Consider the following 112379-nt stretch of genomic DNA (forward strand, 5'->3'; position numbering starts at 1 on the left):
CTGACTTGAAAATCGACACGGTGGCCTGGGCAGTGCTTTGGCTTGAGTTAATGGTAGCGGGGAGGCCCGTTACGTAGGCTAGATATCTATCTTGGTTCTAACAGGCCCCTTAGTTCTAAGTTTCATAGCTACCACTGTCCGGAAAGTACCTTATCTAAGAATCTTAGATAACTGTCTTAGACAAGTGTCTTTACTTAGTTGGTTGGGCATGATGTCTGACGTACTTTCTTATACATCTAAGACACACAACACAGTATGCTAAGCTACACAGTGTACTCAGAAGCAGGAGGGGTCGGGAAGACCTCACTGACGGCAAACCTCGCAGTCGCGCACGCCCGCGGCGGTCTCAAACCGCTTGTCGTCCCTCTGGATCCACAAGATGGCGACTTCTCGCGGCTGATGGGGATCGACGATAACCGGGCCGATTCCAGTGCCGATAACCTCGTGCGCCACATGGTAAACAGCCCAAAAGGTCCATTCGAGGACCTGATTCGCACAGCAGAGGGTGTCGATATCGTCCCCGAGCACAACATGCTTGCCGACCTTTCGGGGCATCTCAGTCGCGAACAAGACAAGGCCGAAGATCTCGGTGATGCGTACAATATCTACGCCCAACTCCAACGAGTCCTCCGTGACGCTGGAGTTGGCGACACGTACGACGTGTTGATCTGTGACCCGCCAGCCACTGAGTCGGATCACCTCTACAATTCGATCTATGCGACGCGCAACCTCGTGATTCCAGTCGAACCAAGCTGGAAGGGCCAAGCGTCGGTAGAGGGACTTGCCGATTTAGCGACGAATTTCGCCGAGCAGCTGAATATCGATCTCGGCGTGCTTGGTGCCATTCCAAACGGGGTCAAGAACACGTCCGACCAGCGCGAGATGCTCGAGGAGATCCAGTTCCCCACTCCAGAAGTGATCGGTGACCGTACATCGCTAATGGAAGGCTGTTGGAAACAGCAGTGCTCGGCATTCCGTTACGTGCGTGAGTTCCGGTCACGACGACGGGACTACGAGATCGAAACACTCGCTCAGTTCGACCGCCTGGCACGGTTCCTCGAAACGGAGGGTGGGGTCGAGGCGCCATCGCCACCTGAACCCGGTGCACTGGAGGAACCAGCATGACTGGTTTCAAGAGCGGAGCGAGTGACGATGACCCACTCAACGATGATGACACCAGCGCCGACGACTCTCAACCGTCACCGAAAGATACGGGAACCCAACAGAGTCAGGAGCCGGAGTTATCTGGTGGCTCTGAGCACCGCCAGCAGACAAATTTACCATGGATCTACCGTCGCAATAGCATCACTGATGGGCGTGCAAAGACTGTGCAACTCCATCTCCAGGATTCGACGCTTGATCGGGAGCAAACCGCTCGCAGTGAGATATCGATCGAAGAGACTGTAAACAAAGCCGACCTCCGAGAAGCGGCCTATCTCGTGGGATTACAGCATCTCGACGAGGTTGCCGGCACACTTCGTGAGTGGGGATACGACGCCCAATAAACCATATTCCGCAATATATTTTGCCCGAAGCAGTCGGCTCAGTTTACCTCATTCCGGGCCATATTTTGTAGGGGGCAGATATTGAGAGTGCCCTTCTCAATGCCTACGGTCCTCGGATAACGGTTCTACCGAGTGATTCACAGTTGGTACGAGGCGGATACCACGGGGCTTGACCCTGAGGCGGTTGACAACCTAGCGAAACCCTTGTTGGGTTTCGACATCTTAGCCCATTGGTGTGTTTCCATCCCGCAATCTGGAGTAGCCGATAGAACTATTTATTCAGAGTATAGTAAACACCCTAAGGCCCATCTATCATGATAAATAGTTCATCCGAGGCGTTTGATATAAAGACAATAACAAAATTTGGTTAAATTATGTCTGAAAATATCGGAGAGCTATACGAAAACAGAAGTATGGAATCAGAATTGCAGAAGCTTGGCCTCTCAAAAAAAGAGGCCAATGTATATATGACAATCATTGAGTATGATCAAATAAAACCAACTACATTAGCATCTGAATCAGATGTGTCAACAAGTTATGTGTATGAGATTTGTGACAAACTTGCGGAACGTGGTTTGGTCACTGTTCATTCAAACAGAACTCCAATGTTAGTCTGTGCCCGCCCCCCTACGGAGGCTTTCAACGATATTCGGAGCGAATTATCAAACTTGGAAGGAAAGGTCGAGACATATTATGAAACACCTACAGATCAAGATACGCCGCCGGAACTCATCCGTTCTCGACAAACACTCAAGAAACAAATGAGGTCAATAATCAATGAGTCATCAAAATCAATATTAATGATGATGCCAGTTACACACCTCTCTGATTTTGCAGACGCTCTTCGGCAGGCGGTGGAAGATGGTGTTTTCGTTTTACTTGTTCTGCACGGAGAAATATCTGAGGTTACAAGTACTAATCTTCAGTCGATAGCCTCCGCAGTCCGTTTCTTTTATGATACTAGTGGAGTGCTTTTGGTGGCGGATGGTAAACAGGGTATAGTTGGGTCTGCGAATCTTCTTAACTGGGGCCAAACAGATAGAAATTGCATCTCCCTCACCAACCGTTTTAATACGGTCCTCATTGGGGGGGCGTTTATGAGTGTGATTTGGCAACCAGCACATGAAGTGCTGATACCAACCGCTGATCAGCTACCAAACCGATATAATTCTTGGCTAGCCGCTGTTCTCAATGCGACAATCCATCTTCGTTGTGGGAATTCAATCGCTGCCCAAGTCTCTGGATATTATACTGGATCGTCAAAAAGAGAGACAGAGACCATATCTGGAGAAATAATAGAGACCACACAGAATATATTGTATCCACAAGACGGTGGATTTGGCACAAAAAACAGTCTTCTCATTGACACAGGTGAAACAACAGTATCAGTTGGTAGTGAGGGAGCATATGTTGAAGACTTTGCTTCAACTACTATTACATTATATCCCTTGTAGAGATAGGACTGCATCGCGTTGAACGAGTAGTCGACACCGAACGCGGAATGTGAGTGGACCTGCTCTCGTTGGAACCCACTGGCATCAATCTATGCCGTTGCCGAAAGTCCCCGTCCAACTCTTCGTCGAGTCTGTCGTCGCTCGTAAAGTAGTTGCTTCCCGCTTCGAGTGTCGCGAGGCCACCGCATGCTCGCAGCTTTCGCTTCGCTCAACAACAGTATTTTTGCTAACTGAACGACTTTGCTCGTGAAGCGGAAAGGGTCCAACATGGAGATCAACGGTTTCCCGGTTCACCCTGAAGTGACGATTGAAACGATGTACACATCGATCGTACTGCAATCGTGCGATCGGGTGTGCAATGGTTTTTTTATGGCCACTATAGCTCTGACGGTCGAAACTGATGTGCTCCAATGATGGGTCAACTCCACATGTATAAATATGCCACATTGGGTGTAGAAAATCCTTCTTCCAAAATCAGATAACCGATTTTCTTACAATATCTCTGTACGTGCATATATTTATTACTGGGAATACAGAACGGATGACCTGCGATGAGCGAAAACCACGACTCCGGACAGAATACGTACGATAAAAGCATGAAAAGGCGTCACTTTATTCAATCGCTCGGAATCACTACACTGGGATACGGAATCGGGATGAATTCAGTGAGCGCCAGTGAGGCCTCAACAACTGATATTGACTCTCTGGTTAATGAGATGTCCCTTAGACAGAAGGTTAGTCGGACTCACGGTGTAGGTAGGACTTCTGGGATCGCGGGGCGTGTGACTGGTTTGGAAAGCCCGATGATTCCACAACTAGATCTAATCAACGGCCCAACTGGTGCAGCACTGGGTGACAATACAAGTACAACTGCCTTCCCACATCCGATCGCTTTGGCATCAACCTTTAATCCATCATTAGCACAGGAGATGGGCAAAGCAATAGCACGCGAAACCAAAGCGGGAGAAGCCGATGTATTGCTAGGCCCCTCGATGGATATGTTTCGGATTCCGTTCGATAGCCGCAATTCGGAAACTTACGGGGAAGATCCACATCTCTCCTCAGAAATGGCCGTAGCATATACTAGTTCAGTACAGGCAGAGAATGTTATTGCCACTCCCAAGCATTTTGTCGCTTACAATCAGACTCGGACAACCGGGGATACCTATGATAAATCCTCTATCTCTGAACATAACTCTGTAGTTGATGAACGGACTCTGCGGGAAATCTATCTACCACCATTTAAACACGCAGTTCAGGACGGCAACGCTGGTGCACTTATAGCGGCGTACAACCGCGTCAATGGTGTGATCTCGAGTGAGAACCACAATCTTCTCCGTGATATTCTGAAAGACGAATGGGAATTCGATGGATTTGTCCTCTCTGATTGGGGTGGGACTCATAGTACCGTATCTGCAGCAAAGAATGGACTTGATGTGGAAATGCCCCGTGCCTCTTATTTTGGATCCTCTCTGCAAGATGCAGTTGATGATGAGCTGGATGAAGCTGTGGTCGATGAAATGGTTCGACGTGGACTCAGATCACAGGAAAAAATTGGTTCGCTTTCCGGGGATCGGGAAGGTGTCGGTGACTCATCTGTAATTGGCAATTCTGACCACATTACGCTTGCACAAGAAATAGCTGAAGAAGGCACTGTGCTCCTAAAAAACGAGGATAATACACTTCCCATTGATGTATCAGGCGTCAGTTCGATAGGAGTTATTGGACCAACACCTACAGAATTTAAACCCGGGGTCGGTGGAAGTGAAACAATCTCGAATCCGATCAGGCGAGTCGGTCCCATTGATGGCTTAGATGAGGCGACTCCAGACAGTGTGACGGTCAACGGGACTCAGACCGATAATTTAGAGTACGTTCCATCTGATGAGTCTGGGTTTGAATATGAATATTATGATAACTCCGCTTTAGAAGGAGATCCCATTGAAACAGGGACTCAAACCACTATTAATGTCGAAAGTTCAGGTTTTAGACAACCTGCAAAATTCCAATCTGCAAAGTGGACCGGAACGATCACACCTTCGCAAACCGGTACGTATGGATTATCATTCTTGACTGGCGGTCAGGGAAAACTGTATATTAATGGTGAACTGGTAATGTACAGAGAACCGGCACGTGTTGGTTCGCTGGCAACGCCTGAACGTTCCGGTATCGACCTTCAATCTGGCACTACTTACGATGTGACTGTTGAAATTACTGGTAGTGGACCAGCAAAATTGCAGTGGAATCCCCCCTCTAATATACAAAGTGCTGTTGATGCTGCATCGCAGAACGATGTTGCTGTGATTATAGCACGAACGTTCACAAATATCGGCGCAGATCGGTATAAGTTCGGCCTGCCAATGGATCAAGAGGCTATGATCCAAGCAGTTGCGGAAGAAAATGCCAATACAATCGTTGTATTGAACACAGGATCACCGGTTAAGATGCCTTGGATTAATAGTATTCCAGCGGTTCTACAGCCTTGGTTCGCTGGCCAGGAAGCCGGAGCTGCCCTTGGGAATCTCCTAGTTGGACATTCAAACCCGTCAGGAAAAACACCAGTGACGTTCGCTCAGTCATCAGAAGAGTATCTTCCACAAGAGATATCCACGCTCCCTGAAGAAGCACGCGGATATCCCGGCGTTTCGGGCGATGTCTATTATGATGAAGGGCTCTACGTCGGGTACCGACACTTTGACGAAGCAGATATTGAGCCATTATTCCCCTTCGGCTATGGTGAGTCCTACACAGAGTTTGAATTGTCAAATATTAGAGCTTCAGCGGACACAATTATCGCTGACCAAGGGGTTACCGTGAGTGTTGATGTCCGTAATGTGGGTGAAATCGAAGGTTCTGAAACTGTTCAGATGTACATCGGCAACCGTGAGACACCGATCGACCGACCACCGAAGGAACTCAAGGGTTTTGCAAAACAGTCTGTTGAAGCTGGCAGTACCGAAACGGTTGACATCGAGTTGAACGCCGATGATTTCAAGTACTGGGATCCTGATGCCGGGAATTGGAAAATAAAGCAGGGGGAATATGAAGTTATGATCGGTACGTCTTCTCGAGACATCGAAGAACGCATCAATGTTACCGTGGAACCACCCGAGCAGGACCCGAGTTCAATTTATCGCGATGACGATGGGCGCGTGAGTTTTAATGAAGTGCTAGATTCAATTACGAGATTCAACAATGAACAGCCGTTGCCCGGACATGGGCCGTTATCAATGAACGACATATTGGATATTATCACTGCATATAACAACGACCAATAGTCGCTCCACTGCTGTTCCCAGTTGCTTCTACCGCTGTTTTTTATCCGTATTATATATGGTATCATAGAACGGTTTCCACACCTGAGAGTAGGCTGATCACTGAGGTGGTATGCAGTCAGCGACCCTGCAAAACGAGCTTTCGGTAGAGACGTTGTTCAATATCGCGGAGACTGAGGTGTTAGCGCTGTTTGAGCGCCTCTCTTTGGGTCTCGGAGAGTTCGACGCAGGACAGGCTTGACCGTCTCGAACCGTTGGCGGAACGGCCGGAGACCCTTCGTCAGGTTGTGTTCGTCGCGATTACGCTTCTTGGGATGGTCAGTGGACCGGCAGGAAACCGAATCAGTACACCGTCGTGGGTCGTCCTAGAGCTGTACGGGGCCGCCTACGTGTTCGGTGGAGACGATTCACCCGTCTCTCCGGACGGCCTGAAGCCCCTCGCGAGACGGCCCCTGGAGAATCCACTGTATCGATAACTACCGTTCCTGGCCAGATTATTTTAGTATTTCTTGTCTACTATTATTCCTATATATACAATTTTTTATATCGTAACATCAGAGGAAAAGTGTAACGAATGGATCGTCGCAAGTTCTTGATGACGGCCAGCGGTGCTGCCACCACGGCAGCGCTAGCCGGTTGTGGAGGCTCTGATGGCAGTAGCGGTAGCAACGGTACCCCAACTAACAGTCCGACGCCTACGGCGTCGTATGAAGTCGACTCTGAGGCACCTGCACGGGTCAAAGTCCTCCGCCTAACGTTCCCACAGGAAATCACCTACGGCGACTCCTTCGAAGGGGAAGTCCTGTTCGCGAACGTCGGCGGCGAACCCGTCGAAGGCAACGCCGAAGTGAAACTTACCCGCCTCTCTTCGAGCGAGTCCGACTCGCAGACGGCCACACTCAACGCTGACGGCCTCGAATCTGGCGAATCGAAAGGTCATAGCATCGGGTCGTTCGACGCTAACGCGGCTGGGGAATATCGGATCGAAGCCGGGTCCGGCGTGTACGAACTCGCCGACGACATAGAACCTCTCGTCAGCGTCGGGTCGCGTCAGGCAGCGACGGGCGAACAGGTCGAGTCTCCGGGTGGCCTTCGATACACTGTGTCTGGCGTGCAGTTCACAGAGTCGTTGGCGAGCCCGCCGACCGAGAATCGCGGCGCAAAGCTCCGCACGACCCTCGATGACCAGATCATCGCTGTCTTCTCTCTCACGGTCGAAAACGCTCAAACCGAGGGGTCTCAGGTGTCACCACAGGCGTTTAGCGTTGCCGACGGTGGTCTCGTTGATGGGTACGATGATCCCGTCATCGAAGGGTCGCCCCTGATCGGGACTCAAGTGAACCCTGGCCAGTCAAAGTCGGGCTGGGTCGCGTATGCGGTCCCGAAATCAGGGGTGCCCGAACTGAATCTGGGGCTGAATCTCGTATCAACCACGTCTTCTCCGGATGTCGTTGTCGACGTTGGACAGGACGACCCAGCGTTCCCGTCACTCGGAGTCGCTGACGTGACGGTCCCAGAGAGCTTCAACAGCGGGACCACCGAGTTCCTCTTCGAGATCGAGAATACGGGTGACGCGGCCGGGACATTCCGTGGCGACCTCGATTGGAAGTATACTGAAGACCCAGATGCACTCACGATCAGACGGGCGGGTGTCTGGTATCCGTTGAGTGGTTCGTTCTCCACTGTCACGGTTGCTCCAGGCGAGACCCAAACCATGCGGGTCACCACCCCCTACAATGGCAACACGCCGGTCAAGTACCGGCTCAACCCCCACAGTCTAGTCACCTTCACCGTTACCCCCTGAGGCCCTTTGGTGAAAGCCGGGGACCGCATCGGAGCCGTTCGAGTACAGCTAAGATGACTGAGTGTAATTGCCACGGCTGAGATGGGGAGTCCAGGCTTCCAGCCAATACGTCCGGTAGCGAACGGTCGATTGCCCGTAATTACTCCACTCAAAGTCTATTTTCTTCGATATGCATATCTTGCACATAGCTATCTACACGTCGTGATGATTGACCACAGGCTGTCCCCGGCATTAGTATTGTATGGGCAGGGCACGATACTGTCAGTCAGAATGACTGCGACCGTTGTACTCTGCGATTCCAAGACAGTTGATCCAGCAGATCAAGCCGACATATTGGAGGCTGCTGACGCGACGATAGAGATCCTTGAAGAAAAGACCGAAGCCGCCGTCACCAGGGCTGTCCGAGATGCAGAGGCGATCATTGTCGACGCACAGACCCCAGTCACGGCAGCGGTGCTCGATAGTACGTCATCGTTACAAGTCGTTGGGCGGGCCGGCATCGGCGTTGACAATATCGACCTCGATGCAGCAGTCGCCAATGACATCACTGTGGTGAATGTGCCTACGTACTCCCTCGAAGAGGTCTCAACCCATGCCTTGTCGCTTCTGTTGGCATGTGTCCGTGCAGTCCCACAATACGATCGGGCGGTGAAAGCTGGCAGATGGGACTGGCAGCAGGAACAGCCGTTACATCGAATGACAGGCCGGACGCTGGGACTGGTCGGCTTCGGCAACATCCCACGACGACTCGCGTCGAAACTCCGGACTTTCGGGGTCGAGGTGATAGCGACCGATCCCTACGTTTCCGAGGCCCGAATGCGTGACTATGGTGTCGAAAAGGTGGCGTTCGAGACACTGCTCGACCGGGTAGAGTATTGCTCAATTCACGTCCCGCTGTACGAGGGGACTCGTCATCTGTTTTCGGCGGAGGAGTTTGAGCGTCTCTCCGAGGAGTGCATTGTGGTGAATACGTCCCGCGGTGGAGTCATTGACCAAGCTGCACTCGTTGAGGCTCTATCTACTGGGGAAATCGCGCGTGCTGGCCTCGATGTGCTCGAGTCCGAACCCCCAGCTGCCGACAGCCCACTGCTCAATCGTGATGATGTCGTGCTCACACCGCACGCAGGATGGTACTCCGAAGAGAGCCAGAAGGACCTCTCGAAAGGCGTTGCCGAAGGCGTTGCTGCCGTACTACGAGGTGAGCAACCCGACAACGCTGTCACCTCAGACACGGTGTGGAGCTGACAACTCCACCACTGTCAGTCTCGCTAGCGATGAACCAGCGTGCTTCGTCCACTCCCGTCGAAACGAGCGGATTGGCGTCGTTGAGTTCGTCGGCGAGGATGATCCAACCCTCCTCGAATCCATCGGAAGGGGAATTGGTGTGGGACTGGCACGACGGTATGTGGAACGACGGCCAGATGGCCGGCTGGAGTGGCTGGAGCTGGGGGATGATGCTGTTCGGTCTCCTGTGGATAGCATTTCTCGTTTCCTTCCCGGTTTCTCTCGTCTACTGGCTGGGAACCCGGTCCTAATTGGACGGTTCCCCCGAGGGTAGCGCACTCGCTGTCCTGCAGGAGCGGTACGCCCGTGGCGAGATCGACGACGAGGAATTCGACCGCCGTCGCGCCCGTCTCACACCAGATACTGGACGGTAGCAGACGGTCGTTTCCTACTCGCTGACTTCAGTTTTCACGACGGTTGCCGGACGAGTCGTCAATCGGAGGACACGGTCGGTGACACTTCCGAGCAGCGCACGATATTCGTCGGGCCGGCGTTTGGTACCGAGCACGAGGAGATCGGCGTCACAGTCGTCTGCGTGATCCACGATAGTCTCAGCGGGGCGGCCATGTTGCATCGACGTCTCGACGTCGACATCGATCTCTGCGGCTCGCCGTCGGAGTTCCGAAAGCGTCTCCTCGCCGTGGTCTTCGAGGCCGTGTTCGGGACCTTCGGCTTCATCGACGTACTCGTCCCCGCTGTACGCAGTCACGACATCCTCGTCGACGACGTAGAGTACGTGAAGGACTGCGTCGTGGGCGGCTGCGAGCTCGAGTGCGTGCGTTTCAGCCTCTTCGGACGCGACAGTTCCATCGGTCGACAGGAGAATTCGGTCGTACATTCAGTCGAAGTTCAAAGGCGGGTACCATAAATTCGGCTTCCAATTCCCTCCGAGCGAGAGTCACGGTAGCGCGTTCACTATGGCCGCGTCAGCGGATGGATCCATGTCCGAGCGAAGTTCATATCGAACGCTCTGAATCCTCGGCGAGATGTCCGTCAGTGGTCGTGGCCTTCCATCACCATCGGATGCCCGGTGGCGTATTCGTCGGGATACTCTTCGAAGGGTTCCTTGCAGATCTGCGAGCAGAAGTAGTGCGTCTCACCGTCGTGGGTCGCCAACGGCTCGCTGTCGTCGGTTCGCATCCCACAGACGGGGGTCGACGATATCCGTTGCTTTTCTACACATACTCAGACACTCCCTCCCGCTCTGAGTCGATTCGATAGCTGTACGAAGATTCGAGGGTTGGACGCGAACGACTTACTAAGACTGCCTTGACCCTCTATTTGCAATGGCAGAACGCAACGGCCGACACGTCGAAGATAGCGGTTCTGCACAGAGGGGAAGCTAATCATGCGCGTTCCCGTCCCGAAAAACAAACTCGTTGCCTTCACGCTCGTCGGTGCGCTCCTCACAGCTGGTATCGCCGGGGCCCTTGCTCTGCCCGGTGGCGGCCTTGCACAGACTGGTGAGCAATCTAACTCAGCAGATACAACCGCGTCAGATCCCTCACAACAGGCTGTTTCTGATGCGCCGACGCCGAATCAGGAGTTCACCCCGGCAGTCCAGACACAGTCCGGATACGAGGACGAAGACCACGAGGAGGAAGAATACGGTAAGGATGAGGAGGACGATGAGGAGAAGGAATATGCCGAGGAGGAAGAACACGAGGAGGATGAGGAGGACCACGAGGAGGAAGAATACGGCGAGGACGAGTGACCGGGATGATGGGATCACTCGTATCGGTGTACGTACGGTTCGGAGACACCCACCGCGAGTTCGAATGTTGTGACACGACGTTTTGGATTCAGGCGACGGGCGTCCGGGCCGACGCTGTGGCAACCGCGGCCCGAGAAACGGCTGCGTCGCTCGAAGCACAACTGAACGCCTTCGATGAGGCGAGTGCCGTCAGTCAACTCAACCGTGAGGGAGAGGTCAGGAACGAACACGTCGCGCGTCTCGTTCGGCGTGGGCTCGAATACAACAACCGGACCGACGGGACGTTCGATATTCAGCAGGGTCGCGTCGAACACGACCTCAAAGCATTCCTGCGTGGTGACAGTGACACACCACCGACGGAGTTTGAGTCCGGAACTGTCCGAACCAGCGGGTCGCACGTAACTACCACCGTCGAACTCGATCTCAATGGCCTCGCCAAGGGGTACATCGTCGACCGGGTCAGCGAGGAACTCGGAGGCGTCGGCCGACGGGGGTTCGTCAGTGGTGGTGGGGATATGTCTCCACCGACCGGCCCGGTCGCCATCGAGAGCCCGTACGGTGACGACACACCGCTGAAGATCCTCGACACGGACTGGTACGTCGCAACATCCGGCGGATACCGACGGTCTCGAAACGGCACTGACCACGTCTACGATCCGACCACTGAATCGCTCGGCTCTCGTCACGAGTCCGTCACCGTCGTGGCGCGCCGAGACTGTATGGAAGCCGACGCCTTGGCGACGACGCTTGCGGCACTCCCACTTGCCGAAGCACGCGAACTAGCATCGGAATGGGAGGACCTGGAGGCATTCATCGTCCACGACGGCGTCTTTCAGACGACAGAGGGATTCGACACACATGTCCTGGACACATAAGCAACGAATCACCGCCGTGGCGATCGTCGTCTTGCTGATGGTCGTCCCTGCCCTCTGGCAGATCGGAGACGTGCGTGCCACCCGAGCGACCGAAGAAAAACAAAGCGATCTCGTCGATCAGACCGTTTCGACGAGACAGGCCTCAGCCGACTACGACGGGGATGGCATCGACGACTCCGCCGACAAATGTCCGACACGACCGGAAACGAAGAACGGGTTTCAGGACGCGGACGGCTGTCCCGATGTCGTCGCAACGACGGGGGCATCGTAATGTCACAACTCGTCTGGCTCCTCGACCGGGGTGCCGCGCTCGTCACGTATCCGGCGTTGTATCTGGCGGTTCTCACAGGTATCCTCTATAACACGGAGTCGTTCGGCGTGCTCCACGAGGCCGCCCGACGTATCCATATCGAACTGTCCGTGTTCGCGATGATCGTCACGTTGCTCCATGCGGGACTCGGTGTCCTTGATGCGTGGTTCGTCGTCACCGGGCAGGTTCCGGCGCCGGCATACTCGATGCCGTACTTTCTCGGCGGCGTCGCCGTGGGTACGGGGGGACTGTTCATGCTCGTCGTCGCGGTGCTTGGCTTTACTGACGCAAGACGCTTCCAGCGCCCCTGGGGCCCACGCGTCGTCCACTCATTCGCGTATGCTGGGTTCGCCTTCGGGACAATTCACGCGGCCGCAATCGGGACTGATCTGACCGGCCTCGTCCGTCCCCTGCTGGGTCCCTCGGTGGCGTTTCTCGTGTACGTGCTCCTGTTGCGCTTGCTGGTGCTCCGGGGAGACTCGTCGAACGCGACTCCGGGTTAGTAGCTGTCCCAGAGGCCCAGAATGCGGTCGACGACTTTGTCCGTGAACGAGCGCCGATGCACCGTGTAGAGGTATCTGACTCGGTCAGGGTCGCTGACCTCGTAGACGACACTCCGGCCCTCGCGCTCTTTCGTGACGAGGTCGGCTTCGGCGAGTTTCGAGAGGTGCCACGAGACCGTCGATTGCGCCTTGTCCAAGCGGTCGCTCAGTTCGGTCGTCGAAAGCGGGCCATCCGTGAGAAGATGTGCCAGAATGCGGCGACTGTACTCCCGACGCAACGCGTTCATCACTGTCCGATCGGCTTCGTCGAACTCGGCAGCCGGATAGTACCGCGTGTACTTACCGTCGTCCGAGACGTCAATCAGGCCCTCGTCGGCGAGCCACCTGAGCTGGTACTGGAGTGTCCCCTGTGCGTACTCAAGGTCGTCAAGGAGCGCGCGAAAGTGAACGCCCGGCGTGTCGGCTATCCGCTGGTAGATTTCCCGCCGAGAGGCCAGTTCGAGATCCGGGTCCGACATTGCTTAGTCCCGCGTCAAAGCGACGAAAAACGCTAGGAGGCCACCGAGGATCAGGATCGCACTCCCGTGTTCGAGGAGTTCCAGCGTCGCGTACGGGAAATACGGGAGCAACGGATACTCGAGAAACACGATGAGTCCGTAGACGGCGAACATCGCGTACCCGAGCGTGACGATTCGCAGACGGCCATCACGTTCCCGCCGCCATGCGAGGAAGCTGAGTACACTCAGGCCTGCGGCGAGGACGAAGATACCGAGACTGATGTACTGTTCGAGGAGTTGAGCGAGCGGCATACGTTACTATCTGTGCACATACGTGCGACGTGCTCGGCGATCGGTACAACTCAATGGATGGATGTGTACCGGAAAACGATTGGCGTCCAACCGTCGAATCCGATCTTATACATTGAGAGGGGCGGTCGCAACTTTTGCGAGCAGATCGGGAGGTACAGATGCTGTGTTTGGATTTCTACAAAGCGACAACTAATCATCTATTCTCGTAAACTTCGAACAAACTCAGCATTTTATCTGAGGTGGTCACCCACATGCTGTTTGGCAAGGTCGCGATACATCCGGACAAGCCGTCTGAGCAATCCCATATCACCAGATGGCGTCTATCGCCCGGGTAACTCGACCGAATCGTCCAGTGAGGGCCAGCTAACTGATGTGTGCAACGAGCACACGTACACGCTCTTGCGCGTGATCAGAGACGAAGAACTCGAAAGTATTCGCGAGACAGCAGACTGGTCGGCCGTGACAAAAAGAACGTCTCCGAAGAACTGACGACACTCGAAGCGCTGGGCGTCATCCGCTTCGAGGCAGTCGGGCGGGCAAAGAAGCCAGTGTTCCCCTACGACGGTCTCGTCGTATCGCCGCTTGCTTACGACCCCGGAGACGGGGCCACTCCGCCCCCTGATATCTTTGTTCTCTCCGTAGTATCACACGGCTGCAGACCTCAATCCAACGCAGAGAGCGGTACTCGATGTGCGACGACTGTCAATGCGCCGATCGAGACGGCATCGACGGGGACGGAGTCGAAAAGACATCTCTTTCGGGGTGGCCTGTCGGTCCCGAGACTACTTCGCGTCGATGTACGCTTCGACGAGGGCCGCCTCGGCTTTCCGGAGTCTGTACGAGACCGTCGAACGCGGCCAGTCCAGTTCCGCGGCCAGTTCATCGAGGGTCGTCTGACGTGGAGTCTCGTAGTACCCGTTTTCGGCCGCCAGTTCGAGGACACGGCTCTGTTCCGGACGCATCGTGACCGAATTAAAGAGGGTGAGCAAGGGACCGGTCGCGTCGCCGACGTGGTCGAAATGAAAGGAGAGTCCGTCCCGCAACCTGCCACCCAGCGTGTCGTACAGCATCCCGACTTTTTTGTCGTCCTCCATCAGTATCCGCCAGCGTTCGGTGTCGTCCGCGCGCGTCACCTCAAAGAGTAACGCGCCAGTGATATACCGGTTGGTAATCGTCGGGATGGAGTCACAGTGGACGAGGTCTTCGAAGTAGCTGTAGACGACACTTCGCCGGGGGTCATCCTCCAGGATGTCGCTGTAGTGGCGACCACCACAGCGACGACCACTGATACTGAGTTGGTCGTACGTCGAGTCGGTCAACAGCGCCGTCGCCGCTTCGACGACAGGCGCGGGACCGGTGATCCGGTCCAACCGCCACAGTTGGGCGTTGCCCATCGAACAGAGGAACATCGTTGAACGGGCTTCCGGTGTCTCGATGAACAGGTCCATCAGTTCGTCGACCCCAGCGTCGTACCGGATATCGAACACGAACTCCCGCATCTATTCGCACTTACTGTTGCACGCTACAGTCAATTTCGATTCGTAGCAACGGTTCCGTTCGTGCCCGCTGCCGGCTGAGAGAGTTCGACGCCTTTGCCGGAATTGTCGCAGGACAAGGAAACGTTCAGGCGTCGTCGGTGCCCAATCTCGAACATGAGCAATTCTACTGCCGATGGTACGTTGCCTTGGTTCGTAAAAGTCGTGATGGTCGTCGCACTGCTCGTCGTCCTCTTCATCATCGGCGTCGACTTGCTGACCTTCGCCGGTTCGTTGTAGTCCGGACGTGTCACGGAGTCCTGATTTCGACCACCGGAGAATTCATGAGCTGAATTGAGTGGCCACCCCCAGGGAGAGAGCGAGTCGAGCGCTTAGCTGGTGTGGCTCGGGAGGTGCGTGCCGGCACTCGCGACCGAACTTGTCCTGTGACAACCGGGCGACTAAGCCAGCCCAGCCGTGACCCCATCACATGGTTTCGGCACCGCTTTCGTGGCTCCCGCTGGTCGGTCTCCTCACGATCCCGTTTGCGGTCGCGTTCGTCGTGACCGTCGAACCGGTCGCTGTCTTGGCCATCCTCAATACGGTCCTCATCGTGGTCGCCGTCCGTCTCATGTTCGGCTCGGATGACCTCGGGACGATCGAACGCGAGTGGACCCGCATCCGGTAGTACGGGCCACGCCACCCTGTTGGTTGATCCCATCGTGTTCTGTACCCCACACCGGGGGAGTTGTCTTGTGACAAGCCAGACTACAAGACCGTCAGGTCAGTCCAGTCGAGATAGGATGGGTATGAACGAACGACGAGAGAGTCCGAGGTCGCAGCCTCTTCCCACCTGTGGGCGTCGACGCGCTCGCAGGGTACTGCTGGGCGTATCGACGACGGTGGCCACGCTCGGCGCTGTCGGGGTGGCCAGCGCACAAGGTGCGAGCGGCGGGGCAACGGACGCCAGCAGCGGACCGCTCGTGACGGCCGTGGCGCTCGCATTGACCGCGTTCGCGGTCGGTAGCGTCTACATGTACGGTTGGCGTGACCGGCCGGAACCGACCTTCTCCCCGGATACGCCGATCGAGGACCGGATTCCAAACCGACACACCGCGCCGATGTACGAGTCCGAGGTTCCGGAAAGCGAGACTCGGTCAGTCGACCACGACGCCTTCGATCCGGTCGGGACCGGGCTGCTCATCGCGCTGTATTTCCTCGTGATCGCGGTCCTGTGGCTGTTTATGTACTTCGTCGAGTTCCTCAGAAACGGACCGGCGGTGGTGAGCTGACGATGCACGTCCACAGATTCGAACGGTTGTGGCTGGTCGGCGCGCTCACACTCATCGTCCTCTTCGTCGGAACGGTGACCTACGGCGCCGTCGGCGCCGGCTACGGGATGGTCGACGACACCGGCGGCGAGGTCGACCCGACGAACGCGATCGCCTCCGAGAACTTCAGGGAACCGGGCGTCTACGACAGGAGCGAAGCCGGGCGTTACGATGTCTACGTTGAGGCAAAGCAGTTCATGTTCGTCCCTGGGACGAGCACACCGGTTCGGGTCCCGGCAAACAGCACCGTCACGTTCCACGTCACCAGCACGGACGTGATGCACGGCTTCGAGGTGGTCGGGACGAACATCAACACGATGGCCGTCCCCGGACAGGTAGCGACGGTCACCGTCGAGTTCGACGAGCCCGCCCAGTACGGGCTGGTCTGTAACGAGTACTGCGGGAGCGGCCACCACACGATGGAAGGCTCACTGGAGGTCGTCCCCCACGGGCAGTTCAACGAGAGCGAGGTGAACTGAGATGGCACATCCACACAGGTCAGAGACACCCGAGGTGTACGATGACGAAGACACACAGCTACGGGACCGACTCGCCTTCGTCGACCAGTATCCAAACGCCGCACGCATCACACGCCTCTCGCTGGGCGTCTCGTTTACCGCCCTGGCTATCGGCGCGGTGCTGGGAATCGTGCAGGCGCTCCACCGGACGAACGTGTTCCGGGGAATCATCAGTTCGGCCGATTATTACTCCGTCCTGACCGGTCACGGCGTCCTGCTTGCGCTGTTTTTCACTATCTTCTTTTTGACTGGTATCTTCACGTGGGGGACGAGCCGGAGCCTCGGGCGCGAACTGCCCTCGCCACGGTTCTCGCTCGCGTGGTTCCTCTTGATGCTCTCCGGTGCAGTGATGACCGCAACGGCGATTTTCGGCGGGTTGGTCGGCCAGATACCCTTCTCGGCGGATGTGCTGTACACGTTCTACGCGCCACTGCAGGCCCATCCACTGTTCTACGCCGGGCTCGCGGCGTGGCTTGTCGGGACGTGGCTCGCCGGTGCCGACTGGATACGCAGCTACTACCGCTGGCGCCAGGACAACCCCGACCAGCGCATCCCGCTGCAGACGTTCATGATACTGACGACGACGTTGATGTGGTACATCGCCACCGTCGGCGTCGCCGTCGAAGTGTTGGGCTTTCTGTTGCCGCTATCGCTCGGGCTTATCGAGAGCGTCGATCCCCTTCTGACGAGAACGCTGTTCTGGTACTTCGGCCACCCGGTTGTGTACTTCTGGCTGATGCCGGCCTACTTCACGTGGTACACGATCCTCCCGAAACTCTCGGGCGGACGGCTGTTCAGCGACCCGCTGGCCCGCGTCGTCTTCGTCCTCTTTCTCATCCTCTCGACGCCGGTCGGCTTTCACCACCAGTACGCCGACCCCGGTGTCCCCGAGGGATTCAAGTTCATCGCCATGACGAACACGATGTTCCTGTTGCTCCCGAGTTTTCTCACCGCCTTCACTGTCGTCGCGAGCATGGAGTACGGTGCGCGACAGCGCGGCGGGACGGGGTATCTCCGGTGGCTCAAGGCGCTCCCGTGGGGGAATCCCGCCTTCGCCGGGTGTGCGCTCGCGGGCCTGATGTTCGCCGCCGGCGGCTTCTCCGGCATCGTCAACGCCGGGATGAACATCAACTCGCTGGTCCACAACACGCTGTGGGTCCCCGGCCACTTCCACCTGACTGTGGGCACGGCCAGCGCGTTGACGATGATGGCGATCAGCTACTGGCTCTACCCACAGATCACCGGGAAACGGCTCCAGTTCTACGGGGTCGCACAGGTCCAGCCCTACATCTGGTTCACCGGGATGGCCCTGATGTCCAACGCGATGCACCGTGCGGGGTTGGCCGGCGTCCCCCGCCGGACCGCCGAACCACAGTACCAGCAGTTCGACTTCGCCCCAGTGCTGGGGTCGATGTCGGAGATGCGCCTCCAGATCGCCTTCGGCGGGACGCTGTTGACACTGGGGGCGCTCATGTTCGTCTTCGTCATGGTCGGGACGTGGCTGGCCGAACGGGGTCGCGGACGACTCCGCGTCGACAGCCACCTGCCCGCCCCCATCTCCGGCCCCGCGGACAGTCCCCGTGTCCTCGACAACGTGAAGCTCTGGGTCGCCATCGCCGTCGTCCTCGTCGCCATCGCCTACGGGTTCCCTATCTACTCGATGGTGGCCGACGGCGTATTCACCCCCGCGGCACCACCGTTCCCCGCCTGAGACGGCTGTCTCACCCCGGTAAGGGCCGTTCCGACACCGGGACCGGAGGCCCGTTGGTACGGGACAACCACCGTCTAGGGAACGGGGATATCGATGAGCCGACGGATGAGAGTCGAGACGCCCCCGACGGCTCACAGGCGTCAGCCAGCCGCGGCGAAGCCTGCCCACATCTGGAGTGCGCCGGCACCAATCATGGTCACACCCGCGACGCGTCTGACCGTCCGTGTCGACAGGCCGGCAGTTACCACATCGGCACCGTACCCCGTCGCCACGGTGGCACCGACCATCGGGAGGGCCACGCCCATCGCGTAGGCCGAGACGACCGTCGCACCCGATAGCGGCGCCATCGTCAGCGCTTGTGCGACCACTCCCAGCAGAATCGGTACGGTACACCCAGCAGCGGCGACGGCATAGACGGCGCCGAAGAGGAAGACGCCAGCGGCTGTGTCACGCCGTCGCGGGAGCGGGACCCGTAACGATGGAGCGACCCCTCCCAACACCACACCACCGAGGGCTATCATCACGCCACCGGCCAGAGGTTCGACCGCGCCCAGCGACTGAACCACACGCTTGTCGAGGACGTAGACGGCGCCCGACAGGGCTGCGAAGACGGTGAGGACGCCAGCCGCTGCCACGAGGCCGTGCCGTACCGGCCCCGTGTCCGCGTCGCCATGGCGGTCCGCGAAGTAGCCGACATAGCCCGGCAGTAGCGGGAACACACAGGGGGCTGCAAACGTCGTCACACCGGCGCCGAAGGCGAACGTGACTATGCCGACGCTCATCCGTCGGCCACCTCACGGACGGCCTCGACGAGAGCATCGGCGTCGAAGGGACCGGTGTGTCGCCAGGCGACGCCGCCGTCGAGCACGAGCGTCGTCGGTACCCGCGTCGCGCCGTACCGCTGGGCGAGTGCAGTCCCGTCGTCGAGGCCAACGGGCCAGGCTCCGTCGTGAGTCCGCCACCAGTCGCGAACGTCGGCTCGGCTGAGCGAGAGATCGACCGGTTCGCTCGTCACCGACAGAAACGGGACCGAGGCGTCCACGCGCTGTCGCGCGTCCGCGAGCACCACCATCTGGTCGGCACACGTCGAACAGGTCGTGGCGAAGAACTCCAGCACTAGCGGGCCGTCGGCCGGCGGAACGGTGACCGTGCCCGCGTCGCTTCCGGGTGCGGCAAGCGTCTCGACGGTGACGGGGTCGGCGCGTTCGGTTGCTGTCTGCCACGGTCGGGCGGAGAGGGTGCCCGCGCCCACGGCGACGGTTCCGCCGAGTGTCGCGAGGAGGCGGCGGCGACGCATCCGAGTCACCCCGACTGCTGGACGACCCGTCGGGTGTCCGCGAGCACCCGCTCGGCGTCCGGCTGTGACGTTCTGTACGCCCGTTCCACGTAGCCGTCCGGATTGACCAGAAAGGTCAGCGAGAGGTGGTTGAAGTCGTATCCCTCGACCCGGCTACTCTCGGCGGCCCCGACACGTTCGAACGTGATGCCGAGTTGCTCGTCGACGACACGCTCCGCCGCCTCCGCGTCGGGCGGGCGAAGGAACTCCCAATTGCCGACTTCGAGGGCGACGTTCATGCGTGTGGCGTACTCCCGAATCGCCTCCGTGTCGTCGCGTCCCGGGTCGAAGGTGATCGCGAGGAAACGCACCGCGTCGGCGATACCGGCTTCGATGGTGCCGTGTTGAACCCCAGCGAGCTGACCGATGAGCTGGACACACTCGGCCGGACAGGTCGTAAAGAAGCCCGTCACTAGCAGCGTCTCGTCTAGCTCCTCGGTTGCGATGGGGTCGCCGGACAGCGGATTCGGGAGCGAGAATTGCGGGAACGCTTGCCCGTAGGCGGGGTAAGGAAGGTCGTCGCTGTCGTACTGTCGGTCGGTCGGCGGATCGAGAATGACGTTCGACCCGGTACCGGAGAGACAACCGGCGACCGAGGCGGCACCGCCCGCTGTTATCGTTCGGAGTATCCGTCGCCGTCGCATCAGTGGACGTTCGGTGATACCGTCAAAAAGTGATCTGGTAAGATTCCCGAAACCGTTCGATAATTGGACCAGGGGCGCTGTTTCGAGGGTTCTACCAGACAGCGTTTTACGGGCGGTTTCGTATCGTCGATAGATGCGCTCGACGCTGTCGCCGTGGCAGATGGTCACTGTATTCGGTCTCGTCGTCGCCCCCATCGTATTCGGGGCCGCGTTCGCGGCCGACCTCAGCAGCGAGCGGCCCGACCCCGTTCCCTTCGACCAGACCGTCCAGCGTGGCATCACGATGGCCGACGAACAGCGTGCGCTCAGTCGTGATATCAGCGTTCCACGGGCGGAGGTGTTCTATTCGCAGTACCGTTACGTGGTCGGGTACGTCGGCCTCGACCGGACGGTCGCGGCGCTGACCGAACCGGGTCACGAACAACAGTTCGGCTACCCGCTCGCGGTGTACGTCTCCGACTACAGTGGCGCCGGTGCGACGTGTGGCGAGCGCGGCACGTTGCGGACCGACGGGCCGACAGGATGGACCGCAGCGAGCGAGGCTCACTACGTCGTCAACGGGAGCACGCGGGCGCCATCGGGACCCGTGGTGGTGCCGTTCGGGAGCCACGCCGACGCCGCGGCGTTCGCAGACCGCTGTGGCGGTCGGGTCGTCGACTGGTCGATACTCCGCACCCACTCGTTCGAGGAGGATGGTCCCCTGGCCGTCCGAGAACAGATCGCGGATCGGCGATCGACGACCAACGAGACCGTCCGGACGGCCCGCGCTCTCGACACGCGGCCGGTGTCGGTCGTCGTCGGTGAGGACGCCCCCACGGTACAGGCCGCCGTCGACGCCGCGCCGCCCAACACCACCGTCGTCGTCCCGACTGGCAGCTACCACGAGCGGGTAACCATCGACGACCCGATAACGCTGCGCGGGCGGAACGCGACACTCGACGGCGGCGGCAACGGCACGGTCGTCAGGGTGACCGCCGACCGCGTCGGGCTCACCGGCCTTTCGGTCACCGGCATCGGCAACCAGACCGTCGGGAATACGTCGACGGCGGGGAACTCCGCGTGGGACGCGACCGTGACGGCGGCCTACGGGAACAGCGACGCCGCCGTGAGCGCGCGAAACGCCTCGGCGCTGTACGTTTCGAACGTCACCGTCGAGACACGATCAAGCGGGTTCGTTCTCAGGCGGACACCGGACGCCGTCGTCGAGAACGTCACCGTCAACGGGACCGCGAACTGGCAGGACGGCTTCATGGGCGTCGTCGGGATGCACACCGATATCGTCGTCCAAGACAGTACGTTCCGCGGCGGACGGGACGGCATCTATCTCCACCGCGCCGACGGGACCGTCGTCCGCGACAACACCTTCCGCGACGGCCGCTTCGGCGTCCACCTGATGTACACCTCGTCGGCGCTCGTCGCGGACAACACCGCCCGCGAGCAGAACTACGCGGGTATCGTCGTCATGACCAACCCCGAAGGCAACGCCGTCGTCGGCAACGACGTTCGGGACGCCGGCAGCGGCATCATGATGGCCGGGAGTCGGAGCTACGTCGGCCACAACGTCGTCGCCAATACGACACGCGGGCTATCGGCGAACGCCGGCCGCTCCCTGTACGAAGACAACGTCGTCTACGGGAACGACATCGGGGTCACCGCTGCCACGGTCCTGCCGTCGAACACCGTCACCGAGAACGACTTCGTGGCGAACGACAAGCACGCCGTCTCCGGTCCCGGACCGTTGCGGTGGTACACCGACGACGGCCGAGGGAACTACTGGAGCGGCGCCGACGATCTCTCGGCGGACGATGGGGCGACACTGACCCAGCCGTACTCACCGACCGACACCGTGGACAGACGACTCCACCACACTGACGCGGCGGTCGTTCTCCGTTCGGCACCCAGTATCCGCGCGCTCCGGGCCTTACGCGGGACGACACCCGGCTTCCGCCGCGGGAGTATCGTCGACACTCACCCCCTGTCAGCGCCTGCCAACCCGGAGACTGTCGCTATGTTACGGAACGAAACCACGACGGATGTATCGCCATGACTCCCCCACCGCGCCTCTCGACAGACGAACTGACGAAGTCGTACGGCGACGTGACCGCACTCGACTCGGTCTCACTCGACATCCCGGCGTCCGCCGTGACCGGGTTCATCGGTCCCAACGGGTCCGGAAAGACGACGCTCCTGGAACTCCTGCTCGGCGTCGAGCGGCCGACGCTGGGGACCGTCGAGTACGATGGACCCGAAGCCGTCCGACGCTTCGGCTACCTTCCCCAGCAACCGACGTTCCGGCCGGGGTTCACCGTCGCTGAAACGGCCGCGTTTTACGCCGACCTCGTCGACGACGACCCCGACCGACTGCTGGACGAAGTCGGTCTGGGGGCTGTGACCGAACGCCCGGTGACAGGCCTCTCGGGCGGAATGAGGCGTCTACTGGGTATCGCACAGGCGCTAGCTGGCGACCCACCGGTGGTGGTGCTCGACGAACCAGCCAGCGGGCTCGACCCGGCGATGAGCGAACGTATTTTCGAGGTCATCGGATCTATCGCCGCCGAGGGCCGGACCGTCGTGTTGAGTTCCCACGACCTCCCGCTCGTCGAACGGACCGCCGACCATCTCGTCGTCCTCGAATCGGGAGAGGTCCGTGCGACCGGCAGTCCGTCGTCGCTCCGGGAAAGAACTGGTGGCCCAGTCCACGAGACGTTCGCGTCACTGCTGGCCGGTGAGACGACCGTCGTTACGGGAGGGAGTGATGCATGAGGACGGCCGAACGTGTCTGGCGCGTCTTCGCCCGAGAGGTGCAGGCGGCAGTCCGAACACGGAGTTTTCTCGCACTGGCGCTGGTGACAGCGATAGCCGTCTTCGGCGTCGCCACCGCCGGCGGCGGCCCGGCAGGTGGCTACGTCCCGACGGTCGTCGACGTGCTCGTCGTCGTCGAGATACTCGTTCCGACTGTGGCCTTCGCAGTCGGCTACCGCGCGATGGCCGACCCGATCGCCCGGGGTGAACTTGACGTGATGGAAACCTACCCGTTGCCGACGTGGGGATACGTCGGTGGCACGTACGCGGGCCGTGCGGTGGTATTGACGGCCGTCGTCGGTATCCCGCTCGCGGCACTCGGTGTGTATGTCGCGACGACGGCGGGTCCCGAGACGACGGTGTTCGCGAGTCATCGCGGCATCGACTCGCCGCTGTTGTACCTGCGATTTCTCGCGCTTACGCTGCTGTACGGGTTCGTCTCGCTCTCACTGGTGGTCTTGTTGTCGGTGATAGCCGGTTCCCGTAGCCGCGCGCTGGTTCTCGCACTGGCTGGCCTGCTCGTGCTGACCGTCGGCGGGGACGTAGCGGTGTTTGCGGCACTAGACGGTAGTGTCCTGACAAGCGAGTCACTCGGCGGGGTCCTCGCAGTCACACCGGCCGGTGCCTACCGCGGGCTCGTCTTCGACCAGGTGTTGTACGTGGCCGTCCCGACCCGGTCGTCGTTCGTCCCGGGGTGGCTCGCGATCGGTGCGCTGGTTGGCTGGTGGGCGGCAACGCTAGCTGGCGCGGCGGTGATCGCCCACCTGCGGTGACTCACCTGGTATCGGCCAGACTCTCGTCGACGAGGCGCGTGAACCGGTCGACGAGGCGGTCTGCGAGCGATGGCGTCACGTCACCGAGCAGCCGGCGCGTCTCGTCCGGCCGAACCAGTTCGACTACGACACGGCCGTGCTCGGCGTAGGACTTCTCGACGATGCCAGCGTCGTTCAGCGAGGAGACGTGCCACGCCACAGTACTCCGACTGAGGTCGAGTCGGTCGGCCAACTCGACCGCTCCCAGCGGCCCATCGCCGATGAGGTGGGCCAGTACTGCCCGGGCTGTCTCCCGCCGGGCGAACGCGAGGACGCGACGCTCCCACGGGTCGTAGGACTGGTCGTAGTAGTGTGTCTGGCCACGGATCTCCTCGGCGACGATATCGCCGGCCCGTTCCAACTTTCTGAGGTGGTACTGGGCCTGTCCCGTGGCGATATCTAGGTCCTCCCTGACCGCGGTGAAGTGGACTCCCGGGTTGGCTTCGACGTGTTCGTTCACTCGCTCTCTGACCGTTGACATTCGGTATCTATCAGCTACCCACTGAATTTAAAACAGCCCATCGCTCGTTCTCACTTCTCGGGAATCCTCTACCCGCGACTGACCAGTTCGCGCTGGATGTCTTCGGCGGGGAGGGTCTGTCCCCCGTACTCCTCGGTGAACGACTCGGCGTCACCCTCGTCCCCGAACGGGACGATGGCAGTCCCCATTGCGCTTTCCACGTCGCTGTTGGCGACGACAGTTAGCTCCGTCGACGCGGCGAAGGCCGACGCGTCCAGATGGCGTGTCAGCACGGTGGCGCCCCCGTCGGTCCGGACCTCGTAGTCGACGGCGCTGTAGTCGGTGAGAAACGTTGTCGCCGGCGTCCATCCCTCCTGTTCTTTGGCGAACCGGTGGCGATAGGTACAGATCGTGCTACAGAACCGGGCCGGTTCGCCGTGTCTGGTGGGTGTGTTGTTCCGATAGTACGTCTCCCCGACCGGCCCGGGATGTTCGGAGATGACCATGCCACACTGGTCGCAGTTCTCGTCCGCTGCGATGGTGACCGGCGCAGATGGCTCTCCACCGCTTTGACAGCCGGCGAGTGTCAGCAGCGCCGCTGTCCCGGTGAGCACGTCTCGTCGTGTCGGGCCGCGTGTTCGGTTGGCCATACCGATGAATACCACGACGACGGACAAATGGCTCTTGGTGGGGTCATCGAAAACCGGTCACCCCGGGGTCTCAGGCCCGTCGACGGCGAAGATAGCCGCAAGCACTAACAGCGCAATCGAGAGGTCGACACCGTGGCCGGCGAGGTGGTGAATCGGCATTGGGACGGCGCCGAACACGGTCCCGAGGCCCACGACAGACCGGACGACGAGCAGCCCGATAGCGACCGTCAACAGCAGGTACGTCCGGTTCCGACGGCGGAACGTCCCGGCGGTGGCGACGAGAAACAGCGCTACTGTGCCCAGCGTCGCGAGGCCGATCAGCACCAGCAGGACCGTGGCTTCGCCTTGTCCGAGCCACTCGCCGGTTAGTTGGAGCATCGCTCGACCTGTGGCTTCGGGAGTGACCGTAGAAACAGTTTCGACGTCCCACCGCTCCTTCCCGTGGATAGTATTGTGCGGCTATGACAACAGTTACGTGGCCAGCGTACCCCGGTCACCACGGCTGGAAGTGCGGGAGCGGGATGGCCGGAAACGCGATGCCGAGCGCGGCGAGACCGTGCTGGAGCGGGATGTAGCCCAACACGACGAAGGCGACACCGAGCGCACGGTGCAGTCGGGTACGACTGCCGACGGTTAGCCCTTCGAACGCAGCCCCAGTCAGGAAGACGGCTGGAACAGTTCCGAGGCCGAGCGCCGCGAGCGCTGCTGCCCCACCCAGTGCAGACCCTTGCACGAACGCGTACAGATACACCGGATACAGCAGTGGACAGGGCAGGAACCCGTGGACTGCACCGAGACCGGCGATGCGATAGTCACCGACCCACTCGTCTACCCGCTGGAGGAGGGCGGTCCGTACCGGGTTCGCGATCCGTTCGATACCCGGGATCGGAACGGTCCGCCCATCGGTGCCGGTGACGTAACTCACACCGACGATGGTGACTGCCAGCCCCACGGCGATACCCGTCACGGCACGGACCTCTGTCGCGACAAGGGTTACCTCCCGGACGCTCACAAAGGCGAGGTGCCCCGCGAGTCCGAAGACACCGCCCAGCAGGGTGTAGGTGACCGTCCGCCCGAAGTTGAAGAGCAGGTGCTGGCGGATCTCCAGGAACGAGAGGATGTCGTCCCGTTCGCCGTCGGTCATCCGGCCGGCGTACATCCCGACCAGTGGTCCACACATCCCGACACAGTGTGCGCCGCCGAGCAGGCCGACGAGTAGCAAGACGGGAAGCCCCAGTGTCTCTGTGCCGAGGAGCGGATTCGTCGGTGTACAGGTCACCATCGGTCAGGCGGTCGCCTCGACAACTCTCTCGATATCCGAGAGCACGCGCTGGTGGTCCGGCCGTTCAGTCCGGTAGGCCCGTTCGACGACGCCGTCCGGGTTCCGGAGGAACGTTACGGAGAGGTGCCGGAAGTCGTAGCCGGCCACCCGCTGGGACTCCGCGGCATCGACGCGTTCGAAGGTCACGCCGAGTGTCCCTTCGACGACAGTTCTGGCCCGTTCCGGGGACTCCGGCCGCAAGAACCGCCAGTTCCCCGCCGACATGTCGACGTTCATCCGCTGCCCGTACTCGCGGAGTGCCTGTGCGTCGTCGCGGCTGGGGTCGAACGTGATCGCCAGGAACGTCACGTGGTCGTCGATCCCTTCCGCGATAGTCCCCTGCTGGACACCCGCGAGCTGACCGACGAGTTGTACACACTCGGCCGGACAGGTGGCAAAGAAGGCGGTCACCACCAGCGTCCCGTCGACGTCGTCGCTTGATACCAGTTCCCCGGCCAGTGGGTTGGGGACAGAAAACGCCGGTAGCTCTTCCCCATCGGTCGGATACGGGAGATTCCCATTCCCGTACTGCTGATCGGCCTGTGGGTCGAGTACTGTCTCGTTGCCATCCCCCTGTTCGAGTGCCGACGTGAGGCACCCGGCACTCGCGGCGGCAACCCCGAGACTGGTTGTGAGGTAGGTCCGTCGCTGCATGGTTGCTTCTTCCTGACTCTCGGAAGTAAGCGGTCTGGTGGGGCTCTCCAAACGGTACGACGGTCCTACCAGACCGAATTTGATTGTCGCCGACGGACATCGAGATATGGGACAGCAGAGCCACACGGCACTCGACAGACGGACGATGCTCGCACTGCTGGGGACCGGATCCGCCGCCCTCGCGGGTTGTACCGGCGGCGATGACCAGACCCCCACTGGGACGACGAGCGGCGGAGTTCCCGATGAGTACCGCACTGCCACGGGTCTGGACGGCCAACGACGTGACCCCTCTGCCTTATCGACCCAGAGCGCAGTGAACTACCAGTCCGAACCACAGGAAGGCCAACAGTGTTCCGGCTGTACCTACTACATCCCGGACAAGAACGGCGACGGTCTCGGTGCCTGTACCATCGTCGAGGGGACAATCGAACCACGCGGCTACTGTACGAGTTACGTCGCTCGCGAGGGAGGCGGTGGCGACGGAGAGTCCCAGTCATCCCTCGAAGTCCCCGACGATGCACAGTGTGCCGTCTGTGAGATGATGGCCGCGAACTTCCCGGAGTGGAACGCACAAGCCGTCCACGCAGACGACACGCGGGCGTTCTTCTGTTCGTCCGGCTGTGCGACGACGTACTACGCCGTCACGGAGCAGTTCGCGGAGACCGACGCGGATATCACGGGACTGTGGGTCAGGGATCTGAATTCCCGGGACCTCATCGACGGCACGGACGCCTATTACGCGCTCGAGACCGACACTGACCGTTTCGACGATCCCATGCGGGTCAATCCCGCCCCCTTCGCTAGCCGCGAGGACGCCGTCTCCTACGTTGCCGAGACCGACTCCCTCACCGGGGACGACATCGTCAAGCTGACCGCCTTCGACCGAACGCTGGCCGAGCAGTACCGCAGCCAACTGATCGAGTAGTTGCTGTTACATCTCGCCGCAGTTCATAAGAAATAGATCGTATTGAACAACAGACACCGTTCTGGAATCGCAATTATTGGCAGTGACCCGAACGGACTGAATGTGGCGATTTACACGGCGCGAGCCGACCGTCGAACGCTCGTCTTCGACAGTGGGGGACAATTCGGGACGTGGACACGATAGAGGGCGGCCACAGGTCCCCGGACCAGGTGAACATCCAGCGGTCGTGGCGAGAGCGGGCCAGCGAAGAACGCAAATCGAAATTGAGCTGGAGTGTGCCTGAAGTGGTCGTGAGCATCGCGCTATAGTGAATCAATTCATCGCCGAATTACTCAGTATAGCGTTGTTTGAGGAACCAACGCTCATTTACCGTTGGCTACGAAACCAACGTAGTGCCGGATGGAACCAACGGCCGACGACCTCGATGGATACGACAACGCCACAGTGTACGAGGACGGGACTGTCGTTCGCGTGTCGATTCGGCGGACACACGACGATGCCTATCTATCGGGGTGGCGGTACACGCTTCACTATGGAGCCCTGGCCGCCGGTCCCGAAGCGCTTGACGACGGAACAATCCGTCGCTACGACAACTCACACGAGGCTACCAAAGGCCACGAATTACACGTCGCTCCTGACCCAGAACCAGAGTTCGTCAAGTTCCCGTGCATCGAGGAACGTTACGAACGGTTCTGGGAGGAGATTCCGAAGCCACGGTTCGGTCCATCCAACGACAACGGTGATACCCATGACTGAACAGAACGTGCTCGTAGTCACTGTTGACCACGAGACCAATCCGTACGAAGAGGGCCTCGAAGCCATTCAGAAACTCAAGGAGGGCGAACACCTTGACCGGCCGGCCACTGTTCAGTTCCCGAACGAGAGCCAGCTGACCGACGTGTTCAACGAACGGACGTACACACTCCTACGCGTAATCAGAGATGAAGAACCCGAGAGCATTCGCGAAACAGCACGACTGGTCGGTCGTGACAAGAAGAATGTCCACGAAGAACTGACGACACTCGAAGCGCTGGGCGTCATCCGCTTCGAGGCAGTCGGGCGGGCAAAGAAGCCAGTGTTCCCCTATGACGGTCTCGTCGTATCGCCGCTTGCTCACGACCCCGGAGACGGAACCACTGCCGCTCCCTGACACCTTTGTTCTTCAGGGTGTCTCAGACACAGTTATTTACACTGACAAATGGGCACTATCGGGTTTGAGTCAGAAGGTGATGAAACCGTCTCGTTCGCTGTATGAAAAAATGTAGCAAGAGACTCTGGTCATTATTATCGGGCTATTGTCGGGGCCAACCGCGTGCTCCATATCGCCGACGAGCTTCAGCTGGTCGTCACGTCGCGGTTCCCCGACGTAGGGGGAATCTGGCAATGCATCATCGCACCGAAACTACCGATTGAGTGGCTACGACGGTGGTTTTCACCGGAAATAGTGGCGCTCTTATGCAAAGCTGCGGAAAGACCCGATAATGAGGCAATCAACTGCTGACTCGACGGATTCACCGGCTAAATTGAATCAAAACACGGAACAACGTTTCGATGGTGAGGACTGTCCTCACAGCCCCAACAAACGCCTGCGAGCCGTTCCGCGCAGAAGTTATTTGCATACTATTATGATCTTTTGGGGTCTCGTTTTCCATATATGAGTAACAGGCCGGTTTACGTTCTTCACGTCGATGACGAGCCGGATTTTGCTGCCCTGGTAGGCGAATTTCTTGAGCGGGAGGATGATAGCTTTATCATCAAAACGGCAACAAGTCCTAGTGAGGCACTGGATCAGTTCGCCCTCACTGACTTCGATTGTATCATCTCCGACTATGATATGCCCAATCAGAACGGTATCGACTTCCTGAAAACCGTCCGTGAGGTAGCTTCTGATCTACCGTTCATCCTCTTCACCGGCAAGGGATCCGAAGAAATCGCCAGCGAGGCAATCTCGGCTGGCGTCACCGACTATCTTCAAAAAGAAACCGGGAGCGATCAGTATACCGTCCTGGCCAATCGGATGCGCAACGCTGTCGACCGATACCGTGCTGAGAACGCCAGAGCGCGGCAGCGAAAAGCGATCGAAACTGCTCAAGCGGGCATTAGCATCCTCAACGAAGACGGCGAATTCATCTATGTCAACCAGGAGTATGCCGACCTCTACGGCTATGACCCTGAGCAAATGATCGGCGAACACTGGGAATTAGTGTACCCTGACGACGAGGTCCCTCTCATACGAAACGAGATCTTGCCATCGGTCGCTGACGGCGGATATTGGAGCGGTGAAACGACTGGGCTCCGTGCAGATGGGACCACTTTTCTGGAGGGTCACCGCCTCACCAAAGCAGAGTCTGGCGAACTGATCTGCTCGGTTCGTGATCTCTCTGCGGAACAAGAGCGGCAGACAGAAATCGTTCGGTTCCGGACACTCGTGGAGACGATCGGAGATCCGGTCTACGTTCTCGATGAAAAGGGTGAATTCGAGTACGTGAACGATGCGTTCGTTGAGATGGTTGGATATGAGCGTGAGACGATCCTCGGATCGACACCAACACTGGTCAAATCAGCGGACACCGTCGAGCGGGCGGAAGACGCTCTTGGTCAGATTCTTTCATCAGATGGGCCAAAGAATAAGCGGTTTGAGATCGAGATTCAGCCCAGTGATGGAGAACCGATCCCGTGTGAGGATCACATGGGTGTCTTACCTTACAACGGGGAGTGTTTCGAGGGATCAGTCGGCATCTTACGTGACATCACCGAACTCAAAGAGCACAAGAAGGAATTAGAGCGGCGGAATCGACGCCTCAATGATTTCGCCAGTGTCGTTAGTCATGATCTCAAGAATCCACTGAACGTCGCCGAAGGGCGGTTGGAACTCATGCAAGATGAATTCGATAGTGAGCATTTTGACCCAATTGAGACAGCATTAGACCGTATTCAGCGCATTACGGAAGATATGCTCTGGCTCACCCGTGCAGGGCGAGACATCGGTTCGATGGACGCTCTCAGACTGCAAGATACGATAGATAGTGCGTGGAACATGATCGCTGATCAAACGAAGGACGCTGAGTTACACTATACCGATGACACGCTTTCGACAGTGGTGGTTGAGGCAGATGATGATCGCCTCAGCCAGCTCTTGGAAAACCTGTCCAAAAATGCGATAGAACACGGTGGGAAGGAGGTGACTGTCACAGTCGGTGCGGTTGACGATGGATTCTACATCGAAGATGATGGTCCTGGCATCCCAGAGGACAGACGTGAGGACGTGTTTACTGCTGGATACTCGACAAAAGAAGATGGAACTGGCTTCGGGCTGAACATTGTAAAACGGATCGTCAAGGGCCACGGTTGGGAGATTCACGTGGCTGAGAGTTCTGAAGGAGGCACACGGTTCGAAATCACTAATGTCGAGTTCATTACTGCGTAGAGCCTCGATACCTCCTACGCCTTCGCCAAGTGACAATCAGTACGCCAACCAAATTCTGGGCGAACGTCGTGTGAGTGAAAGAGGGGCTCCGCCTGCGAATAGCGCCCAACGTACGGATTCTCGCTTTTCTCCGGACCGATGGTGAGAGACGACAGAGGGTATGTGGAGAATGCCACTGATCAGACTAACTAATAGTCCGTAATCAGGCCTGTTCGGTCCCAGTGATCTCGAAGCGTGCTCCACCCGCCTCGCTTTCTGTGACCGTGATAGTCCACCCATGGGCGTCAGCGACCTGCTTGACGATGCTCAGGCCGAAGCCCGTCCCGTCATCTGCCGTTGAGTATCCTGCATCGAACACCGACTCGCGCTCGTCGGCTGGAATTCCCCGCCCGTCATCTGCAACGTAGAACCCGCTGTCGAGGTCTCCCACTGTCACTGTGACATCATCGCTCCCGTGTTCGACAGCATTCCGAACGAGGTTCTCGATCAGTTGCTGGAGACGGCTTCGGTCGGCCCGGATCGTCTTGTCGGTCGTGATTTCGAGTGTTGCCTCGGCCGTTTCGACGTGTTGCCAGCACGCATCGCAGACTTCTCGGAGGGCAACAGCTTCCATTTCGTTCACTCTGACGCCCTCGTGAGCTAACGTCAGGATGTCCTCGATCAACACGTCCATCCGGTCAAGCGCTCGCTCGATGGGGGCTACTTGTTCGGTTTCACAGTCTTTTTTCAAGAGTTCCAATCGTCCCTGGGCCACCTGTAGTGGATTCCGCAGATCATGGGAGACGACGCTGGCGAACTCCTCGAGGCGTTCGTTCTGACGTTCCAGTTCCGCCTCGCGAGCGCGTATCTCTGCAGTCCGCTCGACCTGTTCGAGTGCCGCTGTAATGTTGCTAGCCAAGATCTCCACGAGGACGCTATCCTCGTCGTCGAAGGTTGCTGCCGTCGGTGAGCTGGCAATCAAAACCCCCGCTTCGCCGAGTGGGAGGATAAGTTCACTCCGTACTGGGGAGTTCGGATTGTAGATGTCCGGATTGTCGTGGACATCTTCGATAGCGAGTGGTTCGCCCTGTTCGTAGACGCGCCACGCGATGCTGTCCTCGCCCGTGAACGTCGGTGGGTCGCCGACGAGAGCGTGTCCAGCGTCGGTTTGCGCGACCGGAACAAGCCCGTTCTGCTCGTCGTAGAGATGAATCCCACTTGCCTCCAATCCCAGCACGTCGGCGGCGGCCTCAACTCCGATCTCAGCGACGCCTGTCCGCGTCTCTGCGGCCATCAACTCCGGCGTCGTTTCGTTGAGGGTTGCAAGACGCCTTTCGTATCTCTTGCGCTCGGTGACATCCGCTGCGATACCGAGGACAGTGCGATCGTCGACATCGCCGAATTCGTACGGTTGTAATCGCGGTTCGAAGACGTGTGTCTCACCGTCCGGATCGGAAACTTCGACCTCCGGAGCACGCTTTGTCGTCCCCGTTTCGAGTGTGTCGCCGATAAATTGCTGGAACTGCGTGGCGGCGGACTCATCGAGCACCTCTGTGATATTCGACCCTTCGATATCGTCGACAGTGGAGTCGTGAAAGGCCGCGAGCGCTTCGTTCACGAGGAGGTAGTTCCCGTTCTCGTCGAGTACGTAGAGCAGATGAGGGAGTGAATCGACAATCTCGCGCAACCGCTGCTCGCTTCGTTCGACGCGTTCCCGTGTCCGCTGGTGTTCGACGGCGTTCGTGATACGGTTCGCGAGTACTGTATACTGGTCAGTTCCGCCTTCCTTCTGGAGGTAGTCAGTCACGCCAGCAGAGATCGCATCGCTAGCCACTTCCTCTGAACCCTTCCCAGTGAAGAGAATGAACGGCAACTCAGGATACTGCTCCCGGACAGACTTGAGGAACTCAATCCCGTTCTGGTTGGGCATATCATAATCCGAGATCACACAGTCGAACCGGTTCTGTTCGAGTTGCTCTGTTCCGGCACTCGCACTGGTGGCTGTCTCGACAGCGAACCTCTCGTCCTCGCGTTCAAGAAAGGTAGCAGTCATATCAGCGAAATTAGGTTCGTCGTCAACGTGAAGAACCTGAATGGTGTCTGGAATCTCGTTCATTATGTACAGCGTGATTGAGACAACCAATAACGGTTGGGGCGTGAGTAGCGGGTATCTTCCACCCTAGTGACAGATCAGACGATAGACTGGATAGTGAAAGGCGTATCTAACAATTAGACACCGAGCGATACGCCGAGCAGGCTCTGTCAAAATCCTATTCTTCAGATATATACACAGATGAAACAGCCGGTTGGTGAGAGTTGCGAACCTATCGGGCACTCCAAATCGTTCGTCCACCAAGAGCGACCCCAACTACTCCACTTACCAAAAACACGAATGCAGTAACTACGCTGGTAGGGTCAGTGGTACATGACGAATCGAAACAGGTCGTAACCGAATACCCCGACCCAAACAGCACGAGAATGAGGCCGAAACCTACTACAGCGACCCCGACAACAATATCTGTCCAACGACCACTCATTATCATCTGATTTGACACCCCAACTAATAAGTCTATGACCTGTATTGACCGCTCAGAGTAATGGGTCTACATTATGAATGAGACAGGCGATGGTGATCTCACGGAACTGTTTCCACCAGCGTCGTGAGCGGACGAACGCACCGTACTTCCGCTTAAGCGTTGAGTTGACAGTCTCGGATTGACTTCGCTGGCCGTAGAGATCAGTGTCTAAGCGTGCGTTCCATGCCCGGTGGAATGACGTGAACTCACGGTGCTTGATCAGTGGGCGAACCTCGTGTTGCCGGGCAAGTTGCCTGATTTTCTGGTCATCGTAGCCTTTGTCACCGAGAAGGATGTCGATATTCTCGGGATTTCAACAGAGCCGCCGAGCAGAATCGTACTCCCCAGTAACGTGAGTTGTTCTGCCACTATCCAACCAGTAAGCGGTTTTCAGATCCTATACCTTTTGACATATTCACACAGAGTCCCGAGCATTCGTGGCTAAAGCCGGTCGATGCGAGTTGCGTATTGACCGATAGCTCTCACCCCCGTTGATCAGCTTTCAGCAGTAATCCACTTTTCTCCCCACTCGTAGATCTCATCGAACGCCGAGTGGAGTTCTTTCCCTTTCGGCGTCACCGAGTACGACACTGCGACTGGACTTCCCTCGTCAACCCGGCGTTCAACGTACTCTTTCTCCTCCAGATCGTCGAGCACGCGGGACAACGTTTGTGAGTTCGCGTCTGTTGCACGCTTGAGTTCGTTGAATCGAAGTTCCTCCTCCTGGAGGACGTGGATAACGGTCATTCGCCAGCGGGAACCGATCTCTTCGAGGGTTTTGATTACCGGACAGCCGTCGTATTTCGTTTCGAGAGTAGCATCCGATGACATTGATGTGACTTGGTCAGACGAATGTTCGCTAACCTATATGAAAGTCACGTTCGTTGACCAAGTATGAGTATATGATTGAATCCGCGAGCCCTCATCTCGGTACCGCGTGACAACTATCAACGACCCAACGCTCAACAATGAACGTACTACTGCTCGGTGCGAGCGGACGAATCGGACAGCGAACTGCCAACGAACTCCGTGCCCGTGGCCACACGGTTACAGGCGTCTCCCGGAGCGGGACAGTCGAAGAAATCGACGGTGACGGGTTCGTCGCAATCACCGGTGACGCGACCGACGCCGATGACATGGCGAAACTGGCGGCGGGCCACGACGCCATCGTGTCGGCACTCGGTCCGAGTGACGACGAATCGCCCGAGATCCTTACCGAGATGATAGAAGCCGTGATCGAGGGGCTGCGCCGTGCGGATGTCGAGCGGCTTGTCTGGACCGGCGGCGCTGGCGGACTCAGCGTGGGTCCGGAGACGAGACTTATCGAGACGGACGACTTCCCCGAAGAGTGGGTCCCGGTCGCCCGGGCGGCCATCGACGCGTACGAGATACTCAGCGAGGCCGACGATCTGGAATGGTCGTACCTCGCACCCGCCGCGCTGATCGAACCGGGTGAGCGAACCGGCGAGTATCGGACCGCCGACGGCGAACTCGTGACCGACGACGAGGGGGACAGCTACATCTCGATGGAGGACTTCGCCGTCGCCCTCGTAGACGAACTCGAAGAGAAAACCGCCGTACACACCTATCTCGGAACTGGGTACTAACTACGGACGGGCGGTATTGTTGCCGATTTGACCACGGGGGCGGTGATCGGACTTCCCATCTTCTATGGTGACGGGACACTCTTACTGCTCCGTTCACGGACACCATGTCGCCGGTACCGAACGATCGGAACGTGTGAATCTGACAATACTGTGAGAGCGTTTAGCAGGACTGATTCGGCGTGCCAGTCCGCTTCGAGCGATCGGCTATCCGCTCTACTGGCACGTCAACGGCGACGACCAGCAGCCAGGGATCACTTTCGTAGTCGGCGAGCGTGATGGACTCGCCCAGCTCCGGTAGCCGACTCATCGGCAACCTCCGACGGGACCGCCCTCTGGCGATCCAGAAAATTTATGTCTGCGGTGGCCACACCACACTGGTGGGTCCCGGTTCCCGCTTCGCAGTCCCCTTCCACACGCCCCGAGCACTCCCACCGGGGCCCGACTGACCACCTGTTTCAGCGCCGACCGCGGGGTCGTCATGTCTCCTCGCGGTTCGGCGGTTCCACTTTGGGTTCCCTGATTCGGCAGGAGCGACTGCGCCGTCATCACTACTCCTACCCTGGACAGTCGGTTTCGGGATAGACGGCCAGTAGCCCTGCTCGGGCAGGACCATGTGACAGTACGGGCAGCCCGTCGTGACGACCGTCGAGCGCGCTGTTCGATAGCCATCTGCGGGCACCTCCCGAGCGGGAATCGCAGTACAGCGTTCGATATCAACCGACGGTTTATCACCAGACCACCCGACTCGATGGATGGGGCTCTGGATGACCCCACGCTCACTCCCGAGCAGTGACCCATCAATTGCCCCAGGGCCCCGTTTTCCGAGCGCGATCCGTGGTCGTGTAATCGTACCAGTGTGGCCGAAAACCGCAGTACAGCGCTCGGTAATGTCCATCGGTTACGAGGGTGCCGTGTGGCGACTGTGCTGAGGCCCTGGATGACCCCGACTCTTTCCCGAGCACTCGTGCATCACTCGCTCCGGGGCCTCAGTTCTGGCTTGCTGGTGGAGCCAGCAGCGTCAACCGGTTGTGAATACAGCGCTAGAGAGTCGTGCGCGGGAGGATAGTTTCGGCTATCGAGATCATACGCTGTCTTGATGACTGAGACAACCGTCACTTGCTGGAGTTCCTCGATACGGCGTTGAGTTGGCGTGCAAACTCTGTCTGCGTCGCTACTTCCGAGAACGGGATGGTTTCGTCTCCGACCTGAAGGAAGCGCACCTCCGGTCGCTCTTTGAGAAGCTCGTACAGGCGGTTCGCAAACAGATGAGCGGGGACTGTCATGTCCGTGGCGACCGACAGTTCCAGAAGATTGCGGTAAATCGGGGAGAGCCCAGGCGTCAGACAGTAGCGAACTGGGTTGACTGCTTGTATGTAGGGTTCCACAGCCAGTTCTGAAGCCAACTCGGTGGTTGCAGATCTAACGCGTGGTATTGTGTCGGTGTCCCGGGGGTCGACTAACGACTCGTCAATCTCGAAATATAACTCCATTTCCAGACCGGAGACGTCCACGATGGGCGTGTCTCGACGCTGGTCCATACAGAATACACCAGCTACGCCAAGTTACGTGTTGGGTAGCAGGCTAGGAATTAGATCCGGTGGCTGCCCCGGAAACTCATAAATTGCCCTGGCTCAGCAAGTCACGATACCGGTACTGTTCGGAAAAACGCGTCGCCGTCTCCGACGGGTTGGACAGAAAACGGCGTACCACCGCTTGCCTGGCAGCACCGAACTGAGATACCGACGAGACCTACAAAACCGTGTCAAAGTGCCCTGCGTTATTTCCCGAATTGCGGCAATAATCTCGGCATACCACGCAACTAATATTTCGGATTAATGTTGACTCGTATAGAGTTTGAATGTCTCTAGCAGTGACGGTGGCTCTCTTCGTCCTCGCCGTGCTATCGTTGCTGCCCGATGCTGACAGACTCCCGCCGCTGATACTGATTGGAGCGGTCGTGGCAGCTACAGTTGGGACAGTCAGGACCGTTGACCTCCGCTATGCCGGTATTGCAGCGGGAGGGGTTATTCTGTGGAGTGTCGTCTATCTGCTTGTCATTGATACAGCCGAAACGGAGGCCGGCGGGGAGGCTACGCCGACAATACGAAACTCGTCGGAACTGCCGGATTTCGACGACGTAGGCGGGTTAGAAGATCTCAAACAGCGACTCGAAGAACGGGTAATCGCTCCGATAACATCGCCCGAGGCGTACGAGGAATACGATATCAGTCCCGTGAACGGTATCCTCCTCTATGGCCCTCCCGGGTGTGGAAAAACGTTCATCGCGAAGGCATTGGCAGGAGAGGCCGGGTTCGCACTAATTTCCGCCACACCGACCGACATTACGAGCAAATGGGTCGGCGAGGCCGCACAGAACATCCGAGAGCTCTTTGATACCGCTCGGGCGAACGAACCCTGTATACTGCTGTTAGATGAACTCGATGCCGTGGCCGCCCGTCGCTCGGAGATGGGGACCAGTTCACAACAGCAGATGGTGAACCAGTTGCTCGTCGAACTCGCGGCTATCGACGGCTCCGATGTCGTCGTCGTCGGGACGACAAACCGACTCGAGGATATCGACGCAGCGATTAGACGGTCAGGGCGGTTTGACGACAGGATCGAGGTCCCGCCACCAGATGCCGGAGCCAGACGTGAGATACTCCGTATCGCACTCGACGATCGGCCAGTGACGAGTCCTCTAGACCTCTCGAAAACGGTGTCGGCGACGGCCGGGTACGCATCCAGCGACGTGGAAACTCTGGCCGAGATCGCTTCGAGACACGCCCTCAGTGCGGGAGAACCGATTGACGAACACCATCTTTCGGCGGCAGTTACTGAGACCGGGACGAGCATTGCCAACTGGCTCCCCGCCTACGATTCTGTTACAGAGGGTCGGACCGACGTGTCGGTAGTCCAGCCCGATGGTGTGAACATCTCGGCAACAGAGACGCTTGAGACGGACGTGCAAATCCGCTTTGCGGACGTATTGGGGATGGAAGAAACGAAACAGCAGATCCAGACTCGCCTGCTTGATCCGCTTCGGAACAACGCATGGTACAAGACGATCGGGCTGGCTGATGTCGACGGGGCATTGCTTTATGGCCCGTCTAGCTCAATCCTGACCAAGCTGGCGCGGGCGACGGCAGGTGAACTCGGGCTCCCACTTGTCGTATTTTCCCCGGAACAACTCGGCACAGACTTGCAGCGGCGTCCAGCCAACAGGATGTCCGAGCTGTTCGCCATTGCCCGAGCGAATACCCCCTGCGTGGTTGTAATCACCGACCTCGACCGGCTCGCACCGGTCACAACAGGCGCCAGACAGGGGATCTCGTTCGGCGATCGGCTTGCTGGGCAGCTACGACAGTTGGCAGAGGCGGACATACTCGTCATTGGAACGGCCACAGAGATAGCACAGGTCACACCAGCCGTTCGAGATACTGGCTGTTTCGACGTGAGAATCGAAATCAGCCACCCGGACGTCGACACTCGTAAAACAGTCCTTCGATCTACGCTTGCAGACGGCGTCCTCGCAGATGAGTTCGACTGGGACCAGGCAGCGGCTGCGGTTGAGGGGCTCTCTTCGGACGAAATCCGTTCGGTCGCCGAGATGGCCGCTCGGAGGGCAGTACACAACGGACAGGCCCTTTCGATCGAGGGACTTGCGGCAGCAGCGTCTGAGTACCAGACAGACGGGGAGGACGGGCCACCACGATACATCACCTAAATGCCAGAGGACACACCGAGTGAAACACCGACTGATAAGACAGTTGCGGACCCGTCGCTTCGGCAGTCCGATTCAGCAGCCACCGCAGACGGCACAGCGGCCGTCGAATCCGGGCTGACGGAGCGGCTTCGACAACTGGTTTACGGGCTATTTGGTTTCGATCTCTCCGCGAACCTCCTCCCGCGCCTCCTCGATTGGCTGGCCGGATACGGGCTCGTTCTCCTGCGACTGCAGGAGATCGATTGGCTAGAGTCGGTGGTTGTCTTCGTCTCGGTGGTCGGATACGGGAATCTGATGTGGGGGCTGAGTTGGCTGTTCCTGTTTGCGCTGGCGCTCTACTACGTACCCCGACTGATACGTCCTGCGGACACGGAGTGGCCTCACTCTCCTGTGGCCAGGCTGCTCTTAGTCGTCCCGTTCGCGGCCGCCGGTTTGCTAGCCGAGGCTGGCTTCAGACAGCTATTCGCCACCATCGGTGTCCGCTCCACCGCACCATTTACCGCCCCACTCACCCCGTTGACCATCGGGGGCACCGCTCTCGTGAGCGGTGTGCTATTCGCTGGCGTGTATGTGTCTGCGTCGTCTGGCTCTTCTCGAGGGAACAGTCTCCCTGGCTATGTCGTCCGTGGATTGGTTCTGGTCGTAATCGTCGGTGTGTTTCTCGCGGAGTTCAGTCTGTTGAGCCCGATCGCCGAGGTGTTCGCTATCGGGTTCCTCCTCATCTCGCGGAACTCGCCATTGCCCAGCGATCCTGCGGAACGTCTTATCGAGGGGGCGACCACCGTCTGGGAACACGCGGCACTGGTCGTGATGGCAGTGTGGGTCACGTCTGTGCTCGCCATCGTCGGGTTGGTCGCGCTCGTAATCCGGTTCCGGTCACCCGCCGATTTTCTCTCCGTGGCTCCGCTTGGATTTCTGTTTCTGCTCCTCGTCGCGACGAGTGTCGGCCTGTACGCGTATTTGTACTGTAGCCGCGCGCTCTTGATATCTCGGCGCAACGCTGATCCACAACAGGAATCTCTGAATTCTCTTGCGGTCGGACTGTTGCCGACTGCAATTGGCGTGGGTCTGCTGGTTGACCGCTACGTGTTTGCCGACCCATTGGCCGGTCCAACCCTGTTTCAGTTCCTTGTTGGGGGCCTGTTGGTTTACTTTTCCCTGGTTTCGTTGTTGTTCTCAGAACTCGATGGCGGCGACGACCACGACGAGTTGAGCGTCCGGAAATCCGTTACAAAGAGCGACGATGGCGGTCGAAAACTCGTTCGGTTCAGTCTGGACTCGGAGTATGACGAAAGCGTCGAGGTATCCATCAACGATCCGTTGACCAAGTGGCAACACCACGAGATCTGGATGTATGATACGAACCAAGTCGAAGACTGGGCACGCACGGATGCTGGCGTGGAGTTTACCACGGTTGTTCCAGCAGACGGTGAGAAAGAGATCAAGTACGGTGTTGCTATCCCGCAACGAATCGGGGCTCGGAACTACCAGACCGAGTACGATACGGTGGTTCGACCCGCAGAACGCTCAGAGTTTGACGATGGGGAGTCGGCACACACGAGTACTGAGAATATCGCGTCGTTCAACTACCCCAGACATCATCAGGCAGTTTTCGATGTCGGCGTGTTTTTCGGATTGACTACACTGTGGGTTCGACAGTTCGCTCCGATGGCACCAGTATTCGAGACGACGGTTCCTATCGTAGGGAGTGGGTCAACAACAGGAGCGGCGGTGCCACTTCTCACTGTCATTGCTAGTTATCTCCCGTTTGCGGTCGCCATTCAGATCCGAGAGCTTGCTTCTGGATCTAGTCTGGATACTGAATCAGGAACGGGTGTACGAGAGACAGTCGTCGCCAACCGGGGAACAGTTTTAGCCGCGGGAGCGGTCCTCTCGGCGACTGTTTTCGCGTTCTGTTACAGGATACCAGCCCAATTTGGGATCTCGACCGCCCACGCGGTTCTCGTCGGTAGTCTCTGTTTCTTGCTGTTAGCTCGCTTGTCAATCGGAGTCAGCCGGACCCTCACACTCGTGGCCCAAGTGTGTCGCTCTGGTATGCTACTCGTTGGGAGACAACTGGTGGTGCTATTCGTTACGTTGCTGATTGTTCCTGCGATCGTATTCGACTGGTAGTGTGGGCTGACGCCACCCAGACGAGTCGACGACGAACGCTACGGCGAAATCGGACCCGCCAGGTGGCTAGTGTGGTCGCCAGCCAGCTCCCACCCTGTCGTCGTGTGATCCGAGGAGTCCCCAACTTTCACCTATCTTCGACGATCACCGTGCCGACCATCTCGTCCTCGTGTGGGACACAGAAGGAGGTGTACTCGCCGGCGACCGCGAAGGTGTGTTCGTAGGTTTCGCCGGCTTCGAGGTCACCGTCCGGCCACGCGTCCCGCGCCGCCTGTTCCGTGTCGTACTCCCAGTCGTGAAAAACCCAGCCTCCTCAGGGATACCGTCTGCGTAGGCAGTGACGGTATGGCCCCACTCGGAATCGTTGATCCAGCCAACGCGCTTGCCGACGCCGATGGTCACCGTCGCCGGTACGAACGCGTTGTCGGGAGTCGCCCGGTTCTTGCCGGCGTGGATCGCTCGATCACCACCAGTGACCTACGTGGCAGTCGCCGTTTCGATATGTGACCGACAGCCAGTGGCAATCGCAACGAAACCAACGGGTACCCGTTCGTCGACGGACTGTGGACAGAGTTCCACAACGTGAAACAACAGCGAGCCGACAGCACCCGAATGTCAGTCGATCAGCGGGAACGACCCATCCCACAGGGTCGTCGGGATCGCGTCCGCGTACGCACTCCGGACGCACTTGTCCAAAATCGCCGCTGTCTGAATGGCATCCCGGCCGGTCGAACGGTTCGTCTCCCCGTCCAAAAGGACAGCCTCTACGTGATCGAGGAGGCCACCATGTGTCGGTTCTGGTTGGTTGCATGCGACACCTTCCGGCTCTCCTCCGACCTCGTAGGTGAAAGCGCCGCTGTCCAGCGTCTCGGCGACGATCGAACCCGCCGTACCTCGGATCACGAAGCGATCAGTCGAACCCGCGCCGACGAAATCACTCGTCACTGTACAGCAGACGCCATCCGCGACAGCGAGCGACAGGGAGACGGCCGTCTCCGTTCGACTGTCTCCGTCGTCACAGCGGACGACGCCGGTGGCCTCAGTCGGTGCGCCCAACAAGTGACAGAGTAGGTCGACGCGGTGAGAAGTCGCATCGACGAACCAGCCGCCGCCACTGATCTCGGGCGTTTCGCGCCATCCGCTGTCGTTCGGTCGCGGGAATGCGTGGTTGACAATGGCGGACACCGGTTCACCGATCCGGCCCTCCGCGAGCAGCGTCTGCATTTCCTCGATATGCGGATGGAACCGCCGGTAGTACGCGACAAACAGTTCGACACCGGCCCGATCGCAGGCGTCGATCATGACACGCCCCTCCGTGAGACTACGCCCCATCGGCTTCTCGACGAGGACCGGTTTGCCAGCCTCGGCCGCGGCACCGGTGAAATCCTCGTGGGTATTGGGCGGCGAGGCGACGTAGACGGCGTCGATTTCGGGGTCCGTGATGACTTGTTCGGCGTCACCGGTTGCGACCGGCACGTCGTGGGCCGCCGCGTACCGTGTGGCCGATTCGCCGTCGCTGGAGACGACAGCCCTGATGCAACTTCGTTCGGATTGGTGGAACGCGGGGCCGCTCTTCCGTTCGAGAACATCGCCACAGCCGATCACGCCCCATCGGATCGGCGTGGACAGACCGTTAGGTTCGTACATATGTTGTGCTCACCTCCTCCCGTGCTAAACCTTCGCCCCGAGAACGAATCCGCGGTACGCCAAACGGTTCGTTGTTCAGTGAGCAGGTCCACTGAGCGGGTAGCTCAGCTTCGATAGCGTCACCGAAGCCCTGTTTGTGTCGATTTCGGTATCGGTCGTCCGATCGATGCGGTGCTTCCCGACGAGTTCCCCGAGATGGGTTTCGGTTCGTTCAAGACGAGGACACGACGACGATGTGCCGGATCGAAGACCCGATATGCATTGACTTGACCGATCCCGGGCGAGCCACATCGTTTTTCAAAACACACTCCGATCGTTTGCTCGATGTGCCCTCCAACTCGCCGCACCGCCCTCCGGATGCTTGGCACCGGAGGAATAGCCAGCCTTGCAGGCTGTCCGTCCCAGTCGACGACCACTGACAATGGGGAACGGCCACCGGACGCACTCGGAACGACCTGGACTCCACCGGACGACGAATGGCGGTTCCCACGTGGCGGACTGCGCAACACTGCACACAGTGAGGCTACTCACCAGCGTCCCACCCAGGAATGGCAGGCCCAAGCACAGTCGACTGAGCAGGGATTGCTGCAGCAGACACACCTCGCTGCTGTAACCGGTGAACTGGTCGTTCTTGGCACCGAACGGGAAGACGGGCTGGAGCTTTCCGCGTACGACGTCGCCGATGAGACCAACCGCTGGAGTCGCCGTCTGGAGAATTCGGACTCACTGTACCCACAGTTCGGTGGCCTCGTCGATGGGACGCTCTATCTCTCGGACTTCGAGACGGACGTGATAGCCGTCGACGCATCCGACGGCACAGTCCGATGGCGGATCGACCTGTACGAACGAGTCGCTGCGGCAGTACCCGAGCAGTCACTGATCGAATCGAGCCGATCACGGGATCGGTTCGCACCAGTGCCCGCCGCAACGCCCGACTGCGTGTACGTCCAGACGAGCTACGGAATCCACGGGCTCGCCCCCGGAGATGGCCACGAGCGCTGGCGGATCTCTCTCGGAGACGAGCTCGAAGACGACGAGGTGCTGCAAGATCCCGGCGGGCTCGCACTCACCGACGGACGAGTGGTCGCGAGTTATGGCCGGCCGGATCAACTCCTCTACGGCGTCCAACGATACGACGATGAACTTACCGTCGACCGGACGACCGTCCCGGTCCAATACCCGAGCCAGCCGCTTGTAACCGGAACGGGAACGACTGTGCTGGGCAGCGGGGTTATCTGGTCGACGGATGCGACTGGGATGCTCGCCGCTGGAGCTGCCGGGACCAGTACTGTCAACTGGGAGTTCCAGGGGATGGCCAGTACTGGTGCGGCCGCGTTCTCGACGGTGGCATCCGACGGAACGCGTGTGTTCGTGTGTGAGGGCCACGAGAAGACGGGGGAGTTCGTCGTCTTCGCGCTCCGGGCGGACACTGGCGGTCTGGAATGGTTGTACCGAGAATCGATTCCGGAGAGTGGCATCGACCCTTCGTCGGACATGGATTTCCGGGTAGCTCACCCTGCCGTGGCCAGCGGTACGCTACTGGTGGGCTACGGGACAAGCGCAGAACAGGGCGGTGCCACGGGTACCATGGTCGCACTCTCGACAACAGCGGGAACGAGACAGTGGCGAACTGGCCTCTCAATCGCCCCTCGGGACATCGCGCCGACCGAGGCCGGTATTTATATCGGTGGTCGTCGGGGCGGTCTCATCGGGCTCACCCAGTCCTGACGCGAGACCACTGGCCACAACTCAGTCCCAAACTCACTCTCGAAGGCCATCGATGTCGCTCGCGAAAGTCATGCACGTCGTCGCGAAGCCGCTCGGTGCCGTCGTCGTCCTGCCTCACTGTACGACCGCACGAAGGCCCACATTGTCGGGGTGCTGACCGTCACGACCATCGGCTTCTCGACGGCCTCGACGATGGCCTGGCTGTCGCGGTGAGCGCCGGCGCAGAGTCTTACCCAACAATAGCGATGGTCCACCGAATGTGTTGGTTAAGACTTTGCAGCGAAAGCAATCCACCCCGTTGGAGTGGCCCGCCCAAGGCCACGCCATTCCGTCTCTAAACCCACACACCAAGCGGGATTCATGCTGAAGTGGCATACCACTAAAACTGGCGGCGCCCCAGCAGTTCCGGTAGCGAGCCGACCGCCTCGGTGTCTGTGGAGTTCACAATTACTAACCCGTCTGCGACTCCGTGCTGGCAATATGCCCTCTACAGTCAGTGACTGTGCCCGAAAGCTGTCGCTCCAATACTACGAGGACGCCCTCCCTGCCCACGATATTTTCCACGCCAAACGGGTCCGTGACACCGCAGTCCGACTCGCCGAAACCCATCCCGATCGTGTGGATCGAGATATCCTGGCTGCAGCAGCCTGGTTACACGATATCGGCCGCCCGCTCGAACGCGTCGACGAGATCGACGACCACGGCGACTGGGCGGCAACAGAAGCAACGGCACTCCTCGAGGACGAGGACGTATCCGACGGTCAACTGACTGCGATCGAGCACTGTTTGCGAGCCCATAGTATCAGAGTGACCTCTCCCGACCCGGAGACGATCGAAGCGAAACTGCTGTTCGACGCCGACAAGCTGGACGCGGTCGGCGCTGTCGGGATCGTCCGACTCGCCTGTATTGTCGGCGAACGATCGGGACGCTCCGGCACGCAGTACGCCGTGATCGACGACACAGCCACGCTCGATAACGAGTCCGCCGAACTCCCCGATATCGGACTCGTTCGCGAGTGGGCTCGTGAGCGGCTCGACGCGCTGTACACTGATCCCGGCCGACGCCTCGGTGAGTCACGCTGGGAGTTCGTGCAACAGTTCTTCGAGCAATTCAGCCGCGAAATCGGGACTAGAGAGATCGCTTGACCGCGCTTAGTTGCCCGTTTCGTTCACCACCGTGATATTCGATTCGTTGAGTTCGATAGCGACGGAGTCGGAGGTCTCAGACGCGTTTCGAACGTCGATCGAACTATTTTCATCGGCCATCGTGATCTCCGATCGGTCGAGTTGGATTTCGACCCCAGACGTGACAACGGTCTCTCTGTCGAGATCGACGGTTACCATCAGCGAACTGCCGTTCCCGTCGGGGCGCCGAAGTTCGACATCGACGTCGTCGTCTGCCACCTCTATCACAGTCGCTTGCAACGTTGTCGCATCCAGATGCGCCCGGACGTTGTAACTCGTCTGCGGATCGCTCACGACAAGCCGCTCGATCAGCTCCTGGTCGTCCTGATCGAGCGACTCGGCCCCATCGGTGAAGTTCAGCCGAACCTCGTCCACGTCCGGCCGGGCAGTCTGTACCGTCATCGTCTCGTTGGTACCATTGAGGGTCCCACGGACGTACGGAAGGCAGTCCTCAGCGGGTCGAACGCGGATGCCAGCGATATCGAGCGGGTCCTCGCGTGCTGTTGACTCGTAGTACTGATTGACCTGAACCTCCAGGTGAGTGTACGCACCGAGACCTGCACGAGTGTGGGTCGCGTCGACGACGCGTTCAGCGAGGCGCTGGCGTCCGACTTCCTCGACGACCATGCCGTCGTGGTGGGAGACGAGCGTCACTGTCACGTTTCCGACCTGGTGGGTCGTGCTGGTGTGGTTCGGACTGTCGAGGCGGAGGGCGCCACTGCACGTGCGCTGGGCCTGCTGAAAGGTGTACACGGTACTGTTGGCTACGCGAACCGTTTCAGAGTCCTGTTGCTGGTCAGTATTCAGCTTCGTGGTACTCGTGTTGGTTCCAGAATCCTCCGCAGGGTCAGCGGATGGACTGGCACCTGCCATAAGGGCAGCACCGCTGGCCGCAAACAGGACGATCGCGATACTGAACGCGTACGTCGCGAGTCTGTAGTCACGTTGCATACTGCTTACTCCGTTCGAATCGATCGTGGTGTATCATTGTGTTCTCCGGCAACAGCCGGGCAGAGACCGATCGGGCGGCCGCGAGTTCCTGGGAAGCGAACCCGCAGTCCACTGCAACTGGTCGTCCCGACTGCTGTGCTCGTGGGTTATACGAAAACCCTTGTAAGTCACCGTTGGAAACGGCCATGAAACACGTCTGAAACACGTTTCACCGCTGTTTCACGCCCTGGAAACCATCAGATTCTTACTGCCGATATCGCCAGTCCCAATCATGCCCGTGGTCCCCTCCTCCCGACTAGTGTTGGTCCTGTCGCTGGTCATCCTCGGTACCAGCCTTGGCGTGTTCGGCAGTGTCACTGGCCTCGTGCCCGACGATTCGCACCGGCTGATGATCGAGGACAGTGCTCTCGTCACCACAGCCGGCGACGGACAACCACAGGTGTTGGTCGAAGACGTTCGAACGGTTTCTCGGATCGAAACACGCCGAACAGACGGCTATCACGTCGTTCGAGCGATCGACCGTGAGCCGTCAGCCGTGTCGACAGAAACCCGTCTACAAGCCCAGCAGGTCGTCTCGTCCGCCAAAACTGTCGGTGCGGATATCCCGCCACCGAACAACGCCACATACGCTGTCCATCGGATTCCAGCACGACTCGCCAGTGACCGCGCGGCGGTCATCGGTGCGACACCGAACGCCTCGCTACGGACGGCGCTGGCCGCTAACGCGTCTACATTCTCCGTCGAGAAGCAAGACGAAACGATCGTCTTCGAACGACGCGAGTCCTGGTGGAGTGTCGACCGCGTGCTCGTGGTCGTGACACCGGCCAACTCCAACGCACAGTACAGTATCGTGGTGGATCTCCCGACAACGACCGTCGAATCGCTCGTTCGACTCGACAGAGGGAGCCGATGAACCCAGAACTATCACTCGATCGACGGCCTGCTGTGCAGTGTTACGTACAGCGGTCGTGCTGGGTCGCTGCCAGCCGTCTCACGACCCAGGTGCAACCGCACTGGCGGTCACTTCTGGCGATCACAGGTGAGGGTGAACACCGATGACACGGTTCCCGCGTTCCGAACTGCTTGCAGCTGGGACCCTCGTAACCGCGACAGCGATTCTCGTCGCACAGTTCATGACTGCAACACCGACCGTGGTTGCAGTCGCCGACGGAAGCACACGGCTCGGGACCGTTAGCTGGCAGTTCCCGCTCCGTGATACGGTTAGTATCACGCTCGCAGCCGTCGGCGCCGGAGCCAGTGCGACGGCGCTTCTCTCCGACGGCTCACCACCGGCACCCACAGCAGACGGCGAACAAGTAGACTCGTCTGTCGGGCAGTCCACGGATGGTTCCAGCAACGAGCTACTACAGGCCCGTCGGAACGAGTGGGAGTCGGTTTCGGAGCGACTCACGGACAACGAGGAGGTAGTGTACCGAACGGTACTCACTGCCGATGGTGTCCTCCCACAGAGCGAGATTGTCGAGCGGACGGACCTCTCGAAAGCAACCGTCAGTCGGACACTCGACAGCCTGGAGACGAGAGAGCTCGTCGAGCGCAAACGCAGAGGGATGGGTAACGTGGTGTTGCTCACCTAGTGGTTTCCAGTAGACGATCGTTCGCGAAACTACCCGTATCGCCTCGCCGGCATCGGGTCGTGACCAGACGAGTTGTCCATCACGTAAGGCCGGTTCCGTGGCGGTAGCCTCCGCATCGTCTTCGAGATCTGTCGAGATTGAAGCCAGCCAGCACTAGAGAGAACGAACCAGTCATGGTGGAGAGAGGCTTTTTGTCTCCGCTGAACCCGTGTCTACACAGAACGGCGTTCATTCTCGATGTGATCGACGTAGGTATCAACCACGTTCTGAATGATGGTTTCCCCGGCTTCAGCGGTTGCTTTGGCCGGGTCACCAAGCACACCGTTTTGGGTGATGGCTTTGAATCCTTCGCTCAGAAGGCGAGCGGTAGAGATCTCCCCTTCAGAGCCGGACTCGATGTTCTCAACCCGTACGAGATCCTCGTTCACCGCCAACACCACTGCCGTCTCGGCCGCACCGGCATGGATCACCTCTTGATCGTATTCGATCCCAGCCTTACTGAGACCATCATTCAGTAACTGCATATGCTCATCGAGGTCAGCCAAGGGAATCACAGTGGCTTCGATTTCCCGAGCGACAGCAGGTGCGACAGTCTTGACCGGGCCGAAATTCCCGCCGTGTGTCGGGACTAAGACGATATGATCGAAGCCGTGGTCATCGAGCGATCGGCAGTATGCCCGGATTACATCCATCAGTGTCTCGGGCGGGATACTGATCGTGCCTGGGAACTCCATGTGATGTCCCGAGCAGCCGGGCCGGATCGTCGGTGCAGCAAGAGCATCCCCCAACTTCTCCGCGATCCGCTGCGAGAGTTCGTCACCGTCCAGTGTGTCCATATTCAACGGGAGGTGGGGACCGTGCTGTTCGATCGAGCCGACGGAAACGATCGCCGTCCGTATCCCGTTTTCGAGCGCCGATTCGACTTCTGGCCATACCATCTCCTCAAGGAGTATTGACCTGCGAGAAGACATGCAGTTGGTAATCCTCCCTCATAAGTTAAAATCCCTGTCATACAGAATGAGAGTGGCTCGGTTCGTTCCGAGGGTAGTCGATATCTGCGTCTCCTTATCGACCGGAACACGGGCAGAATATGTTACCTGCGGAGAATTTCAACAAAGCCGGGTATAATTATGTCTCACTAACGCAGCCCGTGAATTGTTATCAGGGAAATCGTACCGTTCAGATTAGCGTGCTGAATACAGCGCGCATATTCAGCAGACAACCAATTGTAGATTTCTCAACAGAGCGTGCCAACTCAGATCATGGTATCAATTTCTTAAGGCTCTTGATAACGCAAGTTGGATCACCATCTATGCGCCGTCGCGAATTCCTCGCGTCCGCCCTGACTGCCCTCCCCACTACCGTTTCGGGGTGTAGTGCTATCGGATCACGAACCGAACACACGGACCCGGCCGTAAAGACCGACGACAATCCCCAGGATGATGGAAAATATCTCGAATTTTACGAAGACGGCACTAATCTCGCTACTGTTGGCGTCGACCCCCGGTTTGCTCCTTTGCCGGACCATTTCCACACGTCGATTTCGCATCCTGAAGGTACCGAACTGCGGTCGCTCACACAGCGGTTTGTAGCACTGGGCGGTGACGGCACCCCGCCACGAGTCTCGCTCCAAGGCCCATTCATGGGTGACCACGAACCCCATCCGTCCGTGTCACTGTTCCGAGAGGGGACGGCCGCAGTCGTCGAAATCCACCGGTTCGGCGAAATCGCAGACGAAACCGTATTCATCGATCTCCCGGTCACCCGATGGCCGGAGTCAGCCTCTCGACTCATCGTTGAAAGCACGGTCGAACTCCTCGAACCAGGGATAACCGACCGAACACACGTCCTCGACGGCCAACTCGAATTTGACCTGCCTGCTGAGGGTGATGCTAACGAATGAGCCGTTGACACGCCAGATTTGTCGAAGGTAGGCTTGCTAATTACATCCTCTGGGGCTTGTTTAGACGTAGTATGGATGGACTTTGGCCAAACAACGAATTCAGACCCAGAGCCACTCACGGTCCGCTTCTGTTCCTTCGATATGGCCACTAACCCACAGCATCAGGAGCATCTAAACAAGGCTCACCCTCTGTTTTCACCACGGTGTTTCTATCAGCTCTTGAGAGGTTCAGTACAGACGGATATCGAAATCTGCCACGAAACGAGTGCCGACAGTTAGGCTACACCCGTTTTTGATCGAGACGACATCGCCACAGCGTGGACAGAAGAGTCGCCCCTGATGGCCCGAATCATCCATGATCCAGTCGCTCTCGATCGGGCTGGCGTGTTCGCATGTCGGACAGAACAGCGTGGGCTTGCTGAACTGCTGTACTGCATCGTGGGTGGCAGGCATCGCGAGACTCACGCGTCAGGTGAGTAGTTATGGCCGAGAACAGCACAGACGATATTCAGGACGACCAGCCCACCGACCAGGAGCGGTCGGCTCGCGACGACGTTCGTCGCGAGCGTGCCTGCGATGACCAGCGGCAGCGGAATCGTCGCCCAGAAGGCGATGCCCTGGAACAGGGAAACGATCGACTCGACGATCGTCGCCAGAAGTGCCTGGAGGTTCGATGCGACGGCAGGCGGGCGTGGGATGGAGGGATCAGCAGTGGACATAGATGCTTCGCGTACTTCATCCATGCACTGGTACCCCTATATAAAGCGCAGACTATCAGTGTGGATTCGACTCGCTTTACTGGTTACTTGATGATTTCACACCTTTCACCGGGCCGGCAAACCGGTCTAAAACCGATGGAAAACCCATGAGAGATTTTAAAACCGTGAACAAACCGATAGAAGGGGATTAGTATGTCTGCCGGATGATCGTCAACCCACCGGTGTCGGCAGGCACACTTCTTAACCAACATCGATGGAAAAGAATCCGTTATGTTGGTTAAGATCGCGTGTGGCCACCTCTGAAGCAAGTACTACTGGATCAATTAGCGCTCCCAGATGTTCTGTCGCTGCTCAGACGAACGAGGTAATCCGGGACTGGTTTGCGTCCTCGGGATCGGGGACGAGGTCGTAGCGTTCGAGCATCGACTCGGCACCCTCCTGATCGTATTTGAGTCCCTCGAAGACGAGTTTCGGCGACACCTCCAGGGTGTGGATATACGAGCGTCCACCTGCGCGGCCGAGGTTCCGTTCGTCGCGTTCGAGCAGGCCGTACAGCCGAATCGAATCCAGGAAGTCGTTGACACGGCGTTTCGAGCGCGGTTCGTAATCGCAGACCTGACAGATGTTCTCGTAGACCTGGTAGATGTTCTTCGCCCTGGGCGAGGCATCCTCGTCGATGTTGAGGAACGCCGTCGCGAGCAGCGCGAGTTTCATCTGGGACGTGAGCTGATCGCGCACGATGGTGAGCACGCGCTGTTCTTCGACACGACTGCCTGCTTTCTCGACGTGGGCCTTCGTCACCTGTGGAGCATCCTCTTTGCGAGCGATGTTGCCAGCTGTCTCCAGGAGATCGAGCGCCTCGCGAGCGTCGCCCTGTTCCTGAGCGGCCCGGGCAGCACACAGCGAGATGACACCGTCGTCGATGGTCCCGTCCCGGAACACCAGCCCGGCGTAGTGTTCGAGGATCTCGGTCAGTTCCGTCGCGTCGTACGGCGAGAAGAAGATCTCGTACTCACAGAGCGTACTCTTGACCCGCGGATCCAGTGAGTCTTTGAACATGTGGTTGTTCGAGATCCCGATGACGCCGACGCGGGTATTCTCGAGTGAGCCCATCTTCCGGGCTCGCGGGAACTCGTAGAGGAGCTTGTCGTTGTCCGCCCCGAGCATATCGATCTCGTCGAGAACGACGACGACGTCGCCGTCGAGTTGGTCGAGTTCATCGTACAGCGTCGACCAGAGAAAGCCCTTCGTCGGGCCCTGTTCGGGAACCTGATCATCCGGCGGCCGGAGCTGGTTGACAAGCGAGATGAGGACGTTGAAGATACTGTCGTCGCGATTGCAGTTGACCTCCAGAATCGTGAGCGGAATGTCGTGCTGGGCGGTCTCCTCGCGAAGAAAGGCCATCATCTTCTTCGTGACGACAGTCTTGCCGTTGCCCGTCTGCCCATAGATGAAGACGTTGTTCGGCCCGAACCCCTCGACGACATCTTGCAGTGCCTCCGAGTAGCGACTGATCTCTTCGTCCCGACAGAGGATCGTCTCGGGCGTATAGTCCTCGTCGAGTGGCCGCTTGTCGGCGAAAATTTTCCCCGGATCGTCGAACGGCGAGTCCATGTTGTCTGGAACCACATATCGATGTCATATAAAATTATGCTTCGAGTGTTTCCAGTGTTTCTAGTGTTAGGGTCAATCAGGCCTTCAGGGACACCCCATTTCGAGTGTAATCCGCGGATACAGACCCGCTATATTGCTGGTGATGCGGGGTGATGAAACACGTTCACGGACGGTCCCCCCTATTTCGAGTGTTCTGTGAGAGGGTGGTCAGTAACTAATATACATTTGGTTTACAGGTAGCAATAAATTTCGAGGTGAAACGCCCGTCAATGCAGACCTTCCCTCTCACACCCCGTTTCGAGTGTTCTACAGCGAATGCCGGTATACCAGTCCGGCAGAGCGAGCGGGCCGGAACAATTCAGGAGCGGTGTGTATAATCTGCTGATCCGTGGTGAGATACTCTCGTGAACACTCCCTATTTCGAGTCTTTTCGGAGAGGGTCATCCTTCACACACACCCCCCATTTCGAGTGTTCTGTTCGTTCTTGATGTGGGAGGGGGGAGCCAGTCGTTCAACTGGAGAGTTATCACCCGATAGAGAGTCTATAGGAGAGGTTTAATCCCAACAAACAGCTGGATTCAATTTCTCCGGTGCTTAGTGGTCTGATCCTTATTATTTATATTTTTCCTCTAGAAAGAGTTAGTAGTAGTAGAGAGAATCTTTACTGCCTACTAAACACTCGAAACGGGGGGTGGATTCGTTTGACCCTATATGTGGATGGCCTCAAAGCTCGGTACTCCCCCGTGTTGGTCATCTCACTCGAAAACACTCGAAACGGGGGGTGTGTGTGGTTCGATTCCTCAGACAAGGAGGGACGAATCAGTTGACGAATTTTCATCTTGTTAGATTAGGGGCACAGGTCGAGTAGGATTCAAGAAACTCCAAGATCGCAGTCCCACTAACAGCGGAACTAGTGGGGTCGCTCTAACAGCGGAACTGGTGGGGTGAAATTGGGGCGGTGTTTAGTTAAGCGTGAAAAGTGAGGCGAGTGTGATTCCCGTTGTCCATGACCGAAATCACACGCCTCAGCGGTAGTAGCGACTGGATAGATTTGGATTTTGTGGAGCGCGAGCGGACACCCGAGCGTGCGATGAAGCTCGGTATTCAGCTGCACGTTGCAGGACTATCACTTTCGAATACCATCTCTGTTCTTGATAATTTGGGCGTCCAGCGGTCTCGGAAAGCCGTCCACGATTGGGTACAGAAGGCCGATTTACAGCCAGACGGCGGTGAAGCTCCGAATCAGGTTGCACTCGACGAGAGCGTGATTCGAATCAATGATCAGCAATACTGGCTGTACGCCGCTATCGATCCTGCCACAAACAAATTCCTCCATATCCGGCTGTTTGCTACGTACCCAACTGCGTTGACCGAGATCTTTCTCGGAGAGTTCCGTGAGAAACACGATGTCGACGGCGCCGTGTTTCTTGTCGATGATGCCGACTGGCTCAAAACAGCCCTGCAACGACACGGCCTCGATTTCAGATACGAACTCCATGGAAATCGGAATAGTGTCGAACGTGTCTTTCGAGAAGTAAAACGACGAACATCCTCGTTTTCAAACTGTTTCAGCCACGTCGAACCAGAGACAGCTGAAACATGGTTGCGAACCTTCGCCGTCTGGCACAATGCTGCTAACTAAACACTACCACGGAAAGTGCATCGTGTTAAGTTTGGCGTGAGTTGTGGTGGACGGCGAAGGCTTCAAGCCACTCTTGAGCTGTCTCTAGCTCGACATGGCTGAAACTATTTGCAAATGAGGATGTTCGCCGTTCTATTTCCCAGAAAACACGTTCGATGGCATTCCGATTTCCATGTGCGAGAGTCTGAAATCGGTAGCCATCTTCAGCCAGAACTGGACCAAGGTAATCAGCATCGTCGACGAGAAACAGCACCTCGTCGAGCTGATACTGGTAATGAAGCTCGGCCAGAAACCACCGCGTCGTCTGTTTCGTTGCCGTCGGAAAGAGGCTGAGATGGAGAATTTCGTTCGTCTGCGGATCGACAGCGCCGTACAGCCAAAATTTCTGTCCATGGAGCGGATCATCTTTTCGTCGACAGCGAGTTGATCCGCGGTCACCGTCGAAATCGGCTGTAGATCGGCCTTGTGAACCCACTCGTGGATCGAGACATGACTGCGTTGGACTCCCAACTCCTCGAGAAACTGACTGGCATCCCGAAGTGACATACCTGCCAGATGACACCGGATGCCCACTTGAATCGCCCACTCGGGAGTCCGCTAGCGCTCCACAAACGACAAGTCGATCCACTCGATACCTCCACTGAGGCGGTCGGATTCGGACATAGACACTCAGAACTCGTCCGCCTCATTCTCTAACTTAACGCGACCGGAAAGTGGGGCAAAAACAATGAGTGGATTTCTACGGAGGATCTCGCGAAAGGCCCACGAATGGTCTCAATTTCGTCAGGGACCTCGGTGAGTCTGTGCAATTTGGATAGGTGTCGCGACGCAATCACTGATTCAACGGGCTCCAGATACTGGTTCTCTCACCCCCCATCGTGCCTGACTTCGCATTCTCCGCTTACTCATCAGTCGGTACGCCGTTCGTAGACAGTCTGCGAATATATTTCTCCGAATACTTGAAATATACCAGTATATGTGCCATCTCTGTATATACAAGCCCATTATAATTGTATCTGGTCCATATCCAAGCTTATATTTCTGGAATAAAATACACCTTCCTTAGGAAATCTCGGATATGTGTTATATATCTATAAACCTCTATTTCTTTGACACAAAAAAGATCCCAATTAGAAGAAATAAGAGTTTCCAGACAATAGTAGGAACGAATTCTAGCAATATATAAAAACAAACCCTAGAATTTCGTCAATCATGGTGTTGTGGTGTAAATTGACTTTTCCCATCGCTCGTCTTGCACCATTCTATCCCACTGTGAAATCCACGCAATATTCTCACAAACGACTGTCAGAAGGTACGTACACATTGGAAGGGTGAAGCTCAGGCCAATAAAGTATGTTATATTAATATTATTCGACGAACCAAAAACTCCGAGATATTGAAGAACGGCAATAGTCGTGAGTACGGTCGCTACAAATTCCACATACTCTCTGTATGAGGGGGAGGGGAACCTCATATTGTTGGTGAGTCCCTGTCAGATAATAAATCGTAATGATACGTAACTTTGAGTCACGAGCCGCTTGTATTGTCCGATTCAGAGAGTGCATACAGTACGAGGACTGTCTCTGACACTCTGTAGGTAATGAATATACGCTCAGTAGGGTCGAAAGTGACAGTTGGAGTCAGGTGAACCGAATGCGAATCAACGTTCCAAGACAGTCATTTGTCTCACCTGAATCGTAGTTACCGGGATGTAAACACGGGTCCTGTTGGGAAGTCAAGATCGTTTCAGATGGGATTTCGTTCCCTGAGGCTAGTAGTCTAGCCCGCTTGGACGAGCGCAGCGACAGATATAGTGGAACAGTTTCAGTGGGTTGCTGATCCACCTTGGATATGAGCAATCTGCTCCCGCAGAAGCCACCAGTAGACCGACCGGAGCCGGAGGCCCGAATCATCAATCTCGGCGAGGGGGACACAGACGAGGTGTTTTCGGTTCTCGGGTCGGACATCGCTCGGACCGCCCTAGCGGAACTGTATCGAAGTCCCGCAACGCAATCGGAACTTGCCGAACGGGTCGGTACCTCCATCCAAAATGTCGGCTACCATCTCGATCAGCTCGTCGGAGCTGGCCTCGTGACTATCGTCGATCAATGGTATTCGGAAAACGGGATGGAGATGGACGTGTTCGCTCCGGATAGTGACCCTCTCATCCTCGTCGCCGGCGATCACGATCAGAAACTGGCCGTCGATAACTCAGCTACGTGCTCCAGGGTAGATACCGTGACAAGCAGCGACGACTGATGTCGTGTTCGGCCTGGGAGAGTCGATCAATAGCGATGTTGAAACGCGAACGGGAACGCATGCTTTCCGCTAGCGGTTCGCCGAGACCACCCCCTGTGGGTAGAGGATACTTTCCCAGACTCAGATTCAGGGCTTCGAAATCGACGGCTTCGATTCGGTTGAGGATCGTTCAGTCTCGTTTGTTCGAAGCGCTACTGTGAGACCGTCGACTGTCATCTCAAGGGCGAGCGATTCGAAGCTCGTCTTGAAAACAGATCTGTGGTGACCGTCGGCGTCGTACCGCATCTCCGTTTCGACGAGGCCCGCCTCCCCAAGCGCATTCAACCGTCGGTACACTGTCGCTCGGGATGCCCCGCATTCGGCTGCGATCTCACGGGCGGGCTTTGCCTCTGTACGGATCGTCTCCAGGATTTGCTGTGCATACTCGGCGTTGAGAAGCTCGATGATCTCTGTCGACGCGAGGTCGTTCGGTTCTCTCTGAAACTCTCGGGTATCAGTCGTGTGAGCTAGCGACATTGTCTGACTCTGACTGTATTGAGATACCGCACCATCCCAACCCTACTGTCAACTACCGTCGTCTCTTCGGCACTCCCGTGGCTAGTAATATAGCTTTGTGAACTTCTGGCACGGGTCGGTTGGCTCGTCACCGGGGACTTCTCTCCCGTGTTTCCGCGACTGAAACACGGATCGGGTAATTAGGGACGATGCTGACGGATTGTCCGAAACGTATGAGGACTCGTTGGCCGACCGAACATAGGCGTCCAATCGCAGCCGCTTCTAAACTAGCACCCTCCAACGAAATGATACCCCTAGCGGGTCAGTACTGCCCTCCCAACGGTCCGATCGGAAAGGAGACGATTAGCAGATGACTCCTGGGGACCGTGACGATCGAATAGCCGACATCACGACCAGCGAGGCAGCGATCCCAACTGGAGTCAACGCCAATCAGGGCGAGTCAAATCAGAACTGGTTACTTGAGGTCAATACGGATCGCTACCACCGCGACAGACAGGTACTTGTCGTGGGCGATACCATCGTCGGGCTCACGCTCACCCTCGCGCTCCATCAGAGCGGATACGATCCCCTGCTCGTGCGCGACCCCGGTCGGCCTGTCAAGTCGCAGGCAACGTTTCTCAGCCCGTCGGCGTGTCGGGTCCTCCGTTCGCTTGGGGTTGGCCCGTTGCTGTCCGAGCAGGGAGTCCCTGTCGAGAGTATTTCGGTCGAACGATCCTCATCCACGACTAAATCAGCGACTATCCTCTCGGCATCCACCGATTCGGACGCTACCGAGGCAATGGTCATTGATACACGAAAACTCAGGAACGCCCTCGACGCACGACTCCCGGACCGACAGCGCAGTACAAGTCGCTCCATCGCCATGCTCTCGACGCACGACAGCGGGCTCCAAGTGGAGTTCGAGGACGGAATCACCGAGTGGTTCGATGTGCTTACCGACACCAGTCTCAGCGGTGTAGCTCGTCGTCTCGCGTTCGGCGAGATCCTGGAACCCGAGACACTCGTACAGTACGAAACGTCGGTTGAAACAGCACGCGTCGAATCGACCCGGATACAGGATATCTGGCGGCCGAACGCACTCGTGCAACTAATCCCCTCCTCGGTGAGGTCCTCGACTATTGTCCGTTTGACCACACCTCGGACTGCTCTCCCGTCGAACCCCGACGGCAGTGTCATCGCCACCATCATAAACGAGAGCAGCGCAGACATCGAAATCGATCATCAGTCCGTGAAGGATTTTGAGTGGGAGGCGACGACTGTCCGACAACCCGTCCACTGTGACGACGGAACTCGAAAACGGTGGGGATCAGGCCGGCTGTCGTTCTGCGGTGCAGCCGTCTCCCCGACAGCACCGGCGACCGGGTTTGCGACCTGGTTCGGTATCGAGAGTTCCCTGGCTCTCCTGTCGGAACTGAATCGAACGGAACAGTCGGTGTCGGACGCGGTCGACACGTACGCGGCCCAGCGACGACAGCGGCTGGGAGCGCTTCGACGGACGACCAGAGCAGTTCGGGAGGACCATGCGTACTCGCTCCCGGATTCGGTTCCGGCGTCGCTAGATACCCTCGGGGAACTCCGACAACTGACGCTGGGATCGTTTCTCGATAGTCGGTTGTGGTCGGTCCAATACGACTGGTTCAGAGAGTTCTGATCGGGCACCGACCGCTCAGTCGTCGGCGCCAAACAGGAGTTCAAACGTCTTCCGTTCGGCGAGTCGGAGGTGTTTGTTGAACGTTGGTTGAGTGATCTCCAGTCGGCTCGCGACCTCGCTGCCGTCGTGTTCTCGGGGCCACTCGAAGTACCCAGCCGAAAGTGCCGTTCGCACCACTTCCAGTTGCCGCTCGGTGAGCTCTGTTCTAACCCGTTCGCTGATCTCAGACGGGAGCCGGTCCTGTCGCTGGTGCTGGCGCTGGGCGGTGAGTTCGAGCGATGGGGCGACTTCCTGAAATCGTTCGACGAACGATCGAACGTCGGCCTGTCTCGGAACTTCGACGAGGATCGTCGTTTCATCCGGATTTGCAACCGCTTCCCGAAGTATACCACCGTACTCGGCGATGGGGGCACCAAACCAGTCTCTCGCGTGCGCCTCAACGAGTGTTGACAACGACCCTTCAGTGACGACGTCGACCGCTCCGGGGAGTCGTCGCTCCGCTATTTCAACTGCGTCGGTCGGCACATCTTCCTCGAAACTGAAGTAGAGGCTCGTTGGTCCTTCCTTGTCGGCAGCCGTCCGTTCGAGTCTGACTCGACAGTCTGCTGCAACCGCCGCTTGGGCGAACGGGAGTCTATCTCCCGGTCCACGGAACTCTAGTTCCACGGTTTCGTCGGACTCGAGCGCCCGTCGCCGTCCGATTGCTGTAAGAGCGTTCGCGATCGTGGTTCCGAGTTGCGAGAGTACGTCGCGTTCACGGTCGCCGAATTCGTTGGGTGATCTGGAGCCGACGGTTAGTACACCCCGCGTAATTCCGTCGTACGTCAGTGGGACCACACAGAGCGACTGATACCCCTCCGAGAGGCAGATTCGCCGCCAGTCGTCGACTGGTCCATCACCGACGAGCGAGTCCTCGACCCGCAGTTCGTCGGTCACCCAGGCATCGATTGCGGGGTGTGGATCTGCTGTATCGTTCGTCGTCGTCAAGTCCATCGATTCGACGTATCGATCTGATCCCCCAACCATCGCGCGGGATACGAGGCGGTCGGAGCCGGCGTCGACCCCCCCGATCCACGCGAGATCGTACGGACCCGTCTCGGCGAGTCGCTCACAGACCTCCCGTTCTACCTCAGCAGCGTTCGACGCCTCGGTGATGGCAGCTTCGACCTGCTGCGTAAGACGGGCAATACGATCCAGTCGTTCAGCACGTTCAGTCTGTGTTTGTAGTTGTTCCTCCTGTGCAGCGAGCCGTCGCTGCCCCTCCAGATGATTGAGCGCCGCCTCTAGGGTCGCGGCGAGGACGTGGGCGGCCTGCACTGTATCCGTACCCAACGCTCCCTGGGGGGTCCCCACAAAAAGGAGGCCGTGGTTACCGAGCGAGAGTGCGCGCCACGCCGCTAGTTCAGCGAGTCCTGCCGAAAGTTCGAGCTCGGTCCGACTGTCGGCGACGCTCATCGCGTCTTCGCTCCCATCGGAGGTGACGATAGTCCCGGTTGCGAACCCCTCCCAGAGCGGGCCGTCACCTGGACCGATCGGCTCGGTCGCCACGTCTGATGGGAACTGGCCAACCAGCAGTTCCGGATGGAGAAGACCATCGTCAGCGTCGTAGAGAAACGCCCCGACCGCCGGAAGTTCGAGCGTCTCGGCGGCCGCTTCGACAGCTATTCGCGTCGCCTCCGCAGGCGTATCCGCGGTTGCGAGGTCATCGGTCGCGTCGCTGAAGGACGCGATCCGGCGCTCCCGGCGTTTTCGCTCGGTAACGTCCCGGCTGACGATCACGATCCGCGTCGGTCCGTCTTCCCATGCAGTCGGGTAGTAGTCCGACCGAACCCAGCGGGTCTCCCCATCCTCTCGCATAATCCGATACTCGTGTGAGTAGCTGTCCGCCCCCGTTCCCGTTTCGATATCGTTGACGATACCTTCGACGAACGCCCGGTACTCGTCTGCGTCGTCGGTGTGGAGTGTCCCGAAGAAGCCATCCTCGTAGGCCTCGTTTATCTCGCCCAGAGACCGTCCCCAGATCTCCTCGTACCCGGCACTCACGTAGTCAGGTGCCTGCGACCCGGACGTGATTTCCTCGGCACGGGTGATGAATATTGCTTCGTCGATTCTGTCCAAGACCTCACTGAGACGCCGTTCGGTACGCCGTCGTTCCGTGATATCCCGGTTGAGTGAGACGTACCGTTGTTCGCCGTTGAGTTCGACTGTCGTCCCCTTGACCTCCAGCCAGCGGATGTCTCCGTCACTGGCTTCGACGGCCCACTCCGTCTGCTGGGGCTCCTCAGCATCAACGACAGTTCGGACGAACTCTCGTGTCCGTTCCATCGTGTACCCCTGATCGGCCGAACTAAAACCGGAGACACCCATTTCAAGTATTTCCGCCCGATCGTACCCCAGCAGTTCACAGAACGTGTCATTGACATCTACGAGTTCCGCGGTCTCGGGGTCGTGGACAGTGATCGAGTCGGTGACCCCGTTGAAGATCTGCTTATACTCACGTTCGCGGCGCTTTCGCTCCGTGATATCCTGTACGCGACCGACAATCCGGTCGATGGTCCCATCTTCGTTCGCAACGGGGAATCGGGTAACCGTGACCCACCGGGTTTCGCCGTCGCGTTCGATCCGATATTCGCCCTCGTAGGCATCTTGTGGATCCCCAGCCTCGATGTCGGTGACTACCCGTTCGATGTCGTCCTTGTAGTCGGCTCGGTCGTCAGGGTGGGCGGCTTCGACGAACGACGTAGGGTCTGCCGTGAGTTCCGAGACCGGTCGCCTGTATATATCTTCGGACGCATCGTTGATGTAGAAGATCTCCGAGAAGTCGGCCGTCGACACGTAGACTATCTCGTCGATGTGGTCAGCGATGAGTCGGAACCGGCGTTCGCTCTCACGCAGTTCCTGGGCGCGTTCCACTCGGTCAAGCGCGAAGGTAACGTGCCGGATGAGGATCCCCGCCGCGTCGAGCGTGACGTCGTCGAAGCCACTTTTCCCGTCACTATCTCTTTCAGTCCTCCGTTCGACTGCGCCGAACAGGCCGTGTTCGCCGAGAGGAAAGAGGAGAGCATCTCCGGGTGGCGTCCCGCCATCAAGATCCTCCGGGTCGCAGATCCGTCGTTCCCCACTCTTGTAGACGGTGTACTCCAAGTCTCCCGGTTCGAGGTCTCGCGGCCCCCCACCGGGTGGGAGTTCCTCGGTTTCATCGCCGCTGGCGACCGGTGTGAGGAGGTCCATATTACTCTCCTCGTCGCTCTCGTGGAGCCAACAGGTCGGCAACCAGAGGTCGAGTACCTCCGTCGCAGCGTTGATGGCGGCCTCACAGACCTCTTGGCGGGTTTCAGCGTTCTGGAAGTCGTCGGTCGCTTCGTGAAGTGTCCGGATCAGCCGCTCGCGGCGTTTGCGTTCCGTAACGTCGCGCTGCATCGACAAGATCCGGTCCTCACCCCGAATCACGGCTGAGTCTACCGTCGCCTCGATCCAACGACGCTCTCCCGTCCTGGTCTCCTGTTGCCATTCGACAGTTTCGGGGTCACCCGTCTCCATAACCCGCTGACACAACTCCCGCGCTCGTTCTCTGGTATACCCTGATTCACTCGCACTCAATCCGGCGAATCCCACCTCACGGATCTCATCGACGGTGTCGTAGTTGAGCCGATCTAGGAACGTCTGGTTCACGTCGAGTGGCTCGGCCGTTTCCGGATCCTGTACGACAATCGCCTCGTTGACACCGTCGAAGATCTGTTCGTATTCGCGTTTACGGCGCTTTTGCTCGGTGACATCAGTGTACCAGACGTACGCGTCGGTGGGCTCGTCGGGGTCCTGATCGGCACTGAAGTGGATGACTCTGAAGAGAAATTCACGGATTCCGTCGGCGGTCTGGCGGGGGGCTTCTTGTTCCAGCGACTCACCCCGAGCCGCCTTATCACGGAGACGCTCGTATTCCTCGCGTTCACTCTCGGGAACGACCGCCTCGGCGACAGTCGACCCAACGACTTCCGCAGACGAGAAGTCGAAGACCTCCTCAAAGGCAGGGTTGACTTCCCGGATTACCGGCTCGTCGCCTTCGAAGTGCACTCTAACTACCGGGTCCGGGTTGTTCTCGAACAGCACCGAGCGACGGTCGCGCTCACGCTTCAGGCGCCGTTCATATTCAGTCCGCTCGGTCACGTCCCGTGAGAGAGCCAGTACACGGTCCTCCCCGGCGATCGTAGCCGGCGCGAGGTTTGTCTCCAGCAGTCGACGGTTACCCGCTGCCGTCTCGATTGCCCACTCGACCGTCTCCGTCTCACCGGTCGCTGCGACACGACGTTGAGTCTCGTACGCTTCCTGATCACTAAATCCGTCTCCGGACACACTGAGTCCGCTGACATCCATCTCCAGTAGTGTCTCACGGTTGTACCCCGTGAGATCTGCCATCGTCTCGTTGACTTCGACAATCTCCTCGCCCCACGGGTCGTGGACGGAAATGGCATCATTGACATTGTCGAACACCTGTCTGTACTTCCGTTCCTGTCGCCGGCGCTTCGTAATGTCGACAGACGTCGTGAGTACGACCTCACGACCACCGACTTGCACCGTACGTAGGTTCGCCTCGGTCCAGCGAACGCGACCCTCGGCCGTCTCCAGTGGCCATTCGACCTCGATTGGTTCGTCGTAGTCGGTGGCACTTGAGACGACATCTGTTATCCGCTCGTGGTCGTATCCGGATAGATCAGCAGTGAACTCACCGACCTGCATCGCCTCTAACTCCGTTCGATCGTAGCCCAGCAGCTCACAGAGTGTTTCGTTGGCGTGCAGCATCTCACCCGATTCTGGATCGTGGAGGACGGCAACACCCGCGACGTTGTCGTAGATCTCCTGTGCGCTTGTTACTGCATGTTCGCGCTCACTAATCGTCTTCAGGCGGTCCGCCACCAATTTTGGGTCCACATCGACGAGGCCGTTCGGTACCCAATTTGATGCCCCTGCCCCAAATACGTCACAGATCACCTCCTCGTCGCCGCAGTCCCCCAAAACAACAACTGGGATGTTCGGCTGTTCGGCTGTCCATAGTTGAACAATATTGACTATATCCCTGTCTATTGAAGATTCGTTGATAATGATGCAATCGGCTTCCGACGCAGCTTCCCCGTGGTTCCCCGAAGTCATTCTCACATCGAGTGAGAGGTCAGTCTCACGCTCTAATGTGGACCGGACCCCGCTGTTCGTTTCTCCCCCCACCAAGAGGAACGAGAGTGAGTCTGGACGTTCCAAAAACATAACCAATATCTACACCTCAAGGCCTGTAAATCGTTCGTAGGATATCTCGGCTTTTAACATGCTCTCCCCGGATGGGTAGTCGTGAGTTCCTATGAGAGCCCGGATATCTCGTCTGGCATCAAAGGTCCCTATCCTCGAACTCAGATAGATCAAAAGGACCCTAATTACCACCCCAGTCTCGATATCGGCGTCCTGGGGTGCTTAAGACGACCACACGTGATCTGCAGGTCCCGCTCGGGACAGTTCTTGAACCCCTGTCTGGGAGTTGGGTAAGCACTGCCCGTGTTAGTTACTACGACGCTGTGGCCGCAAAGATGATTATGTTTCACCGAACGATTTCGTTAAATACACGCTCTTCGACCTTTCGGAGATGTTCGCCCACTGTTCCTGGGGTGATACCGATAACCTCGCTGATATCCTCAAGTGACGCTCGCCGGGGTTCACTGTAATACCCTAGATCGACTGCCGTCTCGAGGATTTCCTCCTGTCGAGCCGTAATCATCCTGCTAAATTCTGATCCATCAGATTCGTATTCGCCCGTTTCGAGAATATCGACGGACATATATTCCGTTTGTTCGATGTATTCGTATACAGTTTGGAATATCTCGTCGGTTCCCAGGTACGTTACCTTGAGATGATCCTCGGACGTGAACCGGATCGGCGTATCGATAACCAACAACGAGTCTCGTTGCAGTTTTAGTCCCTTACGGACCGATTCCGTCGGTTCGAACTGACTTACAGCCATCCACCGGTCCTCTCCAGCAGTAAGATAGCTCATGACTTCCGGAGAGTTCTCCATTATTTCTCGGTACCGTTCCTGGTTGCCGCTTGCTTCAGCCAATAGCAGGACAGTGTCGTCATTCAGAAGTTCGACGTGATGTATCGCCCGCCGTTCGATCGACGGGTTCTCGGTTAGTTCCTCCCCAAGCGGGTGAAATGCGCTATCTTCACTCGGCTTGACTAACACCGTGAGATATCGCATAGAACGACTTAGCGTGACTGAAAGTAAACAACTACGGAAAACTGTCTTATATCCCACCACTGGTGAGGCAGCGCACCCACTGGACTCCGCCGTGAACTACTACCCAGTGGACGATGCAACAGCAACACCGATCGACTGACGACTACCCCGTAGATGAAGTGGTCACCGACCTCCCCGACGACGCCGTCGTCGGCCGTGACACCCACGAGAACGCCCCAGCAGTCGTGATCCGTGCTGATCGAGTCCAGCAGGTGCTCTCGACGCTTCGCTCGGAGGCGGCGTTCGATCACTGCTCGTGTGTGACCGCCCAGGAGTACGCAGACCGATTCGAGACGGTGTATCATCTCGCCAGCTACGATGACCGGACACGGGAGCTATCGGTCGTTGTCCCAACGACGAAAGATGACCCGACCAGCGAGTCCGCCGCGCCGGTATACCGGACCGCCGAGTGGCATGAACGGGAGGCATACGATCTCGTTGGTATCGAGTACGAAGACCACCCGGATCTGCGCCGGATTCTCCTGCCTGAGACCTGGCAGGGCCATCCACTGTCGATAGAGTACGACCAGACCCAGCCACAGATTGTGCCGCTCCGTGAGAACGCCAACCCGCTGACCGACGATCATCGCGCGGGACCTGATACGATGCACCTCAACATCGGTCCCCATCACCCCTCAACTCACGGTGTCCTCCACCTGAACGTCACGCTCGACGGGGAGACAGTTACCGATGTCGAGCCGGATATCGGCTACATTCACCGGTGTGAGGAACAGCTGTGCCAGTCGGGGACGTACCGTCACCAGATCATGCCCTACCCGGACCGGTGGGACTGGGGTGGTGCGGGTCTGCTCAACGAATGGGCCTACGCCCGTGTCATCGAAGACCTCACCGACATCGAGGTCCCGGAGTATGCTCAGGTCATCCGGACGATGAGCGCCGAGTTATCGCGAATCCTCTCGCATTTCCTGTTTACCGCTATGTACGCCCTGGACGTCAGCGGCGAGTTTACCGCCACATTCATGTACGGGTTTCGGGACCGGGAACTCGTTCAAGACATCCTCGAAGAACTGACGGGCCAGCGCATGATGTTCAACTACTTCCGGGTCGGCGGGGTTGCCTGGGACATTCCTGAACCCCGCGAAGAGTTCTTCGAGAAGATCCGGGAGTTCGTCGACGGGCTCGGACCGAAACTCGTCGAGTACCACGATCTGCTGACGAGCAACGAGACGTTTCAACTCCGCTGTGTCGACACCGGCGAGCTACCGCCTACCGTCGCGAAGCGACACGGCGTCACCGGCCCTGTCGCTCGTGGCTCCGGCATCGACTACGACCTCCGGCGGGACGACCCCTACGGCTACTACGACCGCCTTGACTGGAACGTCGTCACCGAGGCAGGCTGTGACAATTTTTCCCGCGTGCTCGTCCGGTTGCGGGAGATCGAGGAGTCAGCAGCCATTATCGAGCAGTGTGTCGACCTCCTCGCCGATTGGCCCGACGACGACCGTCGCCTCCAGGCTAACGTCCCGCGGACGTTGAAACCCAGTGGAGAGTGTTACCGGGCTATCGAGGGCGCCAAGGGAGAGCTGGGGATCTACATCCGTGCTGACGGCACCGAGACACCTGCACGGTTCAAGATTCGTGGGCCGTCGTTCTCGAACCTGTCGGCGCTTCCGGCGATGGCCGAAGGCGAGTCTGTCGCCGACCTCGTCGCGACACTTGGCAGTATCGACGCCATCATGGGGGAGGTAGATCGATGACGATGGCTTCGTCGGCGCTGTGGGCCAGCGACCACACCCAGCAGGTGACGTGTATCGCCTGTGGGGAGACAGCCGACCGCGAAGCCGCCCGCGAGTACGACAAACACGGTGACCGCTGGAGCCGCGAAGGTAAAGAGTTCGAATACCTCTGTAAACCCTGCCACAGTGAGTACTGTCACCAGAACCGCAACGGATTGGAGCGAACCCTCGTGGCAGCCGACGCTGGTCGAACTGATCGCAACACATTCCTCAGCCGATTCTGTGAGCTGGTGGCCAACAACAGCGATCCCGAGTAAGCGATCAAAGCAAATGTGTTCCCAACGTAATCACAATCAAACGGATACCGAACCGGGGTCGAACCGACCGATGTCGGTCCCGGATATCAAGGAATCCTACGCGGAGTTCGCGGACGGTATGGACCGACTGGAATGGCTTGATCGACTCATCATGGGCCGCTATCGCCGCCGCCGGTTTGGTGACGTGGAGGGGAAGGTGTTGGACGTTGCCTGTGGGACCGGTACGAACTTCCGGTATCTCCCCGAGACGGTCGAACTTGTTGGAGTGGACATTAGCCCGGAGATGCTGGCGAACGCAGAAACGCAACTCGGTGACCTCGGAAGATCGGCAACACTCCGGGAAATGGATGCACAGGACCTCAAGTTCTCGGATGATAGCTTCGACGCAGTGATCTCGGCTCTGTCGACGTGTACGTTTCCCAATCCCGTCGCTGCACTCCACGAAATGAGTCGAGTCTGCAAGCCAGACGGAACCATCCGTCTCGTCGAGCACGGTCGGAGTAGCGTAAGGCCGATTGCTCGGTTGCAAGAGTGGCGCGCCGATACTCACTATGCGAAGAGCGGCTGTCGATGGACACAAGAACCGCGCGAAATCGTCAACGCGGCAGGGCTCTCAGTCGAGGACGCGTCCACCGCAATGTTCGGTATGATCACTACTTTGGAAATATCTCCGGAACAAGGTGCTGAGAGATGATGGAATTGACCGCCGATGCGTTTGAATGGTTTGTCGTCGGTACCCTCTTGGCGACTGTGGGAGTGCTGATCAAGTTTCGTGAGTGGACGTTTCTTCTTGCGGGCTACGACGGGACTTCACCCGTACCAGATGACGTAGTGCAGGACGTGGCCGGGAATACAATTATCCGCATCGGAGTGGCCGTCTTCGTGGTCGGAATCCTCCAGTCCGTGACGAACCCGCCGTCGTATCTCGGCTTCCTGATCGGAGTCGGAATTGTGCTGGCCGTGCTACGACTGGTTTACCGGCTGAACACCTATTCTCCGACTGCATCATGATGCAGACTGGTTTCCGCAGGCGAAGGGTCCTCCAATTGATCGGAGCTCTCACCGCCTCTTGACTTCGGTTTGTCTCGGTTCGGGATTGAATAACCATGCGACCCACGGCACAGTATCCACGGGATCGGCGTTCACTGTCGACCGATGGGCCAGTCAGTGCCAGCCGATAACCACACGTCTACCACTGGGAGGTACCACCGTGTAGAAACCTTCATACGGCGCGTGTTCCGAACCGGTGGTATGCAAACGCCGACGGGTAGCGGGGAGCCGACATCGGCCGGCCGGGTGAAATCGTACCTCTCGAACATGGGGCCGTCGTGGGTCGCCGGTGCGATCGCCGCGGGTCCGGCGACGATGGGATCGCTTATCACTGCCGGCGGTGCCTTCGGATACGAACTGTTCTGGGTCGTCGTCCTCTCCGCTGTCGCCGGGGCGTTCGCCCAGTATCTCGCGATGCGTCTCGGACTGCTCACCGAACGCGGTATCGTCGGCGTCGTCGAGGACCAACTCGGAGACACCTGGGCTTGGCTGCTCGTTCTCGACGTGGTGGTTGCGGCCGGTGCTGCACAGCTGTTGATCATGAAGACCGTCGCGGGCGTCTCGGCGACCGTAACTGGCGTCGACAGTCGTATCTGGGGTGTCGTCTGGGCGGGTATCCTCGCGGTCGGGCTCGCCACTCGGGGGTACCGGTTCCTCGAAGTCGCCGCCAAACTCCTCGTCAGCGGCGTCGTCGTCGCGTTCGTCGCGTCGCTGTTCGTCGTTCCGATCGATTCGACCGCAGCGGTCAGCGGACTCGTTCCATCGCTCCCATCCGGGAGCGCGCTGGTCGCGGCGGGAATCCTCGGCGGTGCCGTCCACATCACCCTGATAACGATGCACTCCTACACGATGCGTGCACGCGGGTGGACCGACGACGACTCCGATCTCGCGACGTTTGATGTCGTCGCGTCGATGTTGGTCGCGTTCGGGACCTACAGCGTCGCGATCTACCTCGTCACGGCGAGTGTCCTCACCACTGGCGACCTCTCGACCGTGGAAGCGGCACAGGCGCTGGGGCCGCTCGCGGGTCCGTTCGCAAAGTCACTCTTCCTCGTCGGCCTCCTGGGGGCAGCGGTCTCAACACTCGGTGCGAACACGATCGTCCCGCCGTTCCTCCTCGCGGACAAACTCGGCTGGGGAACGACCGTCGAGGACGACCGATACCGCGGGCTCCTCGTCGTCGCGGCACTCCTCTCGGCCCCGGGCGCGTTCATCGGCGGGCCAGTCCTGAGTCAGCTGGCGCTCGTGCTCGCGATCGGGACCGTCGGAACGCCGTTCGCGATCGCGGTCGTGCTGTATCTGCTCAACTCGGTGGCGGTCCCCGAATCGAACTCGGCGCTCGCGAATCTCGCCGGACTCGCCCTGCTGTTTGTCTCCGGAACGCTCGCGGCGAACTTCGTCAGAGAACAGGTCGCCGCGGGAATCAGCCCACTGTCGGGAGCGATTCTTCTCTTCGCCGTCGTACTGGGACTGGGGACACTCGGGGTGTTCGGGAAGTTCATCTACAGGGAGGGCGCGCCCGCGTGACTGAACTGGGCTTTCCGCTCGACGGATCGACCCTGATCGTCGGCCCCTCCCAGGCCGGCAAGACGCAACTCACTGCCCGCGCCATGGAGGCGTGGATCGACCGTGAGGGGCAGACGGACGTCGTTCTCCTCGAATTCGGTCCGGAGTACGACCGCAATGGAACCGTCCTCGGTCGGTGGCTCGAACGGTATACGGATATCCCGACGGATGTCTGGGTCGGGAAAGTTGACGCGCACGCCCCCCGGGCCGAAAGCGAGAGTGAAGCGGAATTGCGAGCGCTCGCAAGGGAAAACGCGAAGGCAGCAGCCGACCAGCTCGCGGACGCGCCAGCTGCTCCCGCCGCCGTCTTCGTCAACGATGTCACGATCGGATACCAGCACGCGCCTGAGGCGGTCGAACAGCTGCTTGACTACTGCGACACCGCGGAAACGGCCGTTCTCAACGCGTTCGAGAGTGACGAACTCGGGACGGACGACCCGGTTTCCCTTCGGGAACGCGATGTCGTCCAGCGACTGCGGGCGTGGGCCGACCGGACTATTACGCTCAGTGACTGATAACGGCCGAAACCAGCCGGCCCGACGTGTCTGAACCGTCGCTGAGGCGCTCTGTCTCGCCGGGGCGAGAGGTCGTGACCGTACAAGGCTAAGCACGTCTCGAACCGGTAGGGCGATCCGTTCAGTCGAGCCGAGAACCGCTCTCGATCCCGTGGTCATCTGAGTATGCCAACCCGAGACAGATTCATCCACATCTTGTTTTTGAGTAACCGGGCAATTCAACCTGTATAGTACTTCATTCAGTTAATCAGGACAGAGCCTCATTCGGAAATTCGAGGGGACTATCCTCTCGCCAGCCGTATTCAGATGGAACGGATGATCGATCCCAACTATAGTTCTCCGGCGCCGGAACTGAACTCTGGTGATGCAACCACCGACGCAATACTCGAACGGATCGAGGATTGTGCCAAGGACATCAGCCTCGGGTTCGAGCGATGGGATGATCCCGCCGCCCATGGACCCGGCCTCTATTTCGTCGTCGAACGTGACTCTTTGGCTGGTTTTGCGACTCCGATGGGGACGAACCGGTGGCCGGTCGAGGACTGTGCGACTGTCTTTGCTGAGATCGATGTATTTCTCGAGGCTGCACAGAGGGTTGCGTTGTCTCGTGATGGCGCAGTCGTCGTTCACAGCGACGGCACGATCGAGGAGGCAATGGTCCGGGTCAACCAGCTCTCTACAGACGGATGTAGCGGAAACACCGATCTCTCATATGCCGGATGGATGGGTACCCGTCACATGAGCGCGCTGGAAACCTCGACCCGCCAGGAGGTGGTCGCAGCGATCACGCTCAGTGAAGAAGACGGACGGGTAACGGTTTTCACTGATGGCACGTTCGAGGATTCCGTAGCGACGTCTTTGGTGACTGAGTGACCGACGGTAACTATAGTATCGATTGAAACGATGTACACACCGATCACACTGGAGTCGTGCGATCGGGTGTGCAGTGATTTTCAACGGCTACTACAATCTCGATACGTTTGACGATTACCACGTTCAACTCGGCAGTAGGGAATCCCGGATATTGGAACAGTCGAGAGAGGCATCACCTGAACCACCCACCCTCAAATGATAGTCCCCGACTGGAGAAGCGAGACCAGAACAGTCAGGACGGCGATACCCAAGACCGTGGTTACAAAGATCGTGGTACTCATACTTACGGACATAAGTACGCGAAGATATCTGGAACTTCGATTCGATCAAGCGCAGAGAGCGCAGCATCACGAAGATCGTCGAGGTGTCGAACAGACGGTTGCCAAGTTCTTGATCGAGCTGCCGCCAGCACTCTTCCGCGGGGTTCACCGGAGCTGAACCCCGCGGAAGGTAACACAGTTCCATCGGCGTGTCTTCGACGAATTCCTGCACTGCGTTGACCGTGAAATACGAGGCGTTGTCCAAGACGACGCAGATTTCTTGCCGAATTCGGCCTGGAGAGCGTCCAACAAGCGAATTTTCGTGTCGCTGTTGAAGTTCTCGGCACAGGGGAGAAAGAACGTCTCGCCGGAATCACTGACTGCACCGAGGAGCTTGATACTGTCCCACGCGCCCGTCACCGCCGGTGACGGGCGCTCTCCTTTCGGAAACCAGGCATAGATCAGCATCGAGAGTACCTGGCGCGTCTGATCGATAGTCAGGATCGTGTATTCGTCGTCCAGGTTGTCGCGCTTTTTTTGAAGCCGTCTTGCCAGGCTTCTTGCGCTCTCTCGTTGGATTTGTGGAACTCCGGCCGGGCTGTCTTCCAGGACAGCCCGGCCTCGGACATCAATCGTCGGACGTGACGTTCACAGTACTCAACGTCGTATTCTTCGGCGAGATAGTGTCGTGCCAGTGGAACAGACCACGCGGGCGCGTCATATCCGATTTCCTCGGGTAAGTCGTGGAGTGCTTCAACGAACTGCTCGTGCTGTTCGTCGGAGAGTTCCGTTGGTCTGCCTTCACGGTGATCGTCGTAGACGACTTGCTCGACCGGCTCATCAGCGAGCCGGTCGAGCCGATCAACCCATCGAGACAGCCATGGACCGGTGTAACCGTACCGTTCAGCAACTTCTGCCATCGTCGCGTCGTCTTCTTCGAGGTAGTTGATCACTGCCATTAGCCGCTGTGTCGGCTTCTTGTCCTCGACCTCCGCGAGAGCGTCGCGGAGGTCGTCGAGAGTGGCAGCGTCAAGCGTGGCCATACCCAACAGTCACACTCTAGCCTAAAGAATATTCAGCCGACAGTATTACTACCCGCCGACCACTCACCTCGATCAACACGTCGGCAGGCCGCGCTCGCCCCCAGCAGACGCGGTGGGTGATCGAGGGTGACGTCGGAGCATACGTCGCCATGCATGGTGATGGTAGCCTGCTCGAAATCCCGGAAACGTACGGCGAGTTCAGCGAGATCGACACGCAGGTTGCCTTCGTCGACGGACGCAACGAAGACTACGGCTTTGGCATCGACGGACAGGCGGTCGAGAAAGCGCTTCGAGTGCTCACTGGCGGGGGCCGCTACAAAGCAAGCCAGTACACGCTTATCCCCTGTGGTCGCCAGCCGTGGGTGCTGACCGGACCAGAAGGGACACTGCTGTGCAGTTGTATGCCAGTCGACCGCCCGGAGGATGGCGGGCCAACAACCCAAGCCGAGACATCGGTGGGGACCATCGAGATCGAAGAAGACGACCCAAAAGTCCTCGCCGGCGCCGCACGCTTCGTCGAGTTGCTCGCAGACGTCGATGGAGCAGTGACCGACCACTGCTCGTACGACTCGCTCCGCGGGCGGACTCGCCACACCTTCGTCGACGAGGACGGCGAAGAACGGACTATCGACGCTCCCGACCTGGCCCAGCTGGCCAGTCTGGCAACCGACCCGTCCGTGATCCAGGGCACCGTCGGGCGTGGTATCCAGCCACCGACCAGCGGAGAGCCGATCGTTACGGAGTGGGACGGCCCCGACCACTCCGTCGGCGACCGCGTCGACGGCGAGATCATCGCTGGCTACGAGTTCGCCTGGGAGCAGTCCGACGACTGTCTCGAAGCCGTCGCGACCGTCCGGGAGTATCGGATCAGATCGAGCTATTCGACGTGGACGGTTGACTACCGAACCGATCGGCTCGCTTCGGTCGTACCCTAGCCCGCCTGTCGTTTTGTGCCCCCTCCGGGAAGTGGAGGGTATCAGAAGATGTCACAGTCCTCAGCACCGAGTAGTACCGACACGACGACCGACAGCCCCGACGTTAACAGGTCCGAAGCATCCTCGACGAGCGACGAACCAGACGGCCTCGATACCGAGGACCTATTCGGGCTGGATGCGCCGCGACATCTCCGGATCAGCGGCGAGGTCCAGGTGTTCGACCAGATCTTCACCGCAGCCGGGGCGGTTGCGGACGAGGTTCGAGTTGGTGTGTCGACGTCGACGCTCGCGATCAGAGCGGGCGATGTGATGAACCACTTGATGGTCGACCTGAGTGTCGACGGAGACTCTTTCGAGACGTTTACCGCAGGTCCGGGGACGCTGGGGGTGGCTGTCGGCCGAGTCCGAGAAGCACTCTCGATCGGGGAGCCGGACGACCTCGCACAGTTCTCTCTCAAAGCCGCAAGCGGGGCGCTGGAGATCACCATCAACGGGATTTCCCGAACTGTAGACCTCGAACCAGTCGAGTCGCTCGGCCATCCGCCAGACATTCCTCCGGTCGAGTTTCCGGCGACGGCCCACTTCGACCAGGGGGACTTCGAGTTCGCACTCACGGCAGCGAAGAAGGTCAACGACCGATTCGATCTGATCGTCGACCCCGACGCCGGCGAACTCCGGTTCGAAGCGATAGGAGACACCGACAGCATGGTCTACCGACGCGGGGCGACCGATCTGGTGGCATTCAATCCCGCCGATGTCCAGGCGGCGTTTGACGCCGATCTGGCCACATCGGTAAGCAAGGGGCTGCCCAGCGGGGCCAATCGTGTTCTCCATATCGGGGACGAACTGCCGCTGGTCGTCAAGTCGCAGTTCCCCGACGCAGACGGAGTCTATCAATTCATTATCGCACCGAAGCTACCAGATGAGTAGCTGAGTGGGTGTCATTCACCGGAAACAGGGTGTGTTTAACCAACGCCGGACCTGTTTGTCGCACCTGTTGGTTACGCCGATTTTCTGCGCCCCAGCGGGGTGAGGGGCGACCCTCGTGAGCACAATGGACCCTGCAATGCCAGACTACGAACGCTTCGAGCGCCGACAGATCGCACAGGACCGCGACCAGATATCGTCGAGATCGACGAGCAACGAGCCCGCGATCTCGTTCAGCGACTAGCCGACGAGGGGACCGTTTCGTCCATCCCAGAGACCGAGGTTATCTGTCATAACCCGTCCGGCAAGCTGTTCGAGTCTAACACGCCGCTGACGTACTTCCACAAGGGGTGGGAAGCAGCGGAAAACGAGTAAGCAACACTACTGTCTGTACTGTTTTCTTCATCTCTTCATCGGTCAGTACAGACTATATAGGTCTCATAGGAACAGTGATGGCTCTCAGTTAGACATGGATAACCATGTCTTCCCAAGTACCCACCCGGCTCCCGGAGCAGTTTGAACAACTCCGCATCGGGATTGCACTGTTTGACCCTGAGTCGGGGACTATTGTTGATGCCAACGAGAGTCTGGAGTCCATGTTTGGGTACTCTACGGAAACTCTCCGTGAACTGAGCGTTGAAGCGTACAGTGCAAACACGTACGCGTTTTCTAGAGCTGATGTCGTTCGGCAGATACAACTGGCAGCCGACGGTCGGCCCCAGCGTTTCAAGTGGCGAATTAAACGGCAAGACGGGACGCTAATCTGGATCCAGATTGATCTTTCACGGCTCGTCGTCGATGGGGAACCGTTCGTCCTTGCCGAGATACGGGATATCACCAAATACACAGACACTAGCCGCAGAGTAAGCTTACTCTCCCGAATAATGCGTCATAATCTCCGGAACGACCTAACTGTCATCGCTGGTCGGGCGCAGCAAATACAGTCGGAGATCGATACCGATCACGTCAGCGAACACACGGAGAAGATCGAGGAGAAGACGAACGATATCGATCGGATGACGGAGTCTGTGAGGGAGATCGAACGTGCGACAACGCCGGCGAAAAACGGCCGGGTCCACAAGAACACCTTCGATGTCGTTATGGAGACTGTCGATGAGTTATCTGACAAGTACCCCAACGCGAAGCTCACTGTTGAGGAACAGACGGAGATGTGGTTCAGTATTGATGCGGCGTTCAACCAGGCACTGAGGCACGCTATTGAGAACGGAATCGTCCACAGCAACAGTACAGCCCCATCGGTCACGGTAACTGTTGACAAATCACCGAACACTGGTCGGGTCGAAGTCAGTATCAGTGATTCTTGTCCTCCCATCCCGGATATTGAACTGGACGCGCTTGATGAATCGATAGAAAATACGGATGTTTCCCACGGGACCGGCGTGGGACTGTTTGTGATGAAGTGGTGTGTCGAATCCCTTGGTGGCGAAATCACATTTGATCGCGCTAACTCCGGGAATACTGTCTCCTTCTATTTCCCTCCGGAAGCGAATCCGTCAGACCGGTAACTACCGCTGCGGACGGCGAGAAGGCCGCTGGTACAGACACTTCAGCGATCGGTTCTCTCTCGGTCAGTTGCGCTCACATACCATACATCGGGTTCGGATCTCACTTCGCCCGGTACGGTGTCTCACATGCCCGCTGAATCTCCTCTGCTTGTCAAAACACTCCGTCGATCCGCTATCCTCGGCGCTCAATACGCACACCTACTGATCGGCTGATTCGTCCCAGTAGCTCTGAAAACAGCCCTGCTCTCTGACAGCCTGAGCCAACTCCCTCAACCAGTACAGCAGCGGGATTTTCTGCCCCCCAGGGGAGGTGAGGGGTCGTGCCCGAGAGCGCGATCCGACACAGAACCATGTCGACGATACAGAGCAACCTCCCCGACCAAGAGCACAGCCACCAGACCACTACCTTCGACGATTCGGACAGCCGTGCCGACGACATGCGCGATCGCCTCGATGCGTGGGTCGAGGAGCTTGCAGACCTCACCGACGAGGCCCAGGCCAGCGAGCAATTCCAGCGCTGGCTGGACGTCCAGTCGAAGTTCCATGACTACTCGGCGCGGAACACGCTGCTCATCAAGATGCAGTGTCCCGAGGCGACGCGGGTCGCTGGATATAACACCTGGAAGAACGACTTCGACCGCTACGTCCAGGAAGGCGAGTCGGCCATCTGGATCTGGGCTCCGATCATCACGAACAAGTGTCCCGAGTGCGGGAACTCGCCATCCTACCACGAGAACACTGACTGCGAGTACGACGAGACGGACCCAGACGAGTGGTCGCGTGGACTGGTCGGGTTCCGGCCAGCCAGCGTCTTCGACATCTCCCAGACCGACGGCGAGCCACTCCCCGAACTGGAGACAGAGACCCACGGCGACCCGGCGGGACTCGTCGAAGACCTCCTGGCTGCGACCGACGAGATCGGCGTCGACGCTCAGCTCGTCGACTCCGACGAGTGGGACCACGGAGCGGCAAAGGGCGTCTGTTCGCGCCGGAGCGTGACGACGACCAATCCCGTGGTCGAAGTGAAGCATCAGGACAACCGGGCCGCGGTCGCGAGCGTGCTGATCCACGAGTTCGCCCACGCCCAGCTCCACTTCGATGTCGAGGACGACACGGAACGAGCAAAGCGTGAGGTCGAAGCCGAGGCCATCGCCTACATCGTCAGTCGCCACTTTGGGCTGGACCCGGACAACTCGGCGTTCTACCTGGCGGCGTGGGATGGGGACGCAGCCGAGACGCTGCGGGACCGGCTGGACCGGATCTCCTCGACAGCAGCGGACCTCATCGACGCCGTCAAGGACGACCAGAACTGAGCCGGTCCCTCTCTCGAGTGGATCCCTTGAAATACTCAGTAGTTGACATATTTGCCTCGCTCATAATCAATACAGACGAACGGCAGATCACATCGGGCTTTCATTTACTCAGGGTCTGTCAGAAACGGGCTACTGAATATGGAAAATCCAGTCAGTGTGATACCAGTCGGGAAGAGAGAGATGATGAATACCGTTCCTTCGCAGAAGTAGTCCAGCGTCTGAATGACGAGGAGTAGGCTGAACGTTAATCTTCTTCGTCTTCTCTGAATGAATCTATATCCAACTCAGTGGCTTCAATACGTTCTAATTCATCTAATCTACCGATTCTCTATCAATTAGCGCGTCATGGATACAGAGGGTACGTTCAGCATTGGCGCACCGTTATTGCCCTCGATCGCGGTAAGCCAATGGCTGAAAAGCGCAGACATTCGCACCATCTCTCTGTGGCAGCAGTCAGAACGTATTTCAGTCGTAGCACATGACTTTCGCTATGGAACGCCGTGCCCTCCTCTCTGTACTCGGCGTCGTCGGAACAGCAAATCTCGCAGGCTGTACCGACAGTATCTCCAGTACAGGCGAACAAACGACGAGTAGTCGATCAGAGCTTCCTCAGCAATATCCCGACGGGGCAGGACCGGACCACATCAACTTCTCGACGCTTGATTCGGACGAGAATACGGTCTTACACGCGCCGAGGAACCACTGGGATTCGTATGCGATCATCTACAGTGAACCGCCCGGTCGTCGCCGTGTCGAAGGTGACTACTACATTAACTCGTCCACCGGAGAAGTGATCTCCGAGCTCTGGTATGGCGCAAAGGACTATCGCAACGGCGATACGTACGCGTACGTCCAGCCTGCTGAACAAATTCCTGATCATCAACCGCGCGAAGAGTGGGATTCAGATCCACAGTTCACCTATCATAACGCCACCGATGCGTACTACCGGTATGACCCTCACTACGGGCAAATTGCTCCTACGAATATTGGTCGGCATACAGATATCCTCGACTCTTACCACTGGGAGGCAGTCGATACGACAACGCACCACGGCGTCCCGGTCATTACCTACCAGCTTTCAGAGACAGAGCCCGATAATTCTCCTGCCGCGCCAGCTGTTAGGGGTTCGCTCAAACTCGGCCTCGAAGATGGAATCATCTACGCGTTCGACATCACGCTCGATGCAGAGGGCGAGTCCCGCTATACGTACACCATTCGTCCGGCAGCGTTCCCTAATCACGATTGGGTGAAGACAGCCCGAATGGTCGCCACTCGAAACAGCTCCGGCAACAGTAGTAGTACGTAGTCCAGCCGAGCGTACACGTCATGAGGGTGCCAATCGAGGCTTCGCTAGTCGCTGTACTGCTCAGCGATGCGCTCGATATCTTCTTCGGGGAACGATTCGCCGTCCGGGTCCAGCCCCACTTCATATCGATGGGTCGCAATTGCATCCGCAGTCGATCGGACGTTCTCGATCAACTCACTCAGCTCGTAGCGGTCACCCGACAAATCGAGTCTCTCCCACATCTGAGCCAACTGGCGGGCTTGCGCCGGAGTCAGCAGGTTCCACTCATCCGCAGCACCGAGCTTGAGAGCAACATATACAGGATCGTCTGCTGGTCGGACGGCCACATTCTCCTCAAACGGATAGTCCTGGCCTGGTTTCCCACCCATAGATTCGCTCTATTCCGATCTGTAGGTCATAGTTCCTCGGTATCCAGTGTCGACAAGGGAAAAGATCAGGAGAAGATCGAAGCGTCGTCCACCGAGAAATCCACACTGTCGCCGAACGCGGCCCAGAACAAGCCCAGCAGGGGACCGGCGATCGCCAGGAAGAACAGGTTGCCCAACGGATGCGGGGGCAGCAACTCCCAGAACGAGAGGGGGTGCAGCGAGATTGCTGGCCCGATAAAGAACAGCACCCACCAGCCTGCCCAGATCGTCGTCGCGATCCACCGCGTCGCGAACAGCATCCCGACGAAACTGAATCCCAGGACCATCAGCGTCGAGCTGACAGGCCCGAACGACCAGACTCCGAACACCAGCAGCGGGGCCGTAACGATCAGGCAGATCGGTCCCAAGATCGCTCCCATGATGGCCCGAGCAATGGGGCAGTGGCCGCTGGACCGGCCCTGTCGCCGGCGTTGCGAGCCCCCGGTGCTGACATCGTGATCGTGCGCCTCGTTGTGACAGCGCTCGCAGAGCGTAACGAGATTCTCGAGGTGGTTCGAACCACCGTGGCTCAGCGGTGTCTGGTGGTGAGCGTGCAGCACCGGACTGTCTGGCCCGCCGTAGGGACCACTCGGCGTCCCACAGGCCCGACATGTCCAGTCGTCGCGCTCGTAGACAGATTGCCGTCGGGCCTCCCAGTCGGGCGGATACCGCCCGCTGTGGCTGTTCGGATCGTTATACTGCGGGTTAATTTCGCCAGCCCCCATCGTTGTTCTATCTCGACGTTCCTGCGTGTTCGTATTTAAACGCCAGGGTGGGATTTTGTGGCGCGCTGGCCAGCTGGGCGCGCCCGACAGCGGCGCGCGATACTCCATGTCTTCCGAGCCGATCCACTCCTGGTCAGCGACGGCCATCGGCGACGCACAGCACGCAGACTACGTCGGGTTCTTGCATCGCGAGCCCTTCGTGATTGACGCCTACGCGCGGGGATTCGCCGTCGGCGTTCGCGAGGATTACTCCTACCAGTCCTCGCTCCGGAACGTCGACGTCCCGGTCGAGATCCTCGACAACGACTTTCGGAATCCCGATCTGGACCGGTACATCCAACGGTTCGAGCGGTACGAACCGTCGGTCGGGATACTCGGCGATGCATACGACCGCCAGGAGGCCAGACGGTACACCGAGGCCGCACGAGAGCTGAAGCGGAAGTTTCCGGGGACGGAGGTCGTCATCGTCCCGAAGTGCCGGGCAGCCATCGAGGCAATCGACGAGGACATCGTACTTGGCTATCCGCTGGGGTACTCAGACCAGACCGCCGACGAGTACACGGACATCGTGGACTGGCGCGGGCGGCGGGTGCATCTCTTGGGTGCGAGTCCGCCCAAACAGTACGAGGCCATCGAGGCGCTGACACAGCCGCGTGTCACCGGCGAGGAGCCAGCCGATATCGTCGGGCTCGACTGGAACGGAATCCACTTGGCGGCGCTACACGGCGAGTATTTCACGCCACACGGCTACGGCACGGCCGACCATCTCTCGATCCGGGAGACGGTTCGCGAGAGTTTGGACTGGATCAAGCGATTCTGGCAGGAAAAGGGCGTCTGGCCCAGCAGCGGAGACACTCGGAGTCCGCTGGAGACCGAACCGATGGACCCCGTCTGGGCCGTCGACGGCGGCCGGGCGACCTCCAAAGCCCTGGAGGACGCCATCGTCGTCGAGTACCAGAACGGCCAGACACTCGCCTATCGCGATCAGCACGAACGAGACCGAATCGAGTATCGGGAGGGGCTGACGCCGAAGGACAAATATTGAGACCAGCTAGTATTTGTCTCTGAAATCATCTTTTTATGATAGGTATCGGTGAGCTTGCTGAATAGAGCGCGCGTATCTTGCACGGCGTTGCTGAAAAGATCGAAAAAGTTTGGATATCGGCTTGATAGGTATCTCCTGCATTGAATTACAGTCTGTCAGGTCGGGGCATCCAGTAAGAAGCACAACTAGTTATCATTCAGACACTCGTTGCGGAGGCTCACTCCTGCTAATTAGCGCGAGAGGACGAAAAGAAACTGCACCCTTGTGAGTTCATAATAGGGGGTGCCCGTAACGATTCCACCACCGAAGTCGTAGTTCACTTGCGGCGCTTGAATATAACCACATACCGCTCACTGCAATTCTCAGGCGTCCAACAGATTAGTTACCAATTCCACATTTCTGGACATTTGCTTACATCAGTTCGATCTCGATCACCGGCAAATTTAGGATGTCAAACTCTCTAACCAGCAGTGCTTATCATTTTTTAGTCTTCTTGCAGCTATTACCCCTGTATTCCCCATATGCGCCCCGCTGGTCCCAGTTACCCTGCTTTCGATTTGTAACGATAACAGAGGTGAATGATAGTCTCCATTACTGTGATACAGCACGATGGAACTGGCCGTGTTCGGTGCGACAGGTGGGACCGGTCGTGAACTGACTTCACAGGCAAGCAATCGAGGACATGATATTCGGGCACTCACGCGGTCACCAGCAACGATTTCGACTGAGTGTGCTCTCACCACTGTCGAAGGGAACGTCCTCGATCCGGATGCTGTCTCGGCAACAATTGAAGGGGTTGATGCTGTGTGTTGTCTCCTCGGTCGCACACCGAACAACCCGGACGATATCGTCTCACGGGGAACGGCACGTATCGTAGCTGCAATGGAGCGCCACGGTGTCGAGCGACTGGTGGTTCTGACGTCCATGGGACTCGGTAGCAGCACGTCTGCTGTCCCTTGGTACGTCAGATTGGCGAACGCAACGGTTCTGGCTGACCTCATGGCAGACAAAGCTCGGCAAGAAGAACGGGTCATGCAGAGCGACCTCGATTGGACTATCATTCGCCCAGGTGGCCTGACGGACGAACCAGGAACCGGTGAATACGTCCACGGTGTAGGCGCCAACGTGACTGCCGGTCCCATCCCCCGTGCCGATGTTGCCGAGTTCCTCTTATGGGTATCGAGACTGAGCGGTATGTACATGGGACGCCGTCGCTCACCACGAGACGCGATATCGATATCGAGTTCCTTTGGGACCAGGCCACTGGCGTAGCCCGCCGAGTAGTCGGCTAGTGACGAATCTGTGCCTTGGTGGAACTATTCTAAGCTCCCTTTGTTCCCGTCACCACGTAGACCGTCCCACCGTGAAACGTCTCGCTGAAAACCGATGGGAACGTCTCTTCGACTGATTGGACGATCGGGGCCTCGGGATACCAGTTTGTAATGTAAGCCGAGACACCTTCGATGAGTGGGTTGAGCCAGCGAAGCGGTGCCATCTGGAATGACCGAGCGTCGAGAACTGCAATGCGTCCCCCGGGGCGCAGCGCGTCGGACATTTCGGACACGACCGCCTCGACATCACCTATCGCGCTCAAGGAGAGCGTCGCGCACACCCCATCGAAGCGGGCATGCGCTACTGGCAGTCTCCTGGCGTCCGCTCGAAGTACCTCGACTTCACAGTTCACCTGTTCGCCGCGTTCCCTCGCCCGCTTGACCATACCGGGGCTGGCGTCGACGCCGACGATAGTTCCAGTCGGGCCAACGGCGTCGGCAAGTCGGTCGAAGTTAGGACCAGGCCCACAGCCGACATCGAGGGCGGTATCACTGTGGTCCAGTGAGAGGGCGTCGACCGTCCGGTCGCGAAATTCGCCCGTTCGACCGAAAAGGAAGGCTGCGACGAAAGCCGCGTACACCCAGTCGTGCCGGCTCCACCAGTCGTACACGCGCTGGCTGTGCGTGTGGTCGCGACGGTCGAAGGCCCACTGGCGAAACGCGTCTATCACGAGAGGTCGACCCCGCGGAGCCTACGGGCGTTGATGGCGACGATGACCGTTGACAGCGACATGAACACCGCACCGATGGCTGGCGACAGAAGAATACCTATTGGTGCGAGAATACCTGCTGCGAGAGGCAACGCAAATACGTTGTAACCGGTCGCCCACACGAGATTCTCCTGCATTTTCCGGTAGCTCGCCTTCGAGAGTTTGATGAGCCGAACGACGTCACGAGGATTATTCTCGACGAGGATGATGTCACCTGACTCGATTGCCACGTCGGTACCGGACCCGATAGCGATCCCGACATCTGCCCTGGTCAGCGCCGGCGCATCGTTGACGCCATCGCCGACCATCGCCACCAGTTTTCCCTCGGATTGGAGTTGTTCGACTTTCGTGTCTTTCTCCTCGGGGAGCACTTCAGCGAAGTACTGATCGATACCGAGTTCTTCGGAGACGGCCTTCGCGACGTCTTCGGAGTCACCGGTCAACATCGCCACCTCGATGTCCATCGCGTGCAGCGCATCGATAGTCTGTCTGCTTTCCTCCCGGATGACGTCCGCCAGCGCGAACGCAGCAACCACCTCCGATTCGTCTCGGATGAGGTAGATGACGGTCTGGGCGTTCGAGCCGGCCTCATCGGCAAAGGACGCTATCGACGATGGTCTATCGATGGCGAGTTTCTCGATTAAGTTTGGCCCGCCAAGATGGACCAGCTCGCCGTCTCGCGGGTCGCTGTGCTCACGGCTCGCGCCGTTCGCATTCGAGGCGGTCCCCGCCTCGCCCTCCCCGCTCGCCTGTTCAGAGCCGCTCCGCGGCTCTACGTCTACGGTTGCCTTGACCCCGAGACCACGGAGGTTCTCGAAGTTCGAGACGCTCGCTCGCTGGACGCCACGTTCTTCGGCGGCAGTCCGAATGGCACGAGCTATCATGTGTTCTGAGTCGCCTTCCACGCCCGCAGCGAGCTCGAACGCTTCTTGTTCTGACCAGTTCTCAGCCGTTTCGACCCCAACGACACCTTGCTCGCCCTTGGTGAGCGTCCCGGTCTTGTCGAACATCACCGTGTCCAGATTCCGGGCCTCCTCCATGGCGATGCGGTCGCGGATGAGCATCCCGTTCCGAGCGGCTGTCGACGTATTGATGGCGACGACGAGCGGCACGGCAAGACCGAGCGCGTGGGGACAGGCGATGACGAGCACCGTTACGACGCGTTCCAGTACGGCGATGTTCAGCCCCACTGCGATGACCCACGCCACGGCCGTGATGGCCGCCACACCCAATGCGGCGTAGAACAGCCAACCGGACGCCCGGTCGGCGAGCAGCTGTGTCTTTGACTTAGACTGCTGGGCGTCCTCGACAAGCCGCATAATGCCGGCGAGCGTGGTATCGTCGCCCGTTTTCGTCACGCGGACACGGAGGCTCCCGTCTTGGTTGACCGTCCCAGCGACGACATCAGAACCTCCCTCCTTGTCCACGGGTCGCGATTCCCCCGTAATCATCGACTCGTCGACCGAGGACGCCCCCTCGACGACTTCGCCGTCGGCTGGAACACTCGCTCCAGGTCGGACGAGTAGTACGTCTCCGTCCTGAAGTTCCGAGACGGGTACCTCCTCGGTCTCGCCACTCTCGGTTACTCGCTCGGCGGTATCGGGCATGAGTTTGGCCAGTTCGTCGAGCGCACCGGAGGCGGCTCGCACCGACCGCATTTCGATCCAGTGACCGAGCAGCATGATGTCTATCAGCGTGACCAGTTCCCAGAAGAACGGCGTCGTACCGGGAATGAATAGGCTGGCGACGGAATAGAGAAATGCGACGACGATCGCCATCGAGATGAGCGTCATCATCCCCGGCGACCGGTCTTTCAGTTCAGGAACCGCCATCTTGAGGAACGGAACGCCACCGTAAGCGAACACGACCACCGCGAAGACGGGCGTTATCCAACTGCTCCCGGGAAACGCCGGCGCAGAGAATCCGAGTCCCCCCTGTATGAACGGGCTGTACAGGAGCACGGGTATCGACAGCGCCGTCGAGACGAAGAACCGACGGCGGAACATCTGTTCGTGACCGGCGTGCATCCCACCGTGGCCGTCGTGATCCGCGTGGTCGCCGTCTTCGTCGTCACTATCGTGCGTATGCTCGCCGTGTTCTGCTCGTTCGTGTCTCTCCCGCTCGGCTGCATCGGCCTGCTCGGCCTCGTCTTCGAGCAGCTCCTGTTCGACACTGGAATCGGAATGGGTTCGGGGACTGTGTTGTCGTGGATGGTCGTGCTGGTGCTCGCTACTGGATGGGTCAACTCTATCGCCGGAAGATTCGAGCTGACAGATGCGGCAACAGGAAACAGACTCCTCTGACTGCGGAACAGTAGGGTTGTCCGGAGGGAGGTTGTTTGGGTTGTTATTCATAAATTGTCTATTGGTACCGTCTCTCATAGTAGTGTCTATACGACGACACTATCGTCGTCGGTCGGCGGGAAGACTAGAATGAGACCGACGGGATGATTGTCAGTACGTAGTCAGTTCAGGCCTTCGCGGTGTATCCCGCATCTTCGACGGCCTCCACGAGGCTCGATAGGTCAGTGTCCCCCTCGACTGTGACCTGTTCGGCGTCTCGGTCGGCGGCGGCACCTGTGACACCGGAGACTTCCTCGACTGCTTCTTCGACTGTCTGTTCACAGTGTCCGCAGGTCATCCCTTCGACGGTGATGGTGGTGGACATACACTACTCTCTACGCACCCCAATTTTATGCTGATTTCCCCTTGTCGATGGGGGATAAAACACCCCTCTAACTTTGGAATCAAATCCAAAATTGTTAGAGACGTTAAATCACAACTCCGCCGGTACACTCCCGACCACGACTACGAACTGCTGTGCTAGTTCCGATAGACCGAACGAATCCGGAATTTCTGGTCCCATCCTCGCTGCTGTGGCTGGACAGTGGCGTCGACTGGACCGACCCCATCGCAGTCTCGTTTTCGGATATTCGGAATTGCTCCGCTCCGAGCTTGGTTTGTTAAGAACAACGGCAAAAAATCAGCCCCGCGATGTATTAGATATGCAAGCTGCCATCGTCGATGGACTTTTCGAATCCTTACGGATCGGGTTCGGCTTCCTTTGGACCGCGGCGTGGGCCATCATCATGGGGCTCTTTATTACGAGTCTCGTGCAGGTCTACGTCTCGAAAGAGCGTATGGCAAACGTACTGGGCGAGGAGACTGTGGGTGGCGTCACGAAAGCGACGTTGTTTGGCGCCGCGAGTAGCGGGTGTAGCTTCGGCGCCATCGCTATCGGGAAGGGACTGTTCAAGAAGGGGGCACACGTGGTGAACGTCCTCGCCTTCATGTTCGCCTCGACGAACCTTATCGTCGAGCTGGGGCTGATGATTCTCATCCTGCTGGGCTGGGAGTTCCTCGTTGCGGAGCTTCTCGGTGGCGTCATCCTCATCGGGGTGATGGCGGTACTCGTCCATCTAACGCTCCCGGAGAATCTCTTCGACGAAGTCAGACAAACGCTCAACGAGAGTGATCACGACCACGGGATTACCGAAGACCCCACCTGTGGGATGGAAGGCAAAGACGAGTACTCGCTGGTGACCGATGGCGGCGAGACACTGGAGTTCTGCTCGGAAGGGTGTATGGAGACCTACGAGCAGGAAGTCGCCAGCAGCGGCGGGTGGCGGGAGGAGCTCCTTTCGTGGGGTGGCTGGTACAAGGTCGGCAACCAGTACCGCAAGGAGTGGTCGATGATCTGGAAGGACGTCGTGGCTGGCTTTCTCATCTCAGGGTTCGTCATCGTATTCGTCCCACAATCAGTGTGGAATACGCTGTTCCTCCAGGGCGATGGTGTGCTCGTCAGTGCCGAGAACGCTATCATGGGGGTCGCTATCGCCGTTGTCAGCTTCGTCGGGAGCATGGGCAACGTCCCATTCGCCGTTGCGCTCTGGGGCGGGGGTATCAGCTTTGCCGGCGTTATCGCGTTCGTCTACGCCGACCTTATCACGATTCCTGTACTGAACGTCTACCGGAAGTACTACGGCTGGACGGTGATGCTGTACATCCTCGGCGTCTTCTTCGTGACGATGGCCTTCACGGGCTTTCTCATGGAAGAACTGTTCAACGTGCTCGGTATCGTGCCAGACCTCGCGGGCGGAGAGACCGCAACCGAGCAGACGTACTTCGAACTCAACTACACGTTCTACCTCAACGTCATCGCGTTTGCCCTCTCGGGATTCCTCCTGTATGTCTACCGTCGAGGGCTCGGGGCGCCCGGTCAGTACCGCGACCCCGTCTGTGGGATGCGAACCGACGATAGCGGGCCGAGTATCACCTACGACGGGGAGACGTACTACTTCTGTTCGGAACGCTGCAAGCAGTCCTTCGAGGAACATCCGACTGATTTCTCAGACCAACACCCACACGTTTCTGAAGGAGGTGCGGCCGGTAGTCATGACCACTAACAGAATCCCGCCACAGAGCGTCAACGAGAGACAGCAGTCCGTATCGACACACCTGTTAGCGTTCCGCGTTCACCCCCGATCATCAGGGACACGATGCCTCAGCGACTTCACTTCGGAGGTGACTGAGCGTGTCCGTTGACTTGGTCGTCCACGATTCGCTCGTCTTGACTGTCGACGAGCGCAACCGTCTCTACGAGCGTGGGACGGTCGTTGTCGACGATGGACACATCACAGAGGTTCGAAAGTCCAGTGACGGCGACGCAAGCATTGCTGCCGACGAGGTAATCGACGGCGATGGAAATCTCGTGATGCCAGGACTCGTCAACGCCCACACTCATCTGGAGATGACACCGCTGATTGGCGCCTTCAGCGACCTCAGCCTGCAGGAGATGATGGGCAGCATGACTGCTATCTTTGGTCGCCTCGCCGACGACGAGTTCGATTATCTCGTGGATGCGGGATGCGAATTAGCTGCGCTGAACTTCGCGCTTGCCGGTGTTACTACGAGTAACTCGATGGACGTTCAGCCCGATACCGGTGCAGAGGCGTTTGGTGAGGCTGGGCTTCGTGGGTTCTTCGGCCCGGTAATTACGGACCTCTTCTGGGACGAGCCCGTCGACGAACAGTTCGACCGCGCTCGCCGCTTTATCGAGGAGTACCACGACACCTACGACGGTCGCATCAGGGCGACCATCTGCCCGCACGATGACTGGTCGTGCACACGCGAGCTCTGGGAGCGGACAGCGGCGCTCACGTCCGAGTATCCCGACATACTCGTGCATACACATCTGCTTGAACTCGAGGCGAGTAACACGATGGCACGAGCCAATGGCGCCACGGACTCGCTTGCGTTGCTCGACGATGTCGGTCTGCTCGATGATCGTCTACTTGCAGCTCATTTCCGTGTCGCCGACGAGGACGATATTGAGCGAACTGCCGCCTCGGGTGCGTCCGTCGCACACTGTCCCTCGGTGTTTTCCTACTGGAATCCGGACGCGGACATGCAGTGGACACCGGTGCCCGAGTTACGGGCGGCGGGCGTCGATGTCGGGCTGGGAATCGACGACCACTACTGGCACGATTCGTACAGTCTGTTCGGCGAAGCGCGACAGGCTCGCCTCGCAGCCAACCTCAAGCGGACCGCGGGACAGTACACATCGATGGAGCTCGTCAGAATGCTCACTGTCGAGGGAGCACGGGCCCTGGGGATAGGCGACGAAATCGGGAGTGTCGAACCGGGGAAACGTGCCGATTTGATTCTCCTGGATCTAGAGAAGCCGAAGTTCACGCCCCTGACCAACATCCCCGCTCACATCGTGAACAACGCTGCTCCAGCCGACGTAGAGACGGTCATCGTCGACGGCGACGTGGTCGTGCGAGACAGAAACCCGGTAACGATGAACGTCGATGAGGTGCGACGGCAGGCGGAGCAGGCTGTCGACCGCTTTGCAAACGAGACTGACTGGGAGCTGGACGTTGGCGGTGCTGAACCGCCGGGGACGCTTGATACTGTTCGAGACCTCCCGAAGCGAGGACCGACACGGCTGTTGTCGCGGCTTGCGCTTCAGTCAGTACGCGACACGTTTGAATGGTAATCAAAACTGGTACACCGCCGTCTCACTGACGATTACATATGATCACGGGACACACCAGAGTGAGGTGTGAGGGATGAATCGCCGGCGTACAGATACAGCTGCCGGCCTCCTCGTCGCGGCTATCTTTCTCTTTGGCGGAGTGCTCAGCTGGCAAGCATACCAGCGACAGCAGTCGTTCGAACAGATGGGGTCGATGATGGGGATGGGGTCGTCGATGGGCGCTGCGCACGGAACGAGTCCACTCTGGTACATCTTTGGGACGCTCTTCGTCTCCGTTGTCGTGGGGGGCGGGTATCTCTTGGTTCGAGACGAGTTCACTGACCCAGATACAGGCACCCGTTCGCAGGCCCAAGCAGCGAGTGCGGATGGTCCTGAGAGTACTGCATCACCGGCGGAGCAACCGGACAGCGAGGGACCGCAAGACACCCAGCCACAGGCTCGTGTGTTAGATCTCCTGCCGGAAGACGAGCGCCGAATCCTCGAACCGGTACTGTCCTCACCCGGCCTCACGCAAACCGAACTGCGAGACCGCTCGGACTTTTCGAAGAGCAAGGTGAGCCAGACGGTCAGTGCCCTGGAAAAGCGTGGTCTGTTGTACCGCGAGCGGCAGGGACGAACGTATCGTGTCTATCCGAGTGATGAACTGGAGCAAAATCAGCCGCAGTAGCTGTCTTCGGGGCGCTACGCATCTCCCGTCTGTGCTATTACCAACCCAAATTCGGACCGACCGATTAATCCAGAAAGGAGCGCAGAAGGACACCGAGCCCGATGACCAGCGCGACTGATTCGGCGATATGGACCTGTGTGAGCGTCAACGAAGTCAATTGGTAGAGAAACCCTTCGATGAGAACTCCGAGCGTGATGAATCCGAATCCGACCGTGGCATCACGGAGGTATCGTGTTCCGTCTCGGCGGTAGGCGCGGAAACTGATTGCGGTTGTCGCAAGACCCATCAGGAGCAAGAGGATACGAACGCCGACCAGCGTGAGGTCCCAGTGGGTGGTCATGGGCCGTCCTCGCTTTTGGCTTGCGGTGTTATCCGACCGTACAGCGAGTAGAGGATGACCAGCATCCCAATAGCGACGACCGCTGTCTGGATGGTTCCCGCGACGAATATCGACAAGCCGACGACATCGAACAGGACGCCCTCGATGACTGACCCGACACTGATAAACAGGAAACCGATAGCGACGTAGCGCATCGGCTCGCTGCCGTACGTTCGATACCCCTTGTACGCTTGGTACGTTATCAACAGTCCCAGTCCAACCGTGACGAGCTTCGCGATGACGAGTTCGATGTGCATGGTTGAGTCAACTCTCCCGGATGTCGGTCCAGATGCGCGAGAACCGCTGGGCGGCATCTTCACGTACGACGACGCTGACGTCGATAGTCCCGTCGTCGATATCGACATCAAGGTGGTCGACGTTGGCCTCGTAGACGCTGTGATGGCTCCCGTCCGATTCAATCCGTGTCCGCTCGACAAGCAGGTCGGTGGCGAGCATCTCCTCGACGCGCCGATAGATAGTCGACGGGGCGACATCACACGCCTCGCTGAGTTCCTTCGCCGACTGCGGGTCACGGCTCGTCGCAGCCAGTATCTGTCGGACTCGCTGTTGGCCGAGCAAGTCCAAGAGCGCGTCAGAGTGGTCGTCGTTGGACACGGCTGTTCCTCGCGATAGAAGATAGTTTCTCAGCGGTACTTAAATCAGGGACCGTTTGCGTCGCGTGCAAAACAGGATTCCCCCCTATATCCCAGACGCCCCTATCTTGAACTGTACGGTGACCTGTGCTATGAGCTATCCACAACTCACGCGACGGAAACTGCTGGAAGGAACTGCCGGCCTCGCCGTTGCGGGACTGGCCGGCTGTAGCGCTCCCAGCGGCTCGGCCCAACAGCAAGCCGGCGGGGACGATCACCCAGGCCACGGGCAAGAAGAACCCGGACACGACACTGTGAGCGAACCCGCAGCGTCTCGCGAGGTGGTGGTCAACACGGCGCGGTCGGAGGGGTCGACCGAGTACCACTTCGACCCCCACGTCACGTGGGTCGAGGTTGGCGGAACGGTCACGTGGCGCCTCGAAAGCGGCTCGCACACAACGACGGCGTACCACCCCGACAACGACCAACCCCGTCTCGTTCCCGAAGGGGCGGCGGCGTGGGACAGCGGAACGATGTCGGAGGAAGGCGAGACCTTCGAGCATACCTTCGAGACGCCGGGCGTCTACCACTACCTCTGTACGCCCCACGAGTCCCTCGGGATGATAGCCACCGTAATCGTCGGTGACCCCCACCTCGAAGACCAGCGGGCGCTCCAGACAATGCCGGAGAACAAATCCGAGGAAGTCCAAGGAAAACTCGAGGAACTGAACACGATAGTCCGAGATATCATGAGCGACGACCAGCACGAGGAGGAGACCCACTCCGACGACGGCCACGGTCACGACGAAGCGACCCACACCGAAACCGACCAGCATGCAGAGGAAACTGACGCGCACCACGACGAAGAAACCCACACCTGAGGGTCGGTATCGAGGCCTGTGACACCGCTCCGGTCGAAGGCATCGAATTCGGTACGTATGAACGGTCCTGGTTCTGAGAGACGGTTAAAATGCTCCATAAACGCTCTTGGACGTTCTCCTGCTGCGGTTCACACCCATCGTCATAACCCCTGAAGGGTCCTACGACTACATGAGGCGACAGACAATGACCAACTTCACCATCGGCCGCTGGCTGCTCGTGGCGCTCGCAATCGTCGGCCTCGCGTTGGCCCCGGGACTGGGGAGCGCACACGGCAACGACACGACTGCAGACGACGCGCCCCCGTACAACGAGACTACCGACGACTGGGCGACCTGGATGGACGACCACATGACTGACCACATGGGTCCCGGTGCCGTCGAGTGGATGGAGGGAAACATGGGCGTGACTGTCGACGAGATGGCCCAGGACCACGCTGACGACGACCGCCACGATAGCAGGACGTACAGACAGGGTCACTGCTGAGGCCCCCCGTTTCGAGCGTTCCAACCGAACACCACACCGACCAACGCACAACAATGACACAACTCATCACTCACATCGGACGCACGGCTCGTCGACTCGCGATACTCGCGGTCCCGCTACTGTTCGCGACGACTGGAACGGCGGCTGGCCAGGGCGGCGGGAGCTATGGCGGCGGCATGATGAGTGGGGGCGGCTGGGGCCTCTTTGGCGGCGCAATGGGGCTCTGGGGACTTCTCTGGATGGGGGTCCTCCTCGCCGTCCCGCTCTACATCGTCTATGCGCTCCTCAACCGCGAATCCGGCGGGAACGATGAACAGTCGCTGTCGGTTCTCCGTGAGCGCTACGCCCGCGGTGAGCTCTCGGATGACGAATTTGATCGACGGCGAAAACAGCTGGAACGTACCGGATGACCGGATCCGGTGTTGTTCCAGCCGATACATCACATTCCCAATGCTCGCCATTGCGGCACCCAACCGTTAACCTCACTGACGGAGTATGTAATTTATGAACTATACAATACAAACAGCAGTAACCGGCGAATTCGACGATGTTGTCGACACGACGATCGGAGCGCTCGAAGACGAAGGATTCGGCGTCCTCTGTGACATCGACATCCAGGCGACGCTCAAAGAGAAACTCGGCGAAGAATTCCGCCAGTATCGCATTCTCGGTGCCTGCAATCCCCCGCTGGCATACGAGGGACTGAGCGAAGAAATCGAACTCGGCGCACTCCTCCCGTGTAACGTCATCGTCTACGAAACAGATGACGGCGATATCGTTGTGAGTGCTGTCGATCCGAAGCAACTGGTCGGCATCGCGGACAACGATGCGCTTGACTCGGTTGCGACCGAGGTCAACGAGCGTTTCGAGCGTGTTCTCTCGACCGTTACCGACGAACTAGGAGCAACGTCGGAGGCCTGATATCGATGTCTTCATCGAACCAGCTCGACACTACGACCATCATCCTCCTCATTCTCGGGGCAATCATTGTCTTGCCCTTGCTCACAATGGGGATGGGCTTCGGCGGGATGATGGGCTACGGTGGAATGATGGGCGGATACGGGACGACCAGCGGCTGGTGGCCACTCGTCGGGATGCTCGTCCAGTTGGTCTTCCTCCTCCTCCTGCTCGGTGGAGGATATCTCGTCTTCCGTCGCGTGACCGAATCGCAGTCGTCGCGGAATCCTGCAATGGAGGAGCTGCATATGGCATACGCCCGCGGTGATGTCACCGAGGAAGAGTTCGAAACGCGTCGGAACAAGCTCGAACGCTCGGAGTGACGCCCCGACACCAACTCCGGCGTTACTCACGTCCGCTACCTCGTATTCCGAAATTTGTGACCCTCACAGCTTTCGGATGTGAACAGAAATGTGCTGAAGGCACAAGGCCATACTAGATACTATGACCGAAGTAATCCTGTTCACACAGGAGACATGCAGAGCGTGCACAACGCAACGAGAGAAAAACGAAGGCATTGAAGATGTGTGTCCGGATGTCGACTTTCGTGACGTCGACATCCAGACAGATCTGGAGACGGCCGAGGAGTACGGTGTTCGAAAGACGCCAACGACGCTCGTGTACGCGAACGGGGAACAGACAGCCGGGTTCATCGGAATCGTCGACCGTGACGACCTAGAGGTCGCTATCGAGAATGCAGACCAGCAATCGCCGGGCCTCGCGCACCGACTCACCAGCATCATCCGCAGCTAACAGAAGTCAAACAACTACAATGACCGACTACAGTAGACGCCAGTTCCTAGGAGCGCTCGGTGCCGGCACAGTCGCAAGTGCGGGATTCACCCAGCCAGTCGCCGCACAGGATACGCCCGTCGTCGAGATGGGGAACGACTACTTCGACCCGATCGGACTCCACGTCGAACCCGGCACGACCGTTCGCTTCGAGCTAGCGGCTGGAGCCCACTCGGCAACCGCCTACGAGAACCGGATTCCGGCCGACGCCAGCGCATTCAACAGTGGAACCATCTCGTCGGGAGCCTTCGAGTACACGTTCGAACAGCCAGGCACGTACGACTACTACTGCATCCCACACAAGTCAATCGGGATGGTCGGTCGAATCGTCGTCGGCAGCCCCGGCGGTCCAGCCGAGGAGCGTCCGATTCCGGACGGCGACGTGCCCGAGAGCGACGCTATCGTCGAACAGGGCGCGATAGCGTATGGGTCCAGCACCGGAGATGGCGGGACCACCGGTGGTGGAATGATGGACCCTGGGATGGGGTCTGATCCTGGAATGATGAATGGCCGAAACGGTGGCCGGTTCGGCGGGCTGCCGTTCGTCGGCGGGGCACTCGCTATGCTGGGGCTGGTTGGCGGATTCCTCTACTGGGCACTCGGGCGAGGTGCTGCACCTCCAGAGAGTGACGATTCCGCGATGGAAACCCTCAAACGTCGATATGCCCGCGGCGACATCGACGAAGCGGAGTTCCAACGACGCCGTGAACGATTGCTACAGAACCAAGAGAACTGAAGCTACCAGAAGCCCACGACGACACCTCAAACGGCCGTCCAGAGATTTAGGATAGGACTTTATCAAGGCTGCATTTGATATCTGAACGAATGTACGACCGGATTCTGCTCTCGACCGACGGTACCGTCGCGTCTGAACAGGCTGCAGCGCATGCACTTGACCTTGCAGCCACGCACGACGCTACCCTCCACGTGCTCTACGTCGTCGACGAGGACGTCGTGACTGCATACAGCGGCGATGAGTACGTAGACGAAGCCGAAGGACCCGAACACGGCCTCGAAGAACTCGGCGAAGAGACGCTTTCGGAGTCTCACGGTCCCCATCGAGCCGGTCAGCCACGCCCTCGGGGCCAAGGGTCTGTTCGGTTCCCGCCGGCGTAGGGCTAGCTCTCTCCCCTGGCTTTTGTGCCCCTATAGTACGGTGAGGGGTTCCGGAGCCTACAATTCAAGTATCGACGGAGTCTACAGATTAGTATGAGTCAGGTGGCACGTCAGATCGTTCGTGAACTCCATGACGAGCCACATCTGGAGGGACGGCGAATCACGGTTCAGTTCATCAAGACACAGGTCGAAGACCGTGGTCTCAGTCCTCGAACTGTCGCTGATCGCCATGATATTGATATTGCGGACGTGTATCGTGCACTCGCGTATTACCACGATCACCCGGAGGAGATGCGAGCCGTCGAAGCTGACAGAGAGGCAGCGATTGAAGAGCACGCACATCTGACCACCGATCCTGACGATGTCCGAAACTGATGGCGTATCGTATTTTGGCGGACGAGAATATTGAACGTGCGACGGTTACGTATCTACAGAAGCTTGGTCACGACGTGGAGTGGATTCGAGACGTGTCTGATCTTGGTGTCGGTAGTTCTGACGCCGCTATCGCCAGCTATGCCAACACCGAAGACAGATTGATACTGACCCAGGATGATGATTTCTTCACCGAACTGGACCTCTCTCAAAGTCCTGGAGTTCTCTTCCAGAAAGACCAGACACTCGCTGCACGCGAGGTTGGCGACATCGTCCACGAAATGTCTGGGTATCTCGATCAAGAGGACGTTTCGCTGGAGTATGTCAGCAGTAATTGGCTCTGAGAGAGTTTAACAGGAGTCGATTTCCGACTGTTACAGACCAGCTAAATCTCTCCCCCGGGTTTTGTGTCCCTCCTTGGAGGTGAGAGGATGTCTCGAAACCAGTCTCGACAGAGCAGTGTAGGTGTCTCGTGTCCGAACCACTCGGCGTTCGTCGAGTCCATCGCGAGGAGCGCTCGCGATCAATCTGGCGAACACGACCTCGAAGCCGTGGTCCTGCGAGCGGTCGCCCGGCACTCGGAGATCCTGGATCTGCCGGACGTACTGGAACTGCGGACGGTCCTGGACGTCGACGTCGACGAGACGGCGCCGCTGGAGGTCCGCGTCGCAACGATTATCGACGCCATCGAAGCCACGGTCGCCAGCTGGCCCCAACAGGAGGTCCCGGCATGAGCTCGGAGGGGACCGCAACGCTGGGCGACTTCGGCGCCGGTGGCCGGCGGTCAGAGGTGATGATCGACAAAGAGCAGGCGGCGATCGACGCCACCGTGGGTCAGTGGAAGTTCCAGGCCCGGACGCAGAACATGATCGGGTGGCACATTCCAGGGACGACGGCGGCACTACTCCTCCGGTCGACGGAACAAGGCTGGGCGCTCCGGCGGGCTGGGAAGTTGGTCGGGTCCCGCGAGACACTCGACGAGGGGCTTTCGTTGGCGCAGAAGCACATGCAAGAGCGTCCGGAGGGGAAGCGATGAGCGATGATCGCGACGCGATCCTCGACAAACTCCCGCCCGAGCGGCTGTTGGACGGCGACCACCTCCAGCCGATCCTGGCCGGGATTCGGTGTATGCACTCGGTCGAGACCGTCCAGCAGTATCTCGCCTACGAAAACCAGCATCGAAACCGGACGCCGGTGCAATCGCACTTGCGGGTGCGAGCGCGAGAGCTTCGTCGGGAGGAAGCCGAGTCTGGTGAGCAGGTCCCGAGTTGATTTTCTGCGCCCCGAGCGGGTGAGGGGCGTCCCAACGAGGGCGTGCCGCCTGCTATCCATGGCTACCACAGAAACCACGCAGATCGACGTCGAGGAGGCTGGCCCAGACAAACGCACCGTCGCCGCACTGACCGAGGTGATGACCGTCTTGGATTCCATCGGCCGGGTACGGGACGCACCCGGTCTGTTCCTGGTCAACTCCAGTTCAGGCTCGGAGTATCTCGTCGACACCATTCAGGGAACGTGCGAGTGTCCCTGGCAGCAGTACAACCCCAGCCAAGAATGCAAGCACCGCAAGCGAGTCGGCTTCGTGACCGGCGAGCGACCCATCCCCGAGTGGATCGACGCCGACGCCCTGGACGACCAGTTCGGAATGCACGTCGACGGCGAGCCGCGCCGAGCGGTGGCCGACGGGGGCGTCGCACAAGCCCGCGTCGACGATGGCGGTGTCACCGACCCAGCCGAGGACCCCTTCGCGGTCCGCTCCGAAGACGAGCCACGCACCAAGCGAGCCAAACGCGAATCTATCGACGTCGCCTTCTTGGAACAGCCCGGAGTCTACGAAGTCCACTCTGCGTCGGACAGTCGCTACGAGGTCGACGTGCTTGAGGAGACGTGTAGCTGTCCCGACACCGCCGATCAGTGCAAGCACCTCCGGCGTGTCGACATCGAGATCCGCGAGGGGCTGGTGCCCCGTCCCGACGGCAAGCTTCCCGACGCCTAATCAGCCCATCCAGCAGAACATTCAAGCATGTACGTAAGGAATTCTTACATAGAGATTACAATGAGCACTGACGAACCAGAACTGACGACGGTCACCTCGAAAGGGCAAATCACAATTCCGAGTCGGCTCCGTGACGAATTTAGACTTGAGCAGGGAACGAAACTGATGGTTGTCCCGACGGAACACGGCCTGATGTTGAAGAAACTCGAACTGCCCTCCGTCGAAGAGTTTCAGTCGCGTGTCGAGGAGCGATCGGGGACAGTCGAGCTTTCGATGGACGACATCAACGAGCTCGTTCACGAAGGGCGAGATAGCGATACATGAAGGCCGTTCTCGATACGAACGTCCTCATCTCTGGAGTCATCGCGACCGGTGTTCCACACGATTTGATGGTCGCTGGATTCAAAGGTAACTACCGGTATTGACCACGAACGCGTTACCAGTCTCGACCGCTTCCTTCACGCTAAGGTTGATACCGCCGCTGGACTGGTCAGTACGGTATTTTAAGTATTAAAATACGGCTGATCGGTCTAATATGAAAATTACGTTACAACGGCTCTGGTTGTTGTACAGGCTACTTCATCACTTGAACTCTTGTAATCGTCTGCGGGCAGACCAGTAGTAGCCAAATATATAGATTCCATTGCCTGCGAGCAACAGTATTGGATCCAACGCCGAGATTGAAACTTCGACTGCTCCCGCTGAGAGAACTTGTTCGAACAGCTCGAAGTTGTAAAGTTGTGCCCCGGTAACTGACAGAATCAGTCCAATAATCATCGGAATAAAACGTGGCTCGACTGAGTAAATCCGAGAGTCAACAGATGAGAATTTGAATCCCAGTCCGAAAATGGAGAGTAAGCCGACCAAGAGCGTCCAGATAAGCGTAAGATCGTATGTTTGAGAAACGACGACTGGCCCGATTACCAGCACCCAGACTGCAGCCCAACCGGCAATCAGTAACACCCCAACGATGATCGCTGCACGGCGGAATCGGCGCCTAATTGTCGCAGAGAGACTACCCGACCCTGTCCCACTCACGAACCGGACTATCTTGCTTACTAATCGCGTCGCGGCGACACCCTCAATCCACCGCCCGGCAAGCAATAGCCCAGCGGCGAAAATGTACGTCCGACGCATATAGAACGGAACGAGCATCAACCCGCCACCGACGAATGCACAGAGCAGCATCACACCGGTGAGTGTGAATGAACGTGATTCACCAGCAAGCGAGAACGATCCGAACGTCACGACTACGAGAATGAGTCCAGTAGCGAGCAGTAGCGGTCCCAACCAAGCGGGCACGTAGTCGAGGAGCAATGATAACTGAAGTAGAGTCACATTGGCTGGAATCATCCCATCACCAAGATTCGACTGGCGAAATAGACTGGCGCGACGAGCGCAACCAGATAGAAGAGCCAACTACCGATATTGAACACGAACGCTAATCTGAGTAGCAAGTCGGGAGCAAAGTATCCGATCCCCGTCAAGAGGAGAACACCACTCACAGCCATGAACAACATGACGGTCGCTTCATTGGACTGGCGAGACGAATCGACCATCGCTAGAACAAGGGACAAGACAACGAGTCCAACCCCAATCCATCGGATCAGTTCCAGTTGCAAGGGTTAGTCACGGCTGAGATTGTTACGTTTCGAGTTGATAAAAACACCGTACGAGCACGGGCATACCGGAGACCTTCTCCCGTGAAACTCACTGTCAACCCAATGTGCACACAAATTGAGCGGGTTATTCACTGTTCTACAGTGGGAAATGAGGTTTTGAGGATGTCCCTAGCGGACCCTCAGAGTAGCACTGGTCGCCAAATGCCCCCGATAGCGATTTTCTGCGCCCCCAGGGGGTGAGGGGCGGTCCAGAGAGAGAGCGTCCCGACACAGAACGATGTCTGTCAATAGCCAGGCCGACGGAGTCGCACAGCCAGCAAGCGAACCTGCAGATCTCGTCGTCGATGAGATCGATGAACCAGCATACCACGATCCCTGGAATTCGCTCGAAGCGAAGGTCCCGACGCTCCGCTCGCCAACGGGGGTGGCTGCCTTCGCCGAGTGCGTTCTGGTCGAACTTCGCCACGAGCCAGTGGCCGCTCGGTACCGCACCAAACAGACGCAAGGCGGTGTCGAGACGATCTGGTGTCGTACCGAGCACACGGGACTGACCGTCGACACCGAGTACGTCCAACTCCGGAATGATCCTCGAAACGGTGTCGACATCGAACCCTGCTCGCGAGCCGCAGTCCGCAAGGCGCTCTGCGAGTGTCTCGATCACGAAGAACTCGGGCGTGTCGACGTCCAGCCACTGGCCGCCATCACCCTGGGGGGCAACTGATGGAATCCTTCCAGATCGTCGCCCTGGCCGGTGGGCTTGTCGGCACGCTCGGCGGAATCGGGTTGGAGATCCTGTTGTCTCGGCGGGACGGTGTCTCCGAGTCGGTCGCCGGCGCCGCGGCAGTGGTGTTTTCTTCGGCAGGCATCGGACTGGCACTGTCGCCGCTGCTGGTCGCGACGATTCAGACTGGGACGCGTTTCGGATACGGCGCTGGGATCGTTTCGTTCCTGCTGCTGGCAGTAGTCCTGTTCCGTATCGTCGAAGCGATCCGCGGGGCGGCACGGGCACAGGCACTCCCTGACCACTAACGCTCGCGAGTCGGGAGGGCAAGATCGCCAAGCGCGGCCCGCTGACGGAGCACACATAGGTGTGGGCAGACCTCGGTCGCCTGGAAGACCTGGCAACTGCACCAGCCAGCATGTTCGCCAGACAGAGACTCAGCCAGCGAGCAGTTGGCCGGGCAGTCGTCGTCGACGGTCACCAGAAAGAGGTCCGGACGACCGCCGCGGTCGACATCGACGCTCGCCTCGAGTGCAGCCGTCCAGGTCGTCGGCCGAGACTGGCGAATCGTCTCGAAGTCGAGGGTACGCGTGCCCTCGGGTTGGTGGGCAACCCGCTGGTTCGGGGCAGAACGATCGCTGGTCGGGGTGGGGGACTCGGCTGTTTTCATCGGGGAGTCCTCGTGGTCTTTCTTACTAGCTCTATATCCAAGAAAGTTGGGATAGAAGTAATCTACGCCGGGTTTTCTGTCTCTCTGGGGAACTGAGAGATCCGCTATGGGTAGTGCATACAGAGCCAGTTCACGGAACGCGAGTCAGGAGCGAACGTGGCGCTGGAAAGACGAATCGGACCCCGAACCACTGCCACAATCCTGGGCCGACGAGGGCCGTCGCGAGTCGCCCACGCCAGCGCAGGTGCCTGTCTATGCAGTCCAGTGCCGTGCTGGGCTCTTGCTGGAGTGGAGGGTCAAGGCCAACGGGAAGGTCACCGGGACGCCGCTGCGCGAGCGGCCGGCGATCCGAGCCGTCTACGTCACCGAGGATGCCACACAGGCCATCGTCGGGGAGTGGGACGCGATGGAGCGGTCAAGCGGCTGGGTTCCCGACGAGGACTTCGCCAGTGTCCTCGCCAAACGCCCCGAGAAACTCGACCCTGTTGGGCCGACGGATCAGCAAGTGTTCCAGCGCCTGCTGGATGATCTGTACGATCTCGCACGCAGAGGTTAACCAACACTGGACCGGGAAAACGTAGGTGTGTTGGTTAAGACGCAGCACTCCCCCGTTTTCTGTTCCTCCAGAGGGTGAGAGGATGGCTTCTCCACACGTCGACGTCGACGATCTCGTTGCGACGCTCAAACAGATCCGCCAGCGCGGCCACAGTGCTCACACTGTCTTCCGCGACTGGGTCGACCTAATGTTGTATGCCCTTCAGCGCCGGGACGAGCCCTACTTGGAGGTTCTCGACGACTATCGCGAGCGCGCCGACATGGACCAGCCCGACGGGCAGCGCTCGGCCGACCTCTTCGCCACGGCGTTTGGCCAGCTCCAGGAACGCATGGCCGAGACTGACACCGACGTTCTCGGCGCGGTGTACGAAGAGTACGGGATATCCAGTGATGCCTTCGGCCAGCACTTCACTCCACACACCGTCTGCGAGATGATGGCTGAGATCTCCGGGATTGTCGACGACAGCGAAACCGACGATCGACAGACAGTCCTCGACCCGGCCTGCGGCAGCGGGCGGATGCTCCTGGTCAGCGGTCGACGCCACCCCGAGGCGTTGTTTGTCGGCCAGGACAAGGACCCGCTCTGTGCGAAAATGGCGGCTCTGAACTGCTGTTTCTTTAATCTCGATGCCTACATCGTTCAGGGCGACTCGCTCACTATCGACTACCAACGAGCCTGGCAAACCTCCCACTCGCCGATGGGCGGGAGCGTTCGCGAACTCGACGAGGATGAGATCGAGGGCCTGCGGGACTCGTTGACTCCGGCTTTCGAGAATACGGCCGAGGAGCGCCCTCCAGACGACGCAGGGCAGGACTCGGAGCGCCAGGAAGAGAGTGCGTCCGTGTCCGTCTCGACGCTATCTGGCGGCGAGCAGGCGTCCTTGCTGGCTTTCGACCGCGACCACTGACCCCGCTTTTCTGTGCCCCAGGTGGGTGAGGGGCACTCTACAGAGAGAGGTCCCCGTCACAGAACTATGTCCGACGAAGACAGTTCAGCCGACGTCGAGCGTATCGAACGAACAGATATTGGAACGAGCATGGAAGCCCGGCTCAAGCGAGGCACTGGAACCCGTGACGAGGACCAGGTCACGATCAAAGCGAAAGGCGAGGACGCCAAGCACACCATCGACGAGTTCTACAAATTGCTCGCTGAGTACGACGACAAGATCAGCGATCAACTCCGCGGGATTCAACCTGAGAAATCAGATTCCTGAACACCCGTTGGTAGTTTTTTTGTCGTCAACTACTCCCACGAATGGACTTGCTTCCACTGCTGATATTCCGATGTGGAAAGTAACCGACCGCATTGACTGCAGTAGTTGAGATCGCGGCCCTGCCGATGGTCGCGAGCGGATAATTCCGTATCTGAGGTGATTTCGGTACAGTTCTCGCATCGGCGTTCCATTTTCCGCTCTTCTTGTACCGCTTTCGCAGCGTCAAGGTGTTTCATCATCGCTTCGATTCCCTCTTCGCGCGGTGTCTTGTGTATGAACTCGATATCATGGATTCCGATCTCGATATCGGTTCCAAGAGGTTTATCGACCGAAAGGATCTCACAGCCTAATATGCATACATCGCCCACAGCTAGAGATTCATCGCAAAATAGCTCAAATCTCTTAATTTCAGCTTCTTCGGCGTAATTCTCTAAGGTCTGCAGTTGGCGTCCAGCCGTCATTTCCACCGGTAACTCTCCAGTCGCTCCCTCAGAGGTCACCCAATCCCAGTTGGACATACGTGATTCACCGTAGGCCTGATGGAAATTGATACCGACGACGACGACGATTTTTCTGTCGCCTCACGGGGTGGAGGCTTCGAACTATGGAGACGACCAACGCTCCGATCGAACCGTACTTCCTCGACGAATCGCCGCTCGAACCCGACTTCCAGCGAACCATCGCGAACGACATTGGACTCCCGGTCCACGTCGACATTGAGCGACCCGACGAGGTGCCTGCCGACGACCAGGACCGTGCAATCGACCTCGCAGAACGTATCCTCTCGGCTGGCGGCCGTCGAACCGGCTTCGGGCATCACGAGGAGGTCCGTCGGTCGATGGCTGACTGGGCACCTGATCGAGACGACGACCGAACCGATGATCCCGGATTCTGGCGGCGATGCGTCTTCTCGATGTCGCCAAAAGAGCGAAATTTTGGCCGGTTGCAGGGCGATCCCAAAGAGCAGTATCAGAAAGCCCAGACCATCATCGCCTGGGCAGCAGACTGCGTTCCCGGCGAGGTCCTCGAAGCAATCGAACAGTCCCAACTCGAGGATATCGAGCAGGCCTGGCGCGAGGCCGCCGAAGACGAGCGAGTCCGACGCGAGATCCAGCAGTTCGCCGAGGATCCGCCTGCCCAGGTCGACGGCTGGGAGCGCTTCGAGGCCAGCCACGATGCCGTCGAGATCGGATACGTCGCTCAGAACCACGACACGCCATCGGTCGCAGCCGTCTTCGAAACCACCGACGGTGACCGGGAAGCACGAGAGTTCACGCTACAGGAGTGGATCGACAACGGGGGCAATCCGCACGATGCCCAGCCAAATCGCTTCTGTGTGTCCAGCGATGCCGACAGTGCCTACGCCCGTCTCCGGTCGCATCTGCTGACCTTCGACGCCGAGGCGATGGCTGACCAGGAGATGGAAGCCCAGGGGCTCTGAACAACCCAACCAACAGCAAGCATAGTAAATTAAGAGCTTTATTGAAGACCTCAGTAGAGACACATTCTACCCCGATTTCGGTCAATAAAGGTGAAGCACCAATCGCTCGGGATACCGCAATCCCTACTACGGGAGATTACACCGGTGAATTCTCGTGAATTCTTTCCAAGCACTCGCCGGTAAAGGTGTTTAGATCGGTTGTTGCTTCCGGATCGAGCGAGACCGCAACGCCAGCGCCGTTGAGAGGGAAGTGCAGGAGTGTCGCATCGTCGAAACAGCGAACCGACCCGTGGAAGTCGCCGAAGGGGAATGCTCTTTGTTCGGTTTCCTTCGAACTTTTGCGCAAGTGAGTGACGATACTGTCAACCTCCGACTCCAAGCGAATGTGTTCCAAGTCGTCATGAAGATACAGTATCTCGTACTCGTCTTCGGTGTACACCAGTGCGCCCCGGAGGTGGTTCCCTGCCCGACGCTTGAGGAACTGAACGAGGTTGTGACTCGCTGTCTGAGCGTCCACGTACAGAATATTTGTGTCATCCTAGAAAAATGTTATGCGTGGTTCCAAACGTTGTATTCCTCTTAGACCCTCTAAAATCTATGTCCCGCTCCTGTCCACGTGCTGGTCAGTACGCAACTCGCATCGACCGGCTGTTTCATGCAAGAATCTATCTGAAAAATCGGATTTCAACAATTCGGTCAGTCGTCAGCTAGTCCCACGAATGGACTTGCTTCCACTGCTGATATTCCGATGTGGAAAGTAACCGACCGCATTGACTGCAGTAGTGAAGATCACGACTCTTCTGATGGTCGCGAGCAGATAATTCCGTATCTGAGTCGATCTCCATACAGTTCTCGCATCGACGTTCCTTTTTCCGCTCTTCTTATACCTTCCGCGCATCGTGGAGGTGTTTCATCATCGCTTCGATCCCATCGTCCCGTGCTGTCTGATGTACAAACTCAATGTCGTGGATTCCAATCTCAATATCAGTTCTCCGGGGACCGTCGACCGAAAGGATCTCACAGCCCACTCTGCATACATCCCCCACGGCTAAGGATTCGTCACAGAATAACCTGAATCCCTGAATGTCGGCTTTTCCGACGTAGTTCTCCAGTGTCTGGAGTTGGCGGCCAACCTTCATTTCTACCGGTAACTCTCCAGTCGCCCCCTCAGATATCACCCAATCCCAGTTGGACATGGGAGAGCGCCCGTAGCCCTGATAGAAATTGATACCGACGTCTAGGGTGTCATAGAACGATTCCCAAGGTGTTGTTTGTACCCACAATTAGGTGAATCAGCTATTAGAATGACTGTGCGTACTGAACAATCGGATACTGTTTCCGATCTTATTCTCCAGATCACTGGATAGACAGCCGATAGCACACGCGCTACCGACCAGTACCAGGCCGGAAAAATTCAGTTTCTAAACCAGTCACTCCAAAACATTATTCTTTGTGAATATTCATTACATTGATATAGGAGGACATGTAACTCAGTACGTATATCCGGCTGCTGAAGCCGGTGTACCGCACCGAGAGGATCAGTGTGCGGAAAAGGGGGACAATCATGTTCAAACGGGAAGACAACACAAAGAAGAAACTGCGGAACCGTACCGACCAGGGGGCCGTCACCACGGGGACGGAAGTGCACCGTATAGACAACGTCCAGAACCCGAACGAGGCCGAGACAGTGACACCGACAGCCGACCAGAGAATCGGCAAGGCACACCCGGTTGAGATCGATCAGGTGTTCGATATCCTAAGAAACTACCGACGCCGATCGGTGCTCAGGTACATGCAGACCGTCGAAGACGAGGTCACACTGGGCACCCTCGCCGAACAGGTTGCCGCCTGGGAGTGTGGCAAGGATCTCTCACAAATAACGTCCAGCGAACGGAAGTGCGTCTACGTCGGACTCTACCAATCACACCTGACTAAAATGGACGACGTCGGTGCGATCAAGTACAACAAGGCCCGGGGAAAAATCCAACCAGGCGAAAACAGAGAGCTCTTCGAACAGTATCTGCCGGTCACGACAGATGACACCAACCGCACATGGACGAACTACCAGTGGGTACTCCCGCTCGTCATCGGCCTACTTACGCTCGTACTCGGACTCGTCTGGCTCATAATGTAGAATCGGCCACTGTTTCCGATCTTGCTTTCATGGATTCTCAGAAGAACTGACTGATGAGTTGTTCTCCGGTATCGACCGATTCTCTCTGCGACGATTAGCAGGGTGTGAGAACTGTTCTATGACACCCTCACCGACATCTCCTGCGATAGCCTTTCCCGTACCAGAAAATGAGGATTTACGCTATAATTCGACTGCCGTCGACAGCGATTTTCTGCGCCCCAAGTGGGTGAGGGGCGCTCCACAGAGAGCGTTCCCGACTCAGAACCATGTCGATGCAAGAGCAACCAACGCTGCCAGCACAGAAAGGCGAAGAGTACAGCGAACCAGACGCAGACGAGCAAGACACCAGCAAGTCAACGTCGACGGCTGGAGGCAATTCCTTCCCCTCCCTGACCGTCGATGCCCACGGCACTGCAGAGCGATTCCGCCAGGTTTGCGACTCGGAGCACACCGAGGCCTTGGAGACACAGGAAGTCCAACTCTCGCTCTCCCACGAGATCCAGTCCTACGGCGAGTGGACCGACCTCATTTCCGCGGATTTCAATCCTCACCGACCGACGGTTAGGAAAGGGAACATCGTCGACCGGCTGTTCGACCAGCTCTCGGAACACTACGAACGGCCGTCGTCAACGCCGGACGACCCGCCCTGCTGGACGGTCAGCGTGAGTGGATCAGCAACCGCGTGGCGACGCTTCTTCATGGAGTACGTTCAGACCGGCGCCGAAGAGCACGAGCACGCCTACCAGGGCGTAGCGCATCTCAGCCAACTCCTCAGTACGGACATCGCCGGCGACGGTGCAGCGCTGGCAGCACTCGATCTGATCAACGAATACGATCTGGACCACTCCAGAGAACAGTTCGTCGAAGATCTGCAGGACGACGCGGACGGAGAGTAGGCCAGCACACACCTCTATCGACTTGATTAGTCCATTCCGAGAATTGCCTCTGATGTATGCAGTACCGTTCAGAAACCGTACCGTTTGTGCGCCTCGTCGATCGGAACGATCTCCAGAACTCGGACCTCTTTTTCGTCCTCCAAGACGGTATATATCGCGGTATATGTTCTGGAGATGTGTAGACGGTACCGGTCACGCTGTCCGTCGATAGGGAGCTTTTCTTTGTCTCCCTGACCACGCCCTGGATACGGGTTTGCTGCAAGATAGCCCAGTTTCTCCTTACAGATTCGTTTAGTCTTTTCGTCGGCTATATCCAGGAATTCACGGGCATCCTCACCGAGCAGGACGTCGTACTCAGACATCCGAGAGGGATGTCAAATCGTCACTGTCAGCCTCTTCCAGCTCTTGGAAGCGCTGTTCCAGATCCTGTCGTCGTCGCTGTTGGGCGAGTTCTTGCAGGAGGTCATCGTAGGTTTGCCCCGGCTCTTTCAATTCGTGGAGTTCCTTTCGCGTTTCCTCAGTCACCGGGATGCGCTTGTCCGCTGACATCGTCTTACACGTACGTACAGGGCTAACAGTCTTAACAGTTCTCCCCGGCATCCGACTTCGATCGAGATGTCTTGGATGAGGATGGTCTCGATAGGTCCGAGAAGTAGTCCTCTCACAACCCACACGGAAACAGAAGACAGGGTGGCAATCTCCGTTCTCCGCTTGGCCGGACACCCCTCTATCGAACTGTTCCATTTTACTTTCACCCAGGCATCGTGTTAAGTTTGGCGTGAGTTGTGGTGGACGGCGAAGGCTTCGAGCCACTCTTGAGCTGTCTCTAGCTCGACATGGCTGAAACTATTTGCAAATGAGGATGTTCGCCGTTCTATTTCCCAGAAAACACGTTCGATGGCATTCCGATTTCCATGTGCGAGAGTCTGAAATCGGTAGCCATCTTCAGCCAGAACTGGACCAAGGTAATCAGCATCGTCGACGAGAAACAGCACCTCGTCGAGCTGATACTGGTAATGAAGCTCGGCCAGAAACCACCGCGTCGTCTGTTTCGTTGCCGTCGGAAAGAGGCTGAGATGGAGAATTTCGTTCGTCTGCGGATCGACAGCGCCGTACAGCCAAAATTTCTGTCCATGGAGCGGATCATCTTTTCGTCGACAGCGAGTTGATCCGCGGTCACCGTCGAAATCGGCTGTAGATCGGCCTTGTGAACCCACTCGTGGATCGAGACATGACTGCGTTGGACTCCCAACTCCTCGAGAAACTGACTGGCATCCCGAAGTGACATACCTGCCAGATGACACCGGATGCCCACTTGAATCGCCCACTCGGGAGTCCGCTGGCGCTCCACAAACGACAAGTCGATCCACTCGATACCTCCACTGAGGCGGTCGGATTCGGACATAGACACTCAGAACTCGTCCGCCTCATTCTCTAACTTAACGCGACCCACCCAGGTGGGCGAGGGTTTAAAAGATATGACGAGTAGAAGACGGTGTGTGACCGATCGAAACCCTGAGTTCGATCCTGCTGACATCCGTGGCGCTGCAAGCTCGGACCCCGACGCCGACCCTCGCGACGAGGAACGACCACCTGGGAACTATCCGACCCACGACGGGGACGATACCAGTACCTGCGGGGCATGTGAGCATGATATCCCCAAAGGGGAGCTCGAGTGTCCCTTCTGTGCCAACGAGGAAGTCAGTGACTCGTCGGTCCCCGAGAGTATGCAGGAGGCGACCGTCGAGCCCTGGTCGTTCGGGCGTGTCGTGATCGCCGTCGTCGAGGCCAACTCCGACTACCACGCACGGGCGTTGGGAGCTGCAGCCTTTTCTGTCGCGAGCGAAGGCGATCTGGCCCGCGACTTCGATGTCCCCTACGCGGAGGTCATGCCCCGAGCGGAGCTGAATTCTGAGCCATCGAGGACACTCGCGAAGGGGTGGCCGAACCTACCACCAGAGGCACCGGTCGATCAGCCCGAAGGGCGGTCCATCCTGGAGACCGCCGTCCAAGCAACCGACTGGGAGGCGCCAGATACCGAGCCTGTGATCTATCGTGAGGACGGGACGCCGCTGACCAACTCGACAGCCTACCAAGCTCTCTCGGCGGCGATAGATCTCGCCGAGGACGAGTACTGGGTCGTCCCTGGGTTCATCAAGCGCTACGAGATCGACCCCGAGGGCGACGCTGTCACCCAGCTAGTCAGTGAATCCTCAATCGAGTACGAGTACTACTGCCGGACTTGTGCCGACATGCGGACCCACACGCACATCGAAACGGACGGGCTCGCAGACCATCCCTACATGGACCGGCCGATCTGGGTCTGCAACAGCTGTTGTCAACCTCGTCACGAGCCGACCGGGTCCAGGTCCGACAGCGAGGAGGACACGCCCGATCACTTCCCGGACGGCCTTACCAAAGAAGACGTCCACGGTGACGATCCGACTCCAGAGGAGCTAGCCGACAGGGAGTTCGAAGACGAAGTCGAGGCCTACCGAGAATGTCGTGGCCACTTTCCGTGGGAATAACGTCGCGGGAGCAAACCTGGGGGGTTCGAGAATCTCCCGCGACAGCTAGAGATTTGTACAAATGGTAGATAGAGTTGATGATGCCGTTTGTCAGTGTCTCTTGGAGGGTCACTACTGGATTCTGTATTGACCAATGCTTGAGGACCCACATTCCGGACAGGTTTCCGTCGACTGCTCGACGGTATAGCCACACTGTCGGCACTCAAATACCGGTTCTGATGAGGTCACGAACTCCCGGATGTACTCAAGTATCATCGGCAGGTTCGGGATGGACGACTGTGCCACAGCTGGGACAGTCGGCCCAGATCGCGTCCTCGCCATCTGCATTTTCGTACTCCAGCAGGATATGGAACCGAGTCAGGTCCGTCTCACACTCCGGACACCGCCCGATTCCGTCAGTAGTTGATGGCATGTGAAGCATGGAGGGTGTTGTAAATGGTTGTATGCACGCCCCTTTGTTAATTATTGGCAAAAGAGAATTATCCTTCGTGAATGAACTATCCTACTCTCCACTATTAGCTCCCCGGACCTGAAGACGGAGGTATGTGCGATCGGTCTGTATCACACCCCGTTTGCAATATGAGGGCACGGGCAAGTTCCCCACCACCACCCCCCCCCTTTTGCAATATGAGCTTGAAGCCAGAGACTCCCGTTTCACTACCGATCCTCCACAGCCCCCCTTTTGCAATATGAGCCGTCGTAACCTGATGGATTGTAAATTAGAAGTATAAAATATCAAAGTGACAACTGCACTCTCAATATTTAGTTATGGATCACGCTCTCTGCCTGCGAATTCTCGGGGAACAACTGAGTATCGACACCCCATTTGCAATATGAGCATCTAACGGATTGAACATGTTCGAAGGGGAAGCGACACCCCGTTTGCAATATGAGCTGCCCCAATTGATCATACCCATATTCTCTATTTGGATCTCGTTCAGAAATTCTTGAGATTGTTCCGTACGACCGGTTTGATCATGTCTTCTTCCTCTAAGATATCAGCAAGCCGATCATCCTTGTCAGCTAGTGTCTCGACCATCACCTCAGCAGAGAGATTGTGGAAGATATACTCAGCGAAGACACCTCTTTCGTTTCCCCGCCCCTTCCGGTTCAACTCGATGACTTCGTAGGTATCCAGCTCCCGCATCCAACGTAGAAAACTGTGCTTCGAACGCTGCTCAATGTCCTTGTGCTCGGTGATCCAGTTGTAAAGCGTATGCGCGACGGGGGCAGGCGCAGACTGTTCAGTGAACAAATCTGATTGGTTAAGTTGCTGCTGGCCATACTGATTGACAATAGCAGCCGCGAAGAGGGAGACTTGCTTCTGGACAGAGACATTTTCAATTATATCGACCACATAGTTTTTCTCGACTTGATTTTTCGCTTGCTCCACGTGCTCAGTGGTGACGATGTTTTCTTCACGTCGGTTCGCAATATTTCCGGCCTCCCGGAGGAGGTCAATCGCAAAACGGGCGTCCCCTTCGCCCTGAGCGGCGATCGCTGCGACGTACGGGATTACTTCCGTGTCGAGAGCTTCTTCGTAGAAAGCATCCTGACGGTGTTCCAAGATTTCTCGGAGTTCCTCAGCGTTGTAGTCCGCGAACGAGACCTCGGTTGGATTGAACGTACTGTCAGTTCGGGAATTGAGTCCGTTCATCAAGTTGTTCGGACTGTTCGTCATGACGATGAGCGTGAACGCGCTGTCCATCTTGCCGATCCGTTTTGCTCGTGAGAGTTTGTAGAGAATATCCGAGAACGCAGGCGCTTTGTTTTTGTTTCGGTTGTCTCCCACGAGGAGGTCTAACTCGTCAAGAATCACGATTCCGAAGTCAAGATGATCGTCGACAATCTCAAAGAGACGATCGTAGCGGGAGCTCGTCGAGACGCCAGTTTTTGAGGTATATCTCAGGTCCAATGCTCGTTCAAACTCGTGAGTAATCTGGTGGACGGCCTCGTGTTCTGACTTCTTGTGTTTGCCGTTTATTTCTACGAACTCCATCTCGATGTCCCGTGTTTCACCGATATTGATGGCTTTCGTCGCGACAGTCCCAGCGATAAGAGTTTTCCCGGTACCAGAAGGACCACGAAGCAGCATATCCTCGGGCTGGTCCCCATGGAGAGCCGGCTTGATGATGTTGATGACTTTGTTAAGCTGTTCGTCTCGTCCGACAATTCGGTCCTCGTCAACGATAGTGTCTGGCTCGATGAGATCCTTGTTTTTGAAGACGGTATTGTACTCGCTCGTGAGCTGATCGGTGATAGATAGTTGATGCGAGTCGCCATCCCCCGACTCCTGATCCATGATATTCGGTGGTTTCAACCCCATCTTGCAAATACCTTTCCCACCACCTGCAAAAAGAGGGTGCGGGCAAATACACCCCCTTGAGCTATCCAAATTCTCCTATAGTGAACGATAGAATTTACACCCTTCCCCCATTTGCAATATGAGCGGGGACATCGATGGGAGGGGGTTGACCTCACGATCATCCGTTGAGGTGCTTGTTTTCCGAGAAAACAATGGCAGGAAGTGCTGAACTAACAATCTCCAGATACCATACTGTACTAGGAAATGTTTTTACCCTTTCAGTTAAAACCAAACCCGTACCGCAACTAGTTCTAGATACAGATAGTGTATGAGTATCTAGAGTATCTTTTGACAGTTTCTGCCAGTGATGATCCAATACGTCCATTTTCAGCACTTATGGATCTTATGAAGATGTTTCCGCTCGACAGAATTGTTTCTCCGATCTTGTCTTCCAACGCTGTATCGGTGAAGCTCATATTGCAAATGGGGGGAGGGTGTCCTATTCCATTACATCGTCAGTTCAACCTCTTCGTCCTGTATTCGGCACACTCAACCAGGCTTCGTGGCTGCTTTCTCGATCGAATCGTCTGCTGCCCACAATTGTGGCTCCCCTGAAAGAGTGGTCAGCGTAACTTCTGAACATCGGGAAGGAACGTCTTGATCCAGTCGGCAGCGAAATTCAGCCCATGACTCAACCGAAGAAATGTCTCGGTGAGAAACTCACGGAAGTGATCTTTGTCCTCGAAGATTTCTGGCGAAATCTCTCGTTTGAGGTCTTTCCACAGCGGTTCGATTGCGTTTAGCGCCGGTGAGTATGGCGGAATGAAGACGAACTCGATGCCGAGTTCGTCGGCCCGTTCCTGCGTGAGTTTGGCGTGATGCGAGCCATAGTTGTCGGCCACGAGCAGAATCCGGCCCCGCGGATTCTGCTCGCTGATCGCTTCGAGTGCCTCGACAATCGTCTCTTTGACCAGTCGCTTTTTATACGTGATTACGCTCTTGCCAGTCAACGCATAGAAGCCAATCGACCGCCATGGGAACGTTACCAGCGGTTTCGCTATCTGAACCGTCCGGTCAAACGACCACATCCGCTGAGAGTTCTCGAACGGTTGTGGCCACGCCTCATCGAAAAAATTTGAACACGACTGGATCGTCTTCTCCCTCTTTGTCTGTGTCTTCGCCGAGCGCCTCGGCCAGGCGCTCGG

At 58.1% G+C, this 112379-nt stretch carries 119 protein-coding genes and 9 pseudogenes (2 of these 128 only partly in view); 78 read left to right on the forward strand and 50 right to left on the reverse strand.

Annotated elements, in window-relative coordinates; translation table 11 throughout:
* The first annotated feature begins 255 nt into the window (after positions 1 to 255).
* The 8 genes and pseudogenes from VJ109_RS17390 to VJ109_RS17430 all read left to right on the forward strand — a co-directional run bounded on the left by VJ109_RS17390 (position 256) and on the right by VJ109_RS17430 (position 9696).
* Positions 256 to 1125 carry a ParA family protein gene (locus tag VJ109_RS17390; RefSeq protein ID WP_324761042.1) on the forward strand — a complete coding sequence of 290 codons (870 nt, stop codon included), beginning with the start codon at positions 256 to 258 and terminating at the stop codon, positions 1123 to 1125.
* Positions 1122 to 1505 (forward strand): DUF7970 domain-containing protein, encoded by a 384-nt coding sequence (locus VJ109_RS17395; RefSeq protein ID WP_324761043.1) that lies wholly within the window; start codon positions 1122 to 1124, stop codon positions 1503 to 1505. The genes VJ109_RS17390 and VJ109_RS17395 overlap by 4 nt, the downstream gene beginning before the upstream one ends.
* Positions 1506 to 1879: 374 nt before the next feature.
* Positions 1880 to 2959 carry a TrmB family transcriptional regulator sugar-binding domain-containing protein gene (locus tag VJ109_RS17400; protein WP_324761044.1) on the forward strand — a complete coding sequence of 360 codons (1080 nt, stop codon included), beginning with the start codon at positions 1880 to 1882 and terminating at the stop codon, positions 2957 to 2959.
* 551 nt (positions 2960 to 3510) lie between these two features.
* The gene (locus tag VJ109_RS17410) at positions 3511 to 6237 is read left to right on the forward strand and encodes a beta-glucosidase (protein ID WP_324761045.1); all 2727 of its coding nucleotides are present in this window, start codon (positions 3511 to 3513) and stop codon (positions 6235 to 6237) included.
* 109 nt (positions 6238 to 6346) lie between these two features.
* A pseudogene (locus VJ109_RS17415) lies at positions 6347 to 6460 on the forward strand (IS5/IS1182 family transposase); the annotation flags it as partial.
* Positions 6461 to 6808: 348 nt separating this feature from the next.
* Entirely contained in the window at positions 6809 to 8038 is a 1230-nt protein-coding gene (locus VJ109_RS17420) for a DUF4352 domain-containing protein (protein ID WP_324761046.1), read from the forward strand.
* A gap of 204 nt (positions 8039 to 8242) precedes the next feature.
* Complete coding sequence (locus VJ109_RS17425; protein ID WP_324761047.1) at positions 8243 to 9283, forward strand: C-terminal binding protein; 1041 nt, start codon at positions 8243 to 8245, stop codon at positions 9281 to 9283.
* A 290-nt stretch (positions 9284 to 9573) separates the two neighbouring features.
* Entirely contained in the window at positions 9574 to 9696 is a 123-nt protein-coding gene (locus tag VJ109_RS17430) for an SHOCT domain-containing protein (RefSeq protein ID WP_324761048.1), read from the forward strand.
* A gap of 14 nt (positions 9697 to 9710) precedes the next feature.
* On the opposite strand, the gene VJ109_RS17435 is transcribed toward VJ109_RS17430, so the two are convergent.
* Together VJ109_RS17435 and VJ109_RS17440 are read right to left on the reverse strand one after the other, a co-directional pair.
* Positions 9711 to 10160, reverse strand: a complete 450-nt coding sequence (locus tag VJ109_RS17435) for a universal stress protein (protein WP_324761049.1) — start codon at positions 10158 to 10160, stop codon at positions 9711 to 9713.
* Between the two features lie 155 nt (positions 10161 to 10315).
* A pseudogene (locus VJ109_RS17440) lies at positions 10316 to 10474 on the reverse strand (YHS domain-containing protein); the annotation flags it as partial.
* Between the two features lie 196 nt (positions 10475 to 10670).
* Between VJ109_RS17440 and VJ109_RS17445 the strand changes: the two are divergent.
* Genes VJ109_RS17445 through VJ109_RS17460 form a run of 4 tightly spaced genes read left to right on the forward strand, consistent with a single transcriptional unit; the run spans position 10671 to position 12724 of the window.
* Positions 10671 to 11036, forward strand: coding sequence for a hypothetical protein (locus VJ109_RS17445; protein WP_324761050.1), 366 nt, complete (start codon positions 10671 to 10673; stop codon positions 11034 to 11036).
* Between the two features lie 5 nt (positions 11037 to 11041).
* Complete coding sequence (locus VJ109_RS17450) at positions 11042 to 11911, forward strand: FAD:protein FMN transferase (protein WP_324761051.1); 870 nt, start codon at positions 11042 to 11044, stop codon at positions 11909 to 11911.
* The gene (locus VJ109_RS17455; RefSeq protein ID WP_324761052.1) at positions 11895 to 12182 is read left to right on the forward strand and encodes a hypothetical protein; all 288 of its coding nucleotides are present in this window, start codon (positions 11895 to 11897) and stop codon (positions 12180 to 12182) included. The genes VJ109_RS17450 and VJ109_RS17455 overlap by 17 nt, the downstream gene beginning before the upstream one ends.
* On the forward strand, positions 12182 to 12724 hold the full coding sequence (locus VJ109_RS17460; RefSeq protein WP_324761053.1) for a DUF8596 domain-containing protein: 543 nt from the start codon (positions 12182 to 12184) through the stop codon (positions 12722 to 12724). Before VJ109_RS17455 ends, VJ109_RS17460 begins: the two co-directional genes overlap by 1 nt.
* Here the strand turns inward: VJ109_RS17460 and VJ109_RS17465 are convergent.
* Positions 12721 to 13242 carry a winged helix-turn-helix transcriptional regulator gene (locus VJ109_RS17465; RefSeq protein ID WP_324761054.1) on the reverse strand — a complete coding sequence of 174 codons (522 nt, stop codon included), beginning with the start codon at positions 13240 to 13242 and terminating at the stop codon, positions 12721 to 12723. The two genes, VJ109_RS17460 and VJ109_RS17465, sit on opposite strands and share 4 nt — an antisense overlap.
* A 3-nt stretch (positions 13243 to 13245) precedes the next feature.
* A complete protein-coding gene (locus VJ109_RS17470) occupies positions 13246 to 13533 on the reverse strand; it encodes a hypothetical protein (protein WP_324761055.1) in 288 nt (95 codons plus the stop codon).
* 374 nt (positions 13534 to 13907) lie between these two features.
* On the opposite strand from VJ109_RS17470, the pseudogene VJ109_RS19635 reads away from it, so the two are divergent.
* A pseudogene (locus VJ109_RS19635) lies at positions 13908 to 14042 on the forward strand (hypothetical protein); the annotation flags it as partial.
* A 273-nt stretch (positions 14043 to 14315) separates the two neighbouring features.
* Here the strand turns inward: VJ109_RS19635 and VJ109_RS17475 are convergent.
* Positions 14316 to 15032 (reverse strand): helix-turn-helix domain-containing protein, encoded by a 717-nt coding sequence (locus VJ109_RS17475; protein WP_324761056.1) that lies wholly within the window; start codon positions 15030 to 15032, stop codon positions 14316 to 14318.
* Between the two features lie 153 nt (positions 15033 to 15185).
* Between VJ109_RS17475 and VJ109_RS17480 the strand changes: the two genes are divergently transcribed.
* From VJ109_RS17480 to VJ109_RS17500, 5 genes are all read left to right on the forward strand, one after another.
* Positions 15186 to 15308 (forward strand): hypothetical protein, encoded by a 123-nt coding sequence (locus tag VJ109_RS17480; protein ID WP_324761057.1) that lies wholly within the window; start codon positions 15186 to 15188, stop codon positions 15306 to 15308.
* A gap of 190 nt (positions 15309 to 15498) precedes the next feature.
* A complete protein-coding gene (locus VJ109_RS17485) occupies positions 15499 to 15696 on the forward strand; it encodes a hypothetical protein (protein WP_324761058.1) in 198 nt (65 codons plus the stop codon).
* A gap of 214 nt (positions 15697 to 15910) precedes the next feature.
* Positions 15911 to 16300 carry a halocyanin gene (locus VJ109_RS19555; RefSeq protein WP_434737299.1) on the forward strand — a complete coding sequence of 130 codons (390 nt, stop codon included), beginning with the start codon at positions 15911 to 15913 and terminating at the stop codon, positions 16298 to 16300.
* A 2-nt stretch (positions 16301 to 16302) separates the two neighbouring features.
* Complete coding sequence (locus tag VJ109_RS17495) at positions 16303 to 16818, forward strand: cytochrome c oxidase subunit II (RefSeq protein WP_324761059.1); 516 nt, start codon at positions 16303 to 16305, stop codon at positions 16816 to 16818.
* 1 nt (position 16819) lies between these two features.
* On the forward strand, positions 16820 to 18568 hold the full coding sequence (locus tag VJ109_RS17500) for a b(o/a)3-type cytochrome-c oxidase subunit 1 (RefSeq protein WP_324761060.1): 1749 nt from the start codon (positions 16820 to 16822) through the stop codon (positions 18566 to 18568).
* Positions 18569 to 18708: 140 nt separating this feature from the next.
* Here VJ109_RS17500 and VJ109_RS17505 read toward each other — a convergent pair whose 3' ends face one another.
* The 3 genes from VJ109_RS17505 to VJ109_RS17515 are packed head-to-tail and all read right to left on the reverse strand — an operon-like array spanning position 18709 to position 20548.
* Positions 18709 to 19350, reverse strand: a complete 642-nt coding sequence (locus VJ109_RS17505; protein ID WP_324761061.1) for a cytochrome c biogenesis CcdA family protein — start codon at positions 19348 to 19350, stop codon at positions 18709 to 18711.
* A complete protein-coding gene (locus tag VJ109_RS17510; protein WP_324761062.1) occupies positions 19347 to 19865 on the reverse strand; it encodes a TlpA family protein disulfide reductase in 519 nt (172 codons plus the stop codon). Before VJ109_RS17510 ends, VJ109_RS17505 begins: the two co-directional genes overlap by 4 nt.
* Positions 19866 to 19870: 5 nt before the next feature.
* A complete protein-coding gene (locus VJ109_RS17515) occupies positions 19871 to 20548 on the reverse strand; it encodes an SCO family protein (RefSeq protein WP_324761063.1) in 678 nt (225 codons plus the stop codon).
* A 133-nt stretch (positions 20549 to 20681) separates the two neighbouring features.
* Between VJ109_RS17515 and VJ109_RS17520 the strand changes: the two genes are divergently transcribed.
* From VJ109_RS17520 to VJ109_RS17530, 3 genes are read left to right on the forward strand one after another with little or no spacing between them, the layout of a single operon-like run.
* Entirely contained in the window at positions 20682 to 22595 is a 1914-nt protein-coding gene (locus VJ109_RS17520) for a NosD domain-containing protein (RefSeq protein WP_324761064.1), read from the forward strand.
* Positions 22592 to 23311, forward strand: coding sequence for an ABC transporter ATP-binding protein (locus tag VJ109_RS17525; RefSeq protein ID WP_324761065.1), 720 nt, complete (start codon positions 22592 to 22594; stop codon positions 23309 to 23311). Before VJ109_RS17520 ends, VJ109_RS17525 begins: the two co-directional genes overlap by 4 nt.
* Positions 23308 to 24123 (forward strand): hypothetical protein, encoded by an 816-nt coding sequence (locus VJ109_RS17530; RefSeq protein WP_324761066.1) that lies wholly within the window; start codon positions 23308 to 23310, stop codon positions 24121 to 24123. Before VJ109_RS17525 ends, VJ109_RS17530 begins: the two co-directional genes overlap by 4 nt.
* Before the next feature lies 1 nt (position 24124).
* Here the strand turns inward: VJ109_RS17530 and VJ109_RS17535 are convergent, their stop codons facing one another.
* The 5 genes from VJ109_RS17535 to VJ109_RS17555 all read right to left on the reverse strand — a co-directional run bounded on the left by VJ109_RS17535 (position 24125) and on the right by VJ109_RS17555 (position 27247).
* On the reverse strand, positions 24125 to 24643 hold the full coding sequence (locus VJ109_RS17535; RefSeq protein ID WP_324761067.1) for a winged helix-turn-helix transcriptional regulator: 519 nt from the start codon (positions 24641 to 24643) through the stop codon (positions 24125 to 24127).
* A gap of 68 nt (positions 24644 to 24711) precedes the next feature.
* Positions 24712 to 25272 carry a nitrous oxide reductase accessory protein NosL gene (locus VJ109_RS17540; RefSeq protein WP_324761068.1) on the reverse strand — a complete coding sequence of 187 codons (561 nt, stop codon included), beginning with the start codon at positions 25270 to 25272 and terminating at the stop codon, positions 24712 to 24714.
* A 57-nt stretch (positions 25273 to 25329) separates the two neighbouring features.
* Positions 25330 to 25650: a DUF7471 family protein gene (locus VJ109_RS17545; protein ID WP_324761069.1), complete on the reverse strand. Its 321-nt coding sequence runs from the start codon at positions 25648 to 25650 to the stop codon at positions 25330 to 25332.
* Between the two features lie 115 nt (positions 25651 to 25765).
* Entirely contained in the window at positions 25766 to 26554 is a 789-nt protein-coding gene (locus tag VJ109_RS17550; RefSeq protein ID WP_324761070.1) for a sulfite exporter TauE/SafE family protein, read from the reverse strand.
* 3 nt (positions 26555 to 26557) lie between these two features.
* Positions 26558 to 27247, reverse strand: coding sequence for an SCO family protein (locus VJ109_RS17555; RefSeq protein ID WP_324761071.1), 690 nt, complete (start codon positions 27245 to 27247; stop codon positions 26558 to 26560).
* A gap of 106 nt (positions 27248 to 27353) precedes the next feature.
* Between VJ109_RS17555 and VJ109_RS17560 the strand changes: the two genes are divergently transcribed.
* The 4 genes from VJ109_RS17560 (at position 27354) to VJ109_RS17575 (ending at position 31599) form a co-directional block, all read left to right on the forward strand.
* Positions 27354 to 28172, forward strand: coding sequence for a nitrous oxide reductase accessory protein NosL (locus VJ109_RS17560; RefSeq protein WP_324761072.1), 819 nt, complete (start codon positions 27354 to 27356; stop codon positions 28170 to 28172).
* Positions 28173 to 28571: 399 nt separating this feature from the next.
* Positions 28572 to 28928, forward strand: coding sequence for a toxin-antitoxin system TumE family protein (locus VJ109_RS17565; protein WP_324761073.1), 357 nt, complete (start codon positions 28572 to 28574; stop codon positions 28926 to 28928).
* Positions 28921 to 29322: an HVO_A0114 family putative DNA-binding protein gene (locus tag VJ109_RS17570; RefSeq protein ID WP_324761074.1), complete on the forward strand. Its 402-nt coding sequence runs from the start codon at positions 28921 to 28923 to the stop codon at positions 29320 to 29322. Before VJ109_RS17565 ends, VJ109_RS17570 begins: the two co-directional genes overlap by 8 nt.
* A 504-nt stretch (positions 29323 to 29826) precedes the next feature.
* Positions 29827 to 31599, forward strand: coding sequence for a PAS domain S-box protein (locus VJ109_RS17575; protein ID WP_324761075.1), 1773 nt, complete (start codon positions 29827 to 29829; stop codon positions 31597 to 31599).
* A gap of 202 nt (positions 31600 to 31801) precedes the next feature.
* Here the strand turns inward: VJ109_RS17575 and VJ109_RS17580 are convergent, their stop codons facing one another.
* The 3 genes and pseudogenes from VJ109_RS17580 to VJ109_RS17590 form a co-directional block, all read right to left on the reverse strand.
* Positions 31802 to 33694 (reverse strand): hybrid sensor histidine kinase/response regulator, encoded by a 1893-nt coding sequence (locus VJ109_RS17580; protein ID WP_324761076.1) that lies wholly within the window; start codon positions 33692 to 33694, stop codon positions 31802 to 31804.
* Positions 33695 to 34167: 473 nt separating this feature from the next.
* Positions 34168 to 34467, reverse strand: a pseudogene (locus VJ109_RS17585) (transposase); the annotation flags it as partial.
* A gap of 182 nt (positions 34468 to 34649) precedes the next feature.
* Positions 34650 to 34985: a winged helix-turn-helix transcriptional regulator gene (locus VJ109_RS17590; RefSeq protein WP_324761077.1), complete on the reverse strand. Its 336-nt coding sequence runs from the start codon at positions 34983 to 34985 to the stop codon at positions 34650 to 34652.
* A gap of 137 nt (positions 34986 to 35122) precedes the next feature.
* Between VJ109_RS17590 and VJ109_RS17595 the strand changes: the two genes are divergently transcribed.
* Positions 35123 to 35761 (forward strand): NAD(P)-dependent oxidoreductase, encoded by a 639-nt coding sequence (locus tag VJ109_RS17595; RefSeq protein ID WP_324761078.1) that lies wholly within the window; start codon positions 35123 to 35125, stop codon positions 35759 to 35761.
* A gap of 160 nt (positions 35762 to 35921) precedes the next feature.
* Here the strand turns inward: VJ109_RS17595 and VJ109_RS17600 are convergent, their stop codons facing one another.
* Complete coding sequence (locus VJ109_RS17600; protein ID WP_324761079.1) at positions 35922 to 36068, reverse strand: hypothetical protein; 147 nt, start codon at positions 36066 to 36068, stop codon at positions 35922 to 35924.
* 805 nt (positions 36069 to 36873) lie between these two features.
* Positions 36874 to 37299: a hypothetical protein gene (locus VJ109_RS17605; protein ID WP_324761080.1), complete on the reverse strand. Its 426-nt coding sequence runs from the start codon at positions 37297 to 37299 to the stop codon at positions 36874 to 36876.
* A gap of 338 nt (positions 37300 to 37637) precedes the next feature.
* On the opposite strand from VJ109_RS17605, the gene VJ109_RS17610 reads away from it, so the two are divergent.
* Both VJ109_RS17610 and VJ109_RS17615 read left to right on the forward strand, forming a co-directional pair.
* On the forward strand, positions 37638 to 39485 hold the full coding sequence (locus VJ109_RS17610) for an AAA family ATPase (RefSeq protein WP_324761081.1): 1848 nt from the start codon (positions 37638 to 37640) through the stop codon (positions 39483 to 39485).
* Positions 39486 to 41618, forward strand: coding sequence for a hypothetical protein (locus VJ109_RS17615; protein ID WP_324761082.1), 2133 nt, complete (start codon positions 39486 to 39488; stop codon positions 41616 to 41618). It begins immediately after the preceding gene.
* A gap of 127 nt (positions 41619 to 41745) precedes the next feature.
* On the opposite strand, the pseudogene VJ109_RS17620 reads toward VJ109_RS17615, so the two are convergent.
* Together VJ109_RS17620 and VJ109_RS17625 are read right to left on the reverse strand one after the other, a co-directional pair.
* Positions 41746 to 41811 (reverse strand): annotated as a pseudogene (locus tag VJ109_RS17620) (hypothetical protein); the annotation flags it as partial.
* Between the two features lie 422 nt (positions 41812 to 42233).
* Positions 42234 to 43265, reverse strand: a complete 1032-nt coding sequence (locus VJ109_RS17625; RefSeq protein WP_324761083.1) for a Gfo/Idh/MocA family protein — start codon at positions 43263 to 43265, stop codon at positions 42234 to 42236.
* 324 nt (positions 43266 to 43589) lie between these two features.
* Between VJ109_RS17625 and VJ109_RS17630 the strand changes: the two genes are divergently transcribed.
* The gene (locus VJ109_RS17630; protein WP_324761084.1) at positions 43590 to 44993 is read left to right on the forward strand and encodes an outer membrane protein assembly factor BamB family protein; all 1404 of its coding nucleotides are present in this window, start codon (positions 43590 to 43592) and stop codon (positions 44991 to 44993) included.
* Between the two features lie 480 nt (positions 44994 to 45473).
* A complete protein-coding gene (locus VJ109_RS17635) occupies positions 45474 to 46139 on the forward strand; it encodes an HD domain-containing protein (protein ID WP_324761085.1) in 666 nt (221 codons plus the stop codon).
* A 6-nt stretch (positions 46140 to 46145) separates the two neighbouring features.
* Here the strand turns inward: VJ109_RS17635 and VJ109_RS17640 are convergent, their stop codons facing one another.
* Positions 46146 to 47129, reverse strand: a complete 984-nt coding sequence (locus tag VJ109_RS17640) for a hypothetical protein (protein WP_324761086.1) — start codon at positions 47127 to 47129, stop codon at positions 46146 to 46148.
* 271 nt (positions 47130 to 47400) lie between these two features.
* Here VJ109_RS17640 and VJ109_RS17645 point away from each other — a divergent pair, with 271 nt between their 5' ends.
* Positions 47401 to 48042: a hypothetical protein gene (locus VJ109_RS17645; RefSeq protein WP_324761087.1), complete on the forward strand. Its 642-nt coding sequence runs from the start codon at positions 47401 to 47403 to the stop codon at positions 48040 to 48042.
* Positions 48043 to 48184: 142 nt separating this feature from the next.
* Positions 48185 to 48724 carry a helix-turn-helix transcriptional regulator gene (locus VJ109_RS17650; RefSeq protein WP_324761088.1) on the forward strand — a complete coding sequence of 180 codons (540 nt, stop codon included), beginning with the start codon at positions 48185 to 48187 and terminating at the stop codon, positions 48722 to 48724.
* A 212-nt stretch (positions 48725 to 48936) separates the two neighbouring features.
* On the opposite strand, the gene VJ109_RS17655 is transcribed toward VJ109_RS17650, so the two are convergent.
* The gene (locus tag VJ109_RS17655; protein ID WP_324761089.1) at positions 48937 to 49695 is read right to left on the reverse strand and encodes a creatininase family protein; all 759 of its coding nucleotides are present in this window, start codon (positions 49693 to 49695) and stop codon (positions 48937 to 48939) included.
* A 341-nt stretch (positions 49696 to 50036) separates the two neighbouring features.
* Between VJ109_RS17655 and VJ109_RS17660 the strand changes: the two genes are divergently transcribed.
* Positions 50037 to 50627 carry a DUF8121 family protein gene (locus VJ109_RS17660; RefSeq protein WP_324761090.1) on the forward strand — a complete coding sequence of 197 codons (591 nt, stop codon included), beginning with the start codon at positions 50037 to 50039 and terminating at the stop codon, positions 50625 to 50627.
* Positions 50628 to 50855: 228 nt separating this feature from the next.
* On the opposite strand, the gene VJ109_RS19640 is transcribed toward VJ109_RS17660, so the two are convergent.
* The 3 genes from VJ109_RS19640 to VJ109_RS17670 form a co-directional block, all read right to left on the reverse strand.
* On the reverse strand, positions 50856 to 51080 hold the full coding sequence (locus VJ109_RS19640) for a DUF8106 domain-containing protein (protein WP_491745820.1): 225 nt from the start codon (positions 51078 to 51080) through the stop codon (positions 50856 to 50858).
* Between the two features lie 8 nt (positions 51081 to 51088).
* Entirely contained in the window at positions 51089 to 51346 is a 258-nt protein-coding gene (locus tag VJ109_RS17665; protein WP_324761091.1) for a DUF8028 family protein, read from the reverse strand.
* Between the two features lie 351 nt (positions 51347 to 51697).
* Positions 51698 to 52960, reverse strand: a complete 1263-nt coding sequence (locus VJ109_RS17670; RefSeq protein WP_324761092.1) for a Cdc6/Cdc18 family protein — start codon at positions 52958 to 52960, stop codon at positions 51698 to 51700.
* Positions 52961 to 53966: 1006 nt separating this feature from the next.
* Here VJ109_RS17670 and VJ109_RS17675 point away from each other — a divergent pair.
* On the forward strand, positions 53967 to 54602 hold the full coding sequence (locus tag VJ109_RS17675; RefSeq protein ID WP_324761093.1) for an IS6 family transposase: 636 nt from the start codon (positions 53967 to 53969) through the stop codon (positions 54600 to 54602).
* Positions 54603 to 54627: 25 nt separating this feature from the next.
* Here VJ109_RS17675 and VJ109_RS17680 read toward each other — a convergent pair.
* Positions 54628 to 55265: pseudogene (locus VJ109_RS17680) on the reverse strand (IS6 family transposase).
* A 1188-nt stretch (positions 55266 to 56453) separates the two neighbouring features.
* Here VJ109_RS17680 and VJ109_RS17685 point away from each other — a divergent pair.
* A complete protein-coding gene (locus tag VJ109_RS17685) occupies positions 56454 to 56861 on the forward strand; it encodes an ArsR/SmtB family transcription factor (protein WP_324761094.1) in 408 nt (135 codons plus the stop codon).
* Positions 56862 to 56987: 126 nt separating this feature from the next.
* Here VJ109_RS17685 and VJ109_RS17690 read toward each other — a convergent pair whose 3' ends face one another.
* Complete coding sequence (locus tag VJ109_RS17690; protein ID WP_324761095.1) at positions 56988 to 57377, reverse strand: ArsR/SmtB family transcription factor; 390 nt, start codon at positions 57375 to 57377, stop codon at positions 56988 to 56990.
* A 349-nt stretch (positions 57378 to 57726) separates the two neighbouring features.
* Here VJ109_RS17690 and VJ109_RS17695 point away from each other — a divergent pair, with 349 nt between their 5' ends.
* Entirely contained in the window at positions 57727 to 59028 is a 1302-nt protein-coding gene (locus VJ109_RS17695) for an FAD-dependent monooxygenase (protein WP_324761096.1), read from the forward strand.
* Positions 59029 to 59043: 15 nt separating this feature from the next.
* Here the strand turns inward: VJ109_RS17695 and VJ109_RS17700 are convergent, their stop codons facing one another.
* Positions 59044 to 64173, reverse strand: coding sequence for a PAS domain S-box protein (locus VJ109_RS17700; RefSeq protein ID WP_324761098.1), 5130 nt, complete (start codon positions 64171 to 64173; stop codon positions 59044 to 59046).
* A 436-nt stretch (positions 64174 to 64609) separates the two neighbouring features.
* Positions 64610 to 65266, reverse strand: a complete 657-nt coding sequence (locus VJ109_RS17705; RefSeq protein ID WP_324761099.1) for a helix-turn-helix domain-containing protein — start codon at positions 65264 to 65266, stop codon at positions 64610 to 64612.
* Between the two features lie 113 nt (positions 65267 to 65379).
* Between VJ109_RS17705 and VJ109_RS17710 the strand changes: the two genes are divergently transcribed.
* The 7 genes from VJ109_RS17710 (at position 65380) to VJ109_RS17740 (ending at position 71323) form a co-directional block, all read left to right on the forward strand.
* Entirely contained in the window at positions 65380 to 67023 is a 1644-nt protein-coding gene (locus VJ109_RS17710) for an NADH-quinone oxidoreductase subunit D (RefSeq protein WP_324761100.1), read from the forward strand.
* On the forward strand, positions 67020 to 67319 hold the full coding sequence (locus VJ109_RS17715) for a DUF7562 family protein (protein WP_324761101.1): 300 nt from the start codon (positions 67020 to 67022) through the stop codon (positions 67317 to 67319). The genes VJ109_RS17710 and VJ109_RS17715 overlap by 4 nt, the downstream gene beginning before the upstream one ends.
* Positions 67320 to 67389: 70 nt before the next feature.
* Entirely contained in the window at positions 67390 to 68013 is a 624-nt protein-coding gene (locus VJ109_RS17720) for a class I SAM-dependent methyltransferase (RefSeq protein WP_324761102.1), read from the forward strand.
* A complete protein-coding gene (locus tag VJ109_RS17725) occupies positions 68013 to 68330 on the forward strand; it encodes a DUF3784 domain-containing protein (RefSeq protein WP_324761103.1) in 318 nt (105 codons plus the stop codon). Before VJ109_RS17720 ends, VJ109_RS17725 begins: the two co-directional genes overlap by 1 nt.
* Positions 68331 to 68570: 240 nt before the next feature.
* Positions 68571 to 69896, forward strand: coding sequence for a divalent metal cation transporter (locus tag VJ109_RS17730; protein WP_434737301.1), 1326 nt, complete (start codon positions 68571 to 68573; stop codon positions 69894 to 69896).
* Positions 69893 to 70450 carry a hypothetical protein gene (locus VJ109_RS17735; protein WP_324761104.1) on the forward strand — a complete coding sequence of 186 codons (558 nt, stop codon included), beginning with the start codon at positions 69893 to 69895 and terminating at the stop codon, positions 70448 to 70450. The genes VJ109_RS17730 and VJ109_RS17735 overlap by 4 nt, the downstream gene beginning before the upstream one ends.
* Positions 70451 to 70765: 315 nt before the next feature.
* Positions 70766 to 71323 carry a diadenylate cyclase gene (locus VJ109_RS17740; RefSeq protein WP_324761105.1) on the forward strand — a complete coding sequence of 186 codons (558 nt, stop codon included), beginning with the start codon at positions 70766 to 70768 and terminating at the stop codon, positions 71321 to 71323.
* 283 nt (positions 71324 to 71606) lie between these two features.
* Here VJ109_RS17740 and VJ109_RS17745 read toward each other — a convergent pair.
* Positions 71607 to 72626 (reverse strand): annotated as a pseudogene (locus VJ109_RS17745) (IS630 family transposase).
* Positions 72627 to 72775: 149 nt separating this feature from the next.
* Here VJ109_RS17745 and VJ109_RS17750 point away from each other — a divergent pair.
* From VJ109_RS17750 to VJ109_RS17770, 6 genes are all read left to right on the forward strand, one after another.
* A complete protein-coding gene (locus tag VJ109_RS17750; RefSeq protein ID WP_324761106.1) occupies positions 72776 to 73561 on the forward strand; it encodes a hypothetical protein in 786 nt (261 codons plus the stop codon).
* A gap of 48 nt (positions 73562 to 73609) precedes the next feature.
* Positions 73610 to 74491: a hypothetical protein gene (locus tag VJ109_RS17755; RefSeq protein ID WP_324761107.1), complete on the forward strand. Its 882-nt coding sequence runs from the start codon at positions 73610 to 73612 to the stop codon at positions 74489 to 74491.
* A gap of 201 nt (positions 74492 to 74692) precedes the next feature.
* Positions 74693 to 74863, forward strand: a complete 171-nt coding sequence (locus VJ109_RS19645; protein ID WP_491745823.1) for a DUF8069 family protein — start codon at positions 74693 to 74695, stop codon at positions 74861 to 74863.
* A gap of 104 nt (positions 74864 to 74967) precedes the next feature.
* Complete coding sequence (locus VJ109_RS17760) at positions 74968 to 76014, forward strand: PAS domain-containing sensor histidine kinase (protein WP_324761108.1); 1047 nt, start codon at positions 74968 to 74970, stop codon at positions 76012 to 76014.
* Positions 76015 to 76364: 350 nt separating this feature from the next.
* Positions 76365 to 77327: an ArdC-like ssDNA-binding domain-containing protein gene (locus tag VJ109_RS17765; protein ID WP_324761109.1), complete on the forward strand. Its 963-nt coding sequence runs from the start codon at positions 76365 to 76367 to the stop codon at positions 77325 to 77327.
* Between the two features lie 490 nt (positions 77328 to 77817).
* A complete protein-coding gene (locus VJ109_RS17770; RefSeq protein WP_324761110.1) occupies positions 77818 to 78633 on the forward strand; it encodes a hypothetical protein in 816 nt (271 codons plus the stop codon).
* Positions 78634 to 78677: 44 nt separating this feature from the next.
* Here the strand turns inward: VJ109_RS17770 and VJ109_RS17775 are convergent, their stop codons facing one another.
* A complete protein-coding gene (locus tag VJ109_RS17775; protein ID WP_324761111.1) occupies positions 78678 to 79001 on the reverse strand; it encodes a hypothetical protein in 324 nt (107 codons plus the stop codon).
* Positions 79002 to 79066: 65 nt separating this feature from the next.
* Complete coding sequence (locus tag VJ109_RS17780) at positions 79067 to 79765, reverse strand: HNH endonuclease (RefSeq protein WP_324761112.1); 699 nt, start codon at positions 79763 to 79765, stop codon at positions 79067 to 79069.
* Positions 79766 to 79871: 106 nt separating this feature from the next.
* Here VJ109_RS17780 and VJ109_RS17785 point away from each other — a divergent pair, with 106 nt between their 5' ends.
* A complete protein-coding gene (locus VJ109_RS17785; protein WP_324761113.1) occupies positions 79872 to 80810 on the forward strand; it encodes a DUF6610 family protein in 939 nt (312 codons plus the stop codon).
* Positions 80811 to 81419: 609 nt separating this feature from the next.
* The gene (locus VJ109_RS19560; RefSeq protein ID WP_434737302.1) at positions 81420 to 82082 is read left to right on the forward strand and encodes an NAD(P)-dependent oxidoreductase; all 663 of its coding nucleotides are present in this window, start codon (positions 81420 to 81422) and stop codon (positions 82080 to 82082) included.
* 49 nt (positions 82083 to 82131) lie between these two features.
* Here the strand turns inward: VJ109_RS19560 and VJ109_RS17790 are convergent, their stop codons facing one another.
* The 3 genes from VJ109_RS17790 to VJ109_RS17800 form a co-directional block, all read right to left on the reverse strand.
* A complete protein-coding gene (locus VJ109_RS17790) occupies positions 82132 to 82812 on the reverse strand; it encodes a class I SAM-dependent methyltransferase (protein ID WP_324761114.1) in 681 nt (226 codons plus the stop codon).
* Positions 82809 to 84857 carry a heavy metal translocating P-type ATPase gene (locus tag VJ109_RS17795; protein ID WP_324761242.1) on the reverse strand — a complete coding sequence of 683 codons (2049 nt, stop codon included), beginning with the start codon at positions 84855 to 84857 and terminating at the stop codon, positions 82809 to 82811. Before VJ109_RS17795 ends, VJ109_RS17790 begins: the two co-directional genes overlap by 4 nt.
* A gap of 463 nt (positions 84858 to 85320) precedes the next feature.
* Entirely contained in the window at positions 85321 to 85518 is a 198-nt protein-coding gene (locus VJ109_RS17800) for a heavy-metal-associated domain-containing protein (protein WP_324761115.1), read from the reverse strand.
* Between the two features lie 337 nt (positions 85519 to 85855).
* On the opposite strand from VJ109_RS17800, the gene VJ109_RS17805 reads away from it, so the two are divergent.
* From VJ109_RS17805 to VJ109_RS17815, 3 genes are all read left to right on the forward strand, one after another.
* On the forward strand, positions 85856 to 87256 hold the full coding sequence (locus VJ109_RS17805; RefSeq protein WP_324761116.1) for a permease: 1401 nt from the start codon (positions 85856 to 85858) through the stop codon (positions 87254 to 87256).
* Positions 87257 to 87384: 128 nt separating this feature from the next.
* Entirely contained in the window at positions 87385 to 88851 is a 1467-nt protein-coding gene (locus tag VJ109_RS17810) for an amidohydrolase family protein (RefSeq protein ID WP_324761117.1), read from the forward strand.
* A 73-nt stretch (positions 88852 to 88924) separates the two neighbouring features.
* Positions 88925 to 89518, forward strand: a complete 594-nt coding sequence (locus VJ109_RS17815; RefSeq protein ID WP_324761118.1) for a helix-turn-helix transcriptional regulator — start codon at positions 88925 to 88927, stop codon at positions 89516 to 89518.
* Positions 89519 to 89582: 64 nt separating this feature from the next.
* On the opposite strand, the gene VJ109_RS17820 is transcribed toward VJ109_RS17815, so the two are convergent.
* The 3 genes from VJ109_RS17820 to VJ109_RS17830 are packed head-to-tail and all read right to left on the reverse strand — an operon-like array spanning position 89583 to position 90512.
* A complete protein-coding gene (locus VJ109_RS17820; protein WP_324761119.1) occupies positions 89583 to 89858 on the reverse strand; it encodes a DUF7521 family protein in 276 nt (91 codons plus the stop codon).
* Positions 89855 to 90154: a DUF7521 family protein gene (locus VJ109_RS17825; protein ID WP_324761120.1), complete on the reverse strand. Its 300-nt coding sequence runs from the start codon at positions 90152 to 90154 to the stop codon at positions 89855 to 89857. The genes VJ109_RS17820 and VJ109_RS17825 overlap by 4 nt, the downstream gene beginning before the upstream one ends.
* Positions 90155 to 90161: 7 nt before the next feature.
* On the reverse strand, positions 90162 to 90512 hold the full coding sequence (locus VJ109_RS17830) for an ArsR/SmtB family transcription factor (protein WP_324761121.1): 351 nt from the start codon (positions 90510 to 90512) through the stop codon (positions 90162 to 90164).
* 130 nt (positions 90513 to 90642) lie between these two features.
* Here VJ109_RS17830 and VJ109_RS17835 point away from each other — a divergent pair, with 130 nt between their 5' ends.
* The 15 genes and pseudogenes from VJ109_RS17835 (at position 90643) to VJ109_RS17905 (ending at position 97412) form a co-directional block, all read left to right on the forward strand.
* Positions 90643 to 91371: a cupredoxin domain-containing protein gene (locus VJ109_RS17835; protein ID WP_324761122.1), complete on the forward strand. Its 729-nt coding sequence runs from the start codon at positions 90643 to 90645 to the stop codon at positions 91369 to 91371.
* 184 nt (positions 91372 to 91555) lie between these two features.
* On the forward strand, positions 91556 to 91855 hold the full coding sequence (locus tag VJ109_RS17840) for a hypothetical protein (RefSeq protein ID WP_324761243.1): 300 nt from the start codon (positions 91556 to 91558) through the stop codon (positions 91853 to 91855).
* A gap of 53 nt (positions 91856 to 91908) precedes the next feature.
* Entirely contained in the window at positions 91909 to 92265 is a 357-nt protein-coding gene (locus VJ109_RS17845) for an SHOCT domain-containing protein (RefSeq protein ID WP_324761123.1), read from the forward strand.
* Between the two features lie 94 nt (positions 92266 to 92359).
* Positions 92360 to 92776, forward strand: a complete 417-nt coding sequence (locus VJ109_RS17850; protein ID WP_324761124.1) for a DUF302 domain-containing protein — start codon at positions 92360 to 92362, stop codon at positions 92774 to 92776.
* A gap of 5 nt (positions 92777 to 92781) precedes the next feature.
* Positions 92782 to 93135 carry an SHOCT domain-containing protein gene (locus tag VJ109_RS17855; protein WP_324761125.1) on the forward strand — a complete coding sequence of 118 codons (354 nt, stop codon included), beginning with the start codon at positions 92782 to 92784 and terminating at the stop codon, positions 93133 to 93135.
* A gap of 121 nt (positions 93136 to 93256) precedes the next feature.
* The gene (locus VJ109_RS17860) at positions 93257 to 93565 is read left to right on the forward strand and encodes a thioredoxin family protein (protein WP_324761126.1); all 309 of its coding nucleotides are present in this window, start codon (positions 93257 to 93259) and stop codon (positions 93563 to 93565) included.
* Between the two features lie 19 nt (positions 93566 to 93584).
* A complete protein-coding gene (locus VJ109_RS17865) occupies positions 93585 to 94340 on the forward strand; it encodes a plastocyanin/azurin family copper-binding protein (protein WP_324761127.1) in 756 nt (251 codons plus the stop codon).
* An 89-nt stretch (positions 94341 to 94429) separates the two neighbouring features.
* Positions 94430 to 94645, forward strand: a pseudogene (locus VJ109_RS17870) (universal stress protein); the annotation flags it as partial.
* A gap of 168 nt (positions 94646 to 94813) precedes the next feature.
* Positions 94814 to 95095 (forward strand): DUF433 domain-containing protein, encoded by a 282-nt coding sequence (locus VJ109_RS17875; protein ID WP_324761128.1) that lies wholly within the window; start codon positions 94814 to 94816, stop codon positions 95093 to 95095.
* Positions 95095 to 95436, forward strand: coding sequence for a DUF5615 family PIN-like protein (locus tag VJ109_RS17880; RefSeq protein WP_324761129.1), 342 nt, complete (start codon positions 95095 to 95097; stop codon positions 95434 to 95436). Before VJ109_RS17875 ends, VJ109_RS17880 begins: the two co-directional genes overlap by 1 nt.
* Before the next feature lie 87 nt (positions 95437 to 95523).
* The gene (locus VJ109_RS17885) at positions 95524 to 95826 is read left to right on the forward strand and encodes a hypothetical protein (protein ID WP_324761130.1); all 303 of its coding nucleotides are present in this window, start codon (positions 95524 to 95526) and stop codon (positions 95824 to 95826) included.
* The gene (locus VJ109_RS17890; RefSeq protein WP_324761131.1) at positions 95823 to 96128 is read left to right on the forward strand and encodes a hypothetical protein; all 306 of its coding nucleotides are present in this window, start codon (positions 95823 to 95825) and stop codon (positions 96126 to 96128) included. The genes VJ109_RS17885 and VJ109_RS17890 overlap by 4 nt, the downstream gene beginning before the upstream one ends.
* Positions 96125 to 96364, forward strand: a complete 240-nt coding sequence (locus VJ109_RS17895; RefSeq protein WP_324761132.1) for a DUF8129 domain-containing protein — start codon at positions 96125 to 96127, stop codon at positions 96362 to 96364. Before VJ109_RS17890 ends, VJ109_RS17895 begins: the two co-directional genes overlap by 4 nt.
* Positions 96365 to 96422: 58 nt before the next feature.
* Positions 96423 to 97088, forward strand: a complete 666-nt coding sequence (locus VJ109_RS17900; protein WP_324761133.1) for an SWIM zinc finger family protein — start codon at positions 96423 to 96425, stop codon at positions 97086 to 97088.
* Between the two features lie 60 nt (positions 97089 to 97148).
* Positions 97149 to 97412 carry an AbrB/MazE/SpoVT family DNA-binding domain-containing protein gene (locus tag VJ109_RS17905; RefSeq protein WP_324761134.1) on the forward strand — a complete coding sequence of 88 codons (264 nt, stop codon included), beginning with the start codon at positions 97149 to 97151 and terminating at the stop codon, positions 97410 to 97412.
* Positions 97413 to 97670: 258 nt separating this feature from the next.
* On the opposite strand, the gene VJ109_RS17910 is transcribed toward VJ109_RS17905, so the two are convergent.
* On the reverse strand, positions 97671 to 98405 hold the full coding sequence (locus tag VJ109_RS17910) for a hypothetical protein (RefSeq protein WP_324761135.1): 735 nt from the start codon (positions 98403 to 98405) through the stop codon (positions 97671 to 97673).
* A 582-nt stretch (positions 98406 to 98987) separates the two neighbouring features.
* On the opposite strand from VJ109_RS17910, the gene VJ109_RS17915 reads away from it, so the two are divergent.
* Entirely contained in the window at positions 98988 to 99431 is a 444-nt protein-coding gene (locus VJ109_RS17915) for a DUF8030 family protein (protein ID WP_324761136.1), read from the forward strand.
* Positions 99431 to 99739: a hypothetical protein gene (locus tag VJ109_RS17920; protein ID WP_324761137.1), complete on the forward strand. Its 309-nt coding sequence runs from the start codon at positions 99431 to 99433 to the stop codon at positions 99737 to 99739. The genes VJ109_RS17915 and VJ109_RS17920 overlap by 1 nt, the downstream gene beginning before the upstream one ends.
* On the opposite strand, the gene VJ109_RS17925 is transcribed toward VJ109_RS17920, so the two are convergent.
* Positions 99736 to 100101: a hypothetical protein gene (locus tag VJ109_RS17925; RefSeq protein ID WP_324761138.1), complete on the reverse strand. Its 366-nt coding sequence runs from the start codon at positions 100099 to 100101 to the stop codon at positions 99736 to 99738. The genes VJ109_RS17920 and VJ109_RS17925 overlap by 4 nt on opposite strands.
* Positions 100102 to 100207: 106 nt before the next feature.
* Here VJ109_RS17925 and VJ109_RS17930 point away from each other — a divergent pair, with 106 nt between their 5' ends.
* The 3 genes from VJ109_RS17930 (at position 100208) to VJ109_RS17940 (ending at position 101870) form a co-directional block, all read left to right on the forward strand.
* Positions 100208 to 100657: a hypothetical protein gene (locus VJ109_RS17930; protein WP_324761139.1), complete on the forward strand. Its 450-nt coding sequence runs from the start codon at positions 100208 to 100210 to the stop codon at positions 100655 to 100657.
* Positions 100658 to 100739: 82 nt separating this feature from the next.
* The gene (locus VJ109_RS17935) at positions 100740 to 101564 is read left to right on the forward strand and encodes an N-6 DNA methylase (protein WP_324761140.1); all 825 of its coding nucleotides are present in this window, start codon (positions 100740 to 100742) and stop codon (positions 101562 to 101564) included.
* Positions 101565 to 101630: 66 nt separating this feature from the next.
* Positions 101631 to 101870 carry a DUF7389 domain-containing protein gene (locus VJ109_RS17940; RefSeq protein ID WP_324761141.1) on the forward strand — a complete coding sequence of 80 codons (240 nt, stop codon included), beginning with the start codon at positions 101631 to 101633 and terminating at the stop codon, positions 101868 to 101870.
* 29 nt (positions 101871 to 101899) lie between these two features.
* On the opposite strand, the gene VJ109_RS17945 is transcribed toward VJ109_RS17940, so the two are convergent.
* Positions 101900 to 102388: a hypothetical protein gene (locus tag VJ109_RS17945; RefSeq protein ID WP_324761142.1), complete on the reverse strand. Its 489-nt coding sequence runs from the start codon at positions 102386 to 102388 to the stop codon at positions 101900 to 101902.
* Between the two features lie 86 nt (positions 102389 to 102474).
* Between VJ109_RS17945 and VJ109_RS17950 the strand changes: the two genes are divergently transcribed.
* On the forward strand, positions 102475 to 103311 hold the full coding sequence (locus tag VJ109_RS17950; RefSeq protein WP_324761143.1) for a hypothetical protein: 837 nt from the start codon (positions 102475 to 102477) through the stop codon (positions 103309 to 103311).
* Positions 103312 to 103447: 136 nt separating this feature from the next.
* Here VJ109_RS17950 and VJ109_RS17955 read toward each other — a convergent pair whose 3' ends face one another.
* Both VJ109_RS17955 and VJ109_RS17960 read right to left on the reverse strand, forming a co-directional pair.
* Positions 103448 to 103828 carry a DUF7522 family protein gene (locus VJ109_RS17955; protein WP_324761144.1) on the reverse strand — a complete coding sequence of 127 codons (381 nt, stop codon included), beginning with the start codon at positions 103826 to 103828 and terminating at the stop codon, positions 103448 to 103450.
* 364 nt (positions 103829 to 104192) lie between these two features.
* A complete protein-coding gene (locus tag VJ109_RS17960; protein WP_324761145.1) occupies positions 104193 to 104507 on the reverse strand; it encodes a hypothetical protein in 315 nt (104 codons plus the stop codon).
* A gap of 323 nt (positions 104508 to 104830) precedes the next feature.
* Between VJ109_RS17960 and VJ109_RS17965 the strand changes: the two genes are divergently transcribed.
* Together VJ109_RS17965 and VJ109_RS17970 are read left to right on the forward strand one after the other, a co-directional pair.
* The gene (locus VJ109_RS17965; protein WP_324761146.1) at positions 104831 to 105445 is read left to right on the forward strand and encodes a DUF7344 domain-containing protein; all 615 of its coding nucleotides are present in this window, start codon (positions 104831 to 104833) and stop codon (positions 105443 to 105445) included.
* Between the two features lie 272 nt (positions 105446 to 105717).
* Positions 105718 to 106341 carry a hypothetical protein gene (locus VJ109_RS17970; RefSeq protein WP_324761147.1) on the forward strand — a complete coding sequence of 208 codons (624 nt, stop codon included), beginning with the start codon at positions 105718 to 105720 and terminating at the stop codon, positions 106339 to 106341.
* 68 nt (positions 106342 to 106409) lie between these two features.
* Here the strand turns inward: VJ109_RS17970 and VJ109_RS17975 are convergent, their stop codons facing one another.
* From VJ109_RS17975 to VJ109_RS17985, 3 genes and pseudogenes are all read right to left on the reverse strand, one after another.
* On the reverse strand, positions 106410 to 106703 hold the full coding sequence (locus VJ109_RS17975; protein ID WP_324761148.1) for a type II toxin-antitoxin system RelE family toxin: 294 nt from the start codon (positions 106701 to 106703) through the stop codon (positions 106410 to 106412).
* A complete protein-coding gene (locus VJ109_RS17980; protein WP_324761149.1) occupies positions 106696 to 106890 on the reverse strand; it encodes a hypothetical protein in 195 nt (64 codons plus the stop codon). The genes VJ109_RS17975 and VJ109_RS17980 overlap by 8 nt, the downstream gene beginning before the upstream one ends.
* Before the next feature lie 218 nt (positions 106891 to 107108).
* A pseudogene (locus VJ109_RS17985) lies at positions 107109 to 107746 on the reverse strand (IS6 family transposase).
* A gap of 94 nt (positions 107747 to 107840) precedes the next feature.
* Here VJ109_RS17985 and VJ109_RS17990 point away from each other — a divergent pair.
* Entirely contained in the window at positions 107841 to 108869 is a 1029-nt protein-coding gene (locus VJ109_RS17990) for a hypothetical protein (protein ID WP_324761150.1), read from the forward strand.
* A gap of 244 nt (positions 108870 to 109113) precedes the next feature.
* Here VJ109_RS17990 and VJ109_RS17995 read toward each other — a convergent pair whose 3' ends face one another.
* On the reverse strand, positions 109114 to 109281 hold the full coding sequence (locus tag VJ109_RS17995; protein ID WP_324761151.1) for a DUF7837 family putative zinc-binding protein: 168 nt from the start codon (positions 109279 to 109281) through the stop codon (positions 109114 to 109116).
* A gap of 525 nt (positions 109282 to 109806) precedes the next feature.
* Positions 109807 to 111171 (reverse strand): Cdc6/Cdc18 family protein, encoded by a 1365-nt coding sequence (locus VJ109_RS18000; RefSeq protein ID WP_324761152.1) that lies wholly within the window; start codon positions 111169 to 111171, stop codon positions 109807 to 109809.
* Positions 111172 to 111797: 626 nt separating this feature from the next.
* On the reverse strand, positions 111798 to 112379 hold the 3' portion of the coding sequence (locus tag VJ109_RS18005) for an IS630 family transposase (RefSeq protein WP_434737307.1). The gene runs 36 nt beyond the window's last position; the window shows 582 of its 618 coding nt (coding positions 37–618); its start codon lies off the right edge, out of view — the gene reads right to left on this strand; its stop codon occupies positions 111798 to 111800.
* Positions 112297 to 112379, reverse strand: partial view of a helix-turn-helix domain-containing protein gene (locus VJ109_RS19565; protein WP_434737308.1) — the final stretch only. 256 nt of this gene lie beyond the right edge of the window; only the last 83 of its 339 coding nucleotides appear in the window; the start codon falls outside the window, past its right edge — the gene reads right to left on this strand; it ends in the stop codon at positions 112297 to 112299. Before VJ109_RS19565 ends, VJ109_RS18005 begins: the two co-directional genes overlap by 119 nt.

It is taken from the genome of Haloarcula montana, from assembly GCF_035666295.1.
In the GTDB taxonomy this organism is placed as follows: Archaea; Halobacteriota; Halobacteria; order Halobacteriales; family Haloarculaceae; genus Haloarcula; species Haloarcula montana.

Bases quoted from the DNA above. Each gene is read 5' to 3' on its own strand.
- VJ109_RS17685 (WP_324761094.1), top strand. From the start codon at position 56,454: ATGAGCAATCTGCTCCCGCAGAAGCCACCAGTAGACCGACCGGAGCCG.
- VJ109_RS17525 (WP_324761065.1), top strand. From the start codon at position 22,592: ATGACTCCCCCACCGCGCCTCTCGACAGACGAACTGACGAAGTCGTAC.
- VJ109_RS17635 (WP_324761085.1), top strand. From the start codon at position 45,474: ATGCCCTCTACAGTCAGTGACTGTGCCCGAAAGCTGTCGCTCCAATAC.
- VJ109_RS17420 (WP_324761046.1), top strand. From the start codon at position 6,809: ATGGATCGTCGCAAGTTCTTGATGACGGCCAGCGGTGCTGCCACCACG.
- VJ109_RS17875 (WP_324761128.1), top strand. From the start codon at position 94,814: ATGAGTCAGGTGGCACGTCAGATCGTTCGTGAACTCCATGACGAGCCA.
- VJ109_RS17980 (WP_324761149.1), bottom strand. From the start codon at position 106,890: ATGTCAGCGGACAAGCGCATCCCGGTGACTGAGGAAACGCGAAAGGAA.
- VJ109_RS19560 (WP_434737302.1), top strand. From the start codon at position 81,420: ATGGAACTGGCCGTGTTCGGTGCGACAGGTGGGACCGGTCGTGAACTG.
- VJ109_RS17705 (WP_324761099.1), bottom strand. From the start codon at position 65,266: ATGCGATATCTCACGGTGTTAGTCAAGCCGAGTGAAGATAGCGCATTT.
- VJ109_RS17740 (WP_324761105.1), top strand. From the start codon at position 70,766: ATGATCGATCCCAACTATAGTTCTCCGGCGCCGGAACTGAACTCTGGT.
- VJ109_RS17995 (WP_324761151.1), bottom strand. From the start codon at position 109,281: ATGCCATCAACTACTGACGGAATCGGGCGGTGTCCGGAGTGTGAGACG.
- VJ109_RS17665 (WP_324761091.1), bottom strand. From the start codon at position 51,346: ATGTCCACTGCTGATCCCTCCATCCCACGCCCGCCTGCCGTCGCATCG.
- VJ109_RS17550 (WP_324761070.1), bottom strand. From the start codon at position 26,554: ATGGTGACCTGTACACCGACGAATCCGCTCCTCGGCACAGAGACACTG.
- VJ109_RS17515 (WP_324761063.1), bottom strand. From the start codon at position 20,548: ATGCGACGGCGACGGATACTCCGAACGATAACAGCGGGCGGTGCCGCC.
- VJ109_RS17630 (WP_324761084.1), top strand. From the start codon at position 43,590: ATGTGCCCTCCAACTCGCCGCACCGCCCTCCGGATGCTTGGCACCGGA.
- VJ109_RS17755 (WP_324761107.1), top strand. From the start codon at position 73,610: ATGTCACAGTCCTCAGCACCGAGTAGTACCGACACGACGACCGACAGC.
- VJ109_RS17725 (WP_324761103.1), top strand. From the start codon at position 68,013: ATGGAATTGACCGCCGATGCGTTTGAATGGTTTGTCGTCGGTACCCTC.
- VJ109_RS17885 (WP_324761130.1), top strand. From the start codon at position 95,524: ATGTCTCGAAACCAGTCTCGACAGAGCAGTGTAGGTGTCTCGTGTCCG.
- VJ109_RS17690 (WP_324761095.1), bottom strand. From the start codon at position 57,377: ATGTCGCTAGCTCACACGACTGATACCCGAGAGTTTCAGAGAGAACCG.
- VJ109_RS17555 (WP_324761071.1), bottom strand. From the start codon at position 27,247: ATGCAGCGACGGACCTACCTCACAACCAGTCTCGGGGTTGCCGCCGCG.
- VJ109_RS17930 (WP_324761139.1), top strand. From the start codon at position 100,208: ATGGGTAGTGCATACAGAGCCAGTTCACGGAACGCGAGTCAGGAGCGA.
- VJ109_RS17570 (WP_324761074.1), top strand. From the start codon at position 28,921: ATGACTGAACAGAACGTGCTCGTAGTCACTGTTGACCACGAGACCAAT.
- VJ109_RS17575 (WP_324761075.1), top strand. From the start codon at position 29,827: ATGAGTAACAGGCCGGTTTACGTTCTTCACGTCGATGACGAGCCGGAT.
- VJ109_RS17805 (WP_324761116.1), top strand. From the start codon at position 85,856: ATGCAAGCTGCCATCGTCGATGGACTTTTCGAATCCTTACGGATCGGG.
- VJ109_RS17820 (WP_324761119.1), bottom strand. From the start codon at position 89,858: ATGACCACCCACTGGGACCTCACGCTGGTCGGCGTTCGTATCCTCTTG.
- VJ109_RS17425 (WP_324761047.1), top strand. From the start codon at position 8,243: ATGATTGACCACAGGCTGTCCCCGGCATTAGTATTGTATGGGCAGGGC.
- VJ109_RS17475 (WP_324761056.1), bottom strand. From the start codon at position 15,032: ATGCGGGAGTTCGTGTTCGATATCCGGTACGACGCTGGGGTCGACGAA.
- VJ109_RS17775 (WP_324761111.1), bottom strand. From the start codon at position 79,001: ATGGGTGGGAAACCAGGCCAGGACTATCCGTTTGAGGAGAATGTGGCC.
- VJ109_RS17565 (WP_324761073.1), top strand. From the start codon at position 28,572: ATGGAACCAACGGCCGACGACCTCGATGGATACGACAACGCCACAGTG.
- VJ109_RS17470 (WP_324761055.1), bottom strand. From the start codon at position 13,533: ATGCCGCTCGCTCAACTCCTCGAACAGTACATCAGTCTCGGTATCTTC.
- VJ109_RS17950 (WP_324761143.1), top strand. From the start codon at position 102,475: ATGGAGACGACCAACGCTCCGATCGAACCGTACTTCCTCGACGAATCG.
- VJ109_RS17460 (WP_324761053.1), top strand. From the start codon at position 12,182: ATGTCACAACTCGTCTGGCTCCTCGACCGGGGTGCCGCGCTCGTCACG.
- VJ109_RS17925 (WP_324761138.1), bottom strand. From the start codon at position 100,101: ATGAAAACAGCCGAGTCCCCCACCCCGACCAGCGATCGTTCTGCCCCG.
- VJ109_RS17970 (WP_324761147.1), top strand. From the start codon at position 105,718: ATGCAAGAGCAACCAACGCTGCCAGCACAGAAAGGCGAAGAGTACAGC.
- VJ109_RS17535 (WP_324761067.1), bottom strand. From the start codon at position 24,643: ATGTCAACGGTCAGAGAGCGAGTGAACGAACACGTCGAAGCCAACCCG.
- VJ109_RS17765 (WP_324761109.1), top strand. From the start codon at position 76,365: ATGTCGACGATACAGAGCAACCTCCCCGACCAAGAGCACAGCCACCAG.
- VJ109_RS18000 (WP_324761152.1), bottom strand. From the start codon at position 111,171: ATGGATCAGGAGTCGGGGGATGGCGACTCGCATCAACTATCTATCACC.
- VJ109_RS17520 (WP_324761064.1), top strand. From the start codon at position 20,682: ATGCGCTCGACGCTGTCGCCGTGGCAGATGGTCACTGTATTCGGTCTC.
- VJ109_RS17890 (WP_324761131.1), top strand. From the start codon at position 95,823: ATGAGCTCGGAGGGGACCGCAACGCTGGGCGACTTCGGCGCCGGTGGC.
- VJ109_RS17975 (WP_324761148.1), bottom strand. From the start codon at position 106,703: ATGTCTGAGTACGACGTCCTGCTCGGTGAGGATGCCCGTGAATTCCTG.
- VJ109_RS17560 (WP_324761072.1), top strand. From the start codon at position 27,354: ATGGGACAGCAGAGCCACACGGCACTCGACAGACGGACGATGCTCGCA.
- VJ109_RS17785 (WP_324761113.1), top strand. From the start codon at position 79,872: ATGTCTTCCGAGCCGATCCACTCCTGGTCAGCGACGGCCATCGGCGAC.
- VJ109_RS17410 (WP_324761045.1), top strand. From the start codon at position 3,511: ATGAGCGAAAACCACGACTCCGGACAGAATACGTACGATAAAAGCATG.
- VJ109_RS17750 (WP_324761106.1), top strand. From the start codon at position 72,776: ATGCATGGTGATGGTAGCCTGCTCGAAATCCCGGAAACGTACGGCGAG.
- VJ109_RS17450 (WP_324761051.1), top strand. From the start codon at position 11,042: ATGATGGGATCACTCGTATCGGTGTACGTACGGTTCGGAGACACCCAC.
- VJ109_RS17615 (WP_324761082.1), top strand. From the start codon at position 39,486: ATGCCAGAGGACACACCGAGTGAAACACCGACTGATAAGACAGTTGCG.
- VJ109_RS17840 (WP_324761243.1), top strand. From the start codon at position 91,556: ATGACCAACTTCACCATCGGCCGCTGGCTGCTCGTGGCGCTCGCAATC.
- VJ109_RS17800 (WP_324761115.1), bottom strand. From the start codon at position 85,518: ATGTCCACCACCATCACCGTCGAAGGGATGACCTGCGGACACTGTGAA.
- VJ109_RS17695 (WP_324761096.1), top strand. From the start codon at position 57,727: ATGACTCCTGGGGACCGTGACGATCGAATAGCCGACATCACGACCAGC.
- VJ109_RS17880 (WP_324761129.1), top strand. From the start codon at position 95,095: ATGGCGTATCGTATTTTGGCGGACGAGAATATTGAACGTGCGACGGTT.
- VJ109_RS17600 (WP_324761079.1), bottom strand. From the start codon at position 36,068: ATGAGTCGGCTACCGGAGCTGGGCGAGTCCATCACGCTCGCCGACTAC.
- VJ109_RS17655 (WP_324761089.1), bottom strand. From the start codon at position 49,695: ATGTCTTCTCGCAGGTCAATACTCCTTGAGGAGATGGTATGGCCAGAA.
- VJ109_RS17660 (WP_324761090.1), top strand. From the start codon at position 50,037: ATGCGCCGTCGCGAATTCCTCGCGTCCGCCCTGACTGCCCTCCCCACT.
- VJ109_RS17865 (WP_324761127.1), top strand. From the start codon at position 93,585: ATGACCGACTACAGTAGACGCCAGTTCCTAGGAGCGCTCGGTGCCGGC.
- VJ109_RS17495 (WP_324761059.1), top strand. From the start codon at position 16,303: ATGCACGTCCACAGATTCGAACGGTTGTGGCTGGTCGGCGCGCTCACA.
- VJ109_RS17390 (WP_324761042.1), top strand. From the start codon at position 256: ATGCTAAGCTACACAGTGTACTCAGAAGCAGGAGGGGTCGGGAAGACC.
- VJ109_RS17935 (WP_324761140.1), top strand. From the start codon at position 100,740: ATGGCTTCTCCACACGTCGACGTCGACGATCTCGTTGCGACGCTCAAA.
- VJ109_RS17940 (WP_324761141.1), top strand. From the start codon at position 101,631: ATGTCCGACGAAGACAGTTCAGCCGACGTCGAGCGTATCGAACGAACA.
- VJ109_RS17845 (WP_324761123.1), top strand. From the start codon at position 91,909: ATGACACAACTCATCACTCACATCGGACGCACGGCTCGTCGACTCGCG.
- VJ109_RS17720 (WP_324761102.1), top strand. From the start codon at position 67,390: ATGTCGGTCCCGGATATCAAGGAATCCTACGCGGAGTTCGCGGACGGT.
- VJ109_RS17855 (WP_324761125.1), top strand. From the start codon at position 92,782: ATGTCTTCATCGAACCAGCTCGACACTACGACCATCATCCTCCTCATT.
- VJ109_RS17850 (WP_324761124.1), top strand. From the start codon at position 92,360: ATGAACTATACAATACAAACAGCAGTAACCGGCGAATTCGACGATGTT.
- VJ109_RS17505 (WP_324761061.1), bottom strand. From the start codon at position 19,350: ATGAGCGTCGGCATAGTCACGTTCGCCTTCGGCGCCGGTGTGACGACG.
- VJ109_RS17605 (WP_324761080.1), bottom strand. From the start codon at position 37,299: ATGGACCAGCGTCGAGACACGCCCATCGTGGACGTCTCCGGTCTGGAA.
- VJ109_RS17770 (WP_324761110.1), top strand. From the start codon at position 77,818: ATGGAACGCCGTGCCCTCCTCTCTGTACTCGGCGTCGTCGGAACAGCA.
- VJ109_RS17710 (WP_324761100.1), top strand. From the start codon at position 65,380: ATGCAACAGCAACACCGATCGACTGACGACTACCCCGTAGATGAAGTG.
- VJ109_RS17400 (WP_324761044.1), top strand. From the start codon at position 1,880: ATGTCTGAAAATATCGGAGAGCTATACGAAAACAGAAGTATGGAATCA.
- VJ109_RS17700 (WP_324761098.1), bottom strand. From the start codon at position 64,173: ATGACTTCGGGGAACCACGGGGAAGCTGCGTCGGAAGCCGATTGCATC.
- VJ109_RS17795 (WP_324761242.1), bottom strand. From the start codon at position 84,857: ATGTTCCGCCGTCGGTTCTTCGTCTCGACGGCGCTGTCGATACCCGTG.
- VJ109_RS17860 (WP_324761126.1), top strand. From the start codon at position 93,257: ATGACCGAAGTAATCCTGTTCACACAGGAGACATGCAGAGCGTGCACA.
- VJ109_RS17645 (WP_324761087.1), top strand. From the start codon at position 47,401: ATGCCCGTGGTCCCCTCCTCCCGACTAGTGTTGGTCCTGTCGCTGGTC.
- VJ109_RS17920 (WP_324761137.1), top strand. From the start codon at position 99,431: ATGGAATCCTTCCAGATCGTCGCCCTGGCCGGTGGGCTTGTCGGCACG.
- VJ109_RS17945 (WP_324761142.1), bottom strand. From the start codon at position 102,388: ATGTCCAACTGGGATTGGGTGACCTCTGAGGGAGCGACTGGAGAGTTA.
- VJ109_RS17675 (WP_324761093.1), top strand. From the start codon at position 53,967: ATGACCGAAATCACACGCCTCAGCGGTAGTAGCGACTGGATAGATTTG.
- VJ109_RS17485 (WP_324761058.1), top strand. From the start codon at position 15,499: ATGGTTTCGGCACCGCTTTCGTGGCTCCCGCTGGTCGGTCTCCTCACG.
- VJ109_RS17640 (WP_324761086.1), bottom strand. From the start codon at position 47,129: ATGCAACGTGACTACAGACTCGCGACGTACGCGTTCAGTATCGCGATC.
- VJ109_RS17905 (WP_324761134.1), top strand. From the start codon at position 97,149: ATGAGCACTGACGAACCAGAACTGACGACGGTCACCTCGAAAGGGCAA.
- VJ109_RS17900 (WP_324761133.1), top strand. From the start codon at position 96,423: ATGGCTACCACAGAAACCACGCAGATCGACGTCGAGGAGGCTGGCCCA.
- VJ109_RS17465 (WP_324761054.1), bottom strand. From the start codon at position 13,242: ATGTCGGACCCGGATCTCGAACTGGCCTCTCGGCGGGAAATCTACCAG.
- VJ109_RS17595 (WP_324761078.1), top strand. From the start codon at position 35,123: ATGAACGTACTACTGCTCGGTGCGAGCGGACGAATCGGACAGCGAACT.
- VJ109_RS17960 (WP_324761145.1), bottom strand. From the start codon at position 104,507: ATGTCCAACTGGGATTGGGTGATATCTGAGGGGGCGACTGGAGAGTTA.
- VJ109_RS17730 (WP_434737301.1), top strand. From the start codon at position 68,571: ATGCAAACGCCGACGGGTAGCGGGGAGCCGACATCGGCCGGCCGGGTG.
- VJ109_RS17650 (WP_324761088.1), top strand. From the start codon at position 48,185: ATGACACGGTTCCCGCGTTCCGAACTGCTTGCAGCTGGGACCCTCGTA.
- VJ109_RS17530 (WP_324761066.1), top strand. From the start codon at position 23,308: ATGAGGACGGCCGAACGTGTCTGGCGCGTCTTCGCCCGAGAGGTGCAG.
- VJ109_RS17435 (WP_324761049.1), bottom strand. From the start codon at position 10,160: ATGTACGACCGAATTCTCCTGTCGACCGATGGAACTGTCGCGTCCGAA.
- VJ109_RS17815 (WP_324761118.1), top strand. From the start codon at position 88,925: ATGAATCGCCGGCGTACAGATACAGCTGCCGGCCTCCTCGTCGCGGCT.
- VJ109_RS17500 (WP_324761060.1), top strand. From the start codon at position 16,820: ATGGCACATCCACACAGGTCAGAGACACCCGAGGTGTACGATGACGAA.
- VJ109_RS17670 (WP_324761092.1), bottom strand. From the start codon at position 52,960: ATGGACTCGCCGTTCGACGATCCGGGGAAAATTTTCGCCGACAAGCGG.
- VJ109_RS17395 (WP_324761043.1), top strand. From the start codon at position 1,122: ATGACTGGTTTCAAGAGCGGAGCGAGTGACGATGACCCACTCAACGAT.
- VJ109_RS17625 (WP_324761083.1), bottom strand. From the start codon at position 43,265: ATGTACGAACCTAACGGTCTGTCCACGCCGATCCGATGGGGCGTGATC.
- VJ109_RS17590 (WP_324761077.1), bottom strand. From the start codon at position 34,985: ATGTCATCGGATGCTACTCTCGAAACGAAATACGACGGCTGTCCGGTA.
- VJ109_RS17895 (WP_324761132.1), top strand. From the start codon at position 96,125: ATGAGCGATGATCGCGACGCGATCCTCGACAAACTCCCGCCCGAGCGG.
- VJ109_RS17835 (WP_324761122.1), top strand. From the start codon at position 90,643: ATGAGCTATCCACAACTCACGCGACGGAAACTGCTGGAAGGAACTGCC.
- VJ109_RS17510 (WP_324761062.1), bottom strand. From the start codon at position 19,865: ATGCGTCGCCGCCGCCTCCTCGCGACACTCGGCGGAACCGTCGCCGTG.
- VJ109_RS17715 (WP_324761101.1), top strand. From the start codon at position 67,020: ATGACGATGGCTTCGTCGGCGCTGTGGGCCAGCGACCACACCCAGCAG.
- VJ109_RS17825 (WP_324761120.1), bottom strand. From the start codon at position 90,154: ATGCACATCGAACTCGTCATCGCGAAGCTCGTCACGGTTGGACTGGGA.
- VJ109_RS17540 (WP_324761068.1), bottom strand. From the start codon at position 25,272: ATGGCCAACCGAACACGCGGCCCGACACGACGAGACGTGCTCACCGGG.
- VJ109_RS19640 (WP_491745820.1), bottom strand. From the start codon at position 51,080: ATGCCTGCCACCCACGATGCAGTACAGCAGTTCAGCAAGCCCACGCTG.
- VJ109_RS17760 (WP_324761108.1), top strand. From the start codon at position 74,968: ATGTCTTCCCAAGTACCCACCCGGCTCCCGGAGCAGTTTGAACAACTC.
- VJ109_RS17580 (WP_324761076.1), bottom strand. From the start codon at position 33,694: ATGAACGAGATTCCAGACACCATTCAGGTTCTTCACGTTGACGACGAA.
- VJ109_RS17445 (WP_324761050.1), top strand. From the start codon at position 10,671: ATGCGCGTTCCCGTCCCGAAAAACAAACTCGTTGCCTTCACGCTCGTC.
- VJ109_RS17455 (WP_324761052.1), top strand. From the start codon at position 11,895: ATGTCCTGGACACATAAGCAACGAATCACCGCCGTGGCGATCGTCGTC.
- VJ109_RS17780 (WP_324761112.1), bottom strand. From the start codon at position 79,765: ATGGGGGCTGGCGAAATTAACCCGCAGTATAACGATCCGAACAGCCAC.
- VJ109_RS17915 (WP_324761136.1), top strand. From the start codon at position 98,988: ATGTCTGTCAATAGCCAGGCCGACGGAGTCGCACAGCCAGCAAGCGAA.
- VJ109_RS17480 (WP_324761057.1), top strand. From the start codon at position 15,186: ATGAGCAATTCTACTGCCGATGGTACGTTGCCTTGGTTCGTAAAAGTC.
- VJ109_RS17545 (WP_324761069.1), bottom strand. From the start codon at position 25,650: ATGCTCCAACTAACCGGCGAGTGGCTCGGACAAGGCGAAGCCACGGTC.